The 111,871-nt window shown below is 67.9% G+C and carries 109 protein-coding genes, 1 tRNA gene and 1 other RNA gene (2 of these 111 cut by a window edge); 58 read left to right on the top strand and 53 right to left on the bottom strand.

Annotated features, from left to right (window positions below):
* The 4 genes from rpsO to ABLE38_RS07680 all read left to right on the top strand — a co-directional run.
* Window positions 1-94 carry the final stretch of a 30S ribosomal protein S15 gene (gene rpsO / locus ABLE38_RS07665; protein WP_348973564.1) on the top strand. It extends 176 nt beyond the left edge of the window, so the window shows 94 of its 270 coding nt (coding positions 177-270); its start codon lies off the left edge, out of view; the stop codon is at window positions 92-94.
* Window positions 95-265: 171 nt separating this feature from the next.
* Window positions 266-2,656, top strand: a complete 2,391-nt coding sequence (gene pnp, locus ABLE38_RS07670; protein WP_348973565.1) for a polyribonucleotide nucleotidyltransferase — start codon at window positions 266-268, stop codon at window positions 2,654-2,656.
* 190 nt (window positions 2,657-2,846) lie between these two features.
* The gene (locus ABLE38_RS07675) at window positions 2,847-3,428 is read left to right on the top strand and encodes an outer membrane beta-barrel protein (protein WP_348973566.1); all 582 of its coding nucleotides are present in this window, start codon (window positions 2,847-2,849) and stop codon (window positions 3,426-3,428) included.
* 160 nt (window positions 3,429-3,588) lie between these two features.
* Window positions 3,589-4,599: a histidine kinase dimerization/phosphoacceptor domain -containing protein gene (locus tag ABLE38_RS07680; protein ID WP_348973567.1), complete on the top strand. Its 1,011-nt coding sequence runs from the start codon at window positions 3,589-3,591 to the stop codon at window positions 4,597-4,599.
* On the opposite strand, the gene ABLE38_RS07685 is transcribed toward ABLE38_RS07680, so the two are convergent.
* Window positions 4,596-5,501, bottom strand: coding sequence for a LysR family transcriptional regulator (locus tag ABLE38_RS07685; RefSeq protein WP_348973568.1), 906 nt, complete (start codon window positions 5,499-5,501; stop codon window positions 4,596-4,598). The genes ABLE38_RS07680 and ABLE38_RS07685 overlap by 4 nt on opposite strands.
* A 108-nt stretch (window positions 5,502-5,609) precedes the next feature.
* Here ABLE38_RS07685 and ABLE38_RS07690 point away from each other — a divergent pair, with 108 nt between their 5' ends.
* Complete coding sequence (locus ABLE38_RS07690; protein WP_348973569.1) at window positions 5,610-6,599, top strand: aldo/keto reductase; 990 nt, start codon at window positions 5,610-5,612, stop codon at window positions 6,597-6,599.
* Window positions 6,600-6,623: 24 nt separating this feature from the next.
* Window positions 6,624-7,688, top strand: coding sequence for an NAD(P)-dependent alcohol dehydrogenase (locus tag ABLE38_RS07695; protein ID WP_348973570.1), 1,065 nt, complete (start codon window positions 6,624-6,626; stop codon window positions 7,686-7,688).
* Between the two features lie 255 nt (window positions 7,689-7,943).
* Here the strand turns inward: ABLE38_RS07695 and ssrA are convergent.
* Window positions 7,944-8,323, bottom strand: a transfer-messenger RNA (tmRNA) gene (gene ssrA, locus ABLE38_RS07700).
* Window positions 8,324-8,384: 61 nt separating this feature from the next.
* Here ssrA and ABLE38_RS07705 point away from each other — a divergent pair.
* Window positions 8,385-8,816: an Rrf2 family transcriptional regulator gene (locus ABLE38_RS07705; protein ID WP_348973571.1), complete on the top strand. Its 432-nt coding sequence runs from the start codon at window positions 8,385-8,387 to the stop codon at window positions 8,814-8,816.
* Between the two features lie 144 nt (window positions 8,817-8,960).
* On the opposite strand, the gene mscL is transcribed toward ABLE38_RS07705, so the two are convergent.
* The gene (gene mscL / locus ABLE38_RS07710; RefSeq protein WP_348973572.1) at window positions 8,961-9,392 is read right to left on the bottom strand and encodes a large conductance mechanosensitive channel protein MscL; all 432 of its coding nucleotides are present in this window, start codon (window positions 9,390-9,392) and stop codon (window positions 8,961-8,963) included.
* Between the two features lie 159 nt (window positions 9,393-9,551).
* Between mscL and ABLE38_RS07715 the strand changes: the two genes are divergently transcribed.
* The 5 genes from ABLE38_RS07715 to ABLE38_RS07735 all read left to right on the top strand — a co-directional run bounded on the left by ABLE38_RS07715 (window position 9,552) and on the right by ABLE38_RS07735 (window position 12,777).
* Window positions 9,552-10,142, top strand: a complete 591-nt coding sequence (locus tag ABLE38_RS07715) for a LemA family protein (RefSeq protein ID WP_348973573.1) — start codon at window positions 9,552-9,554, stop codon at window positions 10,140-10,142.
* A 188-nt stretch (window positions 10,143-10,330) separates the two neighbouring features.
* The gene (locus ABLE38_RS07720) at window positions 10,331-10,717 is read left to right on the top strand and encodes a TPM domain-containing protein (RefSeq protein ID WP_348973574.1); all 387 of its coding nucleotides are present in this window, start codon (window positions 10,331-10,333) and stop codon (window positions 10,715-10,717) included.
* The gene (locus ABLE38_RS07725; protein WP_348973575.1) at window positions 10,714-11,571 is read left to right on the top strand and encodes a TPM domain-containing protein; all 858 of its coding nucleotides are present in this window, start codon (window positions 10,714-10,716) and stop codon (window positions 11,569-11,571) included. Before ABLE38_RS07720 ends, ABLE38_RS07725 begins: the two co-directional genes overlap by 4 nt.
* 1 nt (window position 11,572) lies before the next feature.
* Window positions 11,573-12,244: a hypothetical protein gene (locus ABLE38_RS07730; RefSeq protein ID WP_348973576.1), complete on the top strand. Its 672-nt coding sequence runs from the start codon at window positions 11,573-11,575 to the stop codon at window positions 12,242-12,244.
* Window positions 12,241-12,777: an NUDIX hydrolase gene (locus tag ABLE38_RS07735; protein ID WP_348973577.1), complete on the top strand. Its 537-nt coding sequence runs from the start codon at window positions 12,241-12,243 to the stop codon at window positions 12,775-12,777. Before ABLE38_RS07730 ends, ABLE38_RS07735 begins: the two co-directional genes overlap by 4 nt.
* Here ABLE38_RS07735 and ABLE38_RS07740 read toward each other — a convergent pair whose 3' ends face one another.
* Genes ABLE38_RS07740 through hrpB form a run of 3 tightly spaced genes read right to left on the bottom strand, consistent with a single transcriptional unit; the run spans window position 12,778 to window position 15,771 of the window.
* Window positions 12,778-13,065, bottom strand: a complete 288-nt coding sequence (locus ABLE38_RS07740) for an excalibur calcium-binding domain-containing protein (protein WP_348973578.1) — start codon at window positions 13,063-13,065, stop codon at window positions 12,778-12,780.
* Entirely contained in the window at window positions 13,046-13,330 is a 285-nt protein-coding gene (locus tag ABLE38_RS07745; RefSeq protein WP_348973579.1) for an NADH dehydrogenase ubiquinone Fe-S protein 4, read from the bottom strand. Before ABLE38_RS07745 ends, ABLE38_RS07740 begins: the two co-directional genes overlap by 20 nt.
* A gap of 11 nt (window positions 13,331-13,341) precedes the next feature.
* Entirely contained in the window at window positions 13,342-15,771 is a 2,430-nt protein-coding gene (gene hrpB / locus ABLE38_RS07750; RefSeq protein ID WP_348973580.1) for an ATP-dependent helicase HrpB, read from the bottom strand.
* 59 nt (window positions 15,772-15,830) lie between these two features.
* Between hrpB and ABLE38_RS07755 the strand changes: the two genes are divergently transcribed.
* Window positions 15,831-16,049: a hypothetical protein gene (locus ABLE38_RS07755; RefSeq protein ID WP_183999412.1), complete on the top strand. Its 219-nt coding sequence runs from the start codon at window positions 15,831-15,833 to the stop codon at window positions 16,047-16,049.
* A 3-nt stretch (window positions 16,050-16,052) separates the two neighbouring features.
* Here ABLE38_RS07755 and ABLE38_RS07760 read toward each other — a convergent pair whose 3' ends face one another.
* Window positions 16,053-17,063 (bottom strand): polyprenyl synthetase family protein, encoded by a 1,011-nt coding sequence (locus ABLE38_RS07760; RefSeq protein WP_348973581.1) that lies wholly within the window; start codon window positions 17,061-17,063, stop codon window positions 16,053-16,055.
* 74 nt (window positions 17,064-17,137) lie between these two features.
* On the opposite strand from ABLE38_RS07760, the gene ABLE38_RS07765 reads away from it, so the two are divergent.
* The 5 genes from ABLE38_RS07765 to ABLE38_RS07785 are packed head-to-tail and all read left to right on the top strand — an operon-like array spanning window position 17,138 to window position 21,815.
* Entirely contained in the window at window positions 17,138-17,422 is a 285-nt protein-coding gene (locus ABLE38_RS07765; RefSeq protein ID WP_348973582.1) for a chorismate mutase, read from the top strand.
* Entirely contained in the window at window positions 17,419-18,120 is a 702-nt protein-coding gene (locus ABLE38_RS07770; RefSeq protein WP_348973583.1) for a hypothetical protein, read from the top strand. Before ABLE38_RS07765 ends, ABLE38_RS07770 begins: the two co-directional genes overlap by 4 nt.
* Before the next feature lie 10 nt (window positions 18,121-18,130).
* Window positions 18,131-19,252, top strand: coding sequence for a glycosidase (locus ABLE38_RS07775; protein ID WP_348973584.1), 1,122 nt, complete (start codon window positions 18,131-18,133; stop codon window positions 19,250-19,252).
* Window positions 19,249-20,814 (top strand): alpha-amylase family glycosyl hydrolase, encoded by a 1,566-nt coding sequence (locus tag ABLE38_RS07780; RefSeq protein ID WP_348973585.1) that lies wholly within the window; start codon window positions 19,249-19,251, stop codon window positions 20,812-20,814. Before ABLE38_RS07775 ends, ABLE38_RS07780 begins: the two co-directional genes overlap by 4 nt.
* A complete protein-coding gene (locus ABLE38_RS07785) occupies window positions 20,811-21,815 on the top strand; it encodes a glycosyltransferase family 4 protein (protein WP_348973586.1) in 1,005 nt (334 codons plus the stop codon). Before ABLE38_RS07780 ends, ABLE38_RS07785 begins: the two co-directional genes overlap by 4 nt.
* 36 nt (window positions 21,816-21,851) lie before the next feature.
* On the opposite strand, the gene ABLE38_RS07790 is transcribed toward ABLE38_RS07785, so the two are convergent.
* From ABLE38_RS07790 to ABLE38_RS07820, 7 genes are all read right to left on the bottom strand, one after another.
* Window positions 21,852-22,847: a D-cysteine desulfhydrase family protein gene (locus tag ABLE38_RS07790; protein WP_348973587.1), complete on the bottom strand. Its 996-nt coding sequence runs from the start codon at window positions 22,845-22,847 to the stop codon at window positions 21,852-21,854.
* On the bottom strand, window positions 22,847-22,993 hold the full coding sequence (locus tag ABLE38_RS07795) for a hypothetical protein (RefSeq protein WP_348973588.1): 147 nt from the start codon (window positions 22,991-22,993) through the stop codon (window positions 22,847-22,849). Before ABLE38_RS07795 ends, ABLE38_RS07790 begins: the two co-directional genes overlap by 1 nt.
* Window positions 22,994-23,068: 75 nt before the next feature.
* Complete coding sequence (locus ABLE38_RS07800; protein WP_348973589.1) at window positions 23,069-23,542, bottom strand: hypothetical protein; 474 nt, start codon at window positions 23,540-23,542, stop codon at window positions 23,069-23,071.
* Window positions 23,543-23,581: 39 nt separating this feature from the next.
* Window positions 23,582-26,989, bottom strand: coding sequence for an AAA family ATPase (locus ABLE38_RS07805; protein ID WP_348973590.1), 3,408 nt, complete (start codon window positions 26,987-26,989; stop codon window positions 23,582-23,584).
* A gap of 26 nt (window positions 26,990-27,015) precedes the next feature.
* A complete protein-coding gene (locus ABLE38_RS07810; protein WP_348973591.1) occupies window positions 27,016-27,771 on the bottom strand; it encodes a thioredoxin domain-containing protein in 756 nt (251 codons plus the stop codon).
* Window positions 27,772-27,797: 26 nt separating this feature from the next.
* Window positions 27,798-28,520, bottom strand: a complete 723-nt coding sequence (locus ABLE38_RS07815) for a thioredoxin domain-containing protein (RefSeq protein ID WP_348973592.1) — start codon at window positions 28,518-28,520, stop codon at window positions 27,798-27,800.
* Window positions 28,520-29,053, bottom strand: coding sequence for a DciA family protein (locus ABLE38_RS07820; RefSeq protein ID WP_348973593.1), 534 nt, complete (start codon window positions 29,051-29,053; stop codon window positions 28,520-28,522). The genes ABLE38_RS07815 and ABLE38_RS07820 overlap by 1 nt, the downstream gene beginning before the upstream one ends.
* A gap of 28 nt (window positions 29,054-29,081) precedes the next feature.
* On the opposite strand from ABLE38_RS07820, the gene ABLE38_RS07825 reads away from it, so the two are divergent.
* From ABLE38_RS07825 to nudC, 3 genes are read left to right on the top strand one after another with little or no spacing between them, the layout of a single operon-like run.
* Window positions 29,082-30,137 carry an A/G-specific adenine glycosylase gene (locus ABLE38_RS07825; protein WP_348973594.1) on the top strand — a complete coding sequence of 352 codons (1,056 nt, stop codon included), beginning with the start codon at window positions 29,082-29,084 and terminating at the stop codon, window positions 30,135-30,137.
* On the top strand, window positions 30,125-31,408 hold the full coding sequence (locus tag ABLE38_RS07830) for a serine hydrolase domain-containing protein (RefSeq protein ID WP_348973595.1): 1,284 nt from the start codon (window positions 30,125-30,127) through the stop codon (window positions 31,406-31,408). Before ABLE38_RS07825 ends, ABLE38_RS07830 begins: the two co-directional genes overlap by 13 nt.
* Window positions 31,408-32,283 carry an NAD(+) diphosphatase gene (gene nudC / locus ABLE38_RS07835; protein ID WP_348973596.1) on the top strand — a complete coding sequence of 292 codons (876 nt, stop codon included), beginning with the start codon at window positions 31,408-31,410 and terminating at the stop codon, window positions 32,281-32,283. Before ABLE38_RS07830 ends, nudC begins: the two co-directional genes overlap by 1 nt.
* 111 nt (window positions 32,284-32,394) lie before the next feature.
* Here nudC and ABLE38_RS07840 read toward each other — a convergent pair whose 3' ends face one another.
* The 3 genes from ABLE38_RS07840 to ABLE38_RS07850 all read right to left on the bottom strand — a co-directional run bounded on the left by ABLE38_RS07840 (window position 32,395) and on the right by ABLE38_RS07850 (window position 34,169).
* Window positions 32,395-32,901: a hypothetical protein gene (locus ABLE38_RS07840; RefSeq protein ID WP_348973597.1), complete on the bottom strand. Its 507-nt coding sequence runs from the start codon at window positions 32,899-32,901 to the stop codon at window positions 32,395-32,397.
* A 14-nt stretch (window positions 32,902-32,915) separates the two neighbouring features.
* The gene (locus ABLE38_RS07845; protein WP_348973598.1) at window positions 32,916-33,158 is read right to left on the bottom strand and encodes a helix-turn-helix transcriptional regulator; all 243 of its coding nucleotides are present in this window, start codon (window positions 33,156-33,158) and stop codon (window positions 32,916-32,918) included.
* A gap of 120 nt (window positions 33,159-33,278) precedes the next feature.
* Complete coding sequence (locus tag ABLE38_RS07850; protein ID WP_348973599.1) at window positions 33,279-34,169, bottom strand: prephenate dehydratase; 891 nt, start codon at window positions 34,167-34,169, stop codon at window positions 33,279-33,281.
* Between the two features lie 80 nt (window positions 34,170-34,249).
* Here ABLE38_RS07850 and ABLE38_RS07855 point away from each other — a divergent pair, with 80 nt between their 5' ends.
* The 4 genes from ABLE38_RS07855 (at window position 34,250) to ABLE38_RS07870 (ending at window position 37,560) form a co-directional block, all read left to right on the top strand.
* Entirely contained in the window at window positions 34,250-34,921 is a 672-nt protein-coding gene (locus tag ABLE38_RS07855) for a cytochrome c family protein (RefSeq protein ID WP_348973600.1), read from the top strand.
* 60 nt (window positions 34,922-34,981) lie between these two features.
* Window positions 34,982-35,941, top strand: a complete 960-nt coding sequence (locus ABLE38_RS07860; protein WP_348973601.1) for a hypothetical protein — start codon at window positions 34,982-34,984, stop codon at window positions 35,939-35,941.
* A gap of 114 nt (window positions 35,942-36,055) precedes the next feature.
* Window positions 36,056-37,147 carry an HD-GYP domain-containing protein gene (locus tag ABLE38_RS07865; RefSeq protein ID WP_348973602.1) on the top strand — a complete coding sequence of 364 codons (1,092 nt, stop codon included), beginning with the start codon at window positions 36,056-36,058 and terminating at the stop codon, window positions 37,145-37,147.
* Between the two features lie 17 nt (window positions 37,148-37,164).
* Complete coding sequence (locus tag ABLE38_RS07870; RefSeq protein ID WP_348973603.1) at window positions 37,165-37,560, top strand: DUF4440 domain-containing protein; 396 nt, start codon at window positions 37,165-37,167, stop codon at window positions 37,558-37,560.
* On the opposite strand, the gene ABLE38_RS07875 is transcribed toward ABLE38_RS07870, so the two are convergent.
* The 5 genes from ABLE38_RS07875 to rarD all read right to left on the bottom strand — a co-directional run bounded on the left by ABLE38_RS07875 (window position 37,557) and on the right by rarD (window position 40,402).
* Complete coding sequence (locus tag ABLE38_RS07875; RefSeq protein ID WP_348973604.1) at window positions 37,557-38,093, bottom strand: SRPBCC family protein; 537 nt, start codon at window positions 38,091-38,093, stop codon at window positions 37,557-37,559. The two genes, ABLE38_RS07870 and ABLE38_RS07875, sit on opposite strands and share 4 nt — an antisense overlap.
* Window positions 38,086-38,532, bottom strand: coding sequence for an SRPBCC domain-containing protein (locus ABLE38_RS07880; RefSeq protein WP_348973605.1), 447 nt, complete (start codon window positions 38,530-38,532; stop codon window positions 38,086-38,088). The genes ABLE38_RS07875 and ABLE38_RS07880 overlap by 8 nt, the downstream gene beginning before the upstream one ends.
* Window positions 38,529-38,924: a VOC family protein gene (locus tag ABLE38_RS07885; RefSeq protein WP_348973606.1), complete on the bottom strand. Its 396-nt coding sequence runs from the start codon at window positions 38,922-38,924 to the stop codon at window positions 38,529-38,531. The genes ABLE38_RS07880 and ABLE38_RS07885 overlap by 4 nt, the downstream gene beginning before the upstream one ends.
* Window positions 38,921-39,256: a metalloregulator ArsR/SmtB family transcription factor gene (locus ABLE38_RS07890; protein WP_348973607.1), complete on the bottom strand. Its 336-nt coding sequence runs from the start codon at window positions 39,254-39,256 to the stop codon at window positions 38,921-38,923. Before ABLE38_RS07890 ends, ABLE38_RS07885 begins: the two co-directional genes overlap by 4 nt.
* A 237-nt stretch (window positions 39,257-39,493) precedes the next feature.
* Window positions 39,494-40,402 (bottom strand): EamA family transporter RarD, encoded by a 909-nt coding sequence (gene rarD, locus ABLE38_RS07895; protein ID WP_348973608.1) that lies wholly within the window; start codon window positions 40,400-40,402, stop codon window positions 39,494-39,496.
* Window positions 40,403-40,517: 115 nt separating this feature from the next.
* Between rarD and ABLE38_RS07900 the strand changes: the two genes are divergently transcribed.
* Window positions 40,518-41,456: a hypothetical protein gene (locus ABLE38_RS07900; protein ID WP_348973609.1), complete on the top strand. Its 939-nt coding sequence runs from the start codon at window positions 40,518-40,520 to the stop codon at window positions 41,454-41,456.
* A gap of 47 nt (window positions 41,457-41,503) precedes the next feature.
* Here the strand turns inward: ABLE38_RS07900 and ABLE38_RS07905 are convergent, their stop codons facing one another.
* The 8 genes from ABLE38_RS07905 to ABLE38_RS07940 form a co-directional block, all read right to left on the bottom strand.
* A complete protein-coding gene (locus tag ABLE38_RS07905) occupies window positions 41,504-41,803 on the bottom strand; it encodes a YciI-like protein (protein ID WP_348973610.1) in 300 nt (99 codons plus the stop codon).
* Window position 41,804: 1 nt separating this feature from the next.
* Window positions 41,805-42,635, bottom strand: a complete 831-nt coding sequence (locus ABLE38_RS07910) for a protein phosphatase 2C domain-containing protein (protein ID WP_348973611.1) — start codon at window positions 42,633-42,635, stop codon at window positions 41,805-41,807.
* Between the two features lie 10 nt (window positions 42,636-42,645).
* The gene (locus tag ABLE38_RS07915) at window positions 42,646-43,146 is read right to left on the bottom strand and encodes a GNAT family N-acetyltransferase (RefSeq protein WP_348973612.1); all 501 of its coding nucleotides are present in this window, start codon (window positions 43,144-43,146) and stop codon (window positions 42,646-42,648) included.
* Between the two features lie 33 nt (window positions 43,147-43,179).
* Window positions 43,180-43,872, bottom strand: a complete 693-nt coding sequence (locus tag ABLE38_RS07920) for a hypothetical protein (RefSeq protein WP_348973613.1) — start codon at window positions 43,870-43,872, stop codon at window positions 43,180-43,182.
* A gap of 87 nt (window positions 43,873-43,959) precedes the next feature.
* Window positions 43,960-45,255, bottom strand: a complete 1,296-nt coding sequence (locus ABLE38_RS07925; RefSeq protein ID WP_348973614.1) for a dihydrolipoamide acetyltransferase family protein — start codon at window positions 45,253-45,255, stop codon at window positions 43,960-43,962.
* A gap of 5 nt (window positions 45,256-45,260) precedes the next feature.
* Window positions 45,261-46,265, bottom strand: a complete 1,005-nt coding sequence (locus ABLE38_RS07930; protein WP_348974465.1) for an alpha-ketoacid dehydrogenase subunit beta — start codon at window positions 46,263-46,265, stop codon at window positions 45,261-45,263.
* 29 nt (window positions 46,266-46,294) lie between these two features.
* Complete coding sequence (locus ABLE38_RS07935; protein ID WP_348973615.1) at window positions 46,295-47,566, bottom strand: 3-methyl-2-oxobutanoate dehydrogenase (2-methylpropanoyl-transferring) subunit alpha; 1,272 nt, start codon at window positions 47,564-47,566, stop codon at window positions 46,295-46,297.
* Between the two features lie 150 nt (window positions 47,567-47,716).
* Window positions 47,717-48,415 carry a hypothetical protein gene (locus tag ABLE38_RS07940; RefSeq protein ID WP_348973616.1) on the bottom strand — a complete coding sequence of 233 codons (699 nt, stop codon included), beginning with the start codon at window positions 48,413-48,415 and terminating at the stop codon, window positions 47,717-47,719.
* A 124-nt stretch (window positions 48,416-48,539) separates the two neighbouring features.
* On the opposite strand from ABLE38_RS07940, the gene ABLE38_RS07945 reads away from it, so the two are divergent.
* The 4 genes from ABLE38_RS07945 to ABLE38_RS07960 all read left to right on the top strand — a co-directional run bounded on the left by ABLE38_RS07945 (window position 48,540) and on the right by ABLE38_RS07960 (window position 55,063).
* On the top strand, window positions 48,540-49,289 hold the full coding sequence (locus ABLE38_RS07945; RefSeq protein WP_348973617.1) for a protein ImuA: 750 nt from the start codon (window positions 48,540-48,542) through the stop codon (window positions 49,287-49,289).
* Window positions 49,290-49,695: 406 nt separating this feature from the next.
* The gene (locus ABLE38_RS07950; protein WP_348973618.1) at window positions 49,696-51,192 is read left to right on the top strand and encodes a DUF6504 family protein; all 1,497 of its coding nucleotides are present in this window, start codon (window positions 49,696-49,698) and stop codon (window positions 51,190-51,192) included.
* On the top strand, window positions 51,189-54,530 hold the full coding sequence (locus ABLE38_RS07955; protein ID WP_348973619.1) for an error-prone DNA polymerase: 3,342 nt from the start codon (window positions 51,189-51,191) through the stop codon (window positions 54,528-54,530). The genes ABLE38_RS07950 and ABLE38_RS07955 overlap by 4 nt, the downstream gene beginning before the upstream one ends.
* Entirely contained in the window at window positions 54,530-55,063 is a 534-nt protein-coding gene (locus ABLE38_RS07960; protein WP_348973620.1) for a 2'-5' RNA ligase family protein, read from the top strand. Before ABLE38_RS07955 ends, ABLE38_RS07960 begins: the two co-directional genes overlap by 1 nt.
* A gap of 153 nt (window positions 55,064-55,216) precedes the next feature.
* On the opposite strand, the gene ABLE38_RS07965 is transcribed toward ABLE38_RS07960, so the two are convergent.
* Window positions 55,217-55,789, bottom strand: a complete 573-nt coding sequence (locus ABLE38_RS07965; protein ID WP_348973621.1) for a methylated-DNA--[protein]-cysteine S-methyltransferase — start codon at window positions 55,787-55,789, stop codon at window positions 55,217-55,219.
* Window positions 55,790-55,937: 148 nt separating this feature from the next.
* A complete protein-coding gene (locus ABLE38_RS07970) occupies window positions 55,938-56,942 on the bottom strand; it encodes a fumarylacetoacetate hydrolase family protein (RefSeq protein ID WP_348973622.1) in 1,005 nt (334 codons plus the stop codon).
* A gap of 96 nt (window positions 56,943-57,038) precedes the next feature.
* Between ABLE38_RS07970 and ABLE38_RS07975 the strand changes: the two genes are divergently transcribed.
* Both ABLE38_RS07975 and ABLE38_RS07980 read left to right on the top strand, forming a co-directional pair.
* The gene (locus ABLE38_RS07975) at window positions 57,039-60,404 is read left to right on the top strand and encodes a PAS domain-containing protein (protein WP_348973623.1); all 3,366 of its coding nucleotides are present in this window, start codon (window positions 57,039-57,041) and stop codon (window positions 60,402-60,404) included.
* 136 nt (window positions 60,405-60,540) lie between these two features.
* The gene (locus ABLE38_RS07980; protein ID WP_348973624.1) at window positions 60,541-61,830 is read left to right on the top strand and encodes an adenylosuccinate synthase; all 1,290 of its coding nucleotides are present in this window, start codon (window positions 60,541-60,543) and stop codon (window positions 61,828-61,830) included.
* A gap of 67 nt (window positions 61,831-61,897) precedes the next feature.
* Here ABLE38_RS07980 and ABLE38_RS07985 read toward each other — a convergent pair whose 3' ends face one another.
* The 10 genes from ABLE38_RS07985 to ABLE38_RS08030 form a co-directional block, all read right to left on the bottom strand.
* Window positions 61,898-62,152, bottom strand: coding sequence for a hypothetical protein (locus tag ABLE38_RS07985; protein WP_348973625.1), 255 nt, complete (start codon window positions 62,150-62,152; stop codon window positions 61,898-61,900).
* Window positions 62,153-62,356: 204 nt separating this feature from the next.
* Window positions 62,357-62,869, bottom strand: a complete 513-nt coding sequence (locus ABLE38_RS07990) for a hypothetical protein (RefSeq protein WP_348973626.1) — start codon at window positions 62,867-62,869, stop codon at window positions 62,357-62,359.
* A gap of 70 nt (window positions 62,870-62,939) precedes the next feature.
* Window positions 62,940-64,025, bottom strand: a complete 1,086-nt coding sequence (aroC, locus tag ABLE38_RS07995; protein WP_348973627.1) for a chorismate synthase — start codon at window positions 64,023-64,025, stop codon at window positions 62,940-62,942.
* Complete coding sequence (locus ABLE38_RS08000; RefSeq protein ID WP_348973628.1) at window positions 64,022-64,549, bottom strand: N-acetyltransferase; 528 nt, start codon at window positions 64,547-64,549, stop codon at window positions 64,022-64,024. The genes aroC and ABLE38_RS08000 overlap by 4 nt, the downstream gene beginning before the upstream one ends.
* Window positions 64,549-65,352, bottom strand: a complete 804-nt coding sequence (fabI, locus tag ABLE38_RS08005; RefSeq protein WP_348973629.1) for an enoyl-ACP reductase FabI — start codon at window positions 65,350-65,352, stop codon at window positions 64,549-64,551. Before fabI ends, ABLE38_RS08000 begins: the two co-directional genes overlap by 1 nt.
* A complete protein-coding gene (locus tag ABLE38_RS08010; protein WP_348973630.1) occupies window positions 65,349-66,299 on the bottom strand; it encodes a YihY/virulence factor BrkB family protein in 951 nt (316 codons plus the stop codon). Before ABLE38_RS08010 ends, fabI begins: the two co-directional genes overlap by 4 nt.
* Window positions 66,300-66,305: 6 nt before the next feature.
* On the bottom strand, window positions 66,306-67,247 hold the full coding sequence (locus ABLE38_RS08015; protein WP_348973631.1) for a DnaJ C-terminal domain-containing protein: 942 nt from the start codon (window positions 67,245-67,247) through the stop codon (window positions 66,306-66,308).
* Window positions 67,248-67,302: 55 nt separating this feature from the next.
* Window positions 67,303-68,205 (bottom strand): transglutaminase family protein, encoded by a 903-nt coding sequence (locus tag ABLE38_RS08020; protein ID WP_348973632.1) that lies wholly within the window; start codon window positions 68,203-68,205, stop codon window positions 67,303-67,305.
* Window positions 68,205-70,688, bottom strand: coding sequence for a circularly permuted type 2 ATP-grasp protein (locus tag ABLE38_RS08025; RefSeq protein ID WP_348973633.1), 2,484 nt, complete (start codon window positions 70,686-70,688; stop codon window positions 68,205-68,207). The genes ABLE38_RS08020 and ABLE38_RS08025 overlap by 1 nt, the downstream gene beginning before the upstream one ends.
* Before the next feature lie 95 nt (window positions 70,689-70,783).
* Window positions 70,784-72,952, bottom strand: coding sequence for a TonB-dependent siderophore receptor (locus tag ABLE38_RS08030; RefSeq protein WP_348973634.1), 2,169 nt, complete (start codon window positions 72,950-72,952; stop codon window positions 70,784-70,786).
* 159 nt (window positions 72,953-73,111) lie between these two features.
* Here ABLE38_RS08030 and ABLE38_RS08035 point away from each other — a divergent pair, with 159 nt between their 5' ends.
* Both ABLE38_RS08035 and ABLE38_RS08040 read left to right on the top strand, forming a co-directional pair.
* Entirely contained in the window at window positions 73,112-74,257 is a 1,146-nt protein-coding gene (locus ABLE38_RS08035) for an acyltransferase (protein WP_348973635.1), read from the top strand.
* 246 nt (window positions 74,258-74,503) lie between these two features.
* Window positions 74,504-75,406: a TraB/GumN family protein gene (locus ABLE38_RS08040; RefSeq protein ID WP_348973636.1), complete on the top strand. Its 903-nt coding sequence runs from the start codon at window positions 74,504-74,506 to the stop codon at window positions 75,404-75,406.
* On the opposite strand, the gene ligD is transcribed toward ABLE38_RS08040, so the two are convergent.
* Both ligD and ABLE38_RS08050 read right to left on the bottom strand, forming a co-directional pair.
* The gene (gene ligD, locus ABLE38_RS08045) at window positions 75,403-77,919 is read right to left on the bottom strand and encodes a DNA ligase D (protein WP_348973637.1); all 2,517 of its coding nucleotides are present in this window, start codon (window positions 77,917-77,919) and stop codon (window positions 75,403-75,405) included. The two genes, ABLE38_RS08040 and ligD, sit on opposite strands and share 4 nt — an antisense overlap.
* The gene (locus ABLE38_RS08050) at window positions 77,920-78,798 is read right to left on the bottom strand and encodes a Ku protein (RefSeq protein WP_348973638.1); all 879 of its coding nucleotides are present in this window, start codon (window positions 78,796-78,798) and stop codon (window positions 77,920-77,922) included.
* Between the two features lie 91 nt (window positions 78,799-78,889).
* Between ABLE38_RS08050 and pdxH the strand changes: the two genes are divergently transcribed.
* From pdxH to ABLE38_RS08065, 3 genes are read left to right on the top strand one after another with little or no spacing between them, the layout of a single operon-like run.
* A complete protein-coding gene (gene pdxH, locus ABLE38_RS08055; RefSeq protein ID WP_348973639.1) occupies window positions 78,890-79,468 on the top strand; it encodes a pyridoxamine 5'-phosphate oxidase in 579 nt (192 codons plus the stop codon).
* Window positions 79,434-80,390: a cation diffusion facilitator family transporter gene (locus ABLE38_RS08060; RefSeq protein ID WP_348973640.1), complete on the top strand. Its 957-nt coding sequence runs from the start codon at window positions 79,434-79,436 to the stop codon at window positions 80,388-80,390. The genes pdxH and ABLE38_RS08060 overlap by 35 nt, the downstream gene beginning before the upstream one ends.
* Complete coding sequence (locus ABLE38_RS08065; RefSeq protein ID WP_348973641.1) at window positions 80,387-81,178, top strand: PhzF family phenazine biosynthesis protein; 792 nt, start codon at window positions 80,387-80,389, stop codon at window positions 81,176-81,178. The genes ABLE38_RS08060 and ABLE38_RS08065 overlap by 4 nt, the downstream gene beginning before the upstream one ends.
* 12 nt (window positions 81,179-81,190) lie before the next feature.
* Here ABLE38_RS08065 and ABLE38_RS08070 read toward each other — a convergent pair whose 3' ends face one another.
* The gene (locus ABLE38_RS08070) at window positions 81,191-81,628 is read right to left on the bottom strand and encodes a type II toxin-antitoxin system VapC family toxin (protein WP_348973642.1); all 438 of its coding nucleotides are present in this window, start codon (window positions 81,626-81,628) and stop codon (window positions 81,191-81,193) included.
* 330 nt (window positions 81,629-81,958) lie between these two features.
* Here ABLE38_RS08070 and ABLE38_RS08075 point away from each other — a divergent pair, with 330 nt between their 5' ends.
* Window positions 81,959-82,762, top strand: a complete 804-nt coding sequence (locus tag ABLE38_RS08075; protein WP_348973643.1) for a MerR family transcriptional regulator — start codon at window positions 81,959-81,961, stop codon at window positions 82,760-82,762.
* A 220-nt stretch (window positions 82,763-82,982) separates the two neighbouring features.
* Here ABLE38_RS08075 and mnmA read toward each other — a convergent pair whose 3' ends face one another.
* Window positions 82,983-84,092 (bottom strand): tRNA 2-thiouridine(34) synthase MnmA, encoded by a 1,110-nt coding sequence (mnmA, locus tag ABLE38_RS08080; RefSeq protein WP_348973644.1) that lies wholly within the window; start codon window positions 84,090-84,092, stop codon window positions 82,983-82,985.
* A 156-nt stretch (window positions 84,093-84,248) separates the two neighbouring features.
* On the opposite strand from mnmA, the gene ABLE38_RS08085 reads away from it, so the two are divergent.
* From ABLE38_RS08085 to ABLE38_RS08095, 3 genes are all read left to right on the top strand, one after another.
* On the top strand, window positions 84,249-84,476 hold the full coding sequence (locus ABLE38_RS08085) for a hypothetical protein (protein ID WP_348973645.1): 228 nt from the start codon (window positions 84,249-84,251) through the stop codon (window positions 84,474-84,476).
* A 112-nt stretch (window positions 84,477-84,588) separates the two neighbouring features.
* Window positions 84,589-84,888, top strand: a complete 300-nt coding sequence (locus tag ABLE38_RS08090; protein WP_116839339.1) for a DUF1153 domain-containing protein — start codon at window positions 84,589-84,591, stop codon at window positions 84,886-84,888.
* Window positions 84,889-85,067: 179 nt separating this feature from the next.
* Window positions 85,068-85,325, top strand: coding sequence for a GlsB/YeaQ/YmgE family stress response membrane protein (locus ABLE38_RS08095; RefSeq protein WP_348973646.1), 258 nt, complete (start codon window positions 85,068-85,070; stop codon window positions 85,323-85,325).
* Window positions 85,326-85,380: 55 nt separating this feature from the next.
* On the opposite strand, the gene ABLE38_RS08100 is transcribed toward ABLE38_RS08095, so the two are convergent.
* A complete protein-coding gene (locus tag ABLE38_RS08100) occupies window positions 85,381-86,100 on the bottom strand; it encodes an SIMPL domain-containing protein (protein WP_348973647.1) in 720 nt (239 codons plus the stop codon).
* An 81-nt stretch (window positions 86,101-86,181) separates the two neighbouring features.
* Window positions 86,182-86,442, bottom strand: a complete 261-nt coding sequence (locus ABLE38_RS08105) for a GlsB/YeaQ/YmgE family stress response membrane protein (RefSeq protein WP_348973648.1) — start codon at window positions 86,440-86,442, stop codon at window positions 86,182-86,184.
* Between the two features lie 244 nt (window positions 86,443-86,686).
* On the opposite strand from ABLE38_RS08105, the gene ABLE38_RS08110 reads away from it, so the two are divergent.
* The 3 genes from ABLE38_RS08110 to ABLE38_RS08120 all read left to right on the top strand — a co-directional run bounded on the left by ABLE38_RS08110 (window position 86,687) and on the right by ABLE38_RS08120 (window position 92,344).
* Entirely contained in the window at window positions 86,687-87,880 is a 1,194-nt protein-coding gene (locus ABLE38_RS08110; RefSeq protein WP_348973649.1) for an efflux RND transporter periplasmic adaptor subunit, read from the top strand.
* A gap of 11 nt (window positions 87,881-87,891) precedes the next feature.
* On the top strand, window positions 87,892-91,047 hold the full coding sequence (locus tag ABLE38_RS08115) for an efflux RND transporter permease subunit (protein ID WP_348973650.1): 3,156 nt from the start codon (window positions 87,892-87,894) through the stop codon (window positions 91,045-91,047).
* A 91-nt stretch (window positions 91,048-91,138) separates the two neighbouring features.
* Window positions 91,139-92,344, top strand: a complete 1,206-nt coding sequence (locus ABLE38_RS08120; protein ID WP_348974466.1) for a DUF445 domain-containing protein — start codon at window positions 91,139-91,141, stop codon at window positions 92,342-92,344.
* Here the strand turns inward: ABLE38_RS08120 and ABLE38_RS08125 are convergent.
* Both ABLE38_RS08125 and ABLE38_RS08130 read right to left on the bottom strand, forming a co-directional pair.
* Window positions 92,341-92,787 carry a pyridoxamine 5'-phosphate oxidase family protein gene (locus tag ABLE38_RS08125; protein WP_348973651.1) on the bottom strand — a complete coding sequence of 149 codons (447 nt, stop codon included), beginning with the start codon at window positions 92,785-92,787 and terminating at the stop codon, window positions 92,341-92,343. The genes ABLE38_RS08120 and ABLE38_RS08125 overlap by 4 nt on opposite strands.
* A 49-nt stretch (window positions 92,788-92,836) precedes the next feature.
* Window positions 92,837-93,508 (bottom strand): HAD-IB family hydrolase, encoded by a 672-nt coding sequence (locus tag ABLE38_RS08130; RefSeq protein WP_348973652.1) that lies wholly within the window; start codon window positions 93,506-93,508, stop codon window positions 92,837-92,839.
* Between the two features lie 61 nt (window positions 93,509-93,569).
* Between ABLE38_RS08130 and ABLE38_RS08135 the strand changes: the two genes are divergently transcribed.
* The 4 genes from ABLE38_RS08135 to ABLE38_RS08150 are packed head-to-tail and all read left to right on the top strand — an operon-like array spanning window position 93,570 to window position 97,088.
* Entirely contained in the window at window positions 93,570-94,682 is a 1,113-nt protein-coding gene (locus tag ABLE38_RS08135) for an ABC transporter permease (protein WP_348973653.1), read from the top strand.
* Window positions 94,679-95,515: an ABC transporter ATP-binding protein gene (locus tag ABLE38_RS08140; protein ID WP_348973654.1), complete on the top strand. Its 837-nt coding sequence runs from the start codon at window positions 94,679-94,681 to the stop codon at window positions 95,513-95,515. Before ABLE38_RS08135 ends, ABLE38_RS08140 begins: the two co-directional genes overlap by 4 nt.
* Complete coding sequence (locus ABLE38_RS08145; RefSeq protein ID WP_348973655.1) at window positions 95,515-96,480, top strand: MlaD family protein; 966 nt, start codon at window positions 95,515-95,517, stop codon at window positions 96,478-96,480. The genes ABLE38_RS08140 and ABLE38_RS08145 overlap by 1 nt, the downstream gene beginning before the upstream one ends.
* Before the next feature lie 8 nt (window positions 96,481-96,488).
* Window positions 96,489-97,088, top strand: a complete 600-nt coding sequence (locus tag ABLE38_RS08150) for an ABC-type transport auxiliary lipoprotein family protein (protein ID WP_348973656.1) — start codon at window positions 96,489-96,491, stop codon at window positions 97,086-97,088.
* A 142-nt stretch (window positions 97,089-97,230) separates the two neighbouring features.
* Here ABLE38_RS08150 and ABLE38_RS08155 read toward each other — a convergent pair whose 3' ends face one another.
* A complete protein-coding gene (locus tag ABLE38_RS08155) occupies window positions 97,231-98,106 on the bottom strand; it encodes a peptidylprolyl isomerase (RefSeq protein ID WP_348973657.1) in 876 nt (291 codons plus the stop codon).
* 77 nt (window positions 98,107-98,183) lie between these two features.
* On the opposite strand from ABLE38_RS08155, the gene ABLE38_RS08160 reads away from it, so the two are divergent.
* The 3 genes from ABLE38_RS08160 to ABLE38_RS08170 all read left to right on the top strand — a co-directional run bounded on the left by ABLE38_RS08160 (window position 98,184) and on the right by ABLE38_RS08170 (window position 101,629).
* Window positions 98,184-98,274 (top strand) — tRNA-Ser (locus tag ABLE38_RS08160).
* Window positions 98,275-98,427: 153 nt separating this feature from the next.
* Window positions 98,428-99,591, top strand: a complete 1,164-nt coding sequence (locus tag ABLE38_RS08165; protein ID WP_348973658.1) for an integrase arm-type DNA-binding domain-containing protein — start codon at window positions 98,428-98,430, stop codon at window positions 99,589-99,591.
* A gap of 64 nt (window positions 99,592-99,655) precedes the next feature.
* Complete coding sequence (locus ABLE38_RS08170) at window positions 99,656-101,629, top strand: hypothetical protein (RefSeq protein ID WP_348973659.1); 1,974 nt, start codon at window positions 99,656-99,658, stop codon at window positions 101,627-101,629.
* Window positions 101,630-101,644: 15 nt separating this feature from the next.
* Here ABLE38_RS08170 and ABLE38_RS08175 read toward each other — a convergent pair whose 3' ends face one another.
* Entirely contained in the window at window positions 101,645-101,857 is a 213-nt protein-coding gene (locus ABLE38_RS08175; protein WP_348973660.1) for an AlpA family phage regulatory protein, read from the bottom strand.
* Between the two features lie 739 nt (window positions 101,858-102,596).
* On the opposite strand from ABLE38_RS08175, the gene ABLE38_RS08180 reads away from it, so the two are divergent.
* The 7 genes from ABLE38_RS08180 (at window position 102,597) to ABLE38_RS08210 (ending at window position 110,367) form a co-directional block, all read left to right on the top strand.
* Window positions 102,597-104,339 (top strand): ParB N-terminal domain-containing protein, encoded by a 1,743-nt coding sequence (locus ABLE38_RS08180; RefSeq protein ID WP_348973661.1) that lies wholly within the window; start codon window positions 102,597-102,599, stop codon window positions 104,337-104,339.
* A gap of 53 nt (window positions 104,340-104,392) precedes the next feature.
* Entirely contained in the window at window positions 104,393-104,629 is a 237-nt protein-coding gene (locus ABLE38_RS08185; protein WP_348973662.1) for a sigma factor-like helix-turn-helix DNA-binding protein, read from the top strand.
* A gap of 69 nt (window positions 104,630-104,698) precedes the next feature.
* Complete coding sequence (locus ABLE38_RS08190) at window positions 104,699-105,622, top strand: HEPN domain-containing protein (protein ID WP_348973663.1); 924 nt, start codon at window positions 104,699-104,701, stop codon at window positions 105,620-105,622.
* A 378-nt stretch (window positions 105,623-106,000) separates the two neighbouring features.
* A complete protein-coding gene (locus ABLE38_RS08195; RefSeq protein WP_348973664.1) occupies window positions 106,001-107,053 on the top strand; it encodes an IS110 family transposase in 1,053 nt (350 codons plus the stop codon).
* Between the two features lie 365 nt (window positions 107,054-107,418).
* Window positions 107,419-108,018, top strand: a complete 600-nt coding sequence (locus ABLE38_RS08200) for a hypothetical protein (RefSeq protein WP_348973665.1) — start codon at window positions 107,419-107,421, stop codon at window positions 108,016-108,018.
* Between the two features lie 18 nt (window positions 108,019-108,036).
* The gene (locus tag ABLE38_RS08205; protein WP_348973666.1) at window positions 108,037-108,930 is read left to right on the top strand and encodes a DUF3363 domain-containing protein; all 894 of its coding nucleotides are present in this window, start codon (window positions 108,037-108,039) and stop codon (window positions 108,928-108,930) included.
* A gap of 36 nt (window positions 108,931-108,966) precedes the next feature.
* The gene (locus ABLE38_RS08210; protein WP_348973667.1) at window positions 108,967-110,367 is read left to right on the top strand and encodes a DNA cytosine methyltransferase; all 1,401 of its coding nucleotides are present in this window, start codon (window positions 108,967-108,969) and stop codon (window positions 110,365-110,367) included.
* 32 nt (window positions 110,368-110,399) lie between these two features.
* Here ABLE38_RS08210 and ABLE38_RS08215 read toward each other — a convergent pair whose 3' ends face one another.
* Window positions 110,400-111,871, bottom strand: partial view of a DEAD/DEAH box helicase gene (locus ABLE38_RS08215; protein ID WP_348973668.1) — the 3' portion only. The gene runs 310 nt beyond the window's last position; 1,472 of the gene's 1,782 nt are visible here — the last part of the coding sequence; the start codon falls outside the window, past its right edge — the gene reads right to left on this strand; it ends in the stop codon at window positions 110,400-110,402.

Genomic DNA, 111,871 nt, shown 5'->3' on the forward strand with positions numbered 1-111,871 from the left:
GGTCAACAAGCGCCGTAGCCTCCTCGACTATCTGAAGAAGAAGGACGAGGCCCGCTACACCGACCTCATCGCGAAGCTCGGCCTTCGCAAGTAACCGGAAAGGCGGCCTTCGGGTCGCCTTTTTGTCATCCGGGCACGCTAGCTGCCGGATCGCCTCCAACCCGGAGGCAAACGGGGAACGGCAATCCGGCCGATCCCGAGGAGCCACACATGGCTCAGCTCATAGGCCCCCGCTGCATCGGGCAGCGGGAGTGAAGGAAATCCAATGTTCGACAAGAAGACTGTATCGATCGAGTGGGGCGGCAAGACGCTGACTCTCGAAACGGGCAAGGTTGCCCGCCAGGCCGACGGCGCGGTGATCGCGACGCTCGGCGAAACCGTGGTGCTCTGCGCGGTGACCGCCGCCAAGAGCGTGAAGGAAGGCCAGGACTTCTTCCCGCTGACCGTCCACTATCAGGAGAAGTTCTCCGCAGCCGGCCGCATCCCGGGCGGCTTCTTCAAGCGCGAGCGCGGCGCGACCGAGAAGGAGACCCTGGTCTCGCGTCTCATCGACCGCCCGATCCGCCCGCTCTTCCCGGAGGGCTTCTACAACGAGATCAACGCCATCGCTCAGGTGCTGAGCTATGACGGCGAGAACGAGCCGGACATCCTCGCGATGGTCGCCGCGTCCGCCGCGCTCACCATCTCGGGCGTGCCCTTCATGGGCCCGATCGGCGCCGCCCGCGTCGGTTACGTCAACGGCGAGTACATCCTCAACCCGACCGACGCGCAGGTTGCCGAGGGCGAGCTCGATCTCGTCGTCGCCGCCACCTATGACGCCGTGATGATGGTCGAATCGGAAGCCAAGGAGCTTTCCGAAGAGGTCATGCTCGGCGCCGTGCTGTTCGCGCACGACGCCTGCCGCGAGATCGTCAAGGCGATCGTCAAGCTCGCCGAGCAGGCCGCCAAGGATCCCTGGGAAATCGCCGCGTCTAACGACAATGCGAAGTTCAAGGATTCGATCAAGAAGCTGATCGGCAAGGACATCGCCGCCGCCTACAAGCTGACCGACAAGTCGGCCCGCTCGAACGCGCTCAACGAAGCGCGCGCGAAGGCGAAGGCGAAGTTCGCCGATGACGGCCTTTCGCCCCAGGAAGTCATGGCCGGCATCAAGCTGACCAAGAAGCTGGAAGCCGAGATCGTCCGCGGCGACATCCTCAAGACCGGCAAGCGCATCGACGGCCGCACGACCACGCAGATCCGCCCGATCGAGGCAGAGACGCACTTCCTGCCGCGCGCGCACGGCTCGGCGCTGTTCACCCGCGGCGAGACCCAGACGATTGCTACGGCGACGCTCGGCACCCGCGACGCCGAGCAGATGATCGACGGCCTGGGCGGTCTGTCGTACCAGCACTTCATGCTGCACTATAACTTCCCGCCCTATTCGGTCGGCGAAGTCGGCCGCTTCGGTGCGCCGGGCCGCCGCGAAGTCGGCCACGGCAAGCTGGCATGGCGCGCGCTGCACCCGGTGCTGCCGTCGAAGGAGGACTTCCCCTACACGATCCGCCTGACCAGCGACATCACCGAGTCGAACGGCTCGTCGTCGATGGCGTCGGTCTGCGGCGGGTCGCTCGCGATGATGGACGCCGGCGTGCCGATCAAGCGCCCGGTCTCGGGCATCGCGATGGGCCTGATCCTCGAAGGCAAGGACTATGCGATCCTGTCGGACATCCTGGGTGACGAAGATCACCTCGGCGACATGGACTTCAAGGTGGCGGGCACGTCCGAAGGCATCACCACGATGCAGATGGACATCAAGATCGCCGGCATCACCAAGGAGATCTTCGAGGCTGCGCTCAACCAGGCGAAGGCCGGCCGTGCGCACATCCTCGGCGAGATGAACAAAGCGCTGGGCGAAGCCCGCACCGAGCTCTCCGCGCATGCCCCGCGCATCGAGACCTTCACGATAGACAAGTCGAAGATCCGCGAAGTGATCGGCACCGGCGGCAAGGTGATCCGCGAGATCGTCGCCACCACCGGCGCCAAGGTCGACATCGACGACGAAGGCGTGATCAAGGTCTCGTCGTCGGACACCGCGCAGATCGAGGCCGCGATCAAGTGGATCAAGGGCCTGGTCGAAGAGGCCGAGGTCGGCAAGATCTACAGCGGCAAGGTCGTCAATCTCGTCGATTTCGGCGCGTTCGTGAACTTCATGGGCGGCAAGGACGGTCTCGTCCACGTCTCGGAGATCAAGAACGAGCGCGTCGAGAAGGTCAGCGACGCCCTGAGCGAAGGCCAGGAAGTCAAGGTCAAGGTCCTCGAGATCGATCCGCGCGGCAAGGTTCGCCTGTCGATGCGCGTCGTCGACCAGGAAACCGGCGAAGAGCTGGAAGACACCCGCCCGGCGCGCGAGCCGCGCGAGGGTGGCGACCGTGGCCCGCGCGGCGACCGTGGCGATCGTGGCGACCGTCGTCGTGACGGTGGCGGCGGCCGCGGCGGCGATCGTGATCGCGGCCCGCGTCGCGAAGGCGGCGGTGATCGCGGTCCGCGCAGCGAGGGTGGCGATCGTGGCCCGCGCAGCGGTGATCGGGGGCCGCGTCGCGAGCGCTCGGAATCGAAGGACGAAGGCGGCGAGAATATCGGCCTGCCGGCGTTCCTCACCGGCGGCGACGATTGATCGCCTCGGCCTAGGCCGACGACAGGAAGAGGGGGCTCGGGAAACCGGGCCCCTTTTGTCCCTTCAATCTGGATCGAAAATCCACTGGACCCCGATCGAGGTCGTTTCTATCCGGCAACGACCGTGCTTTCCCAAGAAAGGCACGGCGTTAGTGCTTAGAATATTTCGAGATTTCAAAAGGGGGACTTCCATGACCAAGTTTTTCGCGGCTGCGGCTGCCACGCTCCTGCTCGCGCCGCTTTCGGCCTTTGCACAGGACGGCGCGCCCGCGCATGATTTCGCCGGCCCGCGCATCGAAGCGCGCCTCGGCTATGAGACGCCGACGATCAGCGACGGCAGCGGCAGCATCTGGAAGATCGGCAGCGCGGTTTCCTATGGCGGCGAAGTGGGCGTCGACATCCGCGCCGGCAGCAAGGTCGTCGTCGGCCCCTATGCCAATTACGAATTCTCCAGCGTCTCGCTGTGCGACGGCGCCGTCTGCCTCAACGAGAAGGGCAATCTCAGCGTCGGCGGCCGGCTGGGCTTCGTCGTCGGCGGCAAGACGCTGATCTACGCCAAGGCCGGCTATGCCAGCATCTCGCTCGAGGCGAAGGCCGGCAGCGCGAGCGACACCGAGAGCAAGGGCGGCATCCAGGGCGGGCTCGGCGTCGAGATCGGCCTCGGCAAGAAGGCCTATGCGTTCGTCGAGGGCAGCTATGCCGATTACGGCGATTTCTACGGCATCAACCTGCAGCGCCGCCACGTCGCCGGCGGCGTCGGCTTCCGCTTCTGAGCCAAGGCCTTAGCGCAAACCGGGAAGGGCGTCCGGCAACGGGCGCCCTTTTTGTCGGCTTTTTCCAAGCGCGTCTGGGAAATTACCCGCATTGTCCTGCCCTGGATCAGCGTGCCAAGCGTCATGATGCGCTATCACTGGGGCACGGGGGTTGGGGCGGATGACACAGGCCTATGGCGATGCCCGCTGGCTCGAGACGCTGCCGGTCCTCGCCGATCGGCCCTGGCTTCAGTTCGGCCTTGTCCTGGCGATCACCGGCACCGCGCTGCTGATCCGCCTGGCGCTCGGGCGCGTCCTGCCGCCCGGGCTGCCCTATGCCACGTTCCTGCCCGCGGTGATCCTGTGCGCTTTCCTGTTCGGGGTGCGCCCGGGGCTGCTCGCGGCGATCCTGGGCGGGATATTGGGCTGGGAGTTCTTCATCGAGAACCCGTTCGCCTCGCCGCTGCCCGGCACCGCGCCGTCGACCGTGCTCTACATCGCCGCGTGCGTGCTGATCCTCGTCCTGTTCCACTGGATGCAGGGCGCCACGGCCCGGCTGGTCGAGCAGCGCGAGCACAACCACCGGCTGGCCGAGACGCGCACCCTGCTCTTCCACGAACTCCAGCACCGCGTGTCGAACAATCTCCAGGTCGCCGCCGGCCTGCTCGCGCTGCAGAAGCGCCACGTCGCCGATGCCGCCGCCCAGCACGCGCTCGACGAGGCGGTGCGGCGGATCGCGACGATCGGCAAGATCAGCCGTCAGCTCTATCGACCCAATGGCGAGGCGCAGGGCGTGCGCGAGCTGTTCGACCCGCTGATCGCCAGCCTGATCGAGGCCAATGGCAAGCCGATCCAGGTCGCGATCGAGGATCCGCACGCGCTGCGCCTCGCCCCCGATGCCGCGGTGCCGGTCGCGCTGATCGTCGCCGAGGCCGTGGCGAACGCGATCGAGCACGGCTTTGCGGATCGCGAGCACGGCGCGATCGCGATCCGCTGCGTCGCGCTCGCGCCGGGCTTCGCGATCGAGATCGAGGATAATGGCCAGGGGCTGCCGGAGAGTTTCGACATGACGCGCAACGCCAGCCTCGGCCTGCAGATCGCCGCGACGCTGGCGGGGCAATTGGGCGGGCATTTCGCCATGGAGCCGCGCCCGCACGGCGCGCTCGCCCGCCTCGTCACCCGCGCCGCCTAGCTCTCGCGCCCCGGCCGATAGCGCAGCGCCTCGACGATCGCGGCGAAGGCCGGCGTCGGCTGGCGGCGGCTGGGATAATAGAGGTGATAGCCGGCAAAGGGCGGCGACCAGTCCTCGAGCACTGCCTCGAGTGCGCCGCTGTCGAGGTCGTCGCGCACCATGTTCTCCATCAGATAGCCGATGCCGAACCCGTCGAGCGCCGCCTCGCGGATATGGAAGATGCTGTTGAAGGTCAGCTGCCCGTCCACCCGCACGCGCTGCGCCCGCCCGGCCCGCTCGAACTCCCAGGCGTAGAGACCGCGCAACGTCGGCAGGCGCAGGTTGATGCAGCAATGGCCGGCCAGCTCCTGCGGCGTGCGCGGCCGGCCCGCCTTGTCGAAATAGCCCGGCGTCGCCACCGCCAGCATCCGCATCGGCGGGCCGATCGGCACGGCGATCATGTCCTTGTCGATGATGTCGCCCAACCGCACCCCGGCATCGAACCGGTCGGCGACGATGTCGACCAGCCGATAGTCGGTCTCGATCTCCAGCTTGATGTCCGGATATTTGGCCAGCGCCCCGCGCAGCCGCGGCCACAGCACCGTCTGCAGCGAGAACTCGTCCGCGGTGATCCGGATATTGCCCGCCGGCCGCTCGCGCAGGTCGTTGAGCGCCGAGACGTGCGTCGCGATCTCGTCGAGATGGAAGGCGACCGAGCGCAGCATCCGCTCGCCCGCCTCGGTCGCGGTGACGCTGCGCGTGGTGCGGTTGAGCAGCCGCACCCCGAGCCGCTCCTCCAATCCGCGCATGCAATGGCTGAGCGCCGAGGGCGTCACGCCGAGCTGCGCTGCGGCACGGGTGAAGCTCTTCTCGCGCGCGACGGCGACGAAGGCGGCGAGGTCGGCCAGGTCCTGACGGTTCATTGCTGAATTATGCTCATAAACCCGTTCAGATTGCAGCCCCTAATCGCCGGGCCGATCCGGCCTATCTCTGCTGGGCACGGGGCACCCCACATCGCAGGAAGACAACACATGCAGAAGCGCATTCTCGGCAATGGCCTCGAGGTCTCGGCGATCGGCTATGGCTGCATGGGGCTCGACCACGCCTATGGCACCAAGCTGAGCCCGGCCGAGGCCAACGTGCTGCTGCGCACCGCAGTCGAGCGCGGGGTCACCTTCTTCGACACCGCCGAGGTCTATGGCCCGTTCAGCAACGAGACGCTGGTCGGCGAGGCGCTGCGCCCGGTGCGCGACCAGGTCGTCATCGCCACCAAGTTCGGCTTCAACATCGAAGGCGGCGTGCAGCAGGCGGGGCTGAACAGCCGCCCCGAGCATATCCGCGCCGTCGCCGACGCCTCGCTCCAGCGGCTCGGCATCGAGCAGATCGACCTGTTCTACCAGCACCGCGTCGATCCCGCCGTGCCGATCGAGGAGGTTGCCGGCGCGGTCCGCGACCTGATCGCCGAGGGCAAGGTCAAGCATTTCGGCCTGTCCGAGCCCGGCGTCGAGACGGTGCGCAAGGCGCATGCCGTCCAGCCGGTCAGCGCGATCCAGAACGAATATTCGCTGTGGACGCGCGGCGTCGAGACCAACGGCATCCTCGCCGTCTGCGAGGAGCTGGGCATCGGCCTGGTGCCGTACAGCCCGCTCGGCCGCGGCTTCCTGACCGGCGCGATGAGCCAGGATACGGCTTTCGGCGAAGGCGATTTCCGCAGCCACCTGCCGCGTTTCACCCCCGAGGCGTTGGCGAAGAACCAGGCGCTGGTCGACCTGCTCAAGCGCATCGCCGCCGACAAGCAGGGCACGCCAGCCCAGGTCGCGCTCGCCTGGCTTCTCGCGCAAAGGCCGTGGATCGTGCCGATCCCCGGCACCACCAAGCTCCACCGGCTCGAGGAGAATCTCGGCGCCGCCGACCTCGTCCTCACCGCCGACGACCTTGCCGGCATCGCCGCCGCGCTCGCCGAGATCGACGTCGAGGGCGAGCGCTATCCCGAGCAGCTCATGGCCGTTGTCGGCCGCTAATCCTTCCAATCAAGGGAATTTCCAATGACCACCCAAGCCAAGGCCTATGCCGCCCAGTCGGCCACCACCCCGCTCGCGCCGTTCCACTTCGAGCGCCGCGACCTGCTCCCCGACGACGTCTCGATCGACATCCTGTTCTGCGGCGTCTGCCACTCCGATCTGCACACCGCGCGCAGCGAATGGGACGGCACGCTCTTCCCCTGCGTCCCCGGCCACGAGATCGTCGGCCGCGTCAGCGCCGTCGGCGGCGAGGTGACCAGGTTCGCGGTCGGCGACCTGGTCGGCGTCGGCTGCATGGTCGACAGCTGCGGGCATTGCCCGTCGTGCAAGGAAAGCGAGGAGCAGTTCTGCGAGACCACCGGCTTCGTCGGCACCTATAACGGGCCGGACGCGCATCTCGGCGGCCACACCTTTGGCGGCTATTCGGATCATATCGTCGTCAAGCAGGGCTTCGTGCTCAAGATCGGCCATGACGAGGGCGACCTGGCCGCGGTCGCGCCGCTGCTCTGCGCCGGCATCACCACCTATTCGCCGCTCAAGCATTGGGGCGCGGGCCCGGGCAAGAAGGTCGGCGTGGTCGGCATCGGCGGCCTGGGGCACATGGGCATCAAGATCGCCGCGGCGATGGGCGCGCATGTCGTCGCCTTCACCACGTCGCCGTCCAAGATCGAGGACGCGAAGAAGCTCGGCGCGCACGAGGTGATCGTCTCGCGCAATGCCGACGAGATGGCGGCGCATGCCAACAGCTTCGACTTCATCCTCGATACCGTCGCGGCCAGCCACGACCTCGACGCGCTGACCGGCCTGCTCAAGCGCGACGGCACGCTCACCCTGGTCGGCGTGCCCGAGCATGCCCATCCCTCGCCCAACGTGTTCAACCTGGTGTTCAAGCGCCGCTCGATCGCCGGCTCGCTGATCGGCGGCATCGCCGAGACGCAGGAGATGCTCGATTTCTGCCACCAGCACGGGCTGACCGCGGACATCGAGATGATCCGGATGGACGAGATCGAGACGGCGTACGACCGGATGACGAAGAGCGACGTGAAGTATCGCTTCGTCATCGACATGGCTTCACTGCAGGAAGGCTGAGGGCGCCTGGCGCCGCTTGGGGCCGGGGCCGGTTCGCCGGCGCCGGCTGCCGCCAGGTACGGGTGCCGTGGCTTCCCTGCGCGGGAGCCGCGGCGGCCGCGCGCCCTCGGCGACCATCGCCGAGGCGATCACGCCGAATGCGATGAGTGCAGTCACTTTATGGGCGTGCCGGTCCATATCGGCCTAAGAGCGCAACGCGGACGCGCGCGAAATCCGGGAGATCGCCGCTCCGGATTCATCCTTAATGCATGGGAAAGTGGGGAGCTTCTGTTGCCCGGTGCTCCCCGTACCGCTGGAATCCGCTTCTGTTGCCCGGTGCGGTCCAACCGCGCATTTTAGAATAACCTTAGGCCGTTAAGCCTTGGGGTTACGCCGCAATAGCGAGTGCTTCGTTATCGTTGGCACTTGTGTTTCAGACCGTCACAGTGGCCCAGGCTGAGAGATAGATAGCGCTTTTCAACACACGTCGATCCTAGTTCGGCCCCGTCATGAGCCTCGGTTGCCCGAGGTTTATGGTGGAGCCGGCGGGTACTGCCCCCGCGTCCGCTGCGCCTATTGCACGCCTTCGTTTATCCCCATAGCCGACCGAAGCCGGCACGACCCATATAGGGGCGGAATCGATTAATGAAAAGGTCAGGCGGCGCGCCCTAAGGCCTTCACACTGCCGCAAACTATGGGCATGGATGTTATTAACCCATGTTGACACAACGTTCCCGCTACGCCCTTCGCGCGATGCTCTTCCTGGCCGGACAGCCGGCCGCCGGCGCGCCCACCCCGATGAACCGCATCGCGGCCGAGGCGAACGTGCCGCGCAAGTTCCTCGAGCTGATCCTCGCCGACCTGCGCGAGGCGGGCTTCCTCACTTCCACGCGCGGCAAGGCGGGCGGCTATCGCCTGGCCCGGCCGACGCACCTGATATCGCTCGGCGAGATCATCCGGGTGATCGAGGGGCCGCTGGCGCTCGTGCCCTGCGTCAGCCGCACCGCCTATCGCCCGTGCAACGACTGCAAGGACGAGGCGAGCTGCGCGATCCGCCAGGCGATGGCGCGAGTGCGCGACGAGACCGCCCGCATTCTCGACGGCACCAGCCTGGCCGATGCCGTCGCGGAAGACCTTGCCGCGGCCTGAGGCCGGCGCAAATCGCTTGCAATGTAGGATTTCGTCTGGTGCGGTTGCGCCATGGCATCCGCGCGTCCCTGGCTGGCTTCGCACCCGGCAAAGGCAGTCGCGGCCAAAGTGAAACGATATGCCGCGACTCCCTTCACTTTGGGCTCAGGCGGCGTTCTTCGCCTTCAGCTCGTCACGGATCTCGCGCAGCAGCGTCACGTCCGCCGGCTCGGCGGGGGCGGCCGCCTCGGCCTTCGGCATCATCCGGTTCACGGCGCGCACCAGCAGGAAGATGATGAAGGCGACGATCAGGAAATTGACCGCGGCGGTGATGAACGCGCCATAGCCGAACAGCGGCACGCCGGCCTTTTTCAGCGCGGCATAGTCAGTCGATCCGGCCAGCGCCGCAGGGATCGGCCCGAGCGCGATGAAGTAGCTCGAGAAATCGAGCCCGCCGAAGATCTTGCCGATCAGCGGCATCAGCAGGTCGTCGGTGAGCGAGGTGACGATCTTGCTGAACGCCGCGCCGATGATCACCGCCACCGCCAGATCGAGCACGTTGCCGCGCGCGATGAATGCCTTGAATTCCTTGAACATGCCGTCCGCTCCCTCACCTGCCGCCTGGGCGCGGCATCGCGGCCATGATGCACGGATGCGGCGCCCAGGCAAACCGGCCCCGTTCCGATTTCGCTTTCGGAGCGGGGTGTTACCGCTGTATAAGACACCAACGACCCAGATCCGGAGGATCATGCAGTGATGAAGTTTCGTGCCGTTCTCGCCTTCGCCGCCGCCGCCGTGCTGGCCGGCTGCGGGCTCAACAGCGTGCCCACCGCGGAAGAGAATGCGAAGGCGAAATGGGCGGACGTCCAGGCAGCGTACCAGCGCCGTATGGATTCGGTTCCGGGCCTGGTGGAGACCGTGAAGGGCTCGGCCGCCTCCGAGGGCAAGATTCTGACCGACGTGACGAATGCCCGAGCCAAGGCAACTTCGGTGCAGGTCTCCGCGAATGACCTCACCGATCCCGCCAAGATGCAGGCTTTCCAGGCCGCGCAGCAGCAGTTCAATGGCTCGATCGGTCGCCTTCTGGCGAGCGTCGAGGCCTATCCCGAACTCAAGAGCCAGGCGAACTTCACCAAGTTCATGGATCAACTCGAAGGCAGCAACAACCGCATCACGATCGCGATCCGGGATTATAACAACGCGGTGCAGGCCTATAACACCCGCATTCGCACCTTCCCGGACGCGATCGGCGCCAAGGTCTTCTACGGATCCAAGCCGATGGTGCCCTATGCGGCGAAGGCGGGCGCGGAGAACGTGCCCGACATCAGCTTCGGGAACAGCAACTGATCCTGAGGGCGCTCCTCCTCTGCGGTGCGCTCGCGGCCTGCAAGCCCGCGGCGCAGGATGCGCAGCCTGTCGTTGCCGGATGTAAGCCTTCGGCGGCGGCTGCTGCAGCAACCGATGGCAACGCGATCGCGGCGATCGAGCCGCAGCCCGCGCCGTCGGGCTACAGCTTCCCGGCGCTGACCGGCCGCGTGGTCGACGGCGCCAACCTGTTGTCGGTCAGCCAGCGGCGTGCCCTCTCCAATCAACTGGTCGATGCCGAAAAGCGTTCGAAGCACCAGTTCGTGGTGGTGACGGTAAAAAGCCTGGGCGGGCACGACGTCGCCGATTACAGCCAGCGGCTCGGCACCTTCTGGGGCATCGGCCGCAAATGCTTCAACGACGGCGTGCTGCTGGTCATCGCCCCGAACGAGCGCAAGGCGCGCATCGCGGTCAGCGAGGGACTTCGAGAAGCGCTTACCGACGCAGAGGCGGGTGCGATCCTGGAGAAGGACATCCTGCCGCGTTTCAAGACCGGAGACATGCCCGGCGGCATCCTCGCCGGTAGCGACGCCATCATCCGCGAGATCACTCAATGACCCTGTTGCGTAGCCCGCTCGCATTCCTGCTCGTCCTGGTGCCGCTCTCGGCCCAGGCGCAGCCGACCTTCCCCAAGCTCACCGGCCGAGTGGTCGACGATGCCCATCTGCTCTCGGTCCCGCAGGTCGCGGAGCTCACCCAGCTCTCGGAGCAGGTCGAGGCCGCCTCGACGCGCCAGTTCGTCGTCGCAACCATCCCCGATCTCCAGGGCTATAATATCGAGGACTACGGCTATCAGCTCGGCCGCGCCTGGGGGATCGGGCAGAAGGACGCCAAGAACGGCATCATCCTGATCGTCGCGCCCAAGGAGCGCAAAGTGCGGATCGAAGTCGGCTACGGCCTCGAGCCGATCATGACCGATGGCCTATCGAGCCAGATCATCAACGAGACGATCATCCCCAAGTTCAAGGCCGGCGACATGCCCGGCGGCATCGTCGCCGGTGCGCAGGCGATCGCCGAGCAGATGAAGCTGCCGCTCGAAGCCGCCGAGCAGCGCGCCCAGCAGACGCAGGTCAAGGTCACCCAGACCAGCCGCAAGACGCATAGCGGCGGCTTCCCCTTCGGGCTGGTCTTCTGGGGCATCATCCTCCTGTTCGTCATCCTGCCGATGCTCGGCCTGGGCCGCCGCAGCCGCAACGGCCCCTGGGGCCCGCGCTATCGCAGCCATGACGGCGGCGCGCTGCCGATCATCCTCTGGTCGATCGCCAACGAGATCGGCCGCGAATCGCGCAGCTCCGGCAGCAGCTGGGGTGGCGGCGGCGGTAGCGGCTGGGGCGGCGGCGGAGGCGGCGGTGGCGGCTTCTCCGGCGGCGGCGGATCGTTCGGGGGCGGTGGCGCCTCGGGGAGCTGGTGAGATGCGCTTGACCGATCAGGACCGCAGCGCGGTCGCCGAGGCGGTGACCGCCGCCGAGCTGACCACCAATGGCGAGATCGTCACGGTCGTCGCCGGACGCTCGGATCCCTATCACGACGTCGCGCTGCACTGGGCGGTGCTGGCGATGCTCCTCGTCCTCGCCTTGCTCGCTTGGCAGCCCTGGCCGGCCGAGTGGCTCCACACCCGCTTCGTCGACAGCTGGGCGCAGGTCGTGCCGGCGCGCTGGTACCTCACCATCGCGCTGGTGCTGATGGCGGCGACCTTCCTGGTGGTGCGCGTCGCGCTCGCCCTCGATGCGCTGCGGATGCTGCTGACCCCGGGCGCGACCAAGAACCGTCGCGTCCACCGCCGCGCGCTCGAGCTGTTCCGCGCCGCCGCCGAGAAGCGCACCCGCGGCGCCACCGGCGTGCTGGTCTATCTCAGCCTCGCCGAGCACCGCGCCGAGATCATCGCCGACGCGGCGATCCACTCCAAGGTCACCGCCGATGTCTGGGGCGCGGCGATGGCGGCGCTGCTCGGCGGCGTGAAGCATGACAAGGCCGGCGAAGGCATGGCCGAAGCCGTGCGCCAGATCGGACTGGTCCTCGCCGAGCATTTCCCGCGCAGCGACGACGACACCAACGAGCTTCCCGATCGGCTGATCGAACTGTGAGCGATGCCTCGGAGGATTTGGGCCGCGAGGAAATCGCGTGGTCCGGCAAGTGGATCACGGCCAAGCGGCGCGGCAAATGGGAATATGTCTCGCGGGCCCGCGACATCCGCGCCGCGGTGATCATCGCCATCGATGAAGACGATCACGTTCTGCTCGTCGACCAGTACCGCGTCCCGCTCGGCAAGCGCTGCCTCGAGCTGCCTGCCGGGCTGATCGGCGACGAGCACGCGGACGATACGGTGCTGGGCGCCGCCCGCCGCGAGCTGATCGAGGAAACCGGCTATGACTGCGCCCGGGCCGAGAGCCTCGGCGACTATTATTCCTCGCCGGGCATGGTCTCGGAAAGCTTCACCCTGGTCCGCGCCACCGGGCTGACCCGGGTCGGTGAGGGTGGCGGCGTGGCGGACGAGGACATCCTCGTCCACCGCGTGCCCCGCGCCGACATCCCCGGCTTCGTCGCCGCCAAGCGTGCCGAGGGGCTGGGGATCGACGTGAAGCTGCTGTTGCTGCTCAGCGGCGCGCTGCTCGGCTGATCACTCGCAGGCGATGCCGTCGTCGTCGCGGTCCAGCCGGCCGCTATATCCCGGCTGACCGCGCCGGATCGGCGCGACCCCCGCGGCACGCGCCGCGGCGCAATTGGGGTAATAGGCATCGTCGGCGGCGACCATGCGCGGCGCGCGGGTGACACGCACCGTCCGCACGGTTTTCGCTCTTCGCTTCTTGCCACGGCCGCCATCCGGCGCAGCCTCGGCAAAGCCGGCCGCGAGCATGCCCGCGGCCGCCAGCATCGCGGTCAGTCGCTTAGCGGAAATTGTCCGCATAGGCTTGCAGCTTCAACTTCCGCTCGGGCGCCGCGACGACGTGGAAGGCCACGCCCTCGCGCTCGGCATAGCCGGTGGCGGCTTCCAGCGTCGGGAAGGTCATGCGCAGCTGCGTCGCGGTCGCGTCGCCGCCGGCCCAGCCGGTCAGCGGATCGGCCTGTTGCTGGCGCACCGGCTCGAACTCGAGGATCCACGCGGTCGTGCGCGCGCGGCCCGACTGCATGGCGTTCTTGGGCTGCTGATAGATGCGGGCGGTCTTGGTCATGGTGAGTCCCTTTAACGCGGCCCGCCGCCCCTTGCATCAGCCTTTTTCGTCCTGAGCGTCGCGGAGGCTGCGGCGGGGTCCTCGGGCCAGGGATGCCGCGGATAGCGCCCGCGCATCTCCTTGGCGACTGCGGCCCAGCTCCCCTTCCAGAAGCCCGGCAAGTCGCGCGTCGTCTGGATCGGCCGCCCGGCCGGCGAGGTCAGGCTGAGGATCAGCGGGGTGCCGTCGCCGAGCGTGGGATGTTCGTTCAGCCCATACAGCGCCTGGACGCGCATCTCGACGGTCGGCCCGCCCTCGGCGGCATAGTCGATCGCATAGCTCGACCCCTCGGGCGTCTCGAAGCGCGCCGGCGCCAGCCGGTCGAGCGCCTTCTGCCCATCCCAGCCGAGGAGATTGTTGAGCGCATTGGTCAGCCCCTCGACCGCATCGAGCCGCCGCTTGCCGGCGAGCAGCCCCGGCAGCCAGTCGTCGAGTTCGGCGCGCAACCGTTCGTCGGACAGCGACTCATTGCCGGCATAGGCGGCGCGGGTGCGCAGAGCCTGCGCGGTGTCGGACCAAGGCAGCAGGTCGAGGCCATGTTCGCGCACCCCCTCGAGCAGCGCCTTCTCGATCTCCGCCGGGTTCGCCGCCGCATCGGGGCCCCTCGACAGGCGGATCGCGCCGAGCCGGCGTTCTCGAAGGGCTTCGATGCGCCCCGTTGCGGGATCGAAGCGGACGCTGCGCCGCGTCTCGATCCGGTCGGCGAACAGCGATTCGACCTCGGCCGGATCGATCGGCGCGGCGGAAAGGATGCGCGCGCCCGATGCCATGCCTTGCGTCTCGGCGACCGCGAGCCATTCGGCGCGAGCGAGCGACGAGGCCGGATCGAGCTTGAACCCGCGTCCGCCGGCCGACGCCCAGGTCTCGCCGGAAGCATCGCGGCGCCTGGCGATCCGGTCGGGGAAGGCGAGCGCGACGCAGGCGGCGGGATCGCCGATGCCGTCATCGCCCACCAGCTTGGCCCAGCGCTGCGCCAGCCGCCGGCCATTCTCCGCACGCGGCCCGCGCTCGCTCCGCCAGCGGCGCAGGCGCAGCTCGAGATCGGCGTCGGTGCCACCGAGCCCGCGCTCGCCGAGCAGCACCGCGATCTGCGCCGCCGTTCCCGCCATGCCGCGCTCGGCGGCGCGGACCAGCATATGGCCGAGCCGCGGCGGCAGCGGCAGGCCGGCGATCGCCTTGCCATGCGCGCTCGGGCGGCCGGCCTCGTCCAGCGCCTCCAGGCTGCCCAGCCGCTTGCGCGCCTCCGACACCGCGGCCTCGGGCGGCGGATCGAGCCAGTGGAGCTCGCGCGGATCGCTGACGCCCCAGAGCGCGCAATCGAGCACCAGCGCCGAGAGATCAGCTTCCAATATCTCGGGCGGATCGAAGCGCGGCAGGCCCGCGGTCGCCGCCTCTTCCCACAGCCGATAGGCGACGCCGGGCCCCTGGCGCGCGGCACGGCCGGCACGCTGGGTGACCGCTGCCTGGCTCGCCCGCTCGGTGACCAGCCGCGTCATCCCCGCCGCGCGGTCGTAGCGCGGGCGCCGGGCAAGCCCCGAATCGACGACGATGCGGATCCCCTCCAGCGTCAGCGAGGTCTCGGCGATCGACGTCGCCAGCACGATCTTGCGCCGCCCCTGCGGATCGGCAGCGATCGCGGCGCGCTGGGCACCCGGCTCGAGCGCGCCGTGCAGCTTGTGGACCACTGCGCCCGGCACCTCGCCGATCCGCTCGGCCGTGCGCTCGATCTCGGCGACGCCCGGCAGGAAGGCGAGCACCCCGCCCTCGGCCTCGCGTAGCGCCGTCCGGATCGCGGCGGCCATCGAATCCTCAATCCGTGCCTCCGCCGCCCGGCCGAGATGGCGCAGCTCGAGCGGCCAGCTCCGTCCCTCGCTCTCGATCACCGGCGCGCCGCCCATCAGGTCCGAGAAGCGCGCGCCGTCGAGCGTCGCCGACATCGCCACGATCCGCAGGTCCGGCCGCAGCGCCGCCTGCGCGTCGAGCGAGAGCGCCAGCCCGAAATCGCTGTCGAGGCTGCGCTCATGGACTTCGTCGAACAGCACGGCGGAGACGCCGGCCAGCTCGGGATCGGCCTGGATGCGGTTGACGAAGATCCCCTCGGTGACGACCGTCACCCGCGTCGCCGCCGAACGCTTGCTGTCCATCCGCGTCGCATAGCCGAAGGTCTGGCCAACCTGCTCGCCGGCCAGCGCCGCCATCCGCTCGCCCGCCGCGCGCGCCGCCAGCCTGCGGGGGGACAGCAGCAATATCTCGCCCGTGCACCAGGCCTCGCCCAGCAGCGCTGGCGCCACTGCCGTGGTCTTGCCCGCACCGGGCGGCGCGACCAGCACGGCGTTGCTCGCGGCCCGCAACGCAGCCAGCAAATCGGGCAAAACAACATGGATCGGCAGAGTCTCACGCATCACGCGCAACCAATTCCCCGAAGCCGGGTTTGGCGCAAGCGAAGCCTAAGGAGCATGACATGGCGAGAACCCTGGCACAGTTCAGCATCACCCCGGACAGCGACGGCGACTACACGCTGCATCTCGAAGACGATGACGGCGAGACGCTGGAGTTCACCGCCAGCTTCGAGCAGCTCGACCTGATTACCGAGGCGATCGAGGAAGTGCTCGACGACGACGAGGAAGACGCCCTCACCGCCGATGACGATGACGACGATGAGCCGTCGGACGACGAATAAGCCTCAATAAGCGCGGGCGACTGCGAACTCGACGGCTTCGACCATCGCGTCCTTGGCGGGGCTCGAGGCGAAGCCGCCGATCGCATCGATCGCGCGCTGGCCGTAGTGCCGCGCGCGGGCGAGCGTGTCGTCGACCGAGCGGCTGGCCTGGACCAGCCGGATCGCCTCGGCGAAATCCTCGCCCGAGGTGCGATGGCCCGAGATCGCCGCCTTCCAGAAGGCGCGCGCGCTCTCGTCGCCGCGGGCATAGGCGAGGATGACCGGCAACGTCATCTTGCCTTCGCGGAAATCGTCGCCGGCGTCCTTGCCCATCGTGCCCGCGTCCGAGACATAGTCGATCGCGTCGTCGACCAGCTGGAAGGCAATGCCGAGGTTGCGGCCATAGGCGTCGAGCGCGGCTTCCTCGTCCGAACGCTCGGCGACCACCGCGGCGATCTTGCAGGCGGCGGCGAACAAGGCGGCGGTCTTGGCGCCGATGATGTCGAGATAGCGCTCCTCGCTGAGATCAAGCCGGCGCACCGCAGTGAGCTGGTTGACTTCGCCCTCGGCGATCACCGCGCTGGCGTTGCTCAGGATCTTGAGCACCTTGAGGCTGCCGTCCTCGACCATCAGCTCGAACGAGCGGCTGAACAGGAAATCGCCAACCAGCACGCTCGCCGGATTGCCCCAGATGATGTTGGCGGTGCGGCGGCCGCGGCGCAGGTCCGATCCGTCGACCACGTCGTCGTGGAGCAGCGTCGCAGTGTGGATGAACTCCACGGCGGCGGCGAGCCGGTGGTGGCGGGTGCCCGAATAGCCGAGCAGCTGCGCGCTGGCGAGCGTGAGCATCGGCCGCATCCGCTTGCCGCCGCCGGCGATCAGATGGCCGGCCAGCTCCGGGATCAGCGGGATCTCGGACTGCATGCGATCGAGGATCACGGCGTTCACGAGGTTCATGTCGTGCGCGACGAGCGCCATCATCGGATCGAGCGAGGGGGCGGGGCCGCCGCCGAGGCGATGGAGGGTGGCGCTCATAGGGCAAGCCTGTGGCGGGTGCGGCGCGCAAAGGCAAGGCTTGCGTGACCTAGCGTCCTGCGCAAAGAGGCCTCATGTCCGACGAGACCCTCACTCGCTTCCGCCAGAGCATCGACAATATCGATGCCGCGCTCGTGTTCCTGCTCGCCGAGCGTTTCAAGGTCACGCAGGCGGTGGGGCGCTACAAGGCCGAGTCCGGCCTGCCGCCGGCCGATCCGGGCCGCGAGGACCGCCAGATCGCCCGGCTGCGCGAGCTTGCCAAGACCGCGGATCTCGACCCGGAATTTTCCGAGAAGTTCCTGCGCTTCATCATCGACGAGGTCATCCGCCACCACGAACAGCTGCGGGACGAGAAATGAGGGGCAGGGCCGCCCTGCTGCTGCCGGCGCTGCTGCTGGCAGGATGCGGCGGCCAGCCGGTGCAGAAGCCCGCGCCCACGCCGAGCCCGACCCCGTCGCCCACGGCCGATCCCGCCGCGCGCCTCGCCGCCGCGGTGAAGCGAGTCTATCCCGAGGGCCCGAACCAGGGGCCGATCACCTTCGACGACAACAAGCTGATCGACACCGGCTTCGGCCCCGTGCTGGTCAGCCACGGCCATGTCCGCGACGCCGCCCATGCCGATTCGGGCGTGATCGCGGTCCATTATCTCCAGGCCGACGGCGCCGGCTTCACGCTGCGCCAGAGCTACGACAAGGCGGTCGAGATCGGCAGCATGGGCGACCTTGCCGAATGGTCGATCAACGACAAGTTCGCCGACCAGCCGGTGCTCTATGCCGAGGGTGGCGGCACCTGGCAGGGCTATACCTGCAGCTATACCAGCCTGGTCGAGCTGCTGCCCGAGGGGCCCAAGGAGATCGCGTCGTTCCAGTCGCTCTATGACGACAGTGGCGCTGCCGAGGACAAGCCCCAGTCGATCCGGGGCAAGATCACGACGATCCGCAAGGGCCAGGATTTCACCGTGAAATTCGAGGGAACCCGATCCTTCGCCGAACGATACATCTGGCGAGGCGGCAAGTACCAGCGCGAAGGCGGGGAAAGTCAGATTCCGACCTGTTGAGGGGGTGCATGTGGCGGCGGACGACGATTTCCTGATCTTCCGCCCCGACGATGTCGATCTCAGCCGTTCCCCCTTGCGTGGGAGCGTGGACGAGCCGACCTTCGTGCTCGGCGCCTTCAACCCCGGCTTCGCGCGGCTGCCGAACGGCAATATCCTGCTGATGGTCCGCGTCGCCGAGGCGCTGGCCAATCCGGTCGACGGCGACAGCGCCCGCGCGATCCGCTGGACGCGGGATGGCTATGTCCTGGATCGCCACCCGGTCGCCGGCATCGACATGGACGATCCGCGCCAGTTCGCGCTCAAGGACCGCAATCCGCGGCTGCTCGGCCTCACCTCGCTCTCCTGGCTGCTCCCCGTCGAGCTGAGCAAGGATGCGGGCCAGATCGTGAAGATCCACTACGACAAGGCGATCCAGCCTTCGGCCAGCTTCATGGATTACGGCGTCGAGGATGCCCGGATCAGCCTGGTCGGCGGCAGCTGGTGGATGACCGTGTGCGGCGTCTCGGCCGAGCGCCACTGCACCGCGATGTACCATTCGGTGAACGGGCTCGACTACAAGCTGCTCGGCATCGTCCTCGACCACCAGAACAAGGACATGATCCTGTTCGAGGGCAAGCCGGGCGGCAGGTACATGGCGCTCACCCGCCCCTTGGGCGAAGTCTATTTCGCCTATCCCGAGGACAGCCCTTGGCTTGGCGGCCCGGCGATCAACATGGCGCAGTCGCCCGACGGGCTCCACTGGAAGCCGCTCGACACCCCCGGCATCCGCGCACGCAAGGGCACCAGCTCCACCCAGCGGATCGGCGGCGGCAGCCAGCCGGTGCTGACGCCCGAGGGCTGGATGCTGATCTATCACGGCGTCGAGAAGCGGGACGCGGTCGGAATCTATCGCAGCTTCTGGGCGCTGCTCGACAAGGACGATCCGTCGCGCATCCTGCGCCAGGAGGATTCGGTGCCGCTGCTCGAAGCCAATCCCGCGCTCACCGATCCGATCGCGCACCAGCTCTATCTGCCCACCCCCGTGGTGTTCACCACCGGGGTCGCCGACGCCGGCGACCATTATATCGTCGCGAGCGGAGAGGCCGATCTCGCATGCCGCATCACCCGCGTTGCGAAGGAGCGGTTCAAGTGACCGAATGGTGGAAATCCGCCGTCATCTACCAGGTCTATCCGCGCTCCTTCCAGGATTCGAACGGCGACGGCATAGGCGACCTCAAGGGCATCGAGAATCGCCTCGACGACCTCAAGGCATTGGGCGTGGACGCGATCTGGATCTCGCCGATCTTCCCCAGCCCGCAGGCGGATTTCGGTTATGACGTCGCCGATTATTGCGGGATTGATCCGCGCTTCGGCACGCTCGCCGATTTCGACGCGCTGCTCGCCGCGGCGCACGAACGCGGCATCAAGCTGCTGCTCGACCTCGTCCCCAACCACAGCTCGGACCAGCATCCCTGGTTCGTCGAGAGCCGCGCCTCGCGCGACAATCCCAAGCGCGACTGGTATATCTGGCGCGATCCCAAGCCCGACGGCTCGCCGCCCAACAACTGGATCAGCGATTTCGGCGGCTCGGCCTGGGAATGGGACGAAGCCACCGGCCAATATTATTACCACGCCTTCCTGAAGGAGCAGCCCGACCTCAACTGGCGCAACCCGGCGGTGCGCCAGGCGATGCTCGACGTGCTGCGCTTCTGGTTCGCGCGCGGGATCGACGGGTTCCGGATCGACGTGCTCTGGCACATGGTCAAGCATGCCGACCTGCCCGACAATCCGGCGAACGACGAATGGGCGCCGGGCCAGCCCGACTATACCCGCGTCCACCAGCTCCATTCGACCGACCAGCCCGAAGTCCACGGCATCGCCGGCGAGATGCGCATGATCGCCGACGACTATGGCGCCCGCGTCCTGATCGGCGAGATCTACCTGCCGGTGCCCCGCCTGGTCGGCTATTACGGCACGCAGGCGCAGCCGGGCGTCCATCTGCCCTTCAACTTCCAGCTGATCGGCGCCGACTGGAATGCCCGCGGTCTGGCGAAAATGATCGCGGACTATGAAGGCGCGCTCCCGCCGGGTGGCTGGCCCAATTGGGTGCTCGGCAATCACGATCGCCCGCGCATCGCCACCCGCGTCGGCCCGGCGCAGGCGCGCGTCGCGATGATGCTGCTCCTCACCCTGCGCGGCACGCCGACGCTCTATTATGGCGACGAGATCGGCCTGGAGGACGTGGCGATCCCCGCCGGCCAGGTCCAGGACCCGCGCGAGCTGCGCGAGCCGGGCATCGGCATGGGTCGCGATCCCGTCCGCACGCCGATGGCCTGGGATGCGAGCGCCCATGCCGGGTTCAGCCCCGCCGACCCCTGGCTGCCGCTCCACCCCGACTGGCTGACCCGCAATGTCGAGGCCCAGCGCGGCGATCCCGCCTCGATGTGGCGGCTCACCCAGAAGCTGCTGTTCCTGCGCCACGAACACCCGGCGCTCGCGCTCGGCGACTATCACCCGGTCGACGCGGATGGCGACCTGCTCGCCTATGAACGGCGCCACGAGCATGACCGGCTGCTGATCGTGCTCAACCTCGGCGACACGCCCCAGGGCTTCGCCATCCCCGAATGGGCGGAGAGCCTGACCGTCCTCGCCTCCGCGCGCGGCGGCACCGACCCCGCGCTGCTCTCCCCGAACGAAGGCTATATTCTCGGATGAAGATCGCCATGCTGGCGCCGATCGCGTGGCGCACGCCGCCGCGCCACTATGGCCCGTGGGAGCTGGTCACCAGCCTGCTGACCGAGGCGCTGGTCGCCCGCGGCATCGACGTCACCTTGTTCGCCACGCGCGATTCGATCACCGCCGGCACGCTCGATGGCGTGGTGCCCGCGGGCTATGAGGAAGACCCCTCGATCGATGCCAAGGTCTGGGAATATGCCCACCAGTCGCACCTCTTCTCCCGCGCCGGCGACTTCGACCTGATCCACAACCAGGCCGATTTCCCCGCCCACGCCTATGCCCCGCTGATCGACACGCCGATGGTGACGACGATCCACGGCTTCTCGTCGAACCGCATCCTGCCGATGTACAAGCCGTTCGAGGACCGGGTGCACTATGTCGCGATCAGCGCGGCGGACCGGCATCCGTCGCTCCGATACGCCGCGACGATCCACCACGGCATCCGGCTCGACGAATTCCCGTTCGAGGCGGAGGGCGGCGAGGACCTGCTGTTCTTTGGCCGCATGCACCCGGACAAGGGCGCGGCCGAGGCGATCGAAGTCGCGCGCGCGACCGGGCGCCGGCTCAACCTCTATGGCATCATCCAGGACCAGGGCTATTTCGACCGCGAAGTCGCGCCCTGGCTGGACGAGCGCATCGTCTATCACGGCCCGGTCGGCGGCGCGGAGCGGCTGCGGGCGCTCGGCAAGGCGCAGGCATTGCTCCACCTGATCAATTTCGACGAGCCCTTCGGCCTGTCGGTGATCGAGGCGATGGCCTGCGGCACCCCGGTGATCGCGATCGACCGCGGCTCGATGCCCGAACTGATCACGCCGGAGACCGGGCTGCTGGTCGATTCGGTCGGCGGCGCGATCGCCGCGCTCGGGCAAGTCGAGGGCATCGACCGGGCGGCATGCCGCGCGCGGGTCGCCGCCCACTTCTCGGTCGAGGCAATGGCCGAGAAGTATATCCAGCTCTACCGGACAATCCTCGGCACTTAGTTCCCCGGCGAAAGCCGGGGAACAGCCCCTCAGAAGTCACGCAAACGCCGGCTGATACGCGTACAGCCCGGGCGTCCCGCCGGTCATCACGAACAGCACATCGCCGGTGAGCGACCCGTCCCGCAGCCCCGCCAGCACGCCGGCGAACGCCTTGCCGCTATAGACCGGGTCGACCAGCAGCCCCTCGGCCCGCGCCATCAGCCGAACGGCGGCGAGCATCGCCTCGGTCGGAATCCCGTATGCCGCCCCGCGCTGCGACCCGTCGATGCGGACCTGTTCGGGCCGTATCTCCCAGCCGCCGAGCAGCGCGAAGACCTGGTGCGCAAGCGCCAGCGTGCCGTGCTCCGCAGCCTCCAGCTCGGCAAGCACGGTGAAGGACAGCACGCGCTGCGGGTCGTCCTCGGCGACGGCCATGCCGGCCACGAGCCCTGCATGCGTGCCATGGCTGCCATTGGCGACGACGATCGTCTCGAAGCGCAGGCCAAGTTCGGCTTCCTGCATCCGGATCTCGGCGGCGCAGGCGGCATCGCCCAGCGCGCCCACCGGCGAGGAGCCGCCCGCGCCGACCACATAGGCCTTGCGGCCCTCCGCACGCAGCGCATCGGCACGGAGATAGGCCGCGGTGAGCGCGTTGGCGTCGCGTGGCAGATGATGCACCGTGGCGCCGAACAGCTCGTCGAGCAGCTGGTTGCCATTGTGCAGATAGCTCGGGTCCTCGCGCGGCACCGTGTCGGTCAGCATCAGCTCGGCCTTGAGGCCCATCCGCGCCGCCGCCGCCGCGCTGAGCCGCGCATGGTTGGATTGCCGCGCGCCGGTGGTGATGAACGTGTCGCAGCCCTGGTCGAGCGCTGCGCCGAGCAGGAACTCGAGCTTGCGCAGCTTGTTGCCGCCGCCGCCCAACCCCATCAGGTCGTCGCGCTTCACGAACAGTCGCGCGCCCGTCAGCCCCAGCGTCGCCTCGACTCGCTCCAGCCGCTGGATCGGCGTCGGCGCGTCGAACAGCGGGATGCGGGGGAAATCGCGCCGGCCCATTATCCCAGCCAGAGTGCCAGGACCAGGCAGAGCGGAAGCACCGCCACCACACAGAAAATCGCCGCGAGCCACGCGGCGCCAAGGCCGTGGCGCCTGCGTACCCATCCGACGGACCATTCGGTGAAGTCGATGAAAGCCTGATCCATCCCGCTATCCCGACGTCCCCCGGATCGACGTCGTCGCGTCGAATAGCGCAATGCGGGGGAATGCGTCGAGCGGCATCAGAGCGCCGGCTTGCAGCCGCGCGACTGGTAGACCCCGCGCAGGAAACCGCGCCGCGCGAAGCCCGCTGCGAGGGCGGCCTCGAGCGCGCGCTGCGCCGATGCCGCGCCGCTCACTTCGCGCACCAGCCCGCGAAATGGCACGATCAGCCCGGCCACGGTATCCCCGGTGACCTTGAGCTTGCGGCTTTTCGCCGGATCGCTGTCCGCCACGAAATCGGGCCCGAGCGCCTTGCTCAGCTCGTCGAACGCGCCGCGAATGTCCGCGCATTTCCGCAGGCCGGACAGGCTGTAGGGATTCTTCGCCGCGCGCGCGAGCACCGGCGGGATCCTGGTCTTCACCACGCCGACATCCTTGGCCGGCTGCGCGGCGATATCCTCGGCCTGCTTGCTCGTCGATTGCGGCTTGTCCTGCGCCGCGGCAGGACTGGCGAACATCGCCAGGGCGAGCCCGATCCAGAGACTCGATCGCATGCGCTTCCTCCTGTTGCCCGCCGGAGCAAGCGTGCGCGCTTATTCCGCCGCCAGCAAGCTTTCGGCCCCGCCCAGGTCCACCGACACCAGCCGGCTCACCCCGCGTTCGACCATCGTCACGCCGAACAGCCGGTGCATGCGGCTCATCGTCGCGGCATTGTGGGTGACGATCAGGTAGCGCGTCGCAGTCTCTTCGGTCATCCGCTCGAGCAGGTCGCAGAAGCGATCGATATTGGCGTCGTCGAGCGGCGCGTCGACTTCGTCGAGCACGCAGATCGGCGCAGGGTTGGTCAGAAACAGCGCGAAGATCAGCGCCACGGCCGTAAGCGCCTGCTCGCCGCCCGAAAGCAGGGTCAGTGACTGGAGCTTCTTGCCCGGCGGCTGCGCCATGATCTCGAGCCCGGCCTCGAGCGGATCGTCCGAATCGACCAGCTCGAGATGGGCCTGGCCGCCGTTGAACAGCGTCGAGAACAGCCGCCGGAAATGCTGGTCGACCGCCTCGAACGCACTCAGCAATCGTTGGCGCCCCTCGCGGTTGAGCGTGCCGATCGAGCCGCGCAGCTGGTTCACCGCCTGGTGGAGCTCGTCGCGCTCGGCGGCATTGCTGGTGAAGGCGGCCTCGAGCTCGGCCAGCTCGGTCTCGGCGACGAGGTTGACCGGCCCGATCCGCTCGCGCTCGGCATTCAGCCGCTCGTGCCCGGTCGATTCCTCCTCGGGAGAACGCACCGTCGCTTCGTCAAAGCCGGCCTTTTGCGGCAGGATCGGTGGCGGGCATTCGAAGCGCTCGCCCGAGATGCGGCCCATCTCGATGCGGCGCATCTCCTGGTTCTCGGCGCGGGCAGCAGCGCCGGCGCGCGCCTCGCGGGCCTGCGCCAGGATCTCGTTGGCGGCGCGCACCGCGCCTTCGGTCTCGCGCACCGCCATCTCGGCTTCGCGCTCGGCGGCTTGGGCAGTGGCGCTCTCGACGCGCGCCTTCTCGGTCGCCGCCTCGGCCTCGGCGAGCTGCGCCTCGAGCTGGGCGGGCTTGCCGGCAAGCGCTTCGCTCTCCTCGGCGAGCTGGACCGCGCGCTTCTCCATGTCCGCCGCGCGCCGCGCCGCCTCGCCGGCACGCGACTTCCAGCCCTTGGCCTCGGCGCCCGCCGCCGCATGCCGTTCGCGCGCGGCAGCGATCTCGCGCTCGAGCGTGCCGCGCTCGGCGCGGGCGGAGGCGGAGGCGGCGCGCTTGGTCTCGGCGTCCAGCGACAGCGCCTGGACGCGCGCGCGCGTCTCGGTGCCGTCAGGAAGTGCCGCCTTCGCCGCTTCGGCACGGTTAAGCTCGGTCGCCGCCTCGTCCTGCTCGGCCGCGACCCGGCGGATGCGCGTATCGAGATCGGCGCGCTGCGAATCGAGGCGCTCGAGCTGTGCCGTCGCGCGGTCCTCGGCGCGGCCGGCGTCGCGGCCGGCTTCCTCGGCATGCGCGAGCACGCGGCGGCAATCGCCCGCCGCGCGCCGCGCTTCGGCGATATTCTCCTCGATCCGCGCCAGCTCGGCATCGGCGCTCTCGACCGCGCGCAGCGCCGCCGGCCGCGCCTTCTCGATCGCGACCAGCCGGTTGATCCGCACCAGCCGCTCGGCGGCCGCCGCGCCGCCGGACCTGGCGACATAGCCGTCCCAGCGCCGCAGCACGCCCGCCAGCGTCACCAGCCGCTGCCCGACCGCGAGCGCCTGGCCCGTATCCTCCTCCGCGACCAGCACCTGCGCGAGCCGGCGCGACAGCCCTGCCGGCGCCCGGACATGCGCGCCCAACGGCGACGTCCCTGCCGGCGCACGCGGATCGCCGGCCTGCGGCTCGGCCCCGGCCCAGTAACGCTCGGCGCTGGTGTCGAGCCCGGCCTCGAGATCGTCGCCCAGCGCCGCGGCCAGCGCGCGCTCATAGCCGGCGTCGACCTGCAGCTTGTCGAGCAGCCGGTCCTTGTCGGACGGGCGCGTCGCCTTGACCAGCGCGGCCGATTCGCTGTCGAGCTGGGCGAGCTCGGCATGCGCGCCGGCGCGCTTGGCCTGGGCGTGGTTGCGCGCCTCGACGCCGGCGCGTTCCTCGGCATCGGCGCGGGCCATCCCGGTGCGCGCGCTCTCGGCCTGGCGCAGCGCCTGGGCACGCGCTTCCGCCGCGCGGACCTTCTCGGCCTTGAGCGGCTCGGGATCGGGCAGCGCCTTGAGCTCGGCATCGATCCGCGCGCGGTCGCGCTCCGATCGCTCGGCCCGGGTCCGCGCCGCCGCCAGCGCAGCCTCGGCAACGCGCGCTTCCGCAGCCTCGGTCGCCTGCGCCGCCAGCGCCTGGGCCAGCGCGACCTCGGCATCGCGCGCGGCGCGCTCGGCCTCGGCGAGCGCCGCGTCGAGATGCGGCATCCGCGCGCTGGTCTCGGCGATCCGCCTGTCGAGCGCCTTGCCTTCCTCGTCGAGCCGGGCCAGCGCCTCGGCGGCGTCGCGGGCCAGCGCGCCTTCGCGGCCGCGATCCTCTTCGAGACGTCGCACCGATTCCTGCACCTCGGCAATCCGCCGCTCGACCGCCGCCTTGTCCGCGCGCAGCGTCGCGAGCCCGTGCATCGCCTCGGTCGCCTTGTCGCGCACCGCCAGCGCCGCGGCGCGCAGTGTCGCGAGCGTCTCGGCCGCCGCCTGCTGCACCGCCACTGCCGCATCATATGCCTGGCTCCGCGTCGAGACCAGGATCTCGGCCGCCACCGCTTCCTTCTTGGCCGCGTCCGCCGCTGCCGCCGCATCGCGCCAGCGCGCGAAGATCATCCGCGCTTCCGCCACGCGGATCTTGTCGGATAGCTCGCGGTAGCGCTCGGCCTGGCGCGCCTGGCGCTTCAATTGCGCGGCGCGCGTCTCCTGGTCGCCGATCACTTCGTCGAGCCGGGTCAGGTTCGCCTCGGTCGCGCGCAGCCGCTGCTCGGCGTCCTTGCGGCGCACATGCAGGCCGGCGATCCCCGCCGCCTCCTCGAGCATCGCCCGGCGCTCGCCCGGCTTGGCCATGATGATCGCGCCGATCCGGCCCTGGCTGACCAGCGCCGGCGAATGCGCCCCCGTCGCCGAATCGGCGAAGAGCAGCGCGACGTCCTTGGCACGCACGTCGCGCCCGTTGATCCGATAGGCCGAGCCGGCGCCGCGCTCGATGCGGCGGACGACTTCCATCTCGTCGTCCTCGCCGACCTGGTCGGCCTGGATCGAGACCTCGGCGAAGTCGCGCGCCGGCCGCGTCGCGGTGCCGGCGAAGATCACGTCCTCCATGCCCGCGCCGCGCATCGACTTGGCGCTGGTCTCGCCCATCACCCAGCGCAGCGCCTCGAGCAGGTTGGACTTGCCGCAGCCATTGGGGCCGACGATCCCCGTCAGCCCCGGCTCGATACGCAGATCGGCCGGGTCGACGAAGCTCTTGAAGCCCGTCAGCCGCAGCCGCTTGATCTGCACCTCGCGCTAGCCCCCCGCGCCCGGCGTCAGCGCGCGCCGGCAGCCTTGAGCAGCGGCTCGAGCTGCTCCCAGGTCCCGGCTTCCGCCTTCTTGCCGTTGATAAAGAAGCTGGGCGTCGAGTTCACGCCATAGACGGTCGCGCCATCCGCGTTGACCTTGGCGATCGCATCGATCTTCGCCTTGTCGCCCAGGCACTGGCGCGCCTTGGCCTCGGGCACGCCGCGCTGCTTCATGAAGTCGATATAGCCGAGCTGCTCGGCAAAGCCGACCGCGGCCTGGGGCGGCGGCAGCTGCTGGAGTTGCTGGGCGAGCTGCGGATTGGTCTTCACCAGCTGCTCGGTGCGCGTCAGGAACTGGTCCTGGTTGGCATAGAACTGGTCGAGCACGCTGAAGAACGCCTCGTCGGGCACGCACTGGTTGAGCAAAGCGGCGGCGAGATCGGGCGCGCCGTGGATCAGGAAGTCGCGGAATTCCCAGCTGACCTTACCCGTCGAGATATAGCCCGCGCGCAGCGGCTCGGGCGCGGTGCGGCCGAACATCCCGCAATAGGGGCAGTTGCGCGAGCCATATTCGACCAGCTTGATCGGCGCGTCGGGGTTGCCCTCCATATAGCCGCCGTCCTTGGTCCTGGTGACCATGTCGGTCCAGGCCTTGCCGGCCGGCGGCGTGGCCGGTGCCACCGGCGTCGCCGAAGTCACGGGCGTCGAGCTGTTGCCCGAGCCGCCGCCACAGCCCGCCAGCGCGAGGAGCGGGATCAGGGCAAGGGCCAATAAGGTACGCATAGCGATGTCTTCTCCAGAAATCGGGGTCAGGCGCCGTTCGCCCAAAGCTCGGGCAGCAATCGATCCCAGCTAGCGGCGCTTACCTTGCGCCCGTTGACGATGAAAGTGGGCGTGCCGTTGACGCCATAGACCTTGGCGGCGTCGGCATTGGTCTTGGCGATGCGGGCGATCAGCGCGGAATCGGCGAGGCACTGGCGCGCCCTCGCCTCGGGCAGGCCCTGCGTCTTCATGAAGGCGATCAGCCCCAGCCCTTCGGCGAACTTCGTCGCCATCTGCGCCGGCGGCAGCTTCTGCCACGCCGCGAGCTGCTGGGACTGGTTGTTGACCAGCGCCTCGATCCGGTCCTCGAACACGCGCTGGTTGGCATAGAGCGCGTCGAGCACCGGGAAGAAGCGTGCCGGCCCGACGCACTGGTTGACCAGCGCCATCGCCAGGTCGGGGGCGCCGTGGACCAGATAGTCGCGATATTCGTAGCTCACCTTGCCGGCGGCGATATAGTCGCGGCGCAGCGGCGCCACGCCCTCGGCGGCGAAGCGCCCGCAGGTCGGGCAGCCGCGCGAGCCATATTCGACGAGCTTCACCGGCGCATCGGGATTGCCCTGGCGAAAGCCGCCCTGCGGCGTGATCGCCACGGTCGCGGCCCAATTGGGCGCCGCCGCCGGCCTGGCCGGGGCCTTCTTCGCCTGCTGCGCCGAAGCACCGGTGACGGCCAGCGCCACCGCGCCGGCAAGTGCGAGAAACAAGCGCATCAGTCGATCCGGCCGATCTTGGGCTTCTCGTCGCTCGCCGCGACGCCGGCGGCGAGCGCTTCGAGCACAGCCTTGAGCTCGGGGTCGGCGATGCCGCGCAGGCTGTCGCCCATCGCTTCGCTGAGCGGCTTCAGGCTGGGCGGGGGCAGCGGCTTTTCCGGCGGCTTCACCTGGCCGTGGCGAATCGCCAGCCTGGCGACCGCGGGATAGCCGAAGAAGCGGTTCACCCGGTCCATGATCTCGGGCGCGACATGCTGCATCGTCGGCGCGAACGCGCCCGAGACGATCAGGCTGAGCACGCCCTGCTCGCGCTTGCCCTGCGGGAACTTGATCGATTCGGGCACCGAGATGCGCGCATAGCGCTCGCCGACGATCTCGGCCCAGCGGCTGACGATCGAATGCTGGACGAAGCCGAACTTGCGGAAGCTCGCCCGCCCGACATCGGGCAGCAGCTCGGAGACCGAACGGGCGCGCAGCGCGCGCTGCGGCGCGGGGGCCGGCTGTCGGGTGGTGGTGCGAGGAGGCTTCGTCATTTCCGCCAACCCATGCCATAGCGAGGGCGTGCCCGACAACGCCCCACGCGCAATCGCCTCCGCGCTTCTCACCTGGTACGACCGGAACGCCCGCGACCTGCCCTGGCGCGCGCGGCCCGGCGCCAATGCGCCCGATCCCTATCGCGTCTGGCTCTCCGAAGTGATGCTCCAGCAGACCCAGGTCGCCAGCGCCGCGCCCTATTTCGCGAAATTCACCGCGCGCTGGCCGAGCGTCGAGGCGCTCGCCGCCGCCGAGGATGCCGACCTGATGGCCGCCTGGGCCGGGCTCGGCTATTATGCCCGCGCCCGCAACCTGCTCGCCTGCGCCCGCGAAGTCGCGCGCCGCGGCGCGTTTCCGGACACGGAGGCCGGCCTGCGCGAGCTGCCCGGCGTCGGCGGCTATACCGCAGCGGCGATCGCCGCGATCGCCTTCGGCCGGCGCGCGGTGGTGGTCGATGCCAATGTCGAGCGCGTCGTCGCGCGGCTGTTCGCGGTCGAAGTGCCGCTGCCCGCCGCCCGGCCGGTCATCTACGCGCATACCGATTCGATCACGCCCGACGCCCGCGCAGGCGATTTCGCCCAGGCGATGATGGATCTCGGCAGCGCGATCTGCACGGCGCGCAATCCGAAGTGTCTGCTGTGTCCGCTCCGCGAGGCATGCGCCGGGTTCGCCGGCGGCACCCCCGATCGCTTCCCGATCAAGGCGGCTAAAACGCCCAAGCCCCAGCGCCACGGCACGATGTTCTGGCTCGAGCGCGATCGCCAGGTGCTGCTCGTCCGCCGCCCGGACAAGGGGCTGCTCGGCGGCATGCGCGCGCTCCCGACCGGTCCCTGGACCGATTCGCCGCCCGGCCTCGCCGATCCGCCCGCCGAGGCCGCGTGGCAGATGCTCGATGAAACCGTTGCGCACGGCTTCACCCATTTCAACCTCGACGTCGCACTTGCGGCTGCAACAATCCCGTCGCATGCAGGCGCCGCCGTCGAAGGCGAATGGTGGCCGATCGCCGATCTCGAATCGGCTGGATTGCCCACCGTCTTCGCCAAGGCGGCGAGGACATTCAGGAGAGTGCTATGCGCGGTCTGATCGGTTTCGGCTTCGGCCTGGTGGCGCTGGCGGCGCCCGCACTTGCACAGACCGCGCCCCAGCCGCCCGCCACACCCAATGTCTCTGCGGAGACTGCGGTCGCGAAGCGCTATGTCGCCGAAGGCAAGGTGCCCGGCATCGTCATCCTCACCGGTCGTCCGGACGGGACGGTCACGATCGTCAGCGAGGGCCGCATCGCCGACGAGGCGACCGCGCATGCCGCCGATGCCGACAGCCTGTGGCGCGTCTATTCGATGACCAAGCCGCTCACCGGCATCGCCGCGATGATCCTGGTCGAGGAAGGCAAGCTCAAGCTCGACCAGCCGATCAGCGACTTCATCCCGGCGTTCAAGAACATGAAGGTGCTGGTCGATCCGTCGAAGGACCTGACCAGCCGCCCCGCCACCCGGCCGATCACGGTGCGCAACCTGCTCACCCACACCGCGGGCCTCGGCTACAACATCATCACCAAGGGTCCGCTGCTCGCCGAATATAACCGGCTCGGCATCAACCCCGCCCAGGTCAATGCCGAGATGGAAGTCCAGATGGCCGCCGCGCGTCCGGACAGCCTCGAGGAATTCGCCAACCGCACCGCGACGCTGCCGCTGATCGCCGATCCGGGCGCCAAGTGGAGCTATTCGATCGGGCTCGATGTGCTCGGCCGGGTGATCGAAGTGGCGAGCGGCGTGAAGTTCGACGAGTTCGTCAACACCCGCATCCTCAAGCCGCTCAAGATGAACGAGAGCTACTGGACGGTGCCGGCCGACAAGGTCGGCAATTTCGCCACCGTCTATGCCTTTGTCGGCACCGCGCGGGTGCCCGCCGATCCGGCGGCCAGCTCGATCTACCTGAAGAAGCCCGAATTCCCCTATGGCGGCGCCGGGCTGGTGATGTCGGCGCACGATTATGACCGGTTCCTCCACATGCTGCTGAACGGCGGCGCGCTGGACGGCGCCCGCATCCTCAAGCCCGAAACGGTGGCGCTCGCCATGTCGAACCTGCTGCCGGCGGGCGCGGATACCTCGATCCTCAACGAGACCGGCAAGGATACCGGCGTCCAGCTCGGCTTCGGCGCGGGCGGCTCGATCTATCTGAACGATGCGCCGAGCGGACCGGGCAAGGGCACCTATGGCTGGGGCGGCGCCGCCGGCACGATCGCCTGGGTCGATCCCGTCCACAAGGTGCGCGCGGTGGCGATGATCAACCTGTTCGGCGATACGCCGCTCAAGCGCGAAGTCTCCAAGGCGGTCTACGCCGATCTCGCCCGGTGATGCTGGCGAACGCGCCGGGCTTCACCGGCAACACGCTCGACCGCGCCGATCGCGTCCGCCACGAGCCGGCGCTGCTCGAAGCGGCGCTGGCGGATGCCGAGGCGCGGCTGCTCGTCCTCGACGGGCTCGATCCGGTGCTCGACGAGGCGGGTCGGCTGACCTGGACGAACCTGTCCGAAGCGTCCGGTGAACTGCTTTTCCTCGGCCATGAAGCGGGCGTTCCGCGCTTCGTGTCGACATTCGCGGACGATGTGTCCGTTCCGACCGGACGTTCGCCGGCGATGTTCGCGCTGCTCGACCGGTTCGCCGCGCCCGACGCCGCCAATTATGCCGCGGCGCGCAGCTTGGTCTTCTGGCATGGCCGCCACCGTTTCTGCGCCAATTGCGGATCGCCGACGCGTATCACCCATGCCGGCTGGGGCCGCCACTGCCCCCATTGCGGCGCCGAGCATTTCCCCCGCGTCGAGCCGGTGGTGATCATGCTCGCCGAGCGCGGCGACCAAGTGCTGCTCGGCCGCCAGCCGAGCTGGCCGCCCGGCCGCTATTCGGCGCTGGCCGGCTTTCTCGAGGTCGGCGAGGCGATCGAGGAAGCAGTGCGCCGCGAGACGTTCGAAGAGGCCGGCATCCGCCTCGGCGCGGTCCGCTATATCGCCAGCCAGCCCTGGCCCTTCCCGTCGTCGCTGATGGTCGCCTGTGTCGGCGAGGCACTGGACGCCGATATTCGCATCGACGCGAACGAGCTCGAGGATGCGCGCTGGTTCACGCGCGACGAGGTGGGGATGGCGCTCGCCCGCGATCCCGCCGCACCCTTTCTCGGCCCGCCCGCTTATGCGATCGCACACACCTTGCTGACCGCATGGTACGAAGGGAACTAGGCGCAAGGCTCTTTTCTTTCATCGTCACCCCGGCCCTGAGCGGGGTCCCGCTGCCCTGCCCGCCCACGACGAAGCGGGATCCCGGCTCAAGGCCGGGATGACGAGATTAGGTCAATCCTCTTCCACCGGCCGGGTCGCCCAGCTCGCCTGCAACGTCGGCACCGCGAGGTAGAGGACGAACAGCAGATAGTCGAAATAGGCGATCTGGGTGATCAGCGCCTCGCGGTTCCAATTGTCGATCAGCGCGAGGCCGAGCAGCAGCCAGATGCCAAGGAACGCCGCGAAGGTGACCGTCGCGAAGCCGCAGAGAAAGGCGCGCTGGCGCAGCTGGCGGTCGAACTCGTCGGCCAGCTTCGCTCCGCCCCAGGGCTTTATCGGCCCGAAGATCGGCAGGAACACCGCGATCGCGAAGCCCACCGAGATCGCGGCATAGCCGAGATAGGCCTTGTCCGGTCGCGCCAGCCCCCAGGCCCAGCCGCCGACCGCGATCGCCAAGGCGAGGATCGGCATCCAGCGCAGGTGCCGGCGCCGCATTTCGTGGCGGGCAAGCGCCGGGATGCCGGTGGTCTCGGCAGCGGCATCGAGCCGAGAGAAGAAGCGCTGATTGAACTTCGACATGGAAAGCTCCGGCGTCATTCGGCGGCGCGGCGCAGTGCTGCCGCGACCGACTCGAAGGGGGTGAAGGAGAAAAGCAGCTCGACCGGCACTGCGAAGACCTGCGCGATCTTCATGCCGAGCTCGAGGCTGGGGCTGTAGTCGCCGCGCTCGAGATAGCCGATCGTCTGCGGGTTCACGCCAACGGCATCGGCCAGCTCGCGTCGGCTCAGGCCGCGCTCGGCACGAAACAGGGCAATTCGGTTGTGGATCTGCTGCATTTCGGCGACTCGGATGACGATATGTTGTCTATACACAACAGATCATCATCTTTGTCAAGCATGCCGCTTCGCCGCGGGGAATCGCCTCTCCGCGTGAACCTGGCTGCTGTCGGGTGTCCGCTAGGCCCGTTCGCGCGCCTGCTGGTAGGTGCCGAGCACGCGCATCCACTTGGTGTGGAACTTGAGCTCCTCGAGCGCCCGCGCCACCGGCGCCTCGTCGGGGCTGCCGACGATGTCCGCATAGAATTCGGTCGCCGCGAAGCTGCCGCCGCGCTGGTAGCTCTCCAGCTTGGTCATGTTTACTCCGTTGGTCGCGAAGCCGCCCAGCGCCTTGTAGAGCGCCGCGGGCACGTTCTTCACCTCGAAGACCAAGGTGGTCATGAACGGCCCGGCACCCGCCTCCGCCAGCGGCTCGCGGGCGAGGATGACGAAGCGGGTCATGTTGTGCTCGGCATCGGCGATGTCGGCGCCCAGTGTCTCGAGCCCGTAGAGCGCCGCGGCGCCCGGCGGGGCCAGCGCGGCGACGGCGGGGTCGCCGTCCTCGGCTACCATTGCGGCGGCGCCGGCGGTATCGGGGTAGGCGAGCGGCGCGATGCCCTGCGCCTTCAGCCAGTGGCGGCACTGGCCGAGCGCCTGGGGGTGGCTCATCGCCTGGCGGACGCCCTCGATCGGACCGAGGCCCATCAGCGCGTAGCGGATCGGCAGGAAATGCTCGCCGATGATCGACAGCCCCGATTCGGGGAGCAGGAAATGGATGTCCGCGACGCGGCCGTGCAGCGAGTTCTCGATCGGGATCATCGCGCAGCCGGCGCGGCCTTCCTTCACCGCGTCGATCGCGTCCTCGAAGGAAAAGCAGGGGAGCGGCAGGCCCTCGGGAAAGGCTTCGCGCACGGCGATATGCGAATTGGCGCCCGGCGCGCCCTGGAAGGCGACGGCGCGAACGGGAGTGCGGACAGCCGCCTCGGTCATCTCGGCGACGAGCTTCCTCGCCGGGCTTGCGAAATTCTCCATAGGGCGCGGGCGCTACCCGCCGCTTGCTTTCGTTGCAATGCCGGCTTTAAAGAAGCGCAATTCTTCCGCAGGGGCATTTCATGGACAATCGCTTCAATACGATCGCGGGCTGGGCACTTGCGGGCGGGATTGCCGCGCTCGGGCTTTCGATTGCGAGCGGAATGTATTTTCACGCCGAGCGCCCCGAGCACATGGGCTATGTGATCGAGGGCGTCGAGGAAGCCGGCGACGCCGGCGCCGCCGTGGTCGAGCCGCTGCCGACCCGCCTCGCCAAGGCCGACCTCGCCAAGGGCGAAGCCTCTTTCAAGAAGTGCATGGCCTGCCACACGATCGCCTCGGGCGGCCCCAACGGCATCGGCCCGAACCTGTTCGCCACGCTCGGCGAAGGCGTTGCCGAGGGCAAGGGCGGCTTCGCCTTCTCCGATGCGCTCAAGGCCATTGGCGGCAAGTGGGACTTCGACAAGATGGACGCGTGGCTGACCAACCCGCGCAAGTTCGCTGCCGGCACCAAGATGACCTTTGCCGGCCTGCCCGACGCGCAGGAGCGCGCCAATGTGATCGCCTATCTCAACAGCCAGGGCTCGAACCTGCCGCTGCCGGCCGCAGCAGCAGCGCCCGCCGCGCCGGCCGAGGGCAACGCCACCGACGACCATGCCGCGGGCGGCAACCTCTCGAACGAGGCCACCCCGGCCGAGGGCATGCCCTCCAAGGATCCCGCCGCCAAGGTGCAGGCTGAGAAGAAGGGCGTCTAGGACGCTGGTCCAGCTATGGAAAAATGAGAGCGCCGTGGTTAATTCCACGGCGCTTTCGTTTTGGCCGCCTGCGAGAGGACGCCGCTGACCACCCTGCCCGCCCCGCATGCCCGCCACCGCTCGGCCCGGCTCGTCGCCCGCCAGGTCTCGGAACTGTTGCTCGGGCGCAGCCGGCGCGGCCTCGCGCTGGTGCCGCAGGAGCGGCTGACCGGGCTGGTGTTCGAAGTCGTGCTGGGCGGCAGCATCGCGCACCACCCCTATCGCGACATCGGTTCGGGACGCTGGATCGGCGTTGAGGATGCCAGCACGCTCGGCCGGCCGGTGAGCGCCACGGCGATCGCGCTCTCGATGCAGCTGCCGCACACCACCGTGCGGCGGCGGGCGGCGGAGCTGGTCGAGAGCGGGCTGCTGGTCCGCGGCAATGGCGGCTTCAGCGTCGCGCCGGCTTTCTTCGCCAGGGGCGTGCTCGCGCGCATGGCGGCGGAGGATGCCGCCGACCTCGCGCGGGCGCTGCACGGGCTCGCTGCGGCGGACTACACGCTGGCCGCCACCGCGCTCGACTCCGGCGTCACGGCGCTGCCGCCCGGCGTCGTCGAACGGCTGCTGCTCGCCTTCAGCCTCCGCGCGCTGGAGACGCTTACCGACCTTTATGGCGACGTGACCGCCGGCACCATCGTCGCGGCGATCACTGCCTCCAATGTCCGCGGCGTCACCGAAAACCCCGAGCTTGCGGCGCGCTATGCCGAGGAGGACATGCCGCCGCCCGACGCGCTGCGCGAGCCCATCTCGCTGCGCGCGCTTTCCCGGGCGATCGACCTGCCCTTCGAGACGGTGCGGCGGCGGGTCAAGACGCTGATGGAGCAAGGTACCGTCATCTCGAAGGGCGACGGCGTGATCGTGCCCGTCCAGCTGCTGTTCGGCGAACGCCATCTCGAGAACAACCGGCGCATCGCCATGCACTTCGAGCAGCTGCTGCAGACGCTGATGGCGCTGACCCAGATCGGCAGCTCCGCCGATTGATCCGATCATTTCCCTTCTGTTACGAATCCCGCGGGGAAGTGGGCCGGGCCGGCCCGGGGAGTTTGCGTGGGGATGCACGGTTTCAGGTTCTGCCCGGGGGGGCGGAACTAGGACATGGAAGGATCGACTCCTTCCGGCCAGGGCGGATTGAACGCCGGCGAGTGGCGCGACCTGGGCAGCGCCGCGCCCGCGGCCAAGCCGAACCCGGCCCCTCCCCGCCGCCTCTCGACCACCCGCCTCCACATCAACGCCCGCCCCGGCAGCCTGGCACAGGAGCGCGACCGCGCCCGCGAGATCGTCGGCCTGGCCAGGGACACGGTGACCGAGACCTTTTCGGACATCCGCTTCGGCCGCAAGCTCCAGGCGGCCAAGCTCGAGCCCATCGTGGCCGCGATCGCCGCATCAGTGAACCGCAGCCCGACCGCGCTGCCCAGCGTCACGCGGATCAAGCTGCACCACGAATATACCTATCTCCACTCGGTCGCGGTGTGCGGACTGATGATCGCGCTCGGCAACGAGCTGCGGCTCAGCCACGAGCTCACCCAGGAGATCGGCCTTGCCGGGCTGCTCCACGACATCGGCAAGGCCCGCATCGATGCCGACCTGCTCGACAAGAACGGCCCGCTCGACCTCGAGGAATATGCGCTGGTCCAGGCGCACACGCTGCGCGGTTATGAACTGCTGCGCGATTCGGGCATCGAATCCGAGATCGCGCTCGACGTGTGCCTCCACCATCACGAGCGGATCGACGGCGGGGGCTACCCCTCCGGCATCTCGCAGGAGACGCTGAGCATCCATGCCCGGATGGGCGCGGTGTGCGACGTCTATGATGCAGTCACCTCCAATCGCCCCTACAAGCCGAGCTGGTCGCCGGGAGCGGCGCTCGACTGGATGATGAGCACCAGCGGCCATTTCGACCCCCGGGTCCTGCGCACCTTCCGCACCCTGCTCGGCGTCTTCCCGGTCGGCTCGCTGGTGCTGCTCGAGAGCCAGCGGCTGGCAGTGGTGCTCGACGAGCCGGCCGAGTCGCCGACCAGCCCCGACGTCTGCGTCTTCCTCGACGCCGCGACCCGGCAGCAGTTGGCGCCGATGCGGGCCAGCACCCGGTCCGATGCGATCCTCGGCCTCGAAGTGGCGGCCAATTGGGGGCTCGCCGATTTCGAGCCGATCCGCGAACGCCTGCTGCTCGAATTCGCCGGCGCCTGACGCTAGAGCGGGGCATCATGGCCTCCCCGCTCAGCCCCGAACTCGCCATCCGCATGCGCCGCGCCGCGTTCAACCGCGCACTCGCCGATGCCGACCTTGCCGCCATCGGACCGATCCTCGCCGCCGACACGGTGCTTGTCGCCGGCACCGACAGCGCGCTGATCACCGGCCGCAAGGCGCAGCTGCTCGCCTGGAAGCGCGAGTTCGCTGCCGTCGAGCGATCGATCTACACCCGCACGCCGGAGACGATCACGCTCTCGCCGATCGCCCCCATCGCCTTCGAGCAGGGCAATTGGCAGGGAGTGTCGGCCAGCGACGGGGCGGTGCAGGCATCGGGGGCCTACACCGCCAAATGGCGCCAGCTCGGCAGCGACTGGGTGATCGAGGCCGAGCTTTACCTGACGCTTGCCTAGAGGCCGACCGCCGCAGCGGCGCGCTTCTCCGCCGCGGCGTGGAGCTCCCAGAAATTGGCGACCGGCTCGCCAGCCAGGCGCCGCTGCAGTACTTCGAGATGCGCCGCCCAGCCGCCGCCGAAATTGCGGGCGTCCTCGGCACCGCGCAGGCGGTTGTGGGTCAGCACCAGGCGGGTGCGCTCGGGCGCGAAGGCGAACAATTCGATCGTCACTTCGCCGGCATCGGCATTGTCCCAGGTAAAGGCGAGGAAGTGCGGCGGCTCGAACCGCGTGATCGTCTCCGACCAGGCCTTGCCGACATTCTTGGCATAGCGCTCCGGATTGGGGACATCGCCGTCCGACAGGCGGGCATGATCGAAGGTGAAGCCCAGCTTGCCGCCGACATGCGGCTCGGTCGGGCCGCCCATCAGCCAGCGGGCGCGCAGCTCGGGATCGATCAGATATTGCCAGACGGTCTCGATCGGCGCGGCGAGGTCGCGCTCGAAGCGCAGCATCTGCGGGGTGATCGTGTCGGCAACCAGGGTATCAGCCATTCTGCTTCTCCGTGATGCGGCCCAGGCTTTCGAGGATCATCGTCCAGCCCTTGCGGGTCTGGTCCTCATACGCGGCCCAGGCGGGGTCCATTTCATGCGTGAGGGTGAGCGTGCAGCCCTGGTGGCTGGGCACGATGGCGATCGAGACGCGAGTCCATTGGCCCTCTTCGGCGGGATCCGCCGCGAACAGGAAGACCAGCCGGTGCGGACGCTCGATCGCTTCGAACTGGATGCGGTGGCGGGCATCGCCCGACGCGCGCCGCTCGACGATCAGGCCGCGCCCGCCGACGCGCGGATCGATCTCGCAGGCCAGCATCTCGCCGTCCGGGGTGGCGAAGAGGAAGCGGGCGGCGTCCCGGGGATCGAGCCAGGCATCGAACACCCGCTCGGCGCTCGCGGCGAATTCGCGGGTGACGGTGAGGACGACCGGCGCGCTCATGCCAGGTTGACCTGCCAGGAGATGCCGAACCGGTCCGACAGCCAGCCGAAACGGCTGCTCCAGCCATAATTGTCGGGCGGCATCAGCACGCTGCCGCCGGCGGACAGCGCATCGAACAGCCGGTCGAATTCCGCCCGGTCCCCGACATCGAGGAAGAAGGACCAGGACGGCGTGAAATCGAAGCCGTGGGTGAGGAAGCTGTCATGCACCATCACCTTCTGGCCGGCGATCACCGCATGGGCGCGCAGGATGCTGCCCTCGGGCCCCGGCCCCGCGGCGCCGAAGCGCTCGACGCTGTCGATGCGGCTGCCGGGCACCGTCTCGACATAGAAATCGAGCGCGGCCTGGGCCTTGCCGTGCTGGAACATCAGGAAGGGGGTGGCGGAGATCATGACCGGGTCGCCTGCTTGTCCGCGGCGATGATCGCCTCGAGCGCGTCGAGCCGGACAGTCCAGAACTTCTCCCACTGCTTCAGCCATTGCTCGGCCTCGGCGAGCGGCGTGGGCTTCAAGGCGCACATATAGCTGCGTCCCACCTTGCGGCGGGCGACCAGGCCCGCGCCCTCGAGCACCTTCACATGCTTGGCCGCGCCGGCAAAGGTCATCGAGAAGGGTTCAGCGAGATCGCCGATGCTTCGCTCCCCCTGTGCCAGATGGGCGAGCATGCCCCGCCGCGTCGGATCGGAGAGGGCGTGGAAGGTGGCGTCGAGTCGATATTCAACCATGTGGTTGAATATTTCACGCGGCCTTTCGATAGTCAACCGATCGGTTGAATAATTTTCGGGAGATTTCTGGGATTCCTCTCCCGGAAATGTTGAATCCCTTGACACGCTACGCGAGCGTGCGAACCACGCATCGCGCGCCGCTTCTGCGGCGGCACGGGCTTCGGGGCGGACGGGCGGGCGATCGGTCATCCACCGACACCAGCATGCGAAATCCTACATTGCCAGCAGAAATCGAACCTATCTGGTTTTCGGAAGCGGCGCCCGGGTGGCGCGCAGACTGTCCCAGGCATAGAGCGCGCAGCCGGCCCAGATCAGCGGGAAGGTGACCAGATGGATCGGGCGCAGCGGCTCGCCCAGCGCCAGCGCGACGAAGAACTGGATCGTCGGCGAGAGATATTGGAGCAGCCCCATCAGCGACAACGGCAGCAGCCGGGCGGCGGCGGCGAACATCAGCAGCGGGGTGGCGGTGATCACGCCGGCAGCCAGCAGCAGCGCGTTCTGCCCGGCGGAGACGCCGAAGCCGCTGGTCCCCTGCGCACCGGTGTAGAGCAGCCAGCCGGCCGCGAGCGGCACGAGCAGGAGCGTCTCCACCGTGAGCCCGCCGAGCGAATCGATCGCCACGATCTTGCGGACGAAGCCGTACAGCCCGAAGCTGAACGCCAGGGTGAGCGAGATCAGGATCGCGCCGCCGCCGCTGACCGCCATCACCAGCACGCCGGCCGCGGCGACGGCGATCGCCACGCCCTGCCAGCGCCGCAGCCGCTCGCCAAGGACGAGCACGCCGAGCGCGACGTTGACCAGCGGATTGATGAAATAGCCCAGGCTCGCCTCGAGCACATGGCCGGTCTCGACCGACCAGATATAGACGAACCAGTTGACCGCGATCAGCGCGGCGCTGGCGCAGAGCAGCAGCAAGGTGCGTCCGCGCGCCGCCTGCCGGATGCCCCGCGCCCGGCCGAGGGCCACGACCACCACGCCGAGGAACAGCACCGACCAGACGATGCGGTGCGACAGGATCTGCAGCGCCGGCACGTTCGCGAGGATGTGGAAATAGACCGGCAGCACGCCCCAGATGCCATAGGCGCCGATGGCGAGCGCGAGGCCCCTTTGCCCGGAGGCCTGGCCGGATGCGGTGGTGCTGGTCATGCCGCACTCCTTGGCCGGCACCGGCGGCACGCGCAAGCAAGCCCGGCTTGCGGCCCGCAAAGCAATTGCACCGAAATGCGACCTCGCTAGGCTGGCCGCGACAAGAGGGGGAATCATGTCCGAGAATTGGGAAGAAGGGCGGCCGTACGGCCATCCGCTGATCGCGACTCTGGCCGGGGGCGCGCTCCTGCTGCTCGCGGCGTTGCTCGGCCCGCGCTTCACCGCGCCGCTGCCGCTGCCGGCGCTGCTGATCGGCGGCGCGGCCGGCGGGCTGGTGCTGTGGGTGATCGGCCTGATCGTGACGACGCGCCATGCCGGGCTGCTGTGGAAGCTGGGCTCGCTGGTGCTGCTGATCGGCGCGGGCCTGGGCGCGGCGCTGATCGCGCATGGCCAGTTCCAGACCAAATCGCGCGCCGATGCGAGCAGCTTTGCCGAGATCGAGCTGGCGCCGGACGGTTCGGTGAAGCTGCCCGCCGGCATCGCCGATCGCGGGCCGGTATCGGCGCTCTATGCCGACGCGGTGCAGGCCGATGCGGCAGAGAGCCGGGCCTTCACCGATGCGCTGGCGAAGTTCGGCGCCGCCTGGCTGAGCAGCCCCTATCTGCTGCAGCAGAACCCGCACCCGATCGAGAATTGCGCCGCGCTCGACGAGGTGCGCGCGCTTGCCGTGGCGCAGAGCGCCAAGCGGCTCGCCCGCCGCGCCGCGATGGCGCAGGCGATCGGCAGCGCGAGCCTGCCCCGCACGGCCAAGCAGGGCATCCTCCAGATCGTCGGCGACGCCAAGGCCGATCCGCTGCTCGCCAGCCAGCAGGGCATGCTCGACCTGACGAGCGGGCTGTGCACGCTGCTCGCGCGCAAGACCTGGACCAACGACAACGCCTATTTCGGCTTCCGCAGCGGGGCGGACATGGCGGCGTTCCGGGCGATCCAGGCGAAGCGCGGGGCGCAGGCAAAGGATGCCGACGCGCTGGACCAGGCGACGCGGGCGCGCATCCTGGCCGGCCGCGAGCAGGTGCGCGATACGCTTAGCCGGTCGATCTACACGAAGGAATGACGGCGTTCCCCTCCCTTCTAGGGAGGGGGGTTAGAGAGTCCCAAGTCTTAGGCGGCAGGCCTCACCGGGTTCGCCGCCTGGTCGCCGACCACGGTGTTCCAGGGCAGCACCTCCCAGTGCGTGACCAGGCCATTGGCGACATAGGGATCGCTCGCCGCGAAGGCGCGCGCGGCGGCTTCGCTGGCGAAGAGCAGCAGCGCGCTTTCCGGCGGATCGCCGACCGCGCCGCCGAGCAGCAGCGCGCCGGTCTCGACACTCGCCCAGGCCAGGCGGAGATGCGCGTCGCGGAAGGCGGCGCGGCGCGCGAGATAGTCGGGCGCGGTGGTGTAGCGCAGCAGCCAGTGCATCTCAGCCTCCGATGCGCAGCCACAGCGCGGTGGCGTCGTCCGATATCTTGAAGCGCGGGAAGCGCGTGCAGGCGGCGTCCGCCTGCTCGATCGCGCGCAGCTCCTCGGCGACAGCGGCGAGGCCGCGGGCGCGGATCGCCGCGACCAGGCCGGCGTCGTCATAGGCGGCATAGCTGTCGATCAGCGCGGCATAGCCGTCGCTCATCAGCAGGATCTCGTCGCCGGATGATACCGGGATGCGGGCGCTGTCGACCTGCGCCATGTGATCGGGATCGACGCTCAATACGCGCATGCCCGGGCGGCCGCGGGTGGATTTGAGGTTGGCGAGGATCGGCTCGGAGCGCTTGGGGCTGCCCAGGCCATGCTCGGCAAGGCTGGCGGCACGCTCGGCCTCCGAATTGCGGATCTCCTTTTCCGGACCGAGGCGGGTGACGGCGCCGGCGCCGGCGGGCCAGTGGAAGCCGACGCAATCGCCGAGCCAGCCGATCTCCAGTTCGTCGGCGCCCAGGCGCACGGCGAGCGCCGAAGCGAGCGGATATTCCCAGCGGTCCTCGGGATCGCGGGTGCGCTCGCTTGCCCAGGCCGCGAGGATGCGCGCGGCGACTTCGCCGTAGATCGCCGCGATCGAGCCGGCGGTGGATGCGGTGAAGCCGGCCTGCGCCACGCTCGCCAGCCACGCCGCGCCGCCCTGCGCGCCAACCAGCCCGGGCGGGCCGAGATCGGTGGCGCCGTCGATCACCCAGGCGTGGTGGCGGGCGGATCCGGTGCGGTCGTCATTGGGCGTGGAGAGCGCGCCGGCGAGGCTGAGCGACTGGAGGAGATCGAAGTGCATGGCCGCGAGCCTAGCCCGGATTCGTGACGCTCCGCACCATGTAACGCGCTTGTGGGCCATAACTGGAAAGCTTGGCCCTGAGGGCAGGATTTTCATGGGGCTCGAAGCCCTGGGCCTGCCAGAACGCCGCGGACTCATTGACCGAGACGAGCGCTACGGCCGCGTCGACCTGCGCGAAGAGCCGGGCGAGACCGGCGCGGGCATGGCCATCGCCGCGCGCCTCGGGGAGCAGCGCGAGATCATGGAGGTACCAGCTGTCGCGCGCGTCCGGCAGGGCGCCGAGCAGCGTGTCGAGCGGGGGGATCGCCTCGAGCGGCCAGGGATAGGCGATGAGGTAGCCGGCGATCGTTGCGCCGTCCGCGAGGACGAAGCAGGTCTCCGGGGCGAGCACGAGCCGCTCGGCGAAGCAGGCACGCCCCTCGGGATGCTCCGGAAAGGCGATGGCGGCGACCGCGACGACGCCGTCGAGATCGTCCGCCGTCATCGCGCGCCAGTGCAGGGGACGGTGCATCGGCGCCGTCTAGCGGCAAAGGCCACGCCCTGGCTAGTCGGGCTTCGCCTCTGCTGCCGGCTGCGGGACGGGTTCAGGTTCAGGCGCAGGCACAGGCGGTGGCGGTGGCGGTGCAGGTTCGGTCAGAGGCGCTTCGGGTGGCGTGGCTCCGGCGGAGGCTTGCTGCGGGGCCGGGCCGGTGCTGCGCGGATAGAAGACGAAGCGGATGGCATAGACGACAAGCGCCACGACCATCGCCGTGAAGGCCAGCCACTCGGGCAGCCAGCCCAGGCCGGCCAGCGCGGTGGCCGCTGCGACGCCGCCCGACAGCGCAGTGAGCGCCCAATAGCGGCGCGCCTGCACCCCCCACAGCTTGCCGCGCTCGAAGAAGAAGCGATAGACCGGCGGGATCAGCAAGGTCAGCGCGATCGCACAATGCGGCTCCAGCTTCACGAAGCTGAGCAGCTTGATCTCGCCGGGATAGAGCAGGTGGAACGTCGCTGCCATGGCGAAGAGCTCGACGAAATCGCGCGCGAAGCCGGATAGCGGATAGGTCTCGCCCGGCTCCATCATGCCCTCGAGGAACTGGGCGGAGAAATAGAAGATCAGGGGCAGCTGCCATGGCAGCGCCGTGATCTCCGCGGCCGGATTGGCGGTGAGGCCGATATAGGCAAAGGTGCCGAGCGCCGCCGGATACCAGAGCGCATAGATATATTGCTTGCGCCGCTCGCCCAGCGTCTCGGCCATCCGCAGCTTCCCCCTGCGGACCAGGATATCGCCGGGAGCGCTCGTTCCGAAGCCCTATTGGCTCCGGAACGGCACGATCCGGTCCGCTCAGTCGGCGAACAGCAGCACGGGGGTCTCGAGCAGCTTGCGCACCGCCTGGACGAAGCTCGCCGCATCCCAGCCGTCGACGACGCGGTGGTCGCAGCTGATCGAGAGGTTCATCAGCTTGGCGCGGACGATCTCGTCGCCGTGGAAGACCGGGCGCTCGACGATCTTGTTCGGGCCGATGATCGCGACTTCGGGGCGGTTGATCACCGGGGTGGTGGCGATGCCGCCCAAGGGGCCGAGCGAAGTGACGGTGAGGGTGGAGCCGCTCAGCTCCTCGCTCTTCGCCTTGCCGGTGCGCGCAGCCTCGGCGAGGCGGCTGATCTCGGCCGCGAGCTGCCAGACATTCTTGTCCTGCGCGTCGCGGATCACCGGGACCATGAGGCCCGCGTCCGTCTGCGCCGCCATGCCGAGATGGACGCGGCCGTGGCGGGTGACCACGCCGGCCTCGTCGTCATAGCGCGCGTTGATCATCGGGAAATCGGGCAGCGCCCGGCAGATCGCGACGATCAGGAAGGGGAGCATGGTCAGCTTGGGGCGCTGGCCGCGATTGTCGTTGAGGTCGCCGCGCATCGCCTCGAGCGCGGTGACGTCGATCTCATCGACATAGGTGAAGTGCGGGATTTGGCGCTTGGAGGCGGCCATGTTCTCGGCAATGCGGCGGCGCATGCCGATGACCTTGATCGGCTGGTCCTCGCGGGCGCGGCTGGCGTGCGGCGCGTGATAGCCCTGCGCGCTGCCATAGCGGAGATACGCGTCGAGATCGGCGTGGCGGATATGGTTGCCGTCGGCCTTCACCACGGCGAGGTCGATGCCGAGATCGCGGGCGCGGGCGCGGACCGCGGGGGAGGCGAGGACCTGACGGTGGGCGACGGGCTCGGCCACCTCTTCCGTTCGGCTCGAGCTTGTCGAAGGCCGGCTCTCCACGGGCGTTTCGCTCGCGGCCTGGGGCGCTTCGACAGGCTCAGCGCGAACGGTTTCCTGGGGCTCCGCTGCTTCTTCGACACCCGGCGTCTCCGCCTCGACCTGCTCTTCCACCGGCGTCTCGGCGACGTCGCCCTCGACTTCGATCACCATCAGCCCCGAGCCGATCGCGACCATCTCGCCGACTTCGCCGGCAAGCTCGACGACGACGCCCGAGACCGGCGATTCCATCTCGACGGTGGCCTTGTCGGTCATCATGTCGGCGACCTGCTGGTCCTCCGACACCGTGTCGCCGACCTTGACGTGCCAGGCGACGATCTCGGCCTCGGCAATGCCTTCGCCGATGTCCGGCAGGCGGAAAGTGAAGCGTGCCATGCGGATCAGTCCTTCAGGATTTTCTTGAGCGCCGTGCCGATGCGCACCGGGCCGGGGAAATAGGCCCATTCCAGGCTATGCGGATAGGGCGTGTCGAAGCCGGTGACGCGCTCGATCGGCGCCTCGAGGTGATAGAAGCAGCGCTCCTGGACGAGCGCCGAAAGCTCGGCGCCGAAGCCCGAGGTGCGCGTCGCCTCGTGGACGATCATGCAGCGGCCGGTCTTCTTCACCGACGCCTCGATCGTCTCGATGTCGAGCGGGACGAGCGTGCGCAGGTCGACGATCTCGGCATCGACGCCCATCTCCTCGACCGTGTTGGCGACGACGTGGACCATCGTGCCGTAGCAGAGGATCGTCACCGCCTCGCCCGGGCGGACGACAGCGGCCTTGCCGAGCTCGACCCGGTAATGGCCGCCGGGCACCAGCGCGCCGGGATGATCGGCCCAGGTCTTGGCCGGGCGGTCGTAATGGCCGTGGAACGGGCCGTTGTAGATGCGCTTGGGCTCGAGGAAGAGGACGGGGTCATTGTCCTCGATCGCGGCGATCAGCAGGCCCTTGGCGTCGTAGGGCGTCGAGGCGATCACCGTCTTCATGCCCGAGACATGGGTGAAGATGCCCTCGGGCGACTGCGAATGCGTCTGGCCGCCGAAGATGCCGCCGCCATAGGGCGAGCGGATCGTGATCGGCGCGATGAAGTCCGCCGCCGAGCGATAGCGCAGCCGCGCCGCTTCGGAGACGAGCTGGTCGAGCGCCGGGTAGATATAATCGGCGAACTGGATCTCGGGGACCGGGCGCAGGCCATAGGCGCCCATGCCGATCGCCACGCCCATGATGCCGATCTCGGTGATCGGCGTGTCGAAGGCGCGGGTCTTGCCGTACTTGGCCTGGAGCCCGGCGGTGGCGCGGAAGACGCCGCCGAAATAGCCGACATCCTCGCCCATCACGATCACGTTCGGATCGCGTTCCATCATCACGTCCATGGCCGAGTTGATCGCCTGGATCATGTTCATCTGGATCATGTCGCTCATGATTTCAGCGTTCACAGCCCGGCCGCCTTCTGCTCGTCGAGCATCTGCTGCTGCTGTTCCTTCAGATGCCAGGGGATCTCTTCAAACACGCCCTCGAACATCGATTCGAAGGGCTGGTGCATGCCGTGGCCGAGGATGCCGTTCTTCTCGGCCTCCTTCTGCGCGCGCTTGACCAGCTCGGCGAGCTCGAGGTCCTGCGCGGCGTGGCGCTCCTCGTCCCATTCGCCCAGCGCGATGAGGTGTTCCTTTAGCCGGCGGATCGGATCGCCGAGCGGCCAGGCATTGGGCTCGCCGGCCGAGCGATAGGCGGTGGGATCGTCCGAGGTGGAGTGGCCCTCGGCGCGGTAGGTGAAATGCTCGATCAGCGTCGGGCCCTGGTTGGTCCGCGCGCGCTCGGCGGCCCATTGTGTGGCGGCGTACACGGCGAGCGCGTCGTTGCCGTCGATGCGCAGGCCGGCGATGCCATAGCCGATCGCGCGCGCCGCAAAGGTGGTCGCCTCGGCACCCGCGAAACCCGAGAAGCTCGAGATCGCCCATTGGTTGTTGACGACGTTGAAGATCACCGGCGCCTTGTAGACGGTCGCGAAGGTCAGCGCCGAGTGGAAGTCGCCCTCCGCCGTCGACCCTTCGCCGCACCAGGTGGCGGCGATGCGCGTGTCGCCCTTGGCCGCGCTCGCCATCGCCCAGCCGACCGCCTGGGGATATTGCGTCGCGAGATTGCCCGAGATCGAGAAGAAGCCGAACTCCTTGGACGAATACATGATCGGCAGCTGCCGGCCCTGCAGCGGATCGCCCTTGTTCGAATAGATCTGGTTCATCATCGTCACGATCGGATAGCCGCGCGTGATCAGGATTCCCTGCTGGCGATAGGAGGGGAAGCACATGTCGTCGCCGGCGAGCGCCATCGCGGCGCCGATCGACACGGCCTCCTCGCCGGTGGACTTCATGTAGAAGCTGGTCTTGCCCTGGCGCTGGGCGCGGAACATGCGCTCGTCGAACGCGCGGGTGAGCGCCATCGAGCGGAGCATGCGGCGCTTGGCGTCGGCGTCGAGGCGGGGGTCCCAGGGGCCGACGGCATTGCCCTCGTCATCGAGCACGCGGACCAGGCCATAGGCCAGCTCATGGAAGCTGGCGGCGGCATCGGCGGTGTCGGGGCGGCGAGTGGCGCCAGCGGCCGGCACCACGATGTCGCTGAAGTCCGCCTCGTCGCCCGGGCGGAATCGCGGCTCGGGCACGTGCAGCGCAAGCGGGGGCAGGTTGGCGCGGTCGCGCTCGCTGGACATGGGCTCTCCGGACATAGGTTCCCGTTACCAAACGCTCGGGAATCACGTTTCGCGCCATTGTTATAAAATTTCAAAGCCCCGCGCAAGAAGGTCAGGGGTGCTGACCTGAAATGCCGCCCGAAAGGATGGGAATTCGCGACGGCCCGAGGCTCAGGGCATGGGATCGCCGCGCCGATCGTCGGGCACCACGCCCGCCGCGTTGAGCACCGCCGCAGCCAGCGCGCGCGTCGGCGCGTCGAGCGTGCATTCGTGGCGGGTGACGACGTGATCGCCGGAAGCGGTGCGCAACTCGAAGAGCAGCTGGGTGCCATCCATGCACATCACCATGTCCTGGCGGCGCGGCGCCCCCGCGAACTCGCGGCCGTCCTTGTTGTCGGGCAGCCGCTCGGCGAAGCGGGCCGCGGCGAGCGCATCGCTGACGCGCGCGAACCGGTCGGCCGCCAGGGCGCTGGTCCGCCGTTCGTCGATCGGGCCGCCGCCATAGCCACCGCGCCCCTTGGTGCGCGTGTAGCGCAGCTCCAGCCGGCCATCGGCGCGCTGGTCGATCCCGATCACATAGGGCTGGTTGAAGGTCGGCAGCACCAGCATCCGCAACCGGCTGCGATAGCCGTCCAGCGCTTGCGGTGCCCACAGCATCGGCTCCTCCATCGAGGCGAGGTGCATGCCGACCCAGCTTTCGAGAAAGCCGTCCTTGTTGGGCGCGAAGTCGGGTGGGAGATACTGGGTCCTGGCTGCAGGTGCCTCCTGCGCCTGGGCGGCACCGGGCGCGAGGAGCAGCAGCGCGACGGCGAGCGCGGCCCGCATGCGACCGGGGCCGGAACGCGCAGCGCGGCTGGGGTTGCGGATCATGGTCCCGACGCTCCTTGAATTCGGTGGTTGCGACGAGCTTAGGGGCGCCGGGCGGAATCGCAATTGACTCTGCGTCGATATGGAACAAAATGGGAACATATCTGTCCCCCGAGTCGTGAGCAGCATGGCCGATCCTGCCGTCCTGAAGCAATTGCGCGAGACGCTGAGCGGTCTCGAAACCGGTGGTTTCCGCCGCCGACCGGCATTGCCCTTCGGGATCGAGGCGGTCGATTCGCGGCTGGCCGATGGCGGCTTGCGCCTCGACGCGCTGCACGAGGTTGCGGCCGGCACCAGCGACATGGCGGACGATTGCGCGGCGACGCTGTTCCTCGCCGGAATCGCGGCGCGCGCCTGGGGCCCGGTGCTGTGGGTGATACGGCGCCGCGACCTGTTCGCGCCCGGGCTCGCCCAGTCGGGGCTCGATCCCAAGCGGCTGATCTATGCCGAGGCGAAGGACGATGCCGAGCTGCTGGCGATCATGGAGGAAGGGCTGCGCCATCGCGGGCTCGGCGCGGTGATCGGCGAGGCCAAGCGCGCGGACATGACCGCGACTCGGCGGCTGCAGCTGGCGGCCGAGGGCGGACGGACGATCGCGCTGCTGCTGAAGCGCGCGGCACGCGAGGGCAGCGATCCGATCGCCATGCCCTCGGCGGCGGTGACGCGCTGGCGCGTGACGTGTGCGCCCTCGACGCCGCTGCCAGTGGCGGGCGTCGGCCGCCCGCGCTGGAAGCTGGCATGCGCGCGGCAAAAGGGGGGCGAAGGTTTCGAGATGATCGTGGAGGCATGCGATGCAACGGGTCGCTGCGCTCTTCCTCCCGTCATGGCCCATCGAAAGGCTGTGGCGGGCGGAAGCGCGCCCCGGCGCGCGGCCTGAGCCGCACGCGCCTTCCTTCCCCCTGGCCGCGCTCGACCCGCTGCGCGATGCGGCGGCGCAGGAGCAGGAACATGCCTGCTCGGTCCCGCGCGGCGGCGGCTGGCGCCCCGGCGCACGCTGGGCGCGCGAGGACGAACTCGGCAAGGTCGCGCTGCCGCCGGTGACGCGGGCGAAGGCGAAGCATGAAGTGGGACGCCGGGACGAGGCGGCAGCGGCGAATCCGTTTCGCCCGCTGCGGCCGGATGACGGCGGCGCGCCCGTAAAATTCCTCCCCGGAACGGGGAGGGGGACCGCCGGCGAAGCCGGTGGTGGAGGGGGCCCGCGCGCCTCAAACTCTACCGCTGGTGGAAAGCGGGGGCCCCTCCACCGTCCTTTGGACGGTCCCCCTCCCCGTTCCGGGGAGGAATTGGGCGCCCCCCTCGTCACATCGCTCCGCAACGGCAGCCGGATCGAGATCGCCGCCGCCTGCCCGGCCGCGCAGGCGCTGGGACTCAAACCCGGCATGGCGGTGACCCAGGCGCGCGCGCAGGTGCCGGGGCTCGATATCCGGCCGGCCGATCCCGCGGGGGACCTGGCCTCGCTCAAGCGCCTCGCCATCCTCGCGGCGCGGCGCTGGTCGCCGGTGGTCGCGGTCTGCGGCGAGGACGGGCTGTTCCTCGACCTCTCCGGCACCGCGCACCTGTTCGGCGGCGAGGCGGCGATGGCGCGGCGCATCGTCCGCCTGCTGGCGCGCGCCGGCTTCACTGCGCGGATCGCGATCGCCGATACGCCGGGCGCGGCCTGGGCGCTGGCGCGGTTCCGGGGAAGCTGCATCTGCCCGCCAGGCGAGCAGGCGCGCGCTCTTGCCGAGCTGCCCACCCCGGCGCTGCGCATCGACGAGGCGGCGGCCGAGCTGCTCAAGCGGCTCGGCATCGACCGAGTCGGCCAGCTCTCCGCCTTGCCTCGCGCGCCGCTCGTCCGCCGCTTCGGCAGCGCCACGGTGCTGCGGCTCGACCAGGCGCTCGGCCGCATGCCCGAACCGCTCGATCCCGTCATCCCGCCCGAGAGCATCGCCGTGCAGCAGCGCTTCGCCGAGCCGATCGCCACCGCCGAGGCGATCGAGCATTGGCTGGGCACGCTGGTCCCTCGCCTCGCCGCCGCGCTCGAAGCCGAGGGGCTGGGCGTGCAGGCGCTCGAATGCGTCGCCGATCGGATCGACGGAGTGCCGCAGCGCATCCGCATCGGCCTCGCCCGGCCCAACCGCGATCCCGCGCACCTGCTCCGCCTGCTCAAGCGGCGGATCGAGGATGTCGCGCCGGGATACGGTATCGACGCGATCACCCTGCATGTCCGCCGCGCCGGGCTGCTCGGGCCCGAGCCGGTGGTCGAACGGCTCGACGAGGAGGCCGCGCCCGATATCGCCACCCTGGTCGACACGCTGGCGACGCGGATCGGGCAGCGGCGGATGTGGCGGATGCGGCCGGTGGAAAGCGACGTGCCCGAGCGTTCGCAAGCGCGGATGGCGGTGCTCGATCCGCCCGCGCGCGGCATCCTGCGCCCCAGGGTCGACGATGTCCGCCAGCTCGATCGCCTGCCCGATCTCCATCCCTGGCATCCCGGCTGGCCCAAGCCGGCGCGGCTGCTCGCCCGGCCCGAACGGCTCGACCATGTCATGGCCGAGCTGCCCGACCATGCCCCGCGCCGCTTCACCTGGCGCGGCACCGCCCACCGCGTGATCCATGCCGACGGGCCCGAGCGCATCCAGGGCGAATGGTGGAAGCGCGGCGCCGAGCGGATGAGCGTGCGCGACTATTTCCGCGTCGAGGACGAGGCGGGGCGGCGCTACTGGCTGTTCCGCTCGGGCGATGGCGAGCGCGCCGTGACCGGGGACCTCAGCTGGTATCTCCACGGGGTGTTCGGATGACCTATGCCGAGCTCCAGGTGACGACGCATTTCTCGTTCCTGCGCGGGGCTTCCTCGCCCGAGGAGCTGTTCCGCCAGGCCGCGCTGCTGGGCTTGCCCGCGCTCGGCATCGTCGACCGCAATTCGGTGGGCGGGGTGGTGCGCGCGCTGGTCGCCGCCGAGCAGTTCAGCCAGCTCGGCATCCCGATCAAGATGATCGCCGGCTGCCGGCTCGACCTGGTCGATGGCAGCTCGGTGCTGGTCTGGCCCGAGGATACCGCCGCCTGGTCGCGGCTCACCCGGCTGCTCACGCTCGGCAAGGCGCGGGCGGATGCGCAACGCGGCGAGAAGGGCCAGTGCTTCCTCCATTGGGAGGATGTTGCCGGTGCCGCCGAGGGGCTGGTCGGCGCGCTGGTGCCCGGGCTCGCCGATACCGGCGACCCCCTGGCGCTGCGCTGGATGGCGGACGTGTTCGGCGCGCGCGGGCATCTCTGCCTGACCCAGCATCGCCGGCCGGGCGACGCGCTGCGAATCCACGCACTCAACCTGGCGGCCGAGCGCTTCGGGCTGACGGCGCTGGCGACCGGCGACGTGCTCTACGACACGCCCGACCGGCGCATGCTGCAGGACGTCGTGACGGCGATCCGCGAGTGCTGCACGATCGACGGGCTCGGTTTCCGCCGCGAGCGCAGTGCCGATCGGCACCTGAAGTCGCCCGAGGAGATGGCGCGGCGCTTCCGCGACTATCCGCAAGCCCTTGCCGCGTCGCAAGCGATCGCCGAGCGCTGCACCTTCTCGCTGCGCGACCTCAAGCACCAATATCCCGAGGAGGAGGTCATCCATGGCCGCAGTGCGCAGGAAGCGCTCGCCGCGCTCGCCTGGAACGGGCTCAAGCAGCGCTTCGGCGGCAAGCCGAGCCAGGCGCATCAGGACCTGCTCACCCATGAGCTCGGGCTCGTCGCGCAGATGGAGTACGCGCCCTATTTCCTGACGGTCAATTCGATCGTCCAGTTCGCGCTCAGCCAGCACATCCTCTGCCAGGGGCGCGGCAGCGCCGCCAATTCGGTGATCTGCTTCGCGCTCGGCATCACCTCGATCGATCCGATCAAGCACCAGCTGCTGTTCGAGCGCTTCATCTCGACCGAGCGCAAGGAGCCGCCCGACATCGACGTCGATTTCGAGCATGAGCGGCGCGAGGAAGTGATCCAGTGGATCTATGAGAATTACGGCCAGGACCATGCCGCGCTGACCGCAGTGGTCAGCCGCTTCCGCTCGCGCGGCGCGCTGCGCGAGGTGGGCAAGGCGATGGGCCTGCCCGAGGACATGACCGCGGCGCTGTCCTCGCAGGTCTGGGGCTGGTCGAACGACGTCGACGACAAGCATGCCGATGCGCTCAACCTCGATCGCAGCGATCCGCGCCTGGCGCTGACGCTCGAGCTGGCGCGCCAGCTGATCGGCACGCCGCGCCACCTCTCGCAGCATCCCGGCGGCTTCGTGCTGACCCGCGACAAGCTGCACGACCTGATCCCGGTCGAGCCCGCGGCGATGGTCGATCGCCGGGTGATCGAATGGGAGAAGCTCGACATCGAGGAGCTCGGTTTCATGAAGGTCGACATTCTCGGCCTCGGCATGCTCGGCTGCATGCGGCGCACCTTCGACCTGCTCAGTGCGCACAAGGCGACGCACCTGACGCTCGCCTCCCCGCTGATGCAGGAGGAGGACGGCCCGACCTTCGAGATGATCCAGCAGGCGGACACGCTCGGCGTGTTCCAGATCGAGAGCCGCGCGCAGATGTCGATGCTGCCGCGGATGAAGCCGGTGAATTTCTACGACATCGCGATCCAGGTCGCGATCGTCCGGCCGGGGCCGATCCAGGGCAACATGGTCCACCCCTATCTCAAGCGGCGGCAAAATCCGGAGCTGGTCGACTATCCTTCGCCGGCATTGAAGGAGGTGCTGCTCAAGACGCTGGGCGTGCCGCTGTTCCAGGAACAGGCGATGCAGGTGGCGATCATCGGCGCCGGCTTCACTCCGAGCGAAGCGGACCGTCTGCGCCGCGCGATGGCGACGTTCAAGTCGAGCGGCGACATCGGCGAGTTCGGCCCCAAACTGATCAGTGGCATGCTCGAACGCGGCATCAGCCAGGAATTCGCCGAGCGGCTGGTCGAGCAGATCCGCGGCTTCAGCAATTACGGCTTCCCGGAGAGCCACGCCGCCAGCTTCGCCAAGATCGCCTATGCCTCGAGCTGGATGAAATGCCATCATCCCGACGTGTTCTGCTGCGCGCTGCTCAATGCGCAGCCGATGGGCTTCTATGCGCCGGCGCAGCTGATCCGCGATGCGCGCAGCCACGGCGTCGAGGCGCGGCCGGTGTGCATCAACGACAGCGACTGGGACACGCGGATGGTGCCCGAAGGCGCGAACCCGCGCCCGCGCGACGCGAAGTTCTGCGGCACCGACGAGGACTGGACGAGCATGCAGCCGATCCGGCTGGGCATGCGGATCGTCCAGGGGCTTTCCGAAGCAGATGCGATCGAAATCCTGAAGGCGCGCCGGCAAGCCCCCTTCACCTCGCTCGAAGATGTGTGGCGCCGATCCCGCGTGAAGCCCGCCGCGCTCGAACGGCTCGCGCGGGCGGACGCGTTCCAGGCGCTCGGGCTCAATCGGCGCCAGGCGCTCTGGGCGATCAAGGGGCTCGGCCAGGCGCCGCTCGACCTGTTCGCCGCCGCCGATGCCCGCGAGGGCGCCACCGTGGCGGAGGCGATCGAGCCCGACGTGGCGCTGCTGCCGCTCAGCGCGGGCCGCGAAGTGGTGGAGGATTACCGCTCCACCCAGCTGTCGCTGCGTGCGCATCCGCTGGTCTTCCTGCGCGACCGGCTGGCGGCGCGGCGGATCGCGAAATGCGCGGACCTGCTGGGCATGAAGGACGGCCAGCGCGTGGAGGTCGCCGGGCTGATCCTTGTGCGCCAGCGGCCGGGCAGCGCCAATGGCGTGGTGTTCGTCACGCTGGAGGACGAGACCGGCATCGCCAATGCCGTGCTCTGGGCCGACCGGTTCGAGGAGAATCGCCGCACGGTGATGTCGGCGACGATGCTGGCGATCCGCGGCAAGGTGCAGCGCGAGGGGATCGTGATCCACCTCGTGGCGGAGCAGATCACCGATCTCACCCCCTGGCTGCGCGAAGTCGGCGAGCTCGACCTGCCGCGCATGACCATGCCCGGCGACGGCGCGACGCATGGCGGCGAGATCGATCCGCGCGAGCGCCTCCAGCCCCGCCAGCGCGCGCTCGAAAGCTGGCCGCCGCGCCGCAGCCTCAAGGCGCCGGATCTTATTCCGGTGCGATCCAGGGACTTTCACTGATGCCGAAGAACCGCCTCTTCTATGCGCTGCGCCCCTCGCCGCTCGCCCGCAATCTGATCGGGGTGCAGCGCGACCAGCTCGGGCTGGCCGAAAGCGTGGTCGAGAACGACCGGCTGCACATCACGCTCGGCATCACCGAGGATTTCGCCCGCCAGCCCTATGCGGAGATGCAACGGCTGATCGAGATCGGCGCGCAAGTCTCGGCAGCGCCGGTGCCGGTGCGGCTCGACCGGGTATCGGGCAGCAACGAGACGATCGCGCTTCGGCCCAGCCGCAAGATCGATGCGCTGGCAGAGCTGGGGCGCAAGCTGCAGGACGCGCTGTCGCGCGCCGGCCTGTTGCGCGGCGGCTGGGATTTCCACCCGCACGTCACGCTGCTCTACCGCAAGGGCCGGCCTTTCACGCGGACGATCGAACCTATCGGCTGGGATGCGACCGATTTCGTGCTGATCCGCTCCGTGCTCGGCGAACACCGGCATATCGAACTGGGCCGCTGGCCGCTGGTCGACAGCCAGGGCGGATTTGGGTTCTAGGGCGCATCACAACTTGATGCTCCCCGGCGAAAGCCGGGGCCCAGTTGCAATGTCGTTCGAGAGGCTTTCTGACCTCACCTGGCGCGCCGAGACTGGGCCCCGGCTTTCGCCGGGGAACAACAAGCGCCAGGAGCGCGGGATTGCAGCTACCCCCTAGAACCCCAGCCCGAGCTGTGGCAGCTCGCGCGTGACGACGCCGTCCCGCACCTCGACGCCCTCGATCCCGAGCATCTGCGCCTTGGAGTGCGAGCCGCCGGGCGCCGAGAAGCCGCCGATCCGCCCGTTCGCCGCGGTCACCCGGTGGCACGGGATGATCAGCGGCACCGGATTGGCCGCCATCGCCTGGCCGACATCGCGGGCGAATTCGGGACCCGCCTCGAGCAATTTGGCGATCGCGCCATAGGTCGCCGTCTCGCCCCAGCCGAGCTGGCGGACCGCGGCATAGACGCGATCGAAGAAGGGCTGCTGCGCGCCCAGATCGACGGGCACGTTCGCGAAGTCGACGCGCTCCCCGGCGAAATAGCGCAGCGCATCCTCGATCACCGCCTGCACCGCGGCGGGCGGAGTCGCTGGCCGCGCATCCGGCAGCCGGCGAAGCAGCGCCCGCTCCGCCTCGTGCGCATTGCCCGCCGGCAGCCGGAAGCTGTTGATGCCCTTCGCATTCCAGCCGATCGCGGCGAAGCCCGCCACGGTCTCGAACACGGTGTAGAAGTTTTCGCCGGTCATGATGCTGAAGATCGGGTCGACGAGGTTCGTAGGCAAGCTATTCCTGCCGCTGTTCCCCGGCGAAAGCCGGGGCCCAGGGCAGCGAAGCGACACGGCAGAGAAACCCTGTTCCCCGGCCTTCGCCGGGGAACCAGAAGTAGGAGGAAGCTCAGCCGCCCACCGTCTGCTCGATCACACCGAAGATCGGGTGGTGCTTGTCGTCCTCGGCCCAGATGCGCACCGTGTCGCCCGCCTTGAGGAAGGGCGTCTCGGGCTTGCCGCCGCGGATCGTCTCGATCGTGCGGATCTCGGCGAGGCAGGAATAGCCGACGCCGCCTTCGCTCACCGGCTTGCCCGGGCCGCCGTCCTCGCCGCGGTTCGAGACGGTGCCCGAGCCGATGATCGTGCCGGCGCCGAGCGCGCGCGTCCTGGCGGCATGCGCGACCAGCGTGCCGAAATCGAAGGTCATGTCGACGCCCGCATCCGCCCGGCCGAACGGCTTGCCGTTCACATCGACCATCAGCTTGCGGTGGAGCTTGCCCTCCTGCCACCAGTCGCCCAGCGCATCGGGGGTGACGAACACCGGCGAGAAGGCGCTGGCCGGCTTGGACTGGAAGAAGCCGAAGCCCTTGGCGAGCTCGCCGGGAATCAGGTTGCGCAGGCTGACGTCGTTGGTGAGGCCGACCAGGCGGATCGCGGCGAGCGCTTCCTCGCGGCTGGCGCCGAGCGGCACGTCGCCGGTGACGACGACCACTTCGCCCTCCAGGTCGCAGCCCCAGCTCTCGTCGGCGAGCGGGATCGGATCGCGCGGCCCCAGGAAGCCGTCGCTGCCGCCCTGGTACATCAGCGGATCGTGCCAGAAGCTGTCGGGCATCTCGGCACTGCGCGCCTGCCGCACCAGCGCGACATGGTTCACATAGGCCGAGCCGTCCGCCCATTGATAGGCGCGCGGCAACGGCGCGGCGGCGAAGCGCTCGTGGAAGCGCTCGCGCGGGATCACCTCGTGATCGAGATCGGTGGCGAGGTTGCGCAGGTCCGCCTCGACCTGCTCCCAATTGTCGAGCGCGGCCTGCAGCGTCGGCGCGATCATGCCCGCGCTGGCATACCAGGCCAGGTCGGTGGAAACGACGACCAGTTTGCCGTCACGGCCGCTCTTCAGGCTTGCGAGCTTCATCTGTCTCTCCTTTTGCCCGAGCATAGCCGCCCGGGCGGCCAAGTCGAGGCGACTCGTCTTGTTGACTCAGCCGCTTGGCGCCCGCATCGCTTCCCCATGGGGGTCGCGCTGCGCTTTCTGGATCACGAAGGCGAGATGGCGGCGCGCATCCGCGGTTTCGACTGGGCGACGCATCCGCTCGGCGCGCCGCAGCACTGGCCCGATCCGCTCAAGTTCGCGCTCGACATGGCGCTCGCCTCCAGCTTCCCGTCCGCGATCTACTGGGGGCCGGACCTCCACCTGCTCTACAACGACGCCTGGGCGCCGATCCCCGCCGAGCGGCATCCCTGGGCGCTGGGGCGGCCTGCGCGCGAGGTATGGGCGGACATCTGGGCGATCGTCGCGCCGCAGATGGAGCAGGTGATCGCCAGCGGGCGCGGCTTCGCGATCTACGACCAGCTGCTCGCGATGGAACGCGGCGGGCGACCGCAGGAAACCTGGTGGAACTACAGCTTCACGCCGATCCGCGATGCGGACGGCGAGGTGCGCGGCCTGCTCAACCAGGGCAACGAGACGACGCGCTTCGTGCTCGCCGAGCGCGCGCGCCTGGCCGAAGTGGCGCGGCTGCGCGACCTGTTCGAGCAGGCGCCGGGCGCCGTCGCGCTGCTGCGCGGGCCGGAGCACCGCTTCGAATTCGCCAATTCGGGCTATGTCGCGCTGGTCGGCGGGCGCATGGTGCTGGGGCGCACGGTGGCGGAGGCGCTTCCCGAGGTGGTCGAGCAAGGTTTCGTCGACCTGCTCGACAGCGTCTATGCCGGTGGCGAACCCTTCCGCGCGGACGGCGTGCCGGTGCTGCTCCAGCGCCAGCCCGGTGCCGCACCCGAGACGCGCTTCCTCGATTTCGTCTACCAGCCGATCAAGGACGGCAACGGCAACACCACCGACATCTTCGTCGCCGCCAACGACGTGACCGAGCGCGCCGCGGCCGAGGAAGCGCTGCGCCAGAGCGAGGAGCGCCTGCAGCTCGCGCTCAACGCATCGGTGGGCGTCGGCACCTGGGTGTGGGACGTGCCGGCCGACCTGGTCACCGCCGACGAACGCTTCCTGCGCCTCTACGGCGTCGACGAGGCGCTGGCCGGGCAGGGCAAGCCGATCGGCGAATTCTTCGTCAACGTGCATCCCGAGGACCGGCCGCGGCTCGAGGCGAGCATCGCGCGGACGCTCGGCGAGCAGGCGCCGTTCAACGAGGAATATCGCCTGCTCCAGCCCAACGGCAGCGTCCGCTGGGTGAGCGCGCAGGGCCGGGCGATCTTCGACGACGAAGGCAGCCCGCTGCGCTTCCCCGGCGTCGCCTTCGACATCACCGAGCGCAAGCGCGCCGAGGACGCGGCGCGCGCCGCCGCCGACGATCTGCGCGCCGCCAACGACGCGCAGGCGTTTCTCGGCGCGCTCGCCGATCAGCAGCGCGCGCTCGATTCGGCCGATGCGGTGCTGCATTTCACCGCCGCCGCGCTCGGCGAGCAGCTCGGGCTCGACCGGGTGAATTTCTACCGCGTCCAAGGCGACGAGGTGCATTTCGGGCCGCACTGGAACAGTGGCCGGCTCGCGCCGATCGAAGGCGCGCTCAGTGTCGCGCAGCTGGGCGACAATGCCCGCAACTACCGGATCGGCCGCACCGTGATACTGTCCGACATGGCGACCGACGCGCCGGGCCTCGCCCATCTCGCCGGCGCCGGGGTGGGCGTGCCGCTGCTGCGCGCCGGGCAATGGGTGGCGGTTCTGTCGATCAGCACGGCAGGCCCGCGCGCCTGGTCGGCCGAGGAGGTCGCTTTCATCGAAGCGGTGGCGGAGACGACCTGGGACGCGGTGGAGCGGATCGAGGCCGTCGCGGCGCTGCGCGAGAGCGAGGCCAAGTTCCGCGCGATCGCCAATTCGATCGACCAGATGGTCTGGTCGACGCTGCCCAACGGCCATCACGATTATTACAACGACCGCTGGTACGAATATACCGGCGTCCCCCGGGGCAGCACCGACGGCGAGGGCTGGAACGGCGTGTTCCACCCCGAGGACCAGGAACGCGCGTGGAGCGTGTGGCGCCAGAGCCTGGAGAGCGGCGAGCATTACCGGATCGAATATCGGCTGCGCCACAATAGCGGGCAGTATCGCTGGGTGCTCGGCAGCGCCCAGCCGGTGCGCGACGAACGCGGCGCGATCACGCGCTGGTTCGGCACCTGCACCGACATCCAGGACATCGTCGATGCACGCGAAGTGCTCGCCCGCTCGCGCGAGGCGCTGGAAACCGCCGTCCAGGAGCGCACCGAACAGCTGACGGCAGCGGAGGATTTGCTGCGCCAGGCGCAGAAGATGGAGGCGGTCGGCCAGCTCACCGGCGGCATCGCGCATGATTTCAACAACATGCTCGCGGTGGTGATCGGCGCGCTCGACCTGCTCGAGCGGCGCGTGAAGCAGGGCAATCACGACCTCGACAAATATATTACCGCCGCGCGCGACGGCGCGACCCGCGCCGCCGCGCTCACCCAGCGGCTGCTCGCCTTCTCGCGCCAGCAACCGCTCGCCCCGGCGGCGATCGATGCCAATGCGATGGTGGGCGGCATGATCGAGCTGCTCGTCCGCACGCTCGGCGACGACGTGACGGTGGAGACCGTGCTGCCCGCCGGCCTGCGCCCGCTGCTCGCCGATCCCAACCAGCTCGAGAACGTCATCCTCAACCTCTCGGTCAATGCGCGTGACGCGATGCCCAAGGGCGGCAGGCTGGTGCTGACCACCGCCAATGCCCGGTTCGACGGCAGCGAAGCGGCGGGGCTGGACCTGGCGCCCGGCGACTATGTCGAGATCGCAGTGGCCGACACCGGCAGCGGCATGGCCCCCGAAGTCGCCGCGCGCGCCTTCGATCCGTTCTTCACGACCAAGGGCGTCGGCAAGGGCACCGGCCTGGGGCTGAGCCAGGTGTTCGGCTTCGTCCGCCAGTCGGGCGGCGCGGTGCGGATCGATACGGCGCCGGGCGCGGGCACCACCGTCCATCTCTATCTGCCGGTCCATGCCGGCGCTGCGCCCGCCGCGGCGCAGGAGCGCATGGCCGGACCGGCGCCGCGCGGCATCGGCGAGACGGTGCTCGTCGTCGAGGACGAGGAGCGCGTGCGCAGCTATTCGGTCGAGGCGCTGCGCGAGCTCGGCTACCAGGTGATCGCCGCGCGCGACGGGCCCGAGGCGCTGCGGCTGATCGAGCAAAAGCTGGACCATGGCGGCCAGCCGATCGCGCTGCTGTTCAGCGACGTGGTGATGCCCGAGATGACCGGCCGCGAGCTGGCGGAGCGCGCGCGCGCCAGGGTGCCTGGCCTCAAGGTGCTGCTGACCAGCGGCTATGCGCCCGAGACGGCGCGCGTCGCGGGCGAGACGATCCTCGCCAAGCCCTTCGACCTCGATCGGCTCGCGGTCGCCATCCGGGCGGCGCTCGACGCATAAAGGCTTGACCTTCGCGGCCCCAGGCGCCATTCGCGCCGCGGCTTCGGGCCCTGCCCCCAAGCCTCTGTACCGCCCAGCCGCCGAGCCCTGTCGAAGGGCGGCCTGGGTCCGCCCCGGCAGGCGGAGACGTGTATCCATGGCAAATGTAGCGGTTATCGGCGCCCAATGGGGTGACGAAGGCAAGGGCAAGATCGTCGACTGGCTCGCCGAGCGCGCCGACATGGTCGTGCGCTTCCAGGGCGGCCACAATGCCGGGCACACGCTGGTCGTCGGCGAGAATGTCTACAAGCTGTCGCTCCTCCCCTCGGGCATCGTCCGCGGCACCCCCTCGGTGATCGGCAATGGCGTGGTGCTCGATCCCTGGGCGCTCAAGGCCGAGATCGAGAAGCTGCGCGGCCAGGGCGTCGACGTGACGCCGGACACGCTGAGCATCGCCGATACCTGCCCGCTGATCCTGCCGCTGCACGGCGAGCTCGACGGCCTGCGCGAGGATGCCAGCGGCGCCGGCAAGATCGGCACCACGCGGCGCGGCATCGGCCCGGCCTATGAGGACAAGGTCGGCCGCCGCGCGATCCGGGTCTGCGACCTGGCGCATCTCGGCGAGCTCGAGCCGCAGCTCGACCGCCTGCTCGCGCATCACGACGCGCTGCGCGCCGGCTTCGGCGTCGGCCCGATCGACCGCGCCGCGCTGGTCGAGCAGCTGCGCGAGATCGCCGGCTTCGTCCTGCCCTTCGCCAAGCCGGTGTGGCGCGACCTCAACGCCGCGCGCGAGCGCGGCCGCCGCATCCTGTTCGAAGGCGCGCAGGGCGTGCTGCTCGACATCGATCACGGCACCTATCCGTTCGTCACTTCGTCCAACACGGTGGCGGGCACCGCCTCGGCGGGATCGGGCATCGGCCCGGCCGCAGTCGGCTTCGTGCTGGGCATCGCCAAGGCCTATACGACGCGCGTCGGATCGGGCCCCTTCCCGAGCGAGCAGGACAATGACGTGGGCGAGCGGCTCGGCACGCGCGGCCATGAGTTCGGCACCGTCACCGGGCGCAAGCGCCGCTGCGGCTGGCTCGATGCGGTGCTGCTGCGCCAGTCGGCCGCGGTCTCGGGCATCACCGGCATCGCACTGACCAAGCTCGACGTGCTCGACGGGTTCGACGAGATCAAGGTGTGCACCGGCTATCGCCTGCACGGCCGGGAGATCGACTATTATCCGGCCAACGCCGCCGACCAGGCCGCGATAGAGGCGATCTACGAGACGATGCCGGGCTGGCAGGAGACCACCGCCGGCGCGCGCAGCTGGGCCCAGCTGCCCGCTGCCGCGATCAAATATATCCGCCGGGTGGAAGAACTGATCCGCTGCCCGGTCACGCTGGTATCGACCAGCCCCGAGCGCGAGGACACCATTCTGGTCCGCGATCCTTTCGCGGACTGATCTGCAAACAGAAGCGCGCTGCCCGTCCGGCCACGGAACCGGGCAGCGCGCTTCGTTTCAGACGCCCCTAGTGGGGCTTCTTCTTGCCCTTGCTGGCTTCGGCCTTGTCGGGCTCGGCCGTGGTCGGGTCCTGATTGGTGGTTGCCGGATCGGGGGCCGGCGCAGTGGTGGGGGTCGCATCCGGCTGCGGCGCCGGATCTGGGGACGGCGCGGGCGCCGGTGCCGTCGTGGTCGTCGACGGATCAGTCGGCGTGGTGGTCTGGGCGAAGGCCGCGGGAGCGGCCAGCAGCGCCGCGGCGCCGATCAGGGTTTTCAGCAACATACAGGGCAATCCTCCTTCGGTTTTTGCCGAGGACCCTTCGAGACCCCGCACATGTCTGGCCTGTTTCCAGCGATTTCGGCCAGCCCTGCCCTGCGCACGGCTGGGCAATGAGGCGAGCCGCCAAGGGGACGGGCCGAAATCGCTTGGACATGAAAGAGCGGCCGCACCGGGTGGGAACGGCCGCCCTCCTTCCAGGTCCGTCGGTCAGCGCGGCTGGGTATTGCTGCTTGTGCCGGCGCTGACGCCCGCGCTGGCGCCATTGCGGCTCGCGCCCACCCAGACGCCGGCATTGCTGCTGGTACCAGCGCTGCGGCGCGGGGTGTTCGCGGACCCGCCCGCGGCGGCATTGCCGCTCAGGCCGACATTCGGGTTGGACGCGGAATCGACCGTGCTTGTCGCGCGGTCACGCGTGCGATCGGCGGTGTCGACGGCGCGGTTCTTGGTGTCATAGGCCTTTTCGCGCGCCTTGTCGGTGGTGCGGCGCGTGGTGCGCTCGGCCCGGTCGGCGGTGTCGCGCGTCGTCGTGGTGGCGCGGTCCACCACATCGGTGCGCACGGTGCCGTCGAGATTGCCGCTCAGCATGCCGCCCGCAGTGCCCACCGGCGCGCCGACGCTGCCGCCCAGGCCGCCACCCGCCTGTCCGCCCAGCACTTGCGCCGAGGCCAGGGCCGGAACGAACAACGCGCCTGCCGCCGCGATCGAGAGAAGAATACGCATGACATCCACTCCTGCATTATTTTGCAGGAATAGAACGTGTTAAAAGACGCACTCGTTCCTTAAGCCGGGCTCAACCAACCTGCGCGCGGTGGAGCAGCTTCTGGTCGGCGAGCACGAGCGCGACCATCGCCTCGACCACCGGCACGCCGCGGATGCCGACGCACGGATCGTGGCGGCCCTTGGTCATGATCTCGGTCGCCTCGAAGTCCCCGTTTTCATTTGGCCGCGTCACCGTCTCCACCGGCGTGAGGATCGAGCTGGTCGGCTTGAACGCCACGCGCACGCGCACCGGCTGGCCGGTCGAGATGCCGCCCGCGATGCCGCCGGCATGGTTGGCGAGGAAATGGGGCTTGCCGTCCGGGCCCGGGCGCATTGCATCGGCATTCTCCTCGCCGCTGAGCGCCGCCGCCGCGAAGCCGTCGCCGATCTCGACGCCCTTCACGGCGTTGATCGACATGCACGCCGCGGCCAGCTCGCTGTCGAGCTTGGCGTAGAGCGGCGCCCCCCAACCTGGCGGCACCCCCGTCGCCTCGCAGGCAACGACCGCGCCCAAGGACGAGCCCGACTTGCGCGCGGCATCGACCAGCACTTCCCAGCGCTTGGCGGCCGCCGCATCGGGGCAGAAGAACGGGTTGTTGCCGATCTCGGCGGCGTCGAAATTGGCATAGTCGATCGCATCGCCGCCGATCGCCTCGACCCAGGCGAGGATCGTCACTTCGGGGATCACCAGCCGGGCGACGGCGCCCGCCGCCACGCGTGCCGCGGTCTCGCGCGCCGAGCTGCGCCCGCCGCCGCGATAGTCGCGGAAACCGTATTTCGCGTCATAGGCATAGTCGGCATGGCCGGGGCGATAGGCCTTGGCGACGTCCGAATAGTCCTTCGAGCGCTGGTCGACATTGTCGATGTGGAGCGCGATCGGGGTGCCCGTGCTGCGCCCCTCGAAAATGCCCGAGAGGATACGGACCTGGTCGGGCTCCTGGCGCTGGGTGGTGAAGCGCGACTGGCCCGGGCGGCGCTTGTCGAGGAAGGGCTGGATATCGTCTTCGGACAGGCGCAGCCCCGGCGGGCAGCCATCGACGACCGCGCCAAGCGCCGGGCCATGGCTCTCGCCCCAGGTGGTGAACCGGAAAACGCGTCCGAAGGTGTTGAAGCTCACTCTACCCCGCCCAGTTGTGCGAACGCCGGTGCATGCGTCGCGGCGCCGCGCATCCCGCACGGCATGGCGCCACCCTGAAGCGGCAGCGCCATCAGATACGCACCGGCATAGGGCGAGGCAAATCCGCTCGCCCATTCGGGCGCGAAGCCGAAGCGCGCATAATAACCCGGTTCGCCGAGCACGAAGCACAGCATCGCGCCGGCGGCGCCCAGCTGCGCGATCCCGGCCTGGACCAGCGCCTCGCCGACGCCCTGCTTGCGCCACGCCTTCTCCACCGCCAGCGGCGCGAGCGCTACGGCGGCGATCGCCTTGCCGGCGATCTCCACCTCCATCCGGCTGAACGCGATCATGCCGGCGAGCGCGCCGCTCTCCTCGTCGTCCGCGACCAGCGTCAGCACCATGTCGCCATCGATGCACAGCCGCTGGACCAGCCGCGCCTCGTCCTCCGCCGGAAAGGCACGGCGCAGCAGCGCGTCGATCGCCGCCACGTCCCCGCCGGTGGCGGGGCGGATCGCGATGGACATCAGACGAGCGAGATGTCGGGCGCGTCCTCGGCCTTCATGCCGATGACATTGTAGCCGGCATCGACATGGTGGATCTCGCCAGTCACGCCCGAGGCGAGATCGGAAAGCAGGTACATGCCCGCGCCGCCGACATCCTCGATCGTGACGTTGCGCTTCAAGGGCGAGTTGAGCTCGTTCCACTTGAGGATCAGGCGGAAGTCGCCGATGCCGCTGGCCGCCAGCGTCTTGATCGGGCCGGCCGAGATCGCGTTGACGCGGATGTTCTCGCGCCCGAGGTCGACGGCGAGATACTGGACGCTGGTCTCGAGCGCGGCCTTGGCGACGCCCATGACGTTGTAGTGCGGGATCACCTTCTCGGCGCCGTAATAGCTCAGCGTCAACAGGCTGCCGCCATCGGGCATCATCGCCCGGGCGCGCTGCGCCACCGCAACGAAGGAATAGACGCTGATGTTCATCGTCATCAGGAAATTGTCGAGGCTGGTGTCGACATAGCCGCCGCGCAGCTCGTTCTTGTCGGAAAAGCCGATCGCGTGGACGACGAAGTCGATCGTCGGCCAATGCTCGGCGAGCTCGGCAAAGGCGCGGTCGAGCGACGCCATGTCGGACACGTCGCATTCGATCAGCTTGCCCGCGCCGATCTGGTCGGCGAGCGGCCGCACGCGCTTGCCCAGCGCCTCGCCCTGGTAGCTGAACGCCATCTCGGCGCCCTGCTCGTGCAGCTGCTTGGCGATGCCCCACGCCAGCGAGCGATCATTTGCCAGGCCCATGATCAGCCCGCGCTTGCCCTGCATCAATCCGGTCACGACGGTGTATTCTCCTCTTGTCGCGCCTCCTCTAAACCCGTTTCCGGCGTTTCCGCCAGAGCCGCGTTCAACTCTGCGCCGATCACCATGCCCAGTCCGACGAAGAAGAAGAAGATCAGCGCGATCATCACGCCCGCCAGGCTGCCATAGGTGAGGTCGTAATTGCCGAGCGTGCCGAGGATCTTGGGCAGCAGCGCGGTGACCAGCAGCCACCAGATCGCGGTGAACAGCGCACCCGGCCATTTCGGGCATTTGCTCTTGCGGTATTTGCTCGGCGTCAGCGAGTAGAACAGCATGTAGAGCGCGCCGAACAGCGCGATCGCCGGCGCGATCTTGGTGAGCGAGACGATGCGCTGCGCTTCGGACGCCCAGGGGAAGATGTTGTAGAGGAACTGCTCGACGCCGGTCAGGATCACCTGGAAGCTGAACGCCGCCATCGTCAGCACCACCGAGGCGATGATCATCCCGATCGCACCGAGCCGGTAGCGCCAGAACGGCGTGCGCGACTGGACGCCATAGGCCTGGCGCAGGATGCCGCGCAGCGTCTCGATGAAGCCCGCCACGGTCCACAGCCCGACGATCGCGCCGAACCACAGCAGGTTGCCGGTCCGCGCCATCAGCACGTCCGACACCGGCTTGCGCAGCAGGTCGGCGACGTCGGGCGGCACGGTGTGGAGGAACGCCTCGAGCGTGTGGATCCCCTCGGAGCTGCGGCCGAACAGCTGCGCCACCGCGGCGGCGACGATGAAGAAGGGGAAGAGCGTGACCAGGCTCAGATAGGCCAGGTTGCCGGCATAGGTGAACCCATCCTGGAAGGTGCCGAGCACCACCCGCTTCGTCACCCGCCAGAATTTCGGGCCGAAGCCGATCCGGGCGAGCAGCCCGAGGATGCGGGACCCAAGCCCCGGCTTCGCTTCCGTAGCGGCTGCGTCTTCCCCTGTTGTCACAAAGCGTTAGACGCCCATGCGGCCACGCGGGTTCCCCTTGTCGTCCCAGCCCCGGGCAAACTCGATCAGCGCATCGTCATCGACCGGCAGCTCGACCATCAGCGTGACGAGCAGGTCGCCGCGCCCGGCGCCCTTCTTGTGGAAGCCGCGGCCCTTGAGGCGCAGCGTCTTGCCCGAAGAGGAGCCCTTGGGAACCTTGAGCATCACCGCGCCGTCCGGCGTCGGCACGCGCACTTCGGCGCCGAGCACCGCTTCGGAGAGCGTGACCGGCAGCTCGAGGCGGATATCGTCGCCCTGGCGCTCGTAGAAACGGTGCGGCTGCACCTCGATCGTCACGATCGCATCGCCGGCGCCGCCCGGCCCGTCCTCGCCCTTGCCGGCGAGCCGCATCTGGGTGCCGGTCTCGACGCCGGCGGGGAGCTTGAGGTCGATCGTCTTTCCGTCGCGCAGCGTGATGCGCTGGGTGGCGAGCCTGGCCGCGTCCTCGAAGCTGACCGCCAGACGATAGGGCACGTTCGCGCCCTTGGCTGCCTGGCGCCGGCCGAAATCGCCGAAGCCGCCGGCAAAGCCGCCGCCGCCGCGCCGCGCGCCGCCGAACAGCCCCTCGAAGATGTCGCCGAAGCCGCCGGGCTCGCCGCCGCCGAAATCGGCGCGGAAACCGCCCTGGCCGCCACCCATGCCGCCCATCCCGCCGGGGCTGAACCCGCCGAACGGATTGGTCGGGTTGCCGTCGCCGTCGATCTCGCCGCGATCGAAGCGGGCGCGCTTGTCCTTGTCGGTCAGCAGGTCATAGGCCGAGGTGACCTGGCTGAACTTCTCCGCCGCCTTGGGATTGTCCCGGTTGCGGTCCGGATGCAGCTCCTTGGCGAGCTTGCGATAGGCCTTCTTGATCTCGGCCTCGCTCGCGCCACGCGCCACGTTCAGTACGGAATACGGATCAGCTGCCACGCAATACCCCTTTGGACGCGCCGTATTTCGGCGTCTCTGGCGTGTAACGCAAGGGTCAGGCAGCGGGTTCTTGCACTGGCTCGTCTAGCGGCTCGACATCGACCGACACATGCATGTCCTGCGCGCCCGATCCCAGGACGATGCCGTCGATCGGCGCGATCTCGGCATAGTCGCGGCCGATCGCCATCACGACATGGTCCTCGGCCATCCAGATGCCGTTGGTCGGATCGACGCCGACCCAGCCCAGCTGCGGCCCGGCCCAGACCAGCACCCAGGCATGCGTCGCATCGGCACCGACCAGCCGCGGCTGGCCCGGCGGCGGCAGCGTGCGCAGATAGCCCGAGACATAGGCGGCGGGCAGCCCGGCGGCGCGCAGCCCCGAGATCATGATCTGCGCAAAATCCTGGCAGACCCCTCTCCGCTTGTCGAAGGCGGCGCGCGGCGGCGTATCGACCAGGGTCGCGCTGGGATCGAAATCGAATTCGCGCTGGATCTGGCTGGCGAGCGCATAGGCCGCCTCCAGCACGCCGCGCGTCGGCTCGAGATCGGGCGCGCACCAGGCGGCGATCGCGGGATCGAGCGGGATCTGCGGCGAGGGAAAGAGATAGGCGGCGGGGCCGGCCGGCGACATGTCGCGGCTCGCGCGCGCCAGCCGGGCGATCTCGGCCAGCGTGGGATCGGTGGGCGACGGCACCGGGATCGGCCGGTTGACCCGGACGCGCGCGCTGCTCTCGATGGTCAGCATGTTCGCCGGCTGCTCGACCACCAGCCGCACGACATTGGCGAGCCCCGCCTCTGCCCGCGCCGGAAAGACGCGCCCGCCCGGCTCGACCGACAGCGCATAGTCGAGCACTTCCTGGCCCGACCACAGGATCGGCTTCAGCCGCAAATTGCAGCGCGCGAAGCCCACCGGCTGGGCATAGTCGAACCGCGTCACATGGCGGATGCGATAGAGCATCAGGCGAGGACGAGCCCGGCGGCGCGCAGCGGCTCGGAGCCCTGCAGGAAATAGCGCCGGGCGATCGCATCGGAGAGGAAGCCGAGGCGCAGGTCGAGCCCGGCGAGGAGAGTGTCGTCGAGCCGCATCGCGTTGGTCGTCACCAGGATCGCGGCGAGCTCGCGCGCCTGCTCCTGCTGCGGCTCGGCCAGCCCGTCGTCCGACAGCACCGGCAGCTTGTTGAGGTGCGCCGAGATCGCCGCGACCTGGAAGGCGATGCCGCGCGGGTTGCCCGGATCGAGCGTCACCAGATCGAGCACCGGCACCCGGCCGATCCCGGTGAGGTAGCGCTGGCGATAGCTGATCTGGCTGTCCGCCAGGTCGAGCAGCGTGCCGAGATCGTCGCTGGTCGCGTCGCTCCGGCCAAAGGCGCGCAGGAAGCGCAGCGTCGCCATCGCGCGCTCGACGCGGCGGCCCATGTCGTGAAAGCGCCAGGCATCGGTGCGCCCCATATGCTCGGCGGCGAGCCCGGCCAGCGCGGAATAGCGGCGCTGGAGCGATCCGGCCTTTTCGAGCAGCGTGCCGCGCGTCGGGAAGGGCGCGTCGAGCAGGCGCACCATGTCCGCCGCCAGCCGGTCGCGCGAGACTTCGCCGATGCCCTTGGCCTGGGCGTTGATCGCAGCGACGCTGTACCAGCCCTCGCCATCCTCGAGCGCGGTGCGGGCAAGCTGCGTCAGGTCCGCGCGCTTGAGGCCCGGCGGCACCGGTGCCGCGTTGCTGGCGACCAGGATGTCGGCGAGGCGGCGCACCGTATCGGCGGCGAGCGCCGCGCCGGTATCCGCGCTGATCGAATTGCCGAGCAGCACCCGGATCACGCCCAGCTGCGCCTCGCCGCGCTCCAGATAGCGGCCGAGCCAGAACATGTTGTCGGCAACGCGGCTGGGCAGCGTGCCGGGATTGCGACGCAGCTGGGTGGTGTCGCCCGAGGGAAGCAGCGAGACCGGCTCGACCGCCTCGGGGCCGTGGACGCAGACATCCGCCGACCACATGCCCTCGCCCATCACCGCGGCGCGGGCATCGGCATGCTCGCCGATCCGGGCAAAGCCGCCGGGCAGCACCGTCCAGGCGCCGTCCGCCCCGCGCGCAGCGAATACCCGCAGCGTGAAGGGGCGCGCGGCGAGCCGGTCGTCGGCGACCACCGGCATGGTCGAGAGATGGACGATCTCCTGCCCGACATAATCCTGCGGCCGGCGCGCCATGTCGGCGAGCAGCGCGGCGCGCGCCTCGCCGCTGAGCGCGCTGCCCAGCACCGGCTTGCCCTCGGGCAGGCCCAGCGGCGTGGCGCCGAACGCCGGCTTGACCAGAAGCCGGTCGAGCTCGGCCTCGACATGGCCGCGCGCCTCGTCCTGCCCGCACCACCAGGTCGCGATATTGGGGAGCTGGAGCGGCGCGCCGGTCAGCAGTTCGGCGAGCCTGGGCAGGAAGGCGGAGAAGGCCGGCGCCTCGAGCAGCGCAGCGCCCGGCGCATTGGCGATCACGACATTGCCGGCGACCATCGCATCGACCAGTCCGGGCACGCCGATCGTCGAATGGCTGTCGAGCGCTAGCGGATCGATCAGCCGCGGATCGACGCGGCGCCACAGCGCATCGACGCGCTTCAGCCCGGCGATGGTGCGCACATAGAGCTGCTCGTCGAGCACCGCGAGATCGGCCCCCTCGACCAGCAGCCAGCCGAGATAGCGCGCGAGATGCGCCTGCTCGGCATAGCTCGGGTTGAACCGTCCGGGCGTGAGCAGCGCGATGCGCGGCTCGGCGCGGCGGCAGCGCGCGGCCAGCCCTTCGCGGAAGGCGGCGAAGAAGGGCGCGTGGCGGGCGATGTTGAGCCGGGTCTGCAGGCCGTCCAGCGTCTGCGCCATCGCCAGCCGGTTCTCGAGCGCATAGCCGGCGCCGGCGGGCGCCCGCAGATGGTCGGTGAGCACGCGCCAGCTGCCGTCCGGCCCGCGGCACAGGTCCATCGCCACGGCCTGGAGGTGATAGCCGCCGGGCGGCACGAGATTGGTCAGCGGGCGCAGGAAGAACGGGCTGCCGGTGACGACCGCGGCGGGAACATGGCCGTCGGCGACGAGCCTGCCCGCGCCGTAGAGGTCGGCGAGCACGGCCTCGAGCACTTCGGCGCGCTGGGCGATGCCGGCGGCGATGGTCTGCCATTCGGCCTGGGGGATCAGCAGCGGCACGGGCGAGAGCGGCCAGGGCCGCTCCTCCCCTTCGCCGGCGATGCGGAAGCCGGTGCCGATATCCTCGGCATGGCGGTGCGCCCGCTCGCGCGCCGTCTCCAGGCTCTCGCCGGCGAGCCCGGCCAGCTCCTCGAACATCGCCTGCCACGCGGTATCGCCGGCACCCCGCGTGCACAGCATGTCGTCGTCGCGGCCGGACGCGCAATAGTCCGCGATCCACCGGTCGGCGATCACGCCCGCGTCGAACAGAGATGCGGCGCTGCTCGCCAAATATCGTCCCCAGCTACTCGGGGGGACTAGTGGGGCAATCCCTGCTGCGTGGCAACATGGAACGGGGAAGGCGCGATACCTTCCCCGCCCGGATCTCAGAACTTGTAGCTCGCGCCCACCGTGAAGTTGCGCGGCGAACCATAGCGATACTGGCTGTAGAAGCCGACCTGGCTGTAATAGGTCTTGTCGAGCAGGTTCTCGACATTGGCCTGGAGCTGGAGCCGCTCGGTCACCGCGAAGCGCGCCATCAGGTTCACCAGCGCATAGCCGTCCTGCAGGAAGGTGAAGGGTGCGGCGGTGACGGGGTTGGTGCCGGTCGAATAGGCCTTGCTGCGATAGTTCACGCCGCCGCCGATCGTGAAGCGATCGACCGTGTAGGTGGTGAACAGCTTCAGCAGCCGGCGCGGCTGGTCGGTGTTCGCCGGCACGTCATTGGCGTCCTCGGCCTTGAACTGGCTGTAGCCGAAATTGATGTTCCAGCCCGGCAGCGGCCGGCCGGTCGCCTCGATCTCGAAGCCCTGGCTGACCACGCCGTCGGCGGCGCGATAGGGCTGGAGCGTCTGGCCGCCGGCGACCGGGATCGGCAGCCCGTCGACCTGGCCGACATTGTCCTGCTCGATGCGGAACAGCGCGACCGAGGTCTGCAGCGCCTCGTTGAAGAAGGCGCTCTTCACGCCGACCTCATAAGCCTTGCCCTGCAGCGGATCGAGCAGGTTGAGGTTGCGGTCGTACAGGTTCTGCGGCTGGAAGATCTTGGTGAAGCTCGCATAGAGCCGGTGGTTCGAGGTGATGTCGAGCAGCGCGCCGAGATAGGGGATGAAGACGTTGTCGTCGCCATAATCGCTCGGCCCGCTCCAGGCGAAGCCGGTCTGGTGCCAGCTGGCGATGCGCCCGCCCGCGATGATCTTGAACGGATCGGCGACGTTGAGCCGCACCGCGCCGTAATAGCCGTCCTGGACGATCCGCTCCTGCTCGTTGCGGACCGGCGTGGTGCCCCAGACCGGCTCGGGGAAGGCCGCGCCGCCCTCGCCGACGAGCGGCACGTTCGCCGCCCAGTCGTTCAGCCCGGCACCCCAGGCCGGATTGTTGCGCGTGTACGGCGCCACATAATTGTCGGTGTGGCGGTTGAGGATCGAGTGCAGCGCGCCGAGCACGACTTCATGGTCGCGGCCGAACAAGGTGACGGCACCCTTGATCTGCCCGTCGAAGCTGTCCTGCGTGCTCTCGCCCTTCGATTTGTAGGGATTGCTCGATTCGATCGTGCCGGTCGCCTTGTCGACATTGCCGTAGAGGTAGAGCAGCTGGGTGTCGCTGGCGTTGCGCAGGCGGTTGTAGTTGAGCATCACGCTCCACTTCTCGCCGATCTGCTGGCGCACGGTGGCGAAGACGTTGAGGTTGGTGCTGTTCCACCGCGTCCAGTCCGCCGCGGTGCTCTGCGAGCGCGCGAGATGCGTGGTGGTGCCGTCGGTATAGAAGGTCGGCAGCGCGCCCCACAGCGCGCCCTGCGGCTTGGTATCCTGGTAGCTCACGCCGGCGCGGACGAGCGTGGAGTCGGTCACATCGGCATCGACCACGCCGTACAGCACGTACTTCTTGTTGTGGTAGAGATCGATATAGCTGTCGCCCTGCTCATAGCGGCCGACGGCGCGGGCGCGGATACGGCCATTGGCGGTGAGCGCGCCGCCGACATCGCCCGAGAAGCGCCAGGTGTTCCAGCTGCCATAGGAGGCGCTGACATAGCCGGTCAGGTCCTTGGCATCGGCATGCTTGCGAACGAGATTGACCGAGGCGGAGGGGTCGCCCGCGCCCGACAGCAGACCGGTCGCGCCGCGCACGATCTCGACGCGCTCATAGACCGAGACGTCCATGCTGGTCTCGCCGTTCGCGCCGGCCAGCGTCCAGGCCGCCGGCACGCCGTCGATCTGCGTGTTCCGGATCTCGAAGCCGCGCGCATAGAAGGAGTTGCGCACGTCATCGACTTCGTTGACCGCGACGCCCACGCCATTCTCGATCACGTCGGCAACGGTGATCAGGTTCTGGTCGAGGATGCGCTGCGCCGTGACGATGCTCACCGATTGCGGCGTCTCGCGCACGGTGAGGCCGAGGCCCGTGGCGGTGTCGATCTTGTCGGGGATCGTATAGCGGCCGCTGACCACGATCGCGCCGTCCTCGGCAGGCTTCTGGGCGTCTTCCGTCTGGGCGAAGGCGGGCGTGGCGAGCGCGGACAGCGCCACGCCGAGACAGAGAGAAAGCTTCAGATTCAACTTGAGGACCCCTTTTGGCGGATTCGCACGCCCTGCTCGGCGCTTCGCGGAGGCCATTAGCGCTATTGCGAGTGATTTGCAACTAAGCGGATGACGCAGGCGCGGCCTTGCGATTTCCCGGGCGAACCGACACCAAGGCAGAAGCAAAAGGGGGAGCGGATGGCGGAGATCGCAGCAGGCGCGGCGCAGGCGGAAACGCCCGATCGCACGGCGACCGGCAAGGAGCATTTCGAGGTGCTAGACGGGCTGCGCGGCACTGCGGCGCTGCTCGTCGTGCTGTTCCACATCCAGGGCATCACCGTGATGTGGGACGGCGCCAAGGTGGTGCTGCACCATGCCCCGCTCGCAGTCGATTTCTTCTTCGCGCTGTCGGGATTCGTGCTCGGCTATGCCTATGACGATCGCTGGCCGAGGATGCCCACCGGCCATTTCCTCGCGCTGCGGCTGATCCGGCTGCACCCGCTGGTCGTCCTCGGCGCGCTGCTCGGGCTGGCGAGCTATCTGCTCGATCCCTTCGCCACGCCGGCCCAGGCGGCCACGCCGCTGCGCGCGGTGCTGACGGCCTTCGCGATGTGCCTGTTCGCGCTGCCGACCTGGTCGCTGCCCAATCGCTGGACCGACACGCATCCGCTCAATGGCCCGATCTGGACGCTGTTCCAGGAATATATCGGCAGCCTCGCCTATGCGCTGCTGCTGCGCCGTCTGCCCAACGCCGCGCTCGCGGCGATCGCGGTGCTGAGCGGGATCCTGCTGATCGTCACTGCCACGATGTTCGGCTCGCTCGACCAGGGCTCCTATTGGGAGACCTTCTGGATGGCGCCGGTGCGGCTGTGCTTCCCGTTCGTCACCGGGCTGTGGCTCTTCCGGGTCCGCGACCGGCTGCCCAGGCTGCGGCTCGGCTGGCTGCCGCTGTCGTTGGCGATGCTCGCGATCACGGCCTTCCCCACGCTGGCGCCGATCGGCGGGATCAAGGTCAACGGGCTCTACGAGGCGCTATGCGTCGTGCTGCTCTTCCCCGCGATCCTCGTCGCCGGCCGCCATTCGGAGCCCGGGCGCGGCATGCTCTGGCTGTGCAAGGCGAGCGGGCGCATCTCCTACCCGATCTACATCACCCATTTCCCCTTCCTCTATGTCTGGATGAACTTCGTCGCGACCGGCCGGGCCTCGACCGGCGAACTGCTCGCGATCGGCACCGCGCTGGTGCCGTTCCTGCTGCTGGTCGCCTGGGCGGCCTATGCCGGGTGGGACGTGCCGATCCGCAGGCGCCTCGGCGCCTGGCTGCGCGCCGGGCGCCTCGCACGCTGAGGCACGCTTGACTCATTTCGATATTTAGCTAAACGTCATTTTATGGACAGAGTCTTCAACGCGCGGGCGGCCCCGACTCGCCGCAAGGTGCTCGATCCGCGGCACCGGGGGCCGATGACGACGGGCGAGCGCAGCCCGCGAAGACGCCGCCGCCTGACCCGCTAACCCGCTTCCGCTCCCACCGCCGTCACGCCGCGCCAGCCCCGCGGCGAGCGAAGACGCGCGCCTTTCCCATTGGAGGTCCCTATGATCGCACGTCGCTTCCGCCTGCTTGCCTGTCTCGCCCTGCTGCCCGCGGGACCAGTTTCCGCGCAAACCGCGGCGCCCCCGCCTGCGCCGGCCGAGGCTGCCGCCGATCCGGCACTCTGGGTAGTCCGCGATGCCGACACGACGATCTATCTGTTCGGGACGATCCATTTCATGCGTCCCGGCACGGCCTGGCAGAGCCCCAAGGTTGCCGCCGCGCTCAAGGCGTCGGAGACGCTGGTGCTGGAGATCGCCGACCCCGATAACCAGGCCGCGGTCGCCCCGCTCGTCCAGCGCTATGGCCTGTCGCCCGATCGCCCGCTCTCCTCGTTGCTCACGCCCGCCGAGCAGGCACGGCTCGGCCAGGCAGCGGCGGCGATGGGGCGCAGCGCGGCGCAGCTCGATCCGATGCGCCCCTGGCTCGCCGGCGTGATGCTGTCCTCGGCGGTAATCCTGCGCGGCGGCTTCGATCCCGCCTCGGGAATCGACCTGGCGCTGCGTCGGGACGCGATCGCTGCGGGCAAGCCGGTGCTCGGGCTGGAGAGCCTGGCTGACGAGATGCGCATGCTCTCGAACTTTCCCGAAGAAGGTCAGCTCGGTTTCCTGCGCAAGACGCTCGCGGATTTCGACGTCGCGCCGGTCGAACTGGAAAAGCTCGTCCGGGCATGGCGCACCGGCGATGCCGAGGCGATCGACGCGATCAGCCTGGCGCCGTTGCGCGCGACCCCGCGCGTCTACCAGGCCGTGATCGTCGAGCGGAATCGCCGCTGGGCCGAGGAGCTGCGCACGATGCTCGCCGGCAAGGGGCATTACTTCGTCGCGGTCGGCACGATGCACCTGGTCGGGCCGGACAGCGTGCTGCGGCTACTCGGCCCGGGCGTCACCGTCGAGCGAGTGCGCTAGACGTCCGGCAGCACCTGGTCGGCGAGACCCCAGCCCTGCAGCGCGCGGCCGGTGGCGCGCTCGAGCAATTCCGCTGTGTCGCGGATCGAGAAATGCTTGGGGCTGTCGATCTCGCGCAGCTCGCTCCAGGTGACCGGCGCCGCCACCGGCGCGCCTTCGCGGGCACGCGCGACATAGGGGAGCACGGCGGTGCTGCCGCGCTGGTTGCGCAGATAGTCGATGAAGATCTTGCCCTTGCGGTGCACCTTTTTGAGGTTGGCGGTGAAGCGCCCGGGCTCGGCTTCGCTCAGCGCCCGGGCGAAGCGCTCGCAGAAGCTCTTCGCCTCGGGCCATTCGGCCTTGGGCACCAGCGGCACCACCACGTGCACGCCCTTGCCGCCCGACAGCAACGGCCAGCTGGTCAGCCCGATATCGGCGAGATGGTCCTTCAGGTCCGCCGCCGCCTGCTTCACATCGGCCCAGTCGAGCCCCTCGTCGGGATCGAGGTCGAACACCAGCCGGTCGGGCTTCTCGACATCGGCGACCAGGCTGCCCCAGCCATGGAACTCGATCGTGCCCATCTGGACGCAGGCCAGGATCCCGTCGGCATCGCTGACATAGAGATAAGGCTCGACCGATCCGTCCTTCTCGCGAATGTCGACCTGATGGACCTGCTCGCCGAAGCTGCCGGCGTCGTGCTTCTGGAAGAAGCAGGCGCGCGCCCGGCCCTGCGGGCAGCGGACCAGGCTGATCGGGCGGTTGGCGAGCCAGGGCAGCAGGATCGGCGCGGTCGCGAGATAATAGTCGGCCAGGTCGCCCTTGGTCAGCCCGTCGCCGGGGAAGATCACCCGCTCGCGGCTGCTGATCCTGATCGCCGAGTGCGGCGGCTCGGGCAGCGGCGCGGGCTTCTCCGCGACCACCTCCTTCGCCTTCTTGTCCTCGCGCAGCCCGATGAAGCTTGCGTGGCGCACGACATTCTCGGCAGTGAACTCGGCAAAGGCGACTTCCGCGACCAGGCTGGGCTTCAGCCAATGCGCGCCGCGCGCCTCGGCCCGGGGCACCTCGGCGGCGGGCTTGTCGGCGGCGATCTTGTCGAAGCGGCTGCGCAGGTCGTGCAGCGTGTCCATCGTAAAGCCGGTGCCGACCTTGCCGGCATAGACGAGGCCGTCGGGCCCGTTCACCCCGAGCAGCAGCGAGCGGAAGCCGCGCCCCCTGGCGGTGGAGGGCGACCAGCCGAGGATCACGAATTCCTGGCGGCGGATGCACTTGGTCTTGAGCCAGGCCTTGCTCCGCGTGCCGCGATAGGGCGCATCGGCGCGCTTGGAGACCACGCCCTCATAGCCTTCGCGGCACATCGTCTCGAACAGCTTCTCGCCGCTGCCCAGCACATGTTCGGAGAACTGGATGCGCGGGTCGGCGCCCGCGAGCAGCGCGCGCAGCCGCTCCTTGCGGGCGAGCTGGGGCAGCTTGGTCAGGTCCTCGCCGCCGGCTTCGAGCAGGTCGAAGGCGAACATCGTCAGCCCCTCGCCGCCGCTGGACAGCGCCTCCTGCAGCGAGGAGAAATCGGGCTTGCCGTCCTTGAACGCGACGATCTCGCCGTCGATCAGCGCCGGCCCGGGCAGCGATTTCGCCGCTTCGGCGATGCCGGGGAAGCGATCGGTCCAGTCGAGCCCGGTGCGCGTGTAGATTTTCGGGCCCTTGCCGCCGAGGCTGAGCAGCGCGCGATAGCCGTCATATTTCACCTCGTGCAGCCACTGGTTGCCCGCCGGCACCGTGTCGACCAGCGTGGCGAGCTGGGGCGGGCGGAACTTGGGATTCTTCATTCCTCCCCCAGAGGGGGAGGGGGACCGCCGCGCAGCGGTGGTGGAGGGGGCCTTCCGCGCGCGATCCGCCTGTGGCGCTCCCCCTCCACCAGCTGCGCTGGTCCCCCTCCCCCTGCCGGGGAGGATCTTGGATGGCTTCACCCCCTCCGCGATCTCCTGCATCGTCCGCCCGGTCTTGACACTGGTCAGCGCGGTCTCGACCAGCGCGTCGGTCGCGCCGGCAAATTGGTCGTCGATCTTGCGCAGCAGCCAGTTCTCGTTCTTCTGCTTGCCGCGCGGCTTCAGGCGGATCAGCAGCCACTCGCCCTGCATCCGCTCGCCCTCGAGCGTGAAGTGGAGATGGCCCTTCTCCAGGTCCTTCGCGCTCTTGCCCGGAATCGGCGCCCATTGGCCGTCGTCCCACAGCATCACCGTGCCGCCGCCATATTGTCCCTTGGGGATCGTCCCCTCGAAATCGGCATAGGAGAGCGGGTGATCCTCGGTGCGCACCGCCAGCCGCTTCTCGTTCGGATCGAGGCTCGGCCCGCGCGTCACCGCCCAGCTCTTGAGCACCCCGTCGATCTCGAGCCGGAAGTCCCAGTGGAGCCGCGTCGCGTCATGCTTCTGGACCATGAAGCGATGGCCCGTGCCCTTGGCGATCTTGCCCGCCGGCTCCGCGGTCTTGGCGAAATCGCGCTTGGCGTTGTACTTCGCGAGGGGATCGGTCGCCATTTATGCCCGCTTCCGCGCCGGCGCCTTCTTCGCGGGCGCCTTGTCTTCCTTCACCGGCCTGGTCTTCACGGCCTTGCTGGTCTTTGCCTCGGGCTTCTCGAGCGACTTCTTGAGCGCCGCCATCAGGTCGACCACGTTCGAGCCGCGCGCGGCGCTGCCCTCGTCCTTGTCCTCGATGATCTTGCGGCCCTTGGCCTTCTTCTTGCGCTCGATCAGCTCGTGCAGCGCATCGACATAGCGATCGTGGAACGCGCCGGGATCGAACTTTGCCACCTTCTTGCCGATCAGGCTCTCGGCCAGCCCCAACAGCTCGGGATCGGGCGCGTCATCGGGGATGTCGCGGAAATAGCCCTGCGCCTTGTTGACCTCATCGGCATAGCGCAGCGTCTCCAGCACCATGCCGCGCCCGCACGGCTTGAGGCTCACCACATATTCGCGCCCGCGCATCGCCAGCTGGCCCAGCCCGACCTTGCGCGTCCGCTTCAGTGCCTCGCGCAGCACGATGAACGCCTCTTCCGCGAGATCGTCGGCGGGCACGACGAAATAGGGCCGCTCATAATAGAGCACGTCGATCTCGTCGGCGTCGACGAACTGGGTGAGCTCGAGCGTCTTCTTCGATTCGAGCTTCACCGCGTCGATCTCGTCCTGCTCGAGCAGGACATATTCGCCCTTCTCGACCTCGAACCCCTTCACGATCTCGTCGGGCTCGACCGCGCCCAGCCCCGGCGCGACCTTCTCATACTTGATCCGCTTGCCGCTCGGCTCGTGGATCTGGTGGAAGCTGATCTGCGCGCCCGATTTGGTCGCGGTGTAGATCTCGACGGGGATCGAGACGAGCGCCAGCCGTATCTGCCCCTGCCAATAAGCCCGCGCCGCCATCACTCGCCTCCTTCGTTGCGAAGCCGATTCAATGTGCCAGCAAAGGAGTCGTTCCTCGACACCTCTTTAGTGGGGCGGTAGAGCGCGGCGCATGCGCACCGATCCCTTCGAACTGTTCGACGCCTGGTATCAGGAAGCCCGGGCGAGCGAGCCCAACGACTCGAACGCGATGGCCCTGGCGACGGTGAATGCCGACCTCCAGCCCTCGGTGCGGATGGTGCTGCTCAAGGGCCACGGCCCGGACGGCTTCGTCTTCTACACCAACCGCGAGAGCCGCAAGGCGCAGGACCTGCACGACGGCGCCAAGGTCGCCTTGCTGTTCCACTGGAAGTCGCTGCGCCGCCAGATCCGCATCGAGGGCCCGGTCAGCTTCGCGACCGATGCCGAGAGCGACGCCTATTTCGCCAGCCGCGCCCGCGATTCGCAGCTCGGCGCCTGGGCGTCGGACCAGTCGCGCCCGCTCGACAGCCGCGAGACCTTCGAGGCGCGCTTCGAAGCGGCCAAGGCGCGCTTCGAAGGGCAGGACGTGCCCCGTCCGCCGCATTGGGGCGGGTACCGCGTCACCCCGTCGCGAATCGAATTCTGGCAGGACCGCGCCCACCGCCTGCACGAGCGCCGGCTGTTCACCCGCGCCGATGGCGGCTGGTCCGAAGGCCTGCTCTACCCGTGAGTATCTGGCCGTGACCAACCTCGCCCGCCGCGCCGCCATCGCCAGCGTCTGCAGCGCGCTGCTGCTCGGCGGGCTCAAGGCATGGGCCGTCGTCCAGACCGGCTCGGTCGCGGTGCTCGCCAGCCTGGCCGATTCGGTGCTCGACCTGTTCGCTTCTTTGGTCACCCTGGGCGGCGTCCATTGGGCGGCGCAGCCGGCCGACGAGAAGCACCGCTTCGGGCACGGCAAGGCCGAGGCGCTCGCCGCGCTGCTCCAGGTCGTCGTCATCGCCGTCTCGGCGCTCGCCATCCTGATCCGCGCGATCGATCGCTTCCGCACCGGCGACATCGCTGCCTCGCCCGAATCTGGCATTGCGGTGAGCCTGGTCGCGATCGCCGTCACGCTCGCGCTCACCCGCTACCAGGCGCATGTCGTCCGCCAGACCCGCTCGGTCGCGATCGGCACCGATCGGATCCATTATACCTCCGACCTGCTGCTCAATGCCTCGGTGATCGCCGCGCTGCTGCTCGATGCCTGGGGGCTGCGCGGCGCCGACCCGCTGTTCGGCATCGCCATTGCCTTCTGGCTGCTGTTCGGCGCCTGGCGCGCGTCCGAAGCCGCGATCGACCAGCTGATGGACAAGGAATGGCCCGAGGAGAAGCGGAACGCATTCGTCGAGGTCGCGGCGCGCAACCCCGCGCTCCGGAGCCTGCACGACCTGCGCACGCGCTCGAGCGGCAACCTCGACTTCGTCCAGTTCCACATCGCGATGAATCCGGCGATGACGATCCTCGAGGCGCATGACGTGGTCGAGGCGCTGGAGAAGGAGCTGTGCGCGGCATTCCCCGGCACCGAGATCCTGATCCATGTCGATCCCGAGGGCCATGTCGACGAGCCCGAAAACCCGATGATCGAAGCCAATCTGCTGAAGGACGCCCCGTGATCCTGCCTTTCGCCCAGATCGACGCCTTTGCCGACCGTGCCTTCACCGGCAACCAGGCCGCGGTGATGCCGCTCGGCGAATGGCTGGCCGACGACGTTCTCCAGGCGATCGCCGAGGAGAACAATGTCGCCGAGACCGCCTTCCTCCTCCCCGATGCCAGCGGCGCGGCCGATTTCGAGCTGCGCTGGTTCACTCCCGCGGTCGAGGTCGCCTTGTGCGGCCATGCCACGCTGGCGAGCGGCCATTTCATCCTCTCCGCCGATCCGGCGCGCGACGGCGTCACCTTCCGCACCCGCAAGGCCGGCGTGCTCGAAGTGCGCCGCGACGGAGATGCCTATGCCATGGCGCTCCCCGCCTATCCGCCCGAGCCCGCAGAAGTCCCCGGCCTGCTCGACGCGCTCGGCGTCGATCTCGGCGAGACCTGGCAGCATCCGAACGGCTATGACCTGACCGTGCTCGACAGCGCCGAGGCGGTGCTGGCGCTCAAGCCCGATTTCAAGGCGCTCGCCGCGATCGGCCACACGCTCAACATCGTCACCGCGCCCGGCAAGGGCACCGACGTGATCAGCCGCGTCTTCGCCCCCGCCGCCGGCATCGACGAGGATCCGGTCACCGGCTCGGCGCATTCGGTGCTGACGCCCTATTGGGCCAGGCGCCTCGGCCGCGACACGTTCAGCGCCTTCCAGGCGAGCAAGCGCGGCGGCCATGTCGCCTGCGGCCTCGCCGGCGACCGGGTGATCCTGGGCGGCAAGTGCGTCACGGTGATCGTGGGGGAATTCGCGCTGTGAGCACTACTGCGATCAGCATCCAATCACATCGAGATAGTCAGGTTTTTCCCCCGCAATTGCCCGGATAATTCCATCTCGCGTGACGAGAGGTATCCGCCGCACACGCGCCGTGGCTATGAGGAAACAGTCTCCCGGATCCCTGTGGCCGGTGATGGTTACCACTTCAGCCGCCTCGCATGAGATACGCTGACGGATAGGGACAATCTTCGCCCCGGTAACCCGTACCGCTTCTCGAAACCAACGGCCGGGAGAATCCTCTCCCAAATGCGGCCGGCCAGCCACCCGATTCTTCTTGGTCGCAATGGATAGCTCCCAAGCGGTAACCGGCGACACGAACAGCGTTCCTGCTTCCTGATTTTCACCAATCGCTACCAACGCTTCTTCAAGAAGCTCCTCCTCGCCACTCACAAGCCAGAAAAGCGTGTGCGTATCGAGAAGAATCCCGGGCAATGATCAGCGCTTTGCGCCAGTTTCGGGCTTGCGTCGGCTCGTGCCTTTTGCCGCTTGAGATGCAATGGGCTTTGTAAGATCAACGCTCTTCTTGAGCGTGATGTGCCCTTTCAAAGCTCCGGCGCCACGAACGGTAACAAAGCGCCCGGATTTAGAATCACGGACTATTGTCTCGGTCGTATGCGCCTTCGCCATACGTACATATATAATCGATCGGCCGCGCTGATTCAAAGCTTCTCCGACGCGATCATCGCCTTCCTGAAGTGAATCGCCGCTTGCGCCGGCCCCAGGGGCAGGCCCGATAGGGTGATTCGTTCGAGAAAGGATGCCGTGTTGGCCAAGCCTGGTCCGTCTCTCCGCTCCGCCGAAGCCGCGCGCCGCCTGGGCGTCAGCGGCAAGGCGCTGCGCCTCTACGAGGCACAGGGCCTGGTCCGGGCCGAGCGGACCGCGGCGGGATGGCGCGTCTATGGGCCCGAGCAGATCGCCCGGCTCCACCAGATCCTCGCGCTCAAGAGCTTCGGCTTCCCGCTCGCGCGGATCGCCCAGCTCCTCTCCGGCGGACTGCCCGACCTGGCGGCCTTCCTCGCGCTGCACGAGCAGGTGCTGCGCCAGGAGGCCGCACGCATCGACCAGGCGCTGCGGCTCCTGGGGGCGGCGCAGGCCCGGCTGGCTGCACAAGGCGGCCTTTCCTCGGACGACCTGATGGACCTGACCAAGGAAACCGTGATGACCGATACGCCCGACGAAACCCTCGCCGCCGCCTATGAAAACATTGCCGCCAGGCATTTCACTTCCGAGGATCGCGCGACGCTCGCCGCCAATGGCTATGCCGGCATGGCGATGCCCGATACCGGCTGGGACGCGCTGCTCGCCGAGGCGGGGCGTTTGATACGGGCCGGCGACCCCGGCTCGCCCGAGGCGATGGACCTCGCCCGGCGCTGGATGGGCAAGGTGTTCGAGGCGACCGGCGGCGATCCGGCGCTGACCCGCAAGCTGCGCGACGTCGCCCGCGAGACGCACGAGCAGCCCGCCTTCGCCGCCGCCTCGCCTTCGTCGAACGCGATGATGGATTTCGTCGCCCAGGCCTATGGCGCGGCGATCGCGGCGGGACTCATGCCCAAGCCGGAGGGCTGAGGCGCGGCCACGCTCCGTCCTGCCCGGGAGCGGAGGCGCGGGGCTGGTAATGTAGGATTTCGTCTGGTCTACGCTTGTAGATGCAGCCGCGCCGCGCCCTTTCCGTCCCTGCATTTCGCCTTCGCGCCGAGCGGCGCACTCGGCCGGATGCCGCCGCGAGGCGCAAGGCACCGGTGGCGCGCGCGTGAATGTCGCGGCTTTTGTGACTTTCCGGCCCGAATCAGGCCGGCAGCAGCTCGGCGCGTTCGGTCTCGGCGATCCAGCCGCCGCCGAGCACCCGGTCGCCGGCATAGAGCACCGCGGCCTGGCCGGGCGCCACGCCATATTCGGGCGACTCGAACACCACGCGCCCGTCCTCGAGCCGCGCCGGCACCGGCTTGGCGAGGCTGCGCACCTTGGCGGTGAGCGGGCCGGCATGGTCGCCGCCCAGCCAGTTGATCCCCTCGATTCGCGCCGCCCGCACCGCAAGCGCGCGCTTGGGGCCGACGATCACCTGCTTCGATGCCGGATCGAGGCGCAGCACATAATAGGGCTCCGCCGCGCCGCCGATCTCGAGTCCGCGGCGCTGGCCGACGGTGAAGTGGATCAGCCCCTTGTGGCGGCCGAGCACCTTGCCGCCCTCGTCGACGATCTCGCCGCCGGTCTCCGCCTCGGGGCGCAGCTTCTTGACCAGCGAGGCATAGTCGCCATCGGGGACGAAGCAGATATCCTGGCTGTCGGGCTTGCCCGCCACGCCCAGCCCGAGCTCGGCGGCGAGCTCGCGCACCAGCGGCTTGGGCATGCCGCCGAGCGGGAAGCGCAGGAAATCGAGCTGCGCCGCGGTGGTGGCGAACAGGAAATAGCTCTGGTCGCGCGCCGGATCCTGCGCGCGGTGCAGCTCGGCGCCGGCCGGGCCGACGACGCGGCGGACATAATGGCCGGTGGCGAGGCAGTCCGCGCCCAGGTCGCGGGCGAGCGCGAACAGGTCGGTGAACTTGGGCCCCATGTTGCATTTCACGCACGGGATCGGCGTGCGGCCGGCGAGATATTCGTCCGCGAAATCGTCGATCACCTCGCGCTTGAAGCTCGAGGCGTGGTCGAAGACATAATGCGCGATGCCCAGCCTGTCGCAGACGGCGCGCGCGTCGCGGATGTCGCGGCCGGCGCAGCACGAGCCGGCGCGGCCCACCGCTTCGCCGTGGTCGTAGAGCTGCAGCGTGACGCCGATCGTCTCCGCGCCGGTGGCGGCGGCGAGCGCGGCCACCACCGAAGAGTCGACGCCGCCGGACATGGCGACGACGATGCGGCGGGCCTGCATCGGCCCTTCGAGCTGGAAGTCTCCTGCGATCATGATCGCGCGCATTTAGGCACTCGTACTTCTCCGCGCCAGTGTGGTTGGATTCCGGTAACCCTGGTTAAGCGCACGTTTTCACCTGCTTTACGGACCCTTCAAGACTTTGCGCTAGACCACGTCATCCGAGATCAACTTGTCGGATGGGTAAAGAGCGTGGACCTGAGTTTCGCCAGATTGGAACGCGACGTGGCGGTTACCGCCATGCCGACCGAACTGGCGGTATTGCTGGTCGGTGTGGCGGCGCGCCAGGCGGCGAGTCCCACGGCCCGCGCGCAGGCACGGCTGGGGCTGATCGCTCCGGTCGAGCAGCTGCTCGCGCCGGCGCACGGAGCATTTCATGCCTCCGCGGCGCACGCCCTGGCCCGTCGGCAAGAGGAATGAAGAGCGCGTTTACCGCGGCGTTTTAGCCGTTGTTCAAGCGTGCCGAATATCGATTGCGGTTGAGTGTTGCAGTGTTGCGTAGCGGGGGCCCCCCGCCCCGAAAGGCGAGTAGATGATTGAGAACCAGAAGATCCGTCCGGCGAAAGTGATTGGCCCGCTCGGCGAGCCGCTGACGCTGGATACGCTTCCCCCGCCCGAGACGACTCGCTGGGTCGTGCGCCGCAAGGCCGAAGTGGTGGCAGCGGTGAATGGCGGCCTGCTCAGTGTCGACGAAGTGTGCGAGCGCTACGGCCTGACGGTCGAGGAGTTTGCCGGCTGGCAGCGCGCGATCGACCGGTCGGGCATGCCGGGCCTGCGCGTCACCCGCATCCAGCATTATCGCTCGCTCTACGAGCGCCAGCAGAAATACTGAGCTCCTCCCTCAAGGAGCAATTGGGCCCGCTCCCGGTGCGCCGGGGCGGGCCTTTTTCTGTGTAAATCCCTGAAAGTTCCGATGCACCGCAAAATTTCGGTACGGAACCAACATGACCGCCCGCTCATTTTTCTTCCGTCGCCCGATCCACGGGCCGAAACAAAACGGAGGGACTTATGGTGGGTCTTATCGTTTGGCTTGTCATCGGCGGTGTCGTCGGTTGGCTTGCCAGCATCGTGATGCGTACCGATGGCCAGCAGGGCATCTTTCTCAATATCGTCGTCGGGATCGTCGGCGCCTTTGTCGGCGGCTGGCTGTTCGGCGGCGGCGACATCAACAGTGGCGTGATCACTCCGACCACGTTCCTGGTGTCACTGGTCGGCGCGATCATCCTGCTCGCGATCGTCAACCTGGTTCGCCGCGGCTCGCTGCGCTAACCCGGTAGCACATCGAAAAGGGGCCGCCCCGGCGAGGGACGGCCCCTTTTTCACGTCATTTGAGCAGGAAGCGCACCGAGACGTTGACGCTCAGCTCGCGCTCGCCGGCGAGCACCTCCAGGCTGTCGGCGACCATGCCGGCCTTGGCCCGCATCATCATCGGCGCCGGTGCCGGCGGCAGCGAACCGCTCTCCGAGATCGCCAGGATGCGATCGACCTTGAGCCCCGCCGCCTGGGCATAGAGCTCGGCGCGCGCCCGCGCCTGCTTGATCGCGTCCACCCGCGCCTCGTCCTGCGCCGCTTCGGGCTTGTCGATGGTGAGGTTCGGCCCGGAGATGTCGTTGGCGCCCTCGCTCACCAGCGCATCGAGGATCGCGCCGCTCTTCGCGACGTCGCGGAAGCGGATCGAGAGCTGGTTGGTCGCCTGGTAGCCGGTGATCACCGGCGGCTTGTTGTCGGCATAGCGATATTGCGGGCTGAGGCCGATCCGCGAGGTCTGGATGTCGCGCTCGGCGATCCCGGCCTTGCGCAGCGCCGCCAGGACCCTGGCCATCTGCGCATTGTTCTGCTGCATCGCCGCGGCAGCGGTCGCCGCCTGGGTGACGACGCCGGCCTGGATCACCGCCAGATCGGGCACGCGGGTGCTGGTGCCGGTGGCGCTGATGTCGAGCACCGTCCCGTCGAGCAGCACCGGGCGCGCCTCGGTCTGCGCGGCAGCGGGCAGCGCCGCGACCACGAACAGTGCGGTAGAGGCGGCAAGGGCAACACGGATCATCGATACGCTCCTAAAATGACTTGTCCCGCACGCAGCCATGCCGCGCGCGGGACAAATGCAAGCTGAACGAAATCGGGTTTCTCAGGCGCGGCGCACCATGATCAGCCGATACAGCGCCAGCAGCACCACCGAGCCGGCGGTGGCGGCGGCATAGGAGCGCCAGGTGCTCTGCGTCACGTCGAGCCCGAGCATCGGCGACAGATAGAAGGCGATCAGCGCGCCGGCGATGCCGATCAGAATCGTCACGATGATCCCGCCGGGATCCTTGCCCGGCATGATCAGCTTGCCCAGCACACCGGCGACAAGGCCAATGAGCAGCCACCCTAGAATACCATGCGGCATAGATCCCTCCTCGATTCGGCCCGTCTCCCCCGGACCGGGCAGGAACGTTGCGCTACTGCGACTCCATTGCAACCGTTTCTTATCGGAAACGGTGCCAGAAACATCCCGGATACTTGCGGAAAAAGGCCGAAACGGGCATTTGCCGCGCCGCAAGCGAAACGGCACTTGTGGCCGGTGCCTTATTCATCTAATACAGTGCGATCTATTGGGGGCATCGGCCATTCGGCCGGATCGGATGTCGCACATGAATTACGAGGCAGGGATGTTCGGACGACAGGAGCGGCTGGAGTATACGGGTGACGAGGCGCCGAAGTCGCGGCGCTGGCTTTGGATCACCCTGGCCGTGGTGGCGGTGATCGCCATCGCCGCCTTCTTCATGATGGGCAAGCAGGACGGCGCCGCGGGCAAGCAGGCCGCCGCCAAGAATGCGTCCAAGGCGAACTCCCAGATCCCGACCGTCACGGTCGCGATCCCGGGCCGCCAGTCGATCCAGGAAGTGATCAGCGGCACCGGCAGCCTGGCCGCCAAGCGCGAGATGCCGGTGGGTGTCGCCGGCGAGGGCGGCCTGGTCACGCGCGTCTTCGTCGAGCCGGGCGTCTGGGTGAACAAGGGCCAGGTGCTCGCCACGGTCGATCGCTCGGTGCAGGTGCAGACCGCCGAATCGCTCGGCGCGTCGGTGCGCGTCGCCGAAGCCGATGCGCGGCTCGCCCAGGCCAATCTCGAGCGTGCGCAGAAGCTCGTCTCAGGCGGCTTCATCTCGAAGGCGGACATCGACCAGAAGACCGCGACCCGCGACCAGGCCAATGCCCGTGTCCGCGTCGCCCGCGCCCAGCTCGCCGAGACCCAGGCCCGCAACGGCCGCCTCGACATCCGCGCGCCGGAAGCCGGGCTGGTGCTCACCCGCCAGGTCGAGCCGGGCCAGATCGTCAGCGCCGGTTCGGGCGTGCTCTTCCGCATGGCGATGGGCGGCCAGATGGAGCTGCGCGCGCAGCTTGCCGAGGCCGACCTCCAGCGCACCCGCGTCGGCTCGACCGCGCAGGTGACGCCGACCGGCAGCACCCAGGTGTTCAGCGGCTCGGTGTGGCAGGTCTCGCCGGTGATCGATCCGAACACCCGCCAGGGCATTGCCCGCATCCAGCTGAGCTACAACCCGGCGCTCCGCCCGGGCGGCTTCGCCAGCGCGCAGATCATCACCGGCTCGAACAGCGCGGTGATCCTGCCCCAGTCGGCGATCCAGAGCGATGCGCAGGGCAACTATGTCTACACGCTCGATGGCAAGGACCAGGCGATCCGCACCCCCGTCACCACCGGTGAAGTCACCGATGCGGGCGTGTCGATCACCCAGGGGCTGAGCGGCAGCGAGCGCGTGGTGATGACCGCGGGCGCGTTCCTCAATCCCGGCCAGAAGGTCATCCCCCAGCTCCTCAAGAAGCAGTAAGGGCGCGCGTCATGAGCTTCCGGAATATCTCCGCCTGGGCGATCCGGAACCCGGTTCCGCCGATCGTCCTGTTCCTCTTCCTCACGGTGGCTGGCCTGGTCAGCTTCAACCGGATGGACGTGAACAACAATCCGGACATCGATTTCCCGATCGTCTGGATCTCGATCAGCCAGCCGGGCGCCGCCCCGAGCGAGCTCGAGACGCAGATCACCCAGCAGGTGGAAAGCGCCGTGCGCAGCCTGCAGGGCATCGACGAGATCAACTCGACGGTGACCGAGGGCAATTCGCAGACCGTCGTCCAGCTCGCGATCGGCACCCCGATCGACCGCGCGGTGGAAGACGTGCGCAGCGCGATCCAGCAGGTTCGCGGCAACCTGCCCGACGGCATCCTCGAGCCGCAGATCGGCCGCGTCGATTCGGCGAGCGACAACGATATCGCCAGCTTCACCGCGATCGCGCCCGACATGACCGTCGAGCAGCTCAGCTGGTACATCGACAACACGGTCGCCAAGAGCCTGCTCTCGATCGAGGGCATGTCCGCGGTGAACCGCAATGGCGGCGTCAACCGCGAGATCCGCGTCCAGATCGACCCGGCCAAGCTCCAGGCGTACGGCCTCACCGCCAGCCAGGTGAACCAGCAGCTGCGCGCGGTGAACATGAACGCCGCCGGCGGCCGCGCCGAGATTTCCGGATACGAGCAGTCGGTCCGCGTGCTCGGCAACGCCAAGGACGCCTATACGCTCGGCGAGACGCAGATCTCGGTCGGCAATGGCCGCACCATCCGCCTGTCCGACATCGCCAACGTGCAGGACAGCTATGCCGAGCTGCGCAGCACCGCGCGATTCAACGGCCATTCGGTGATCTCGTTCGACATCCAGCGCGCCAAGGGCGCGTCGGACGTGACGATCTATCACGAGGCCCAGAAGAAGCTCGATCAGCTCGAGAAGAACAACGACAAGGTCCATTTCGAGCTGCTCGCCAACTGGAGCAAATACGCCGAGCAGCAATATGATTCGGCGATGGAAGCGATGATCGAGGGCGCCGTGCTCGCCGTCATCGTGGTGCTGATCTTCCTGCGCGACTGGCGCGCGACGGTGATCTCGGCGCTCGCCATCCCGCTTTCGTCGATCCCGGCCTTCTGGTTCATGGACCTGCTCGGCTTCACGCTGAACCAGATGACGCTGCTCGCGCTTTCGCTGGTCGCCGGCGTGCTGGTCGACGATGCGATCGTGGAGATCGAGAACATCGTGCGCCACATGCGGATGGGCAAATCCGCCTATCAGGCATCGATCGACGCGGCCGACGAGATCGGCATCGCCGTGCTCGCCACCACCATGTCGATCGTCGCGGTGTTCCTGCCGGTCGGCCTGATGCCGGGCATCTCGGGCCAGTTCTTCAAGAATTTCGGCCTCACCGTCGTCGCCTCGGTGCTGATGAGCCTTGCCGTCGCGCGTCTCGTCACGCCGATGATCGCGGCCTATTTCCTCAAGGCGCATGGCGAGGCCAAGCACGGCGACAACATGCTGATGCGCGGCTATGTGAAGCTGCTGCGCTGGACGCTGCGGCACCGCTGGGCGGCGATCGTCGGCTTCTGCGCCTCGCTCGCGCTGACGATCGGCATGTTCTTCATCCTGCCGATGACCTTCCAGCCGACCCAGGACGAGGACCAGGTCACCGTCAATGTCGAGATGGTGCCGGGCACCACGCTCGAGCAGACCGACCGCATCGTCCACCAGGTCGCCGAGCGCCTGCGCCCCGAGCCGAACGTCGAGAATCTCTATGAGCGTGCCAGCGTCGGCTCGGGCCGCGTGCTGGTGAAGCTCAAGGACAAGCGCACCGAGACCAGCGACGAATTCACGCGTCGCCTGGCCCCCGACCTGCTCAAGATCCCCGATGCCCGGGTCGGCTTCCGCGCCCAGGGCGGCTGGGGCTCGAGCGGCCGCGCGCTGACGGTGACGCTGGGCGGCGAGGATCCCGTGCTGCTCACCCAGACCGCGCTCAAGCTGGTCGAGCAGATGTCGAAGATGCCGGAAGTCGTCGCGCCGCGGATCGCGGGCGACCTCAACCGGCCGGAGATCGTGATCAAGCCCCGCCTCGACCTGGCGGCGAACCTCGGTGTCACCACCGCGGCGCTGTCCAGCGCGATCCGCATCGCGACGCTGGGCGACATCGACCAGAACAGCGCCAAGTTCTCGCTGTCCGATCGCCAGATCCCGATCCGCGTGGCGCTGGAGGAGAATGCCCGCGCCAAGCTCGACACGATCAAGAACCTGCCGGTGCAGACGCAGAATGGCGGTTCGGTCCAGCTCGGCACCGTGGCGGACATCGCCTTCGGCACGGGCCCGACCAAGATCGAGCGCCTGAACCTGCAGCGCCGCGTCGTCGTCGGTGCCGACCTGGCGACCGATCCCAAGACCGGCAAGGCCGTCGTCTCGGGCGTCGCGCTCCAGAAGATCCACGAGCTGCCGGTGATGAAGGCGCTGCCGATCGGCGTCGCGGAAATGACCGTGGGCAACCAGAAGTGGCAGGCGGAGATGGTGAAGAACTTCATCATCGCGCTGATGTCGGGCGTGTTCCTGGTCTTCGCGGTGCTGGTGCTGCTCTATCGCCGCTTCATGTCGCCGCTGGTCAACATGGGCTCGCTGCTCAACGCGCCGCTGGGCGGGCTGCTCGCGCTGTGGATCGCCGGCCAGCCGATCTCGATGCCGGTGCTGATCGGCGCGCTGATGCTGTTCGGCATCGTCGCGAAGAACTCGATCCTGCTCGTCGACTTCGCGCTGGAGGAGATGGCCAAGGGCGTCGACAAGTTCACCGCGATCGTCGACGCCGGGCACAAGCGCGCCCAGCCGATCGTGATGACCACGGTGGCAATGGTCGCGGGCATGATCCCGACGGCGCTGTCGCTCAACGGCGACAGCTCGTGGCGCGCGCCGATGGGCATCACCGTGATCGGCGGCCTGATCCTGTCGACGCTGCTCACGCTGGTGATGGTGCCGGCGCTGTTCAGCCTCGCGGTCGGCCTCGAGCACTGGCTCGGACCGAAGCTGTCGCGCCGCCTGCTCACCTACAAGCCGGGCGACGATGGCAGCCGGGTGATCGGCCAGTCGCATGGCGGCGGGACGATCGAGCACAAGCCCGGGGACGACGCGCCGCAGCCTGCGGAGTGAACTTGATCCCGTCTGATGTATTGGGGAGTGCGTGACCTTGTCGCGCGCTCCCCTTTCTTCATCGGAGCCGGTGCCCGCCGGCCTCCGCCAGATGCGCCTGGTCGCCACCGGCCTGCTGATCGCGATGGCGGCGCTGTTCCTGCTCGCCCGCGCGTTCGACGCCGTCCATCCGGCGTTCGGCTATGTCCGCGCCTTTGCCGAGGCGGCGATGGTCGGCGGCCTGGCCGACTGGTTCGCGGTGACCGCGCTGTTCCGCCACCCGCTCCATTTGCCGATCCCGCACACCGCGATCATCCCGCGCAACAAGGACCGGATCGCCTCCACCCTCGCCCAGTTCCTCCGCGACAATTTCCTCACCCCCAAGGTCGTCGCACGGCGGATGCAGCGGCTCGACATCGCCGGCGCGGCGGGGCGCTGGCTCGCCAACCCGGTGCATGGCGACGGCCGGATCGGGCGCAGCGCCAGCCGCCTCGCCGCCGATTTCCTCGAATCGCTCGACCAGGAGCGGCTGGGCGGCATGGCCAAGGGCGCGATCGCCGCGCGGTTGCGCGGGATCGACCTCGCCCCGCTGCTCGGCCAGGCGCTCGGCGCCGCGATCGCCAAGAACCGCCACCTGCCGCTGCTCGACGGGATGATCCGCTGGGCGGGACGGATGCTGGCGATGAACGACCATCTGATCCGCGAGATGGTCCACGCCCGCGCCGGCGGCATCATGCGCTGGACCGGGCTCGACGAGACGCTCGCCAACAAGATCATCGAGGGGCTCGACAAGCTGCTGACCGAGATGGCCGAGGATCCCGAGCATCCGCTGCGCCGCAAGGCCGAGGAGGGGCTGGAGCGCTTCGCCGATGACCTCCAGCACAAGCCCGAGCTGCGCGAAAAGGTCGAGGCGTTCAAGCTCGAGATGCTCGAGAACCAGGCCTTCCAGAAGTGGATCGACGGGCTGTGGGAAACCAGCCGCGCCGCGCTGCTCCGCCTGGCGCGCGATCCCGGCAAGGCGCTCGGCGGCCGGATGGGCGAGACGCTGCGCCAGTTCGGCGTCACCCTCCAGCAGGACAAGCGCCTGGCCGACACGATCAACCGCTTCGCGCGCCGCAGCGCGGTCGGCGCCGCCACCGATTATGGCGACGGCATCGTCCGGCTGGTCTCCGACACGATCCGCGGCTGGGACGCGCAGACCGTCACCGGCCGGCTGGAAAACGCCGTCGGCCGCGACCTGCAGTATATCCGCATCAACGGCACGCTGGTCGGCGGGCTGGTCGGCGTCGCGATCCACATCGTGGACGCGCTGCTCTAGGCCGCCACGCCCTCCAGCACGATCTCGCCCTGGTCCTCGCCGTCCCAATAATGGGCGCGCGTGCCATGGACCTTGATCAGCACCAGCCCCGGCGTGTCGACGCCCTGCTTGAACCACATCGACAGGCCCTTGGTCCAATGCGCCTCGAACGCCGCCTTGTCGCGGATCAGCTCGGCGCGGCCCTCGATATGGACGAAGACCGGCTTCATGCCGAGCAGCCCGCCCTTCGCCTGGAAGCCCAGGCCGACATTGGCGTCCGCGCCGATATCGGCGATCAGCCGCGTGTCCTCGCAGGCGAAGAACCAATTGTCGCCGTCATAGTCGACGTCGCGGTTGTTGCTCATCGGGCGCGCGGCGATCGCGCCATTCTCGGTGTGCGTGGAGAGCATCGCGAAATCGACGTCCTTCATCAGTTCAGCGAGCTCTTTCAGAGTCTTGGCCATTTTTTCCTCTCCACAGGATCTGCTGGGCCAAGAACGAACGCCGCCGCGATTATCTCCAGTCGAAAAGCGGCCAGCCCTTCTCGACCGCAAGCTTCTGCAACGGCCCATGCGCGTTGACCGCATAGCCCTCGTCCGCCCAGGCCAGCATCGGCGCGTCGGAGACATGGTCCGAATAGGCCCGGATGTGCGCGCTGCCACGCGGAATGCCCTGCCCCGCCATCCAGCTCTCGATTCTTTGGAGCTTTACGGGGCCGTAACAGTTATCCCCTTCGATCAGGGAGAGAATCCGGCCTTGCCCATCGCGCTTCGCCTCGGTTGCGATCACATCGTCGATGCCCAGGCGGCGCGCGATCGCGGCGGCGTAATAGCCATGCGAGGCCGTCGCCATGACGATGCGATAGCCTTGGGCCCGGTCCGCAGCGATCCGTTCGCGCGCGCCGTGGAGCACGCCGTGCGTAGCTTCATGCTCGGCAAAGGCTTCGGCGACCGCCGCCATTTCCGCCGGCGTCAGCGCCCCGCCGAGCAGCAGGCGCTGCGAGAATTGCTTGAGGCCCACCCGGTCGGTCAGCTTGAGCAGATAGCCCAGGCCCGCCACGCCCACCGCCGGGAACAGCGCCAGCCGCCACGGCGCGCGCCGCTTCGCCGCCGCGATCAGGAACCGCGTCCAGGTCGGTGCCGCGGTGATCGTCTTGTCCATGTCGTAGATTGCAAGGTATCGCATTGAGACATCTACGAGCGGCAGTGCTTGCCGATCCAGCCCGAATCGCGGAAAGGTGCACGCGATGAGCGCCAGGGCGGATTTCGAGAGGGTTGATTCCGATGGCGGCGGCGCGACGCTCCGCTTCACCGGCAATCTCGTGCTCGCCTGCATCGGCGACCTGGCCGACCGGCTCGAGGCGCAGGACGGCGCGGTCGCCCGGATCGATCTTTCGGGGATCGACCGGATCGACACCGTCGGCGCCTGGGTGGTCCACCGCTTCGCGCGCGACAAGGAAGCCACGGTCGAGGGGCTCGAGGGCGACGAGCAGCATCTGTTCGACCAGGTCGTCGCCGCCGAGCATCCGATCGCGCTCCCGCCCGAGCCCGCCTCCGCCTTCGTCCACCTGCTCGGTGAGGTCGGCGATGCGGTATTCACCGCGGCGCACACGCTCTACGGCCTGCTCGGCTTCCTGGGCGCCACGCTGATCGCCTTCTGGAACGTCGCCACGCATCCGCGCCGCTTCCGCTTCAACGCCACCGTCCAGCGCTTCGAGGTCGTCGGCGTCTCGGCGCTGTGGATCATCGGGCTGATGAGCTTCCTGATCGGCATCGTCATCGCCCAGCAGGGCGCGGTGCAACTCCGCCAGTTCGGCGCCGAGGTCTATACGATCAACCTGGTCGGCCGCATCACCTTGCGCGAGCTCGGCGTGCTGATGACCGCGATCATGATCGCCGGCCGCTCGGGCTCGGCCTTCGCCGCGCAGATCGGCACGATGAAGCTCACCGAAGAGATCGACGCGATGCGCACGATCGGCGTCTCGCCGATGGAGGCGCTGGTGCTGCCGCGCACGCTGGCGGTAGTGATGATGATGCCGCTGCTCGGCTTCTATTCGGCGCTGATCGGCATCATCGGCGGCGGCCTGCTCTGCTGGGTGCAGCTCGGCATCCCTCCGGTGACCTTCATCCAGCGCATCCGCGAAGTCGTGCCGCTCAGCGACCTGTGGGTCGGCCTGGTCAAGGCGCCGGTGTTCGGCGCGATCATCGCCATCGCCGGCTGCTTCCAGGGCATGCAGGTCGAGGGCGATGCCGAGCAGGTCGGCCACCGCACCACCACGGCGGTGGTGCAGGGAATCTTCCTGGTGATCGTGCTCGACGCCTTTTTCGCCGTGTTCTTCAGCCAGATCGGGTGGATATGAGCACGCGCCCGCCCCGCGACGATATCGTCATCGCCGTCCGCGGCCTGAAGAACTGCTTCGGCGACCAGGTCGTGCACGAGGGGCTCGACCTCGAGGTGCGCCGCGGCGAGATCCTCGGCGTGGTCGGCGGATCGGGCACCGGCAAGTCGGTGCTGATGCGCTCGATCATCGGCCTGCAGACCCCGGTCGAAGGCGAAGTCGAAGTGTTCGGCGAGAACACGATCGGCCGCGAGGAGACCGAGGCGACGGCGATCCGCAAGCGCTGGGGCATCCTGTTCCAGGGCGGCGCGCTGTTCTCGACGCTCACCGTGTCCGAGAACGTCCAGGTCCCGCTCAAGGAATTCTACCCCCAGCTCGACCAGGCGCTGCTCGACGAGATCGCCGCCTACAAGGTGGTGATGACCGGCCTGCCGCCCGAGGCCGCGCCCAAATACCCCTCCGAGCTTTCGGGCGGCATGAAGAAGCGCGCCGGGCTGGCGCGCGCGCTGGCGCTCGATCCCGAGCTGCTGTTCCTCGACGAGCCCACCGCCGGGCTCGATCCGATCGGCGCGGCGGCGTTCGACGAGCTCACCGCGTCGCTCCAGAAGACGCTCGGGCTCACCGTGTTCCTGATCACCCATGATCTCGACACGCTCTACGCCATCTGCGACCGCGTCGCGGTGCTGGCGGACAAGAAGGTTATCGCAGTCGGAACCATTCCCGAGCTGCTCGCCTTGGATCACCCGTGGATCCAGGAATATTTCAACGGACCGCGCGGACGCGCCGCGGTCGGCAGCGCCAAGGCGCACCAGGTCGCGCAGGCGGCCGAAAACAGGGCTGAGGACAGGGGCTGATGGAAACTCGATCGAATCACGTGCTCGTCGGCACCGTCGTGCTGATCCTGCTCGCCGTGCTTGCCCTGTTCATCGTCTGGCTGGCGCAGCTCTCGGGCGGCAATGAGCGCCAATATGACATCTTCTTCCGCCAGGCGGTCGACGGGCTCAACCCGGGCTCGGCGGTGGCATTCTCCGGCGTGCCCTCGGGCCAGGTGAAGGCGATCGAATTCTGGAAGCCCGATCCCCAGCTGGTGCGCGTGCGCATCACCGTGAAGGAGGAAGTGCCGATCCTCGAAGGCACCACCGCGACGATCCAGAGCAGCTTCACCGGCCCCAGCACCGTGCAGCTCGAAGGCGCGGTGAAGGGCGCCCCGCCGATCAAGTGCCCGCGCGAGCATCCCGAGGCGGCCTGCCCGCTCGGCGTGCCGGTGATCCCGACCAAGCCCGGCGGCCTCGGCGCGATCTTCTCCTCCGCGCCGAAGCTGCTCGAGCGGCTGACGACGCTGACCGAGCGGCTGACCGAGCTGATGAGCGACAAGAACCAGGCCTCGATCGCCGGCATCCTGGCGAACACCAATCGCCTGACCGACGCGCTCGCCGATCGCGGGCCCGAGATCGCCGCGACGCTGGCCGAGACGCGGATCGCGATCCAGAAGTTCGGCGTCGCCACCGAGCAGATCGGCGAGCTCGCCAAGACGACCAACGGCGTCGTCTCCGAGGACATCAAGCCGACCATCGCCAATCTGAACAAGACGATCGCCTCGGCCAAGCGCAGCATGGATGCGCTGGAAGGCGCAGTGAACGATGCGCGGCCGGGCGTGCAGAACTTCTCGAAGAAGACGATGCCCGAGATCGGCCAGCTCATCCAGGATCTGCGCCAGATGGCCCAGTCGCTCTCCTCGGTCGCCGACAAGATCGATCAGGGCGGCGCCGGCGGCCTGGTCGGCGGCACCAAACTCCCCGACTACAAGCCCAAGAAGTGAGGCCCGCGATGAAGAAGCTCGCACTCCTGCTCCTGGCTGGCCCGCTCGCCGCGCCGCTCGGCGGCTGCGTCTCGATCGGCGGCAAGCCGCCCAAGGTGCCGTTCATCACGATCCAGGCGGCCGAGCAGATCAAGCCCGGCGACCTGCAGACCCCCGCCTCGGGATCGACCGTCACCGTCGTCTTCCCCACGGTGCCGCATGAGCTGGCGACGACGCGCGTGCCGGTCCATTCGGGCGCCAACGACGTCTCCTATCTGAAGGACGCCCAGTGGGTGGAGGCGCCGCCGCGCCTGTTCGCCCGGCTGGTCGGCGACACGATCTCGGCGCGCACCGGCCGCCCGGTGTTGAGCTATCGCCAGTCGCAGGTCGATCCGGGCGCGACGCTCTCGGGCGAGCTGCGCAGCTTCGGCATCGACGCGGATACCAACGAGGCCGTGGTCCAGTTCGACGCGCTGCTGGTGAAGGGCAGCGATCCCGCCGCCTTCCAGAAGCGCCGCTTCGAAGCGCGCGTGCCGGTCACCGAAGTGAAGCCGGCCCCGGTGGCGGCGGCGCTCAACCAGGCGGCGAACCAGGTCGCGGTGGAAGTGGCGGACTGGATCGGGAAATAGGCTTCCGGCTCTCCCAATGCGTCACCCCCGCGAAAGCGGGGCCCCATCTCCCGGACTATCCCAGCTCGCTTCGGCTGTAGTGGCCGTACGCGCGCGCGATGGGTCCCCGCTTTCGCGGGGATGACGGTAGCGGATGCGCTGCTTACTGCGCCCGCCGCACCGCCGGCAGCGCGGTGCACACGTCGACGCCGCCCATCGGCACCGTGAAGAACGCCCCGTCCCGGTTCTCGCGCGCCTTGATCCAGGCGGCGAAGCGCGGGTTGTCGGTGCTGCGATATTGGAAATGCGGGCGCTCGTCGGGCGGGAGCTGGCTGGCGAGGCGCACCGAGAGGATCGGCGTCGGCGCCTGATCCTTGGCGTAGACGCCCAGCGCCGCGGTGCCGCGCGGCAGGCTGGAGAGCCACTGCATCCCCTCGACGATCCGGCCGACGATCGCGATGTTGCGGTCGAGCGGGCGCGGGGCGTGGCCGATCACCGTGTAGAGCTCGGCGCCGCTGCCGGTCGACGGCGCCAGGTCGCGCGCGACGCCGACCATCGAGTAGCAGTGCGTCAGCGAGCTGGTCGCGCCGTAATTGGCGAGCGGCCAGCCATCGGCGCTGATCCCGGTCTTCGCGGCATAGCTGTCGGGCTTGGCGAAGCTGAAGCTCTTCACCGCGTCGAAGCCCGGCCATTCATATTCGGCGGGCGGGTTCTCGATCACGCCCGGCGGCAGCGCGGTCTTGTCGTCGCCGCCGCCCCACTGCGTCACGTAATTGTCCTGTACCCGGTAGACGCTGGTGCCGTCCCACCAGCGCGCCTCGGCGAGCTTGCGGATATTGGCGACGTGCGCGGGGGCGTAGCGCGGGGCGAGGCGGATGAAGACCTGGTGCCCGCCTTGCAGCGTCATCACCAGCATCTCGTCATCGGGGATCGCTTTCCAGTCCCCTGGCGCCGCATCGGACGGCAAAGGCGCCGTTTGCTGCGCGATAGCGGGCGAAATGGCGGCAAGCGCGGTGAGCGCGAGGAGTGGCTTAAGCATGCCACAAGACTGACACGCCGACCCCCGCTTGCCTAGGCCCCCGCCACAAGCTAGGGCACGCAACTTCCGGGACATGCGGAGCGGTGGCCGAGTGGTCGAAGGCGCTCGCCTGGAAAGTGAGTATACGCCAAAAGCGTATCGAGGGTTCGAATCCCTCCCGCTCCGCCACTTACGCCCCTTTGGGGCTCGTCAAAACCCTCCTAAAGTGCTATAAAACCTCACGAAATCCGGCGTTCTCCGTCTCATTGGATTTCACTCAATCCTACCACTTCCCACCACAATGTGGTGGGTAAAATGGCGGGTATTTTGGGAGCGAGGGTTATGGGAAAGCTCACCGCGCTTAAGGTACGCTCACTGTCTGAGCCGGGGCGGTATGCCGATGGCGATGGCCTTTTTCTCGATGTCACCGGCAAGGCGGCCGGCAGATGGGTTCTTCGAGTTCAGTCAAATGGGCGGCGAAGGGAAATTGGCCTGGGTTCGCTGAAGAACGTCTCGTTGGCGGATGCACGCGATTCAGCCTTCGCCATGCGCAAGAAGATCGCGCAGGGAATCGACCCGGTCGCGGAGCGAAAGCAGGAACGGCAGACTGTCCCGACCTTCCGTGATGCGGCCAAACTCGTGCACGAGGAGCACGAAAAGGCTTGGAAGAACGGCAAGCACCAGAACCAGTGGCTTGCGACCCTGACCACCTACGCCTTCCCCAAGATCGGGGACCTCCCGGTGGACAAGATCGAGGGTCCCGCGATCCGGGAGGTTCTGATCCCGATCTGGCTTTCCAAACCGGAGACGGCGAGGCGGGTCCGGCAGCGCATCGGCACGGTTCTCGATTGGGCCTGCGCCAAGGGATTTCGCGCCACCGAAGCGCCGATGCGGTCGCTGTCCAAGGGGCTGCCCCGACAGCCCAAGAAGGACGGTCATTTCGCCGCAATGCCCTATGCGGACGTTCCGGAATTCGTGGAGAAGCTTCGCGAACGCGAGTCGGTTGGGCGGCTCGCGTTGGAAGCACTCATCCTGACGGCTGCGCGGTCGGGTGAGATTCGCGGCGCGCTCTGGTCGGAGCTGGATTTGCAGGATGGTCTATGGACGATCCCCGCAGCGCGCATGAAGATGGGGCGGCCTCACATCGTGCCGCTGTCGCCTGAAGCAGTTGCCGTGTTCGAACAGGCGAAGAAGTACAAAGCGGGAGTCGGAGATCTCGTTTTTCCTGGCCAGGACGTGAAGAAGCCGCTCTCCGACATGACCCTGCTCAAGATTCTTCGGGATGGGGAGCTAACCGTTACCGTGCATGGCTTCCGCTCGGCATTTCGGGATTGGGTAGCGGAGCAAACCGATTATTCTGGCGAAGTGGCGGAGGCCGCGCTCGCCCATACGGTCGCGAACAAGGTGGAGGCGGCGTATCGCCGGACCGACTTCCTCGACAAGCGCCGGCTTTTGATGCGCGACTGGGCAGCTTTCTGCAAAAAAGGCACCCGCGTCAGCGAATGAGAGCAGGGAAAACGCGACGGAAATCGTCATCGCCTGAGCACTACCACTGCTCGGGAGCCCTTCTTTGCCGAAGACATCGTCGCGTACTCGTTCTTCCTCCGATCTCATTGCTGACAACGACACCGAAAGGGCATTGCCCAAGAAGCGCGGTCCGAAGCCACGGCCGATCGCTGAATTCCCCGAACCGCTAGCCGCGGACTGGAGCGACCCGGCTACCTTCTCCGATGCGTTTGCGCTTCACCTTGAGCGACATGGTGATAGCTGCTGGCACCTCCACCGTGCGCTGTTGCGTCCCGGGGAGACCTTTGGCCGCAAGACGTTCCAGCAATGGGCCGCTGGTACGAAGCAACCCAACACCATCATGTCGTTCGAAATGCTCGCGCGCGCGGAGCGCCGATATCGGCTGCCAAGCGGGTACTTTCGCGGCAAGTTGGGGCAATCCGGTCGGGCACCGACGCGGCGCGAGCGGGTCGCCACGTCTTCATCCGAGCACCGGCGCTTGGCTTGGCATCTGCCGGACGATTTCGAAGATCGGCCGGCAAATGAGCGAGAAGAGATTCTCGAATGGGTCCGGACCGTAATTATCTCCGGATCGACCGAATATCGGCGATACCAAGCCGAGGCGATGAAGATTCGCTATTCGCTCCGTTTCCCCACCCTCGCGGCATTTGGCGCTCGGGCACTCCCGCGCGCTGATTCGGCGAACCTGCCGCTCTCGGGAGAACCGCTTCTCGCGCCGCCGACGTTGGTTCGTGAACTCGGCGAACTCATCCAGTTCAAAACCGCGACCCTGACCCAGATTGGCGTGAAGCGGAGCGGTGTTTGGAACGAGGAATCCGTTACCCAGAAGGTCGAGCATCTCGGCCTGATGTTCGGCGCGCTTGTGGCAGACCCGGACTCGCCGGTGAACGGCCTCGGTGTTCCCCGCGATCGGCTGGCTATGGCTTTGCTAGCCGTCCCTGCGGTGTGGGACTGGTACCTCCGTTGGCGGGAGAGCCGGCGCGGCTTCTACACCGCATGGGAGGTCAACATGCTCGAGTTGAGCACCGCGCTGACGCGGCGCGACACGGGCTGGCTGCGCCAGAACCCGCAGCTAGCGCTTCGCCTCCAGCCAATCGCTGGCCTCGTGGAGGCGGCTGACATCGACCGCGCGCGAAGCGATTGGGATGGGCTGTGCGATGCTTCGCACGCGCATACGCTGACGCGGACCAAGGAGATCAGCCGGATCGCCCGGGTCCACCGCGATCCGTTCGAACCGATCTTGCCGATCCTGGAGGACGAGAGCCCGGTCGGCGCCTATCGCAAGATCACCGCCGAGATCCTCCGCTGGATGCCCGACATGCACCGTTATCCTCGCGCCGCCGCAGAGACAGTGCGCGGCTTTTTAATGCTGCGCCTGGGCCTTCATCTCGGAGTGCGTCAGAAGAATCTGCGTCAGTTGCTGGTCTGTCCGCGCGGCACGCCCCATCGCACCGAACGCCAGTTGGAGAACCTACGCAGGGGCGAACTGCACTGGAACGCGCGCGACCAGGGCTGGGAGGTGCTGATACCCTCGATCGCGTTCAAGAACGCGAACTCCTCCTTTTTCGGGAAGCGCCCGTTCCGGTTGTTGCTGCCCGACTTCGACGGGCTCTACGGGCATATTGAAGCCTATCTCGCCAGACACCGGCCGCTGCTGCTGAACGGCGCCGTCGATCCCGGCACCTTCTTCGTCAAGACCGTCAAGCGGACCAGCTCCGACGCCTCGTACAACCAGACGACCTTTTATGAGGCGTGGCGGCTGGTGATCCAGCGATACGGCATCCACAATCCCTATACGGGCCGCGGCGCGATCAAGGGATTGCTACCGCACGGGCCCCACAATGTCCGCGATGTGCTGGCCACCCATATCCTCAAACGCACCGGCTCCTACGAGCAGGCCAGCTACGCCATTCAGGATACGCCGGAGATGGTGGCCAAACATTACGGCCGATTTCTTCCGCAAGATAAGGCGGCGCTCGCCGCGCATATCCTCAACCAGGTGTGGGAAAGCGCATAGGTGGGAGGCCCTGGGTCAGCCGTCCTGTTCGCTCGCTTCATAAAACATCGGGTTGCGTAGCCACGCGTTGACGGCGGACTCACGCCAGCCGGCGCAGCGGGTGCTGATCTGGACGTTCTTCGGGAACGTGCCGTTCTGCATCTTCCGGTACATGGTCGACCGGCTGAGACCGGTGCGCTGGAGGACGGTCTTGATCCGGAGAATGCTGTCGGGGGTATCGGTATGCATTGCTATCACCTTGCATCTAGTGCGGCTCAGTGGTGCTCCCTTGGCTAAAGCTGAGCGTGGTGCGGATCGGGCACAAGTGCCCCTCTGGTGTCAGGAAGGGACCAGGATACGTCAGCGCGCACAAACGTAGATTAGCGTAGGTCTTTGGAATCGGGGGGATCGTGTCAGGGCGTCTCACGCTCCGCGTGACCGCGCTCTACGCCGCGAATCGCGGCGCCGAGTCGTCTTCGCGTCTCGGCCCATCCGGGTCGCGATCGCTGACGTGACGGCTGCGCCGGTGAATGGGACGCGATTTCCAAGGAGCGTGCGCTGGCGGACTGCTGCGCAGCCACCAGGGTCCGCAGCGCTTTCGCTTTCCGCGTGACACACTCGATCAGGCCGGAAGGCGCGGCGGCGGCTGGCCCCCAGGCCCGCGCGCACGCCGCCGCGACGGCCGGCCGGATTCGAGAGTGCTGCTTTGCAAGGCTCCTTCGGAGCCCGAGCGCTTGCGCGCCGATTGGCTGCGGACGCCGCGCTTTGCGCGGCGGCGTTTGGCCTCCGGCTTTCGAACTGGCGGGGGTGGGCGTCGCTACCCTCTAGTCCCGCCGCGGTGGGCTGCAACCCGAGGCAAGCCTCGGGTGCGGCACTGCGTTGGCCCCTGCGGGTGCACCCCGCCTCTGCCTGCGGGACTGCCGGTCCGCTCCTGCCGCCCACCCCCGCCATTCCGGCGCCGGTTGCGGTGGTTTGAGGAGTAAGGACAATGGAACTCAGGCATATCGCTATCGCCAATCTCTGCGTCTCGGCCACGAACATGCGGGCCAAGGGCAAGGCGGACCTGTCACACATCCTGCCGTCGATACGGGCGCGGGGCGTGCTGGTCCCGCTGATCGTGCGGCCCTCGGAGAGCGAGGACCGGTTCGAGATCGTGGCGGGCAAGCGGCGCTATCATGCGGCTCTGGCGGTCGCGGACGAGAGCGGCGAGGACGAACCCCTGCCCTGCGCGATCATGGCGGCGGGCGATGATGCGGCGGCGCTGGAAGCCTCGCTGATCGAGAATGTCGCGCGGCTGGACCCCGATGAGGTCAATCTGTGGGAGAGCTTCACGCGGCTGGTCCGCGAGGGGCGGTCACCCGAGGACATCGCGCTGACCTTCGGGCTGACCGAGCTTCAGGTGAAACGGACGCTGGCGCTGGGCAATCTGCTTCCGCGCATCCGAGGGCTCTATCGCAAGGGCGACATCGACGCAGCGACGGTGCGGCATCTGACCCTCGCGTCCAAGGCGCGGCAGCGCGACTGGCTGGCGTTACTGGACGATCCCGAAGCGTATTGCCCAACCGGCCATCAGCTCAAGGCGTGGCTGTTCGGTGGTGCGTCGATTCCGGTCAGCGCGGCGCTGTTCGATATGGTTGGCTATGACGGTGAGATCATATCCGACCTGTTCGGCGAGGAGCGCTATTTCGCGGACACGACCAGCTTCTGGGCGGCGCAAACCGTCGCCATCGAAGCTAAGGCGGAGGGATATCGCGAGGCGGGATGGTCCGAGGTGGTGGTGCTCCCGACCGGCGACACCTTCCATGGCTGGGAGCATGAGCGGTGCCCCAAGCGCAAGGGCGGCAAGGTGTTCATCAGCGTCGGTGCGCGCGGCGACGTTACCGTGCATGAGGGCTATGTCTCGCTCAAGGAGGCGCGTCGGCGTGCGAAGGGCGAGGCCAGCCAGGTCGACAAGCCGGTCCGGCCCGAGATCAGTGCCCCGATCCAGAACTATGTAGATCTGCACCGGCACGCGGCGGTGCGTGCGGACCTTGCCGGGCAGCCGTCGCTCGCGCTGCGGGTGATGGTCGCCCATGCCATTGCCGGTTCGCCGCTCTGGAATGTCCGGGTCGAGGCGCAGAAGGCGCATAGCGATGCCATCGCCGAGAGCGTGGAAAGCTGTGCCGCAGAAGCTGCGTTCGACGAGAAGCGGCGCGCGGTACTGGCGCTGCTCGACTTCGATCCCGACACCCCGACCGTCACGCGCGGCTATGGCGGGGAGCATGGCTTGGCGGGGTTGCTGGTCCGGCTGATCGAACTACCCGATGTGCAAGTGCTCGACATACTCGCCATCGTCATGGCCGAGACACTCGAAGCAGGGAGCGCCTTGATCGAGGTGCTGGGGCCGATGCTCGGCACCGACATGGCCAAGGTCTGGCAGGCCGACGACGCGCTGCTCGACCTTATCAAGGACCGCGAGGTGCTTGGTGCGGTGCTGGCCGATGTGGCGGGGACCGATGTCGCCGCTGCCAACGAGGCCGCGACCGGCAAGGTCAAGCGCGGAATCGTGCGCGATTGCCTGACCGGCGAGAACGGGCGCGCGAAAGTCATGGGCTGGGTGCCGAAGTGGATGGCTTTTCCACCTGCCGCCTACACCGAGCGCGGTGGTGTCTGTTCCGTCAGCCGCGCCGCCAAGATCGCTGGCCTCTCCGCCCCTCGGCCCGAGCCGCAGCCGATGCTGCAAGCCGCCTGAGCCTGATCCAGCGGCCACCGTGCCGCCGGATTTCTCCAATGTCGGAGGCCATCATGACCGACGAACCTGATCCCATCACCCTGAAGCGGCTCGAGCGGGCGGTCCGCAGGCTGCCCCGGATGCAGCGCGAAATCTTCCTCGCCGCCCGGCTCGACGACATGGACTATTTCGAAATTGCCGAGCGTACCGGACTCTCCGTTCGGGAGGTGGAGCGGGAGCTAGCGCAAGCCCTTGCCAGCATCGACCGCCGGATGAGCAGACCACCGAAGCAATGGTGGTGGCGTCGTTGAAACCTGCCCGCCGGGCCTGGGCCCGGCGGAGTTTTGCGCTTCCCGCAACGCCGGTTAGGAGTGCGTTCTATGAAGACCGATCTTGATCATCTTCCGCCTGCCAAGCAGCGCGAGCTGGAGCGCGTCGTCCAGATCCTGTTCGAGGAGTTCGGCGACGCAATCGCCATCGCGACCTCGGACTGGAAGAAGAACGCGCGCATCCTCAAGGTCATCCTCTACGGCAGTTATGCGCGTGGCGGCTGGGTCGATGAGCCCCACACCGCCAAGGGCTACCAGTCGGATTTCGACCTGCTGATCATCGTCAACAACGAGAGGCTGACCGACCGTATCGAGTTCTGGTCGACCGCAGAGGATCGGCTTAACCGCGAATTGGCAATCACCAAGACGCTGCGCACGCCGGTCAATTTCATTGTGCATACGTTCCACGAAGTGAACGACGGGCTCGCGCATGGGCGCTATTTCTTCATGGACATCGCGCGGGACGGCATCGCGCTATACCAGAGCGAGGATACCGAATTCCACGAGCCCAAGCCGAAGACGCCGGAGCAGGCGCTGGCGATGGCGCGGGAGTATTTTGACGAGTGGTTTCCTAGCGCGAGCGTGTTTCTCGACACGGCCAACGGACTGGTTGAGAAGGGGCGGACGAAAGAAGCGGCCTTCATCATGCATCAAGCCGCTGAACGCCTCTATCATTGCATCCTGCTCGTCTGCACCTTCTACACTCCGCACGTCCACAATCTCGGCTTTCTGCGTACCCAAGCTGAGCGGATCGACCCGCGCTTGATCGACGCGTGGCCGCGCGACAATCGCACCGACCGGTCGCGCTTCGAGAAACTCAAGGGCGCTTATGTGAAGGCTCGATATTCGAAGCACTTCCGTATTAGCGAAGAGGAGCTTGCTTGGCTAAGCGAACGCGTCGAGGCGCTTGGTCAAGCCGTACAGGTTGTCTGCGAGGAGCGCATCGCTACGCTGCAGCACAGTGTGGCCGCTTGACGCACTTGCTGCAGAGAAAATTCTCCTGCCGGACCAGTCGGCGTTAGTTCGGCTTTGGAGCAGAATCCACTCGCTCCTCATGCTCGCCGTTTCTAAACCTCGACGAGTCGAGATGGGTTGCCCGGGTGGCCGATCCAATGTCCAAGCGAACGCTAAACAATCGACGGCTGACTCCCAATCAGCTTTCTCATCGCCCGGGCAGCATATGCGACGAGCGCTTTCTCCATTGCGACCGATGAGACGAGCTGGCCTTCAATCTGGCGGCGGTCCTTGCAAAGATGCAGATCGGGACTCGGACTTCGTAACCTCTCTCAGGGGCGACACGACCTCGACCTAAGTTTGAAGCTCAGTCTCCCTGCACGCGCGCTGGAGAAATGAATGCTCCAAAATCAGTACTGGGTCGGACTCGACATCGGCGAGGCGATGACAGCAATTTGCGTGACCGACGATGCGGGCGCAGTCGTTCTCGAAAATGCGTGTGAATCGACCCTCCGAGCTGTGGACGCTGTTCTAGATCGGTTTCCAAAGGACCAGATCGGCCTTGTCGGTCTTGAGTCGGGCATCGGCTCGAACCTGACCCGGAAATTGAAAAATCTCGGGTATCCAGTTGGTGCATTTGAAGCGCGCAAGGCGAGCAAGTTTCTAGCGATTCGCCGAAACAAAACCGATCCTGGTGACGCTGCTGGTCTCGCGCAACTCGCGCGACTAGGCCGGGCTACCGTGAGCCAAGTTCATACGAAGACACTCGAGACCCAACTGCTACAGTCGAAACTTTCGATGCGGCGATTGTTGATCAAGCTTCGGCTGTCATTGGAATCGAGCGTGAGGTCGCGGGTCAGGAGTTATGGCGCATACGTCAAATTCGCTCGAAAGCCGGTCGACCTTCGGCAGGCAATCCACGATGCCAATCTGCAGATTCTAGCGGACGACGGCATCGATATTGCAGCGGAGATTTGTCCGCTGATCGACCTCTGGGAAGCTGTCCGAGCTTATCTGAAGCAGCTCGATAAAGCACTTTTGCTAGAAGCGAAAGCTCATCCGATCTGCAAGAACTTGATGTCGGTTCCGGGTGTAGGTCCGATCTGCGCGCTGTCATTCTACTCCGCCGTAGAGGATCCGTCGCGCTTCAGGCGGGCGTCCGAGGTCGCGAGTTACCTCGGTCTGACACCGCGAATTTATCAATCCGGCAAGGCTTTTAGTACCCGTGGCATCAGTAAGATGGGTAACAAAATGACCCGCTCGAGCTTGGTAACGGCAGCAACTGTTATGTTGTGTGTTAGCAAAAAGGAGAGCGCGTTAAGGACATGGGGCCTGTCGCTCGTCGAACGAATCGGTCGACGACGGGCAGCGGTAGCTGTGGCTAGAAAGCTGTCGGTCGTGATGCTCTCAATGTGGCGATCTGGTTCGGAATTTCGAGCCAATACGCCATAAACTGGGCTTAGCTTCCGGCTGGGAGGGGCAGGCTTGGACTTCGAAAATGGGGGAAGGACTCCATCGAGATCCTTCGCGATAGCGTGAAGCCAAGCCTTAGTCCCACCTCGCAGTTCAACGATTTGCGTTGTCCCAAATCCCGTTGCCAATGCGACAACTCGGCCCCCTCCCGCTCGCAAACTTTTACCGCGCGGCCCCTATCGGATCTAAGTGGGCGAGGGTTTGTGTCGTGTCAAAAAGTCCCGGAAATGGAAGAAGTGAGATGCAAGATAAAGGCAGTGTCTCGCGACCCTGCTTAAGTGATTGTCTGCACATCCTTTTCTTACGAGACAGGCGCTGCGCGCTGCGAGACAATGCGCTCAGGAATGGCGGAAATCCGCCATTTTCGCCGCCAGATCGCGAGACTCCGGGGGCAGCGCGGTGAAGGACGACGACTTACCCCCAGGGTCGGGGCGTGGCCGCAACAAGGACGGCAAGCGGGCCGTCAATATGGCGGGCGCGTCCTCGCCGCGGCGCGGCTGGCGGGAAACAAGACCGGCGTCGTCGGGCGCCGTTTCGACGGCAGCCGCATCGGGCGGGGCGCGAGCATGGGCCGGTTGCTTTCCAGCCGCGACCGTCTCGCCGGATTCCACAGCCGGCGCGCCATCGTCAAGACGCGGTTGGTCCGGCTTGCTGGCAAGGGTGCCGGCGCGGCCCGTGCGCACCTGCGCTATATCCAGCGCGACGGGGTCACGCGCGAGGGCAATCCCGGCGAGTTGTACGGCCCGGAGACCGATACCGCCGACGGAAAGGCGTTCCTCGAAAAGTCTGCCGGCGACCGGCATCAGTTCCGCTTCATCGTCTCGGCCGAGGACGGCGCCGAATATTCCGACCTGAAACCCTACATCCGGCGGCTGATGGCGCAGGCCGAACAGGATCTCGCCACCAAGCTCGATCGGGTCGCCGTCGACCACTTCAACACCTAGCGTCCGCACACCCATATCATGCTGCGCGGCGTCGATGACCGTGGCGAGAATCTCGTCATCGCCCACGAATACATCGCGCATGGCTTTCGCGAGCGTGCGGCCGAGCTTGCGACGCTCGACCTGGGGCCTCGCACCGACCGCGAGATCGAGGCGCGGCTACGCCACGATGTCGACCAGGAGCGGCTGACCGCGATCGACTGGCGCCTGCTGTATCGGATGAATGACGACCGCGTGATGTCGCCCGCCGATAACGACCCGTTCAAGCAAGCGGTCGCGACCGGCCGATTGCGCAAGCTCGCGGCGATGGGCTTGGCCGAGCCGATCGGCGAAGGCCGTCATCGCCTGGCCGATGGGCTGGAAGACACGCTGCGCCGTATGGGCGAGCGCGGCGATATCATCCGCACCATGCAGCGCGAGTTGACCGCGCGCCGGATCGATCGCGCCGGTGCCGACCACGTAATCGACGCGCAACCGCGCGAACCGATCGTCGGGCGGGTGATCCATCGGGGCCTTTCCGACGGCCTTCGCGACCGACACTTCATGATGATCGACGGCGTCGATGGCCGGGTCCACTATGTCGATAACGGCCGGGGCGAGGCGACGCAGCTAGAGGGCTCGTGGTCATTAGAGTTCAGCCTATCCGTGGCCTGCCCAACCTTTTGCTCTCGCCGCAAGCGAGGCGGCGGCATAAAGCGCCGGCAATTGTTGGTGCCATTTGGTGCGTTTTGGTGTATAACTGTGCTGATTAGCACGGGACGCGATTTGGTATGCAGGGTGAGGATGCGCGATTTACAGTCACCGTCGATCGTCAGATTTACGAGGCGCTGCTCAATGTCACGGATCGCCGGCGGCCACGTCTCACCAAGCGCTACGTCGTCGAATTGGCGCTCTCGCGACTGCTCGAACAGGTGAATCGCGGTCAGCTTGAATTGGGCTTGGAAACGAACAATGGTCGACGGAAGTGATGTGACAGACCTTCCTGTAATCTCACTATTTTCGGGCGCGATGGGCCTAGATTTAGGCCTTGAACGCGCGGGTTTCCGGATCGCGGTAGCGTTGGAATGCAATCCTTATGCGGTTGCTACCATTCGCGCCAACCGTCCCAACTTGCCGCTCATAGATCGGCCTATTGAAGAGGTCACGACCCAGGAAATTCTCGATGCTGCGGGTTTACGTGCCGGCGATCCAGTTGTCGTCGCCGGCGGACCGAGTTGTCAGGTATTCAGTACCGCCGGCGCGCGCAAATCTTTGGGCGATCCGCGTGGCGGATTGTTCGAGCATTTCGTCCGTGTTGTTCACGAGAGCCAACCACGGTTTTTCGTGATGGAAAACGTTCGTGGCCTGCTCTCCGCCGCGGCTCGGCATCGCCCCCTAAATCAACGAGGACCGGGCCATCCTCCGCTTCAACCGGACGAAGAATTGGGTTCGGCCTTGCAGGTCGTGGCCGCTCATCTGCGCGAGCTTGGCTATTATACGATCTTTGATGTGTTGAACTCGGCAGACTTTGGAACGCCACAGACGCGGCAACGCTTGCTTTTCCTGGGCAGTCGCGATGGCGAGGCGATGCGCATGCCTATGCCAACGCACGCACGTAGCGGAGGCGACAAAATTCAGTGGCGGACGCTCCGCGATGCCGCAGGCGATCTTCATGATGCAGCGCCTGAATTCTATACCTTCTGCCCCGCGAAGGAGAAGTATCTTAAGCTTGTCCCGGAAGGTGGAAACTGGCGCGATTTGCCCGAAAATGTCCGCAAGGAAGCATTGGGTCGTGCCTATGATTCCTGGGGTGGGCGTTCCGGCTTCTTTCGGCGCTTATCCTGGGATCGCCCCAGCCCAGCGCTGACTACGCGACCTGACAGCAAGGCCACCAGCCTATGCCATCCGACCGAATTGCGGCCGCTCAGCGTGCGCGAATATGCTCGGGTGCAGGAGTTCCCGGACGATTGGATTTTCTCGGGCCCCGTGCGCAAGAAATATGAGCAGGTCGGCAACGCTGTGCCGCTTGGGCTGGGCGAGGCCGCCGGACGGGCGATCCAATCAGTGATGGCGACACAGTCGATCACCGATCGCCGTGGCCAGGTTGAATGTTTCAATCTCGATCTGCTAAGCAAGCTGGCGAAACGCCCCAAGACAATCGTCAATCCGCCGCGGATGCGCAGTGACACCGAAACCGACACCATCTCGGACTGGTACAACGGGCCGGGCCGAATGCGACGCGATCCGATCGACTATGCCGCACCGGAGATCGCGGAAGAATTGCGTCGACGCATGAACCTGCCAGCGACGGAGGTACCAGAAGGGGATAATGCCGACGACACCGCTGAAGATACCCTAATTGCCGCCGAGTAAGCGTCGCTATGCATTGTATTCCGTCGTCCTGATCAGCGACTGGCTGCGTTCGCGGAAAACAGCGCTATGGCGGCCTTGGCTTCGCCCAGGAAAGTATCCCGAGTGACCGGCTGTGATACGACGTCACCCAGAAGGGACTGGGAGGCAGCCTCTTTGGCAATCAGCCGCTCATATTCCTGAGTCTCGATGGTCTTATCGCCAAGCAGTACCAAATATTCGACATCGCGGGTCTGACCGCGGCGGTGGATACGATCCAGACTCTGCAAATAATGCGCGGCCTGGTTCGATAACGATTCATAGATGGCGATGCGAGCGCGGTGTAAGGTTAAACCCGCGCCGGCGGCCGCGGGGTTGGCCACCAGGATCATCGAGCAATCATCGTCCTGGAAACGGCGTACCGTATCGCGGCGCGTATCGACGTCGCTGACTTCGCCGTCGTAGCGCATCGCACCATGTCGTGCGTACCGCTCGACAATGCGGCTGACCGATTTCGTGTAGAACGACCAGATGACAATCTTCTCGCCGGCGGCCACCAGCTGGTCAACTAGAGCATCGAGGGCTGCGAGTTTGGCGGGGGTTTCTTGATATTCCGGGAAGATCGCGCTCGGATTTGAGCACAGCTGCAGAAGCGCCGATCGGCGCGCCAGGAAGTTGGCGAACTCGCGTCCGAATTGCCGCTCGTCGGTCTTCTCCACATCGGCGACCAAGTCATTCAGCAGCTGGCCGTACAGGCGCCCCTGCTCAGGTGCGAGCGGGACGAAGATGCGCTGGAAGGACTTGGAAGGAAGATCGGGAAGCACCTGAGCTTTGAGATGACGAATGAACAGCCCGCGCTTCTCGATTACCTCCTGCACCACTGGTGCGGCCTCGGTTCGATCTTGCGGAACATCTACGCCGTCAAAAGCCAAACCGAAATCGACCAGGCTGAACTGCTGAACAAGGTCACGCGGGCTATTCGGTGCTGGAGTTCCGCATAGGACGAAAGCTCGCCCGCACCATTCACGCAGCCGGCGAATGGCGCGGGTTCGCTGGGCATCGAGCGATTTGATGAAAAAAGACTCATCGACCGCCAGAACCGTTCGTCCCGGCCGGCTTCGTAGTAATGCCGTGAGTTCTACCTCCATGCTCAAAGCTGTCTCGAAGTTGGTGACGATGACGTCGGGATCTTCTTGTAGGATACGACGCTTCTCGCGTGCTGAACCAGAAACGATCGCAACACGGTAGAGGTCGGGTCGAAAACGAGCTATATCCTTGGGCCACTCAGGCACCATACTCTTCGGCGCGATGATCAGCACACGGTCGGCCTCATTGCGGCTCGCCAGAAGGTCGAAGGCAAAAATAAGGGTGACCGTCTTGCCAGCGCCCTGCTCATCGAACACGCATAAGCCGAGTCCACCTTTCGCCGTCATCGCTGCGACATTCACCACCTGATGGGCGTCGAGAATGTTGAGGCCATCGCTATCAGCAATCTCGTGTCTGGCGGCGATGGGACCGGCTGCCTTTA

Origin of the sequence: Sphingomonas sp. KR3-1 (genome assembly GCF_040049295.1) — a bacterium.
Classification (GTDB): Bacteria; Pseudomonadota; Alphaproteobacteria; order Sphingomonadales; family Sphingomonadaceae; genus Sphingomonas.

Coding starts and splice junctions, on each gene's coding strand:
- ABLE38_RS08145 (WP_348973655.1), top strand. CDS start 95,515: ATGGAAACTCGATCGAATCACGTGCTCGTCGGCACCGTCGTGCTGATC.
- ABLE38_RS07740 (WP_348973578.1), bottom strand. CDS start 13,065: ATGCGGACAATTTCCGCTAAGCGACTGACCGCGATGCTGGCGGCCGCG.
- ABLE38_RS08175 (WP_348973660.1), bottom strand. CDS start 101,857: ATGCATACCGATACCCCCGACAGCATTCTCCGGATCAAGACCGTCCTC.
- ABLE38_RS07820 (WP_348973593.1), bottom strand. CDS start 29,053: ATGACGAAGCCTCCTCGCACCACCACCCGACAGCCGGCCCCCGCGCCG.
- ABLE38_RS07770 (WP_348973583.1), top strand. CDS start 17,419: ATGAGGGGCAGGGCCGCCCTGCTGCTGCCGGCGCTGCTGCTGGCAGGA.
- ABLE38_RS07915 (WP_348973612.1), bottom strand. CDS start 43,146: ATGCACCGTCCCCTGCACTGGCGCGCGATGACGGCGGACGATCTCGAC.
- ABLE38_RS07790 (WP_348973587.1), bottom strand. CDS start 22,847: ATGGGCCGGCGCGATTTCCCCCGCATCCCGCTGTTCGACGCGCCGACG.
- ABLE38_RS07730 (WP_348973576.1), top strand. CDS start 11,573: ATGCGCTTGACCGATCAGGACCGCAGCGCGGTCGCCGAGGCGGTGACC.
- ABLE38_RS08110 (WP_348973649.1), top strand. CDS start 86,687: ATGAATTACGAGGCAGGGATGTTCGGACGACAGGAGCGGCTGGAGTAT.
- ABLE38_RS07925 (WP_348973614.1), bottom strand. CDS start 45,255: ATGGCACGCTTCACTTTCCGCCTGCCGGACATCGGCGAAGGCATTGCC.
- ABLE38_RS07930 (WP_348974465.1), bottom strand. CDS start 46,265: ATGAACATGATCCAGGCGATCAACTCGGCCATGGACGTGATGATGGAA.
- ABLE38_RS08195 (WP_348973664.1), top strand. CDS start 106,001: ATGCTCCAAAATCAGTACTGGGTCGGACTCGACATCGGCGAGGCGATG.
- ABLE38_RS07695 (WP_348973570.1), top strand. CDS start 6,624: ATGACCACCCAAGCCAAGGCCTATGCCGCCCAGTCGGCCACCACCCCG.
- ABLE38_RS07975 (WP_348973623.1), top strand. CDS start 57,039: ATGGGGGTCGCGCTGCGCTTTCTGGATCACGAAGGCGAGATGGCGGCG.
- ABLE38_RS07990 (WP_348973626.1), bottom strand. CDS start 62,869: ATGCGTATTCTTCTCTCGATCGCGGCGGCAGGCGCGTTGTTCGTTCCG.
- mscL (WP_348973572.1), bottom strand. CDS start 9,392: ATGTTCAAGGAATTCAAGGCATTCATCGCGCGCGGCAACGTGCTCGAT.
- ABLE38_RS08115 (WP_348973650.1), top strand. CDS start 87,892: ATGAGCTTCCGGAATATCTCCGCCTGGGCGATCCGGAACCCGGTTCCG.
- ABLE38_RS07755 (WP_183999412.1), top strand. CDS start 15,831: ATGGCGAGAACCCTGGCACAGTTCAGCATCACCCCGGACAGCGACGGC.
- ABLE38_RS08150 (WP_348973656.1), top strand. CDS start 96,489: ATGAAGAAGCTCGCACTCCTGCTCCTGGCTGGCCCGCTCGCCGCGCCG.
- ABLE38_RS07910 (WP_348973611.1), bottom strand. CDS start 42,635: ATGCACTTCGATCTCCTCCAGTCGCTCAGCCTCGCCGGCGCGCTCTCC.
- ABLE38_RS07795 (WP_348973588.1), bottom strand. CDS start 22,993: ATGGATCAGGCTTTCATCGACTTCACCGAATGGTCCGTCGGATGGGTA.
- ABLE38_RS07830 (WP_348973595.1), top strand. CDS start 30,125: ATGCGCGGTCTGATCGGTTTCGGCTTCGGCCTGGTGGCGCTGGCGGCG.
- ABLE38_RS08020 (WP_348973632.1), bottom strand. CDS start 68,205: ATGCTCTATCGCATCCGCCATGTGACGCGGTTCGACTATGCCCAGCCG.
- ABLE38_RS08210 (WP_348973667.1), top strand. CDS start 108,967: ATGGTCGACGGAAGTGATGTGACAGACCTTCCTGTAATCTCACTATTT.
- ABLE38_RS07970 (WP_348973622.1), bottom strand. CDS start 56,942: ATGAAGCTCGCAAGCCTGAAGAGCGGCCGTGACGGCAAACTGGTCGTC.
- ABLE38_RS07715 (WP_348973573.1), top strand. CDS start 9,552: ATGAAGTTTCGTGCCGTTCTCGCCTTCGCCGCCGCCGCCGTGCTGGCC.
- ABLE38_RS08000 (WP_348973628.1), bottom strand. CDS start 64,549: ATGTCCATCGCGATCCGCCCCGCCACCGGCGGGGACGTGGCGGCGATC.
- ABLE38_RS07680 (WP_348973567.1), top strand. CDS start 3,589: ATGACACAGGCCTATGGCGATGCCCGCTGGCTCGAGACGCTGCCGGTC.
- ABLE38_RS08130 (WP_348973652.1), bottom strand. CDS start 93,508: ATGCGATACCTTGCAATCTACGACATGGACAAGACGATCACCGCGGCA.
- ABLE38_RS08205 (WP_348973666.1), top strand. CDS start 108,037: ATGCTGCGCGGCGTCGATGACCGTGGCGAGAATCTCGTCATCGCCCAC.
- ABLE38_RS07705 (WP_348973571.1), top strand. CDS start 8,385: ATGTTGACACAACGTTCCCGCTACGCCCTTCGCGCGATGCTCTTCCTG.
- mnmA (WP_348973644.1), bottom strand. CDS start 84,092: ATGATCGCAGGAGACTTCCAGCTCGAAGGGCCGATGCAGGCCCGCCGC.
- pnp (WP_348973565.1), top strand. CDS start 266: ATGTTCGACAAGAAGACTGTATCGATCGAGTGGGGCGGCAAGACGCTG.
- ABLE38_RS07675 (WP_348973566.1), top strand. CDS start 2,847: ATGACCAAGTTTTTCGCGGCTGCGGCTGCCACGCTCCTGCTCGCGCCG.
- ABLE38_RS08120 (WP_348974466.1), top strand. CDS start 91,139: ATGCGCCTGGTCGCCACCGGCCTGCTGATCGCGATGGCGGCGCTGTTC.
- ABLE38_RS07765 (WP_348973582.1), top strand. CDS start 17,138: ATGTCCGACGAGACCCTCACTCGCTTCCGCCAGAGCATCGACAATATC.
- ABLE38_RS07725 (WP_348973575.1), top strand. CDS start 10,714: ATGACCCTGTTGCGTAGCCCGCTCGCATTCCTGCTCGTCCTGGTGCCG.
- ABLE38_RS08035 (WP_348973635.1), top strand. CDS start 73,112: ATGGCGGAGATCGCAGCAGGCGCGGCGCAGGCGGAAACGCCCGATCGC.
- ABLE38_RS07745 (WP_348973579.1), bottom strand. CDS start 13,330: ATGACCAAGACCGCCCGCATCTATCAGCAGCCCAAGAACGCCATGCAG.
- ABLE38_RS08135 (WP_348973653.1), top strand. CDS start 93,570: ATGAGCGCCAGGGCGGATTTCGAGAGGGTTGATTCCGATGGCGGCGGC.
- nudC (WP_348973596.1), top strand. CDS start 31,408: ATGCTGGCGAACGCGCCGGGCTTCACCGGCAACACGCTCGACCGCGCC.
- ABLE38_RS08040 (WP_348973636.1), top strand. CDS start 74,504: ATGATCGCACGTCGCTTCCGCCTGCTTGCCTGTCTCGCCCTGCTGCCC.
- ABLE38_RS08180 (WP_348973661.1), top strand. CDS start 102,597: ATGGAACTCAGGCATATCGCTATCGCCAATCTCTGCGTCTCGGCCACG.
- ABLE38_RS08155 (WP_348973657.1), bottom strand. CDS start 98,106: ATGCTTAAGCCACTCCTCGCGCTCACCGCGCTTGCCGCCATTTCGCCC.
- ABLE38_RS08100 (WP_348973647.1), bottom strand. CDS start 86,100: ATGATCCGTGTTGCCCTTGCCGCCTCTACCGCACTGTTCGTGGTCGCG.
- ABLE38_RS07850 (WP_348973599.1), bottom strand. CDS start 34,169: ATGGAGAATTTCGCAAGCCCGGCGAGGAAGCTCGTCGCCGAGATGACC.
- ABLE38_RS07920 (WP_348973613.1), bottom strand. CDS start 43,872: ATGGCCGAGACGCTGGGCGAGCGGCGCAAGCAATATATCTATGCGCTC.
- ABLE38_RS08050 (WP_348973638.1), bottom strand. CDS start 78,798: ATGGCGGCGCGGGCTTATTGGCAGGGGCAGATACGGCTGGCGCTCGTC.
- ABLE38_RS08190 (WP_348973663.1), top strand. CDS start 104,699: ATGAAGACCGATCTTGATCATCTTCCGCCTGCCAAGCAGCGCGAGCTG.
- ligD (WP_348973637.1), bottom strand. CDS start 77,919: ATGGCGACCGATCCCCTCGCGAAGTACAACGCCAAGCGCGATTTCGCC.
- ABLE38_RS08060 (WP_348973640.1), top strand. CDS start 79,434: ATGGCGGCTGGTCCGAAGGCCTGCTCTACCCGTGAGTATCTGGCCGTG.
- ABLE38_RS07685 (WP_348973568.1), bottom strand. CDS start 5,501: ATGAACCGTCAGGACCTGGCCGACCTCGCCGCCTTCGTCGCCGTCGCG.
- ABLE38_RS07955 (WP_348973619.1), top strand. CDS start 51,189: ATGACCTATGCCGAGCTCCAGGTGACGACGCATTTCTCGTTCCTGCGC.
- hrpB (WP_348973580.1), bottom strand. CDS start 15,771: ATGCGTGAGACTCTGCCGATCCATGTTGTTTTGCCCGATTTGCTGGCT.
- ABLE38_RS07865 (WP_348973602.1), top strand. CDS start 36,056: ATGGAAGGATCGACTCCTTCCGGCCAGGGCGGATTGAACGCCGGCGAG.
- ABLE38_RS08125 (WP_348973651.1), bottom strand. CDS start 92,787: ATGGCCAAGACTCTGAAAGAGCTCGCTGAACTGATGAAGGACGTCGAT.
- ABLE38_RS07945 (WP_348973617.1), top strand. CDS start 48,540: ATGGCCGATCCTGCCGTCCTGAAGCAATTGCGCGAGACGCTGAGCGGT.
- ABLE38_RS07960 (WP_348973620.1), top strand. CDS start 54,530: ATGCCGAAGAACCGCCTCTTCTATGCGCTGCGCCCCTCGCCGCTCGCC.
- ABLE38_RS08140 (WP_348973654.1), top strand. CDS start 94,679: ATGAGCACGCGCCCGCCCCGCGACGATATCGTCATCGCCGTCCGCGGC.
- ABLE38_RS08165 (WP_348973658.1), top strand. CDS start 98,428: ATGGGAAAGCTCACCGCGCTTAAGGTACGCTCACTGTCTGAGCCGGGG.
- ABLE38_RS07900 (WP_348973609.1), top strand. CDS start 40,518: ATGTCCGAGAATTGGGAAGAAGGGCGGCCGTACGGCCATCCGCTGATC.
- ABLE38_RS07815 (WP_348973592.1), bottom strand. CDS start 28,520: ATGCGCTTGTTTCTCGCACTTGCCGGCGCGGTGGCGCTGGCCGTCACC.
- ABLE38_RS07905 (WP_348973610.1), bottom strand. CDS start 41,803: ATGCACTGGCTGCTGCGCTACACCACCGCGCCCGACTATCTCGCGCGC.
- ABLE38_RS08105 (WP_348973648.1), bottom strand. CDS start 86,442: ATGCCGCATGGTATTCTAGGGTGGCTGCTCATTGGCCTTGTCGCCGGT.
- ABLE38_RS07690 (WP_348973569.1), top strand. CDS start 5,610: ATGCAGAAGCGCATTCTCGGCAATGGCCTCGAGGTCTCGGCGATCGGC.
- ABLE38_RS08090 (WP_116839339.1), top strand. CDS start 84,589: ATGATTGAGAACCAGAAGATCCGTCCGGCGAAAGTGATTGGCCCGCTC.
- ABLE38_RS08200 (WP_348973665.1), top strand. CDS start 107,419: ATGGCGGAAATCCGCCATTTTCGCCGCCAGATCGCGAGACTCCGGGGG.
- ABLE38_RS07980 (WP_348973624.1), top strand. CDS start 60,541: ATGGCAAATGTAGCGGTTATCGGCGCCCAATGGGGTGACGAAGGCAAG.
- ABLE38_RS07760 (WP_348973581.1), bottom strand. CDS start 17,063: ATGAGCGCCACCCTCCATCGCCTCGGCGGCGGCCCCGCCCCCTCGCTC.
- ABLE38_RS07870 (WP_348973603.1), top strand. CDS start 37,165: ATGGCCTCCCCGCTCAGCCCCGAACTCGCCATCCGCATGCGCCGCGCC.
- ABLE38_RS07965 (WP_348973621.1), bottom strand. CDS start 55,789: ATGACCGGCGAAAACTTCTACACCGTGTTCGAGACCGTGGCGGGCTTC.
- ABLE38_RS07940 (WP_348973616.1), bottom strand. CDS start 48,415: ATGATCCGCAACCCCAGCCGCGCTGCGCGTTCCGGCCCCGGTCGCATG.
- ABLE38_RS08185 (WP_348973662.1), top strand. CDS start 104,393: ATGACCGACGAACCTGATCCCATCACCCTGAAGCGGCTCGAGCGGGCG.
- ABLE38_RS07985 (WP_348973625.1), bottom strand. CDS start 62,152: ATGTTGCTGAAAACCCTGATCGGCGCCGCGGCGCTGCTGGCCGCTCCC.
- ABLE38_RS07880 (WP_348973605.1), bottom strand. CDS start 38,532: ATGAGCGCGCCGGTCGTCCTCACCGTCACCCGCGAATTCGCCGCGAGC.
- ABLE38_RS07785 (WP_348973586.1), top strand. CDS start 20,811: ATGAAGATCGCCATGCTGGCGCCGATCGCGTGGCGCACGCCGCCGCGC.
- ABLE38_RS07890 (WP_348973607.1), bottom strand. CDS start 39,256: ATGGTTGAATATCGACTCGACGCCACCTTCCACGCCCTCTCCGATCCG.
- ABLE38_RS07885 (WP_348973606.1), bottom strand. CDS start 38,924: ATGATCTCCGCCACCCCCTTCCTGATGTTCCAGCACGGCAAGGCCCAG.
- ABLE38_RS07845 (WP_348973598.1), bottom strand. CDS start 33,158: ATGCAGCAGATCCACAACCGAATTGCCCTGTTTCGTGCCGAGCGCGGC.
- rarD (WP_348973608.1), bottom strand. CDS start 40,402: ATGACCAGCACCACCGCATCCGGCCAGGCCTCCGGGCAAAGGGGCCTC.
- ABLE38_RS07875 (WP_348973604.1), bottom strand. CDS start 38,093: ATGGCTGATACCCTGGTTGCCGACACGATCACCCCGCAGATGCTGCGC.
- ABLE38_RS07935 (WP_348973615.1), bottom strand. CDS start 47,566: ATGTCCAGCGAGCGCGACCGCGCCAACCTGCCCCCGCTTGCGCTGCAC.
- ABLE38_RS07855 (WP_348973600.1), top strand. CDS start 34,250: ATGGACAATCGCTTCAATACGATCGCGGGCTGGGCACTTGCGGGCGGG.
- ABLE38_RS07810 (WP_348973591.1), bottom strand. CDS start 27,771: ATGCGTACCTTATTGGCCCTTGCCCTGATCCCGCTCCTCGCGCTGGCG.
- pdxH (WP_348973639.1), top strand. CDS start 78,890: ATGCGCACCGATCCCTTCGAACTGTTCGACGCCTGGTATCAGGAAGCC.
- ABLE38_RS07800 (WP_348973589.1), bottom strand. CDS start 23,542: ATGCGATCGAGTCTCTGGATCGGGCTCGCCCTGGCGATGTTCGCCAGT.
- ABLE38_RS07840 (WP_348973597.1), bottom strand. CDS start 32,901: ATGTCGAAGTTCAATCAGCGCTTCTTCTCTCGGCTCGATGCCGCTGCC.